General features: G+C 72.4%; 97 protein-coding genes, 1 pseudogene and 1 riboswitch (2 of these 99 cut by a window edge). Of the genes and pseudogenes, 57 read left to right on the top strand and 41 right to left on the bottom strand.

Going from position 1 to position 114,293, the window contains the following annotated elements; genetic code table 11:
- From OG361_RS24400 to OG361_RS24420, 5 genes are all read right to left on the bottom strand, one after another.
- A protein-coding gene (locus OG361_RS24400; RefSeq protein WP_405856756.1) for a hydroxyacid dehydrogenase crosses the window boundary here: on the bottom strand, window positions 1–95 show its 5' end (the start). 925 nt of this gene lie to the left of the window's left edge; 95 of the gene's 1,020 nt are visible here — the first part of the coding sequence; the start codon lies at window positions 93–95; its stop codon lies off the left edge, out of view.
- A 17-nt stretch (window positions 96–112) separates the two neighbouring features.
- On the bottom strand, window positions 113–970 hold the full coding sequence (locus OG361_RS24405; protein WP_405856758.1) for a carbohydrate ABC transporter permease: 858 nt from the start codon (window positions 968–970) through the stop codon (window positions 113–115).
- A complete protein-coding gene (locus tag OG361_RS24410) occupies window positions 967–1,866 on the bottom strand; it encodes a carbohydrate ABC transporter permease (RefSeq protein WP_405856760.1) in 900 nt (299 codons plus the stop codon). Before OG361_RS24410 ends, OG361_RS24405 begins: the two co-directional genes overlap by 4 nt.
- Window positions 1,867–1,870: 4 nt before the next feature.
- Window positions 1,871–3,187, bottom strand: coding sequence for an ABC transporter substrate-binding protein (locus tag OG361_RS24415; protein ID WP_405856762.1), 1,317 nt, complete (start codon window positions 3,185–3,187; stop codon window positions 1,871–1,873).
- A 101-nt stretch (window positions 3,188–3,288) separates the two neighbouring features.
- Entirely contained in the window at window positions 3,289–4,398 is a 1,110-nt protein-coding gene (locus OG361_RS24420) for a substrate-binding domain-containing protein (protein ID WP_405856764.1), read from the bottom strand.
- Between the two features lie 175 nt (window positions 4,399–4,573).
- Here OG361_RS24420 and OG361_RS24425 point away from each other — a divergent pair, with 175 nt between their 5' ends.
- On the top strand, window positions 4,574–6,457 hold the full coding sequence (locus tag OG361_RS24425; protein WP_405856766.1) for a DUF2264 domain-containing protein: 1,884 nt from the start codon (window positions 4,574–4,576) through the stop codon (window positions 6,455–6,457).
- Between the two features lie 13 nt (window positions 6,458–6,470).
- Here the strand turns inward: OG361_RS24425 and OG361_RS24430 are convergent, their stop codons facing one another.
- Together OG361_RS24430 and OG361_RS24435 are read right to left on the bottom strand one after the other, a co-directional pair.
- On the bottom strand, window positions 6,471–7,244 hold the full coding sequence (locus OG361_RS24430; RefSeq protein ID WP_384560224.1) for an SDR family NAD(P)-dependent oxidoreductase: 774 nt from the start codon (window positions 7,242–7,244) through the stop codon (window positions 6,471–6,473).
- A 9-nt stretch (window positions 7,245–7,253) separates the two neighbouring features.
- The gene (locus tag OG361_RS24435; protein WP_405856769.1) at window positions 7,254–7,934 is read right to left on the bottom strand and encodes an MOSC domain-containing protein; all 681 of its coding nucleotides are present in this window, start codon (window positions 7,932–7,934) and stop codon (window positions 7,254–7,256) included.
- Window positions 7,935–8,015: 81 nt separating this feature from the next.
- Here OG361_RS24435 and OG361_RS24440 point away from each other — a divergent pair, with 81 nt between their 5' ends.
- The gene (locus OG361_RS24440; protein WP_405856771.1) at window positions 8,016–8,909 is read left to right on the top strand and encodes a LysR family transcriptional regulator; all 894 of its coding nucleotides are present in this window, start codon (window positions 8,016–8,018) and stop codon (window positions 8,907–8,909) included.
- A 100-nt stretch (window positions 8,910–9,009) separates the two neighbouring features.
- Here OG361_RS24440 and OG361_RS24445 read toward each other — a convergent pair whose 3' ends face one another.
- Window positions 9,010–9,390 carry a WhiB family transcriptional regulator gene (locus OG361_RS24445; protein WP_056651099.1) on the bottom strand — a complete coding sequence of 127 codons (381 nt, stop codon included), beginning with the start codon at window positions 9,388–9,390 and terminating at the stop codon, window positions 9,010–9,012.
- 433 nt (window positions 9,391–9,823) lie between these two features.
- Here OG361_RS24445 and OG361_RS24450 point away from each other — a divergent pair, with 433 nt between their 5' ends.
- From OG361_RS24450 to OG361_RS24465, 4 genes are all read left to right on the top strand, one after another.
- Window positions 9,824–10,435, top strand: coding sequence for a response regulator transcription factor (locus tag OG361_RS24450; protein WP_003948568.1), 612 nt, complete (start codon window positions 9,824–9,826; stop codon window positions 10,433–10,435).
- Between the two features lie 243 nt (window positions 10,436–10,678).
- Entirely contained in the window at window positions 10,679–11,281 is a 603-nt protein-coding gene (locus OG361_RS24455; protein WP_384560232.1) for a sigma-70 family RNA polymerase sigma factor, read from the top strand.
- Window positions 11,282–11,421: 140 nt separating this feature from the next.
- Window positions 11,422–12,924 (top strand): IMP dehydrogenase, encoded by a 1,503-nt coding sequence (gene guaB / locus OG361_RS24460; RefSeq protein ID WP_405856774.1) that lies wholly within the window; start codon window positions 11,422–11,424, stop codon window positions 12,922–12,924.
- A 106-nt stretch (window positions 12,925–13,030) separates the two neighbouring features.
- A complete protein-coding gene (locus OG361_RS24465) occupies window positions 13,031–14,155 on the top strand; it encodes a GuaB3 family IMP dehydrogenase-related protein (RefSeq protein ID WP_317598487.1) in 1,125 nt (374 codons plus the stop codon).
- Window positions 14,156–14,226: 71 nt separating this feature from the next.
- On the opposite strand, the gene OG361_RS24470 is transcribed toward OG361_RS24465, so the two are convergent.
- Entirely contained in the window at window positions 14,227–15,468 is a 1,242-nt protein-coding gene (locus OG361_RS24470) for a nucleotide sugar dehydrogenase (RefSeq protein ID WP_405856776.1), read from the bottom strand.
- 223 nt (window positions 15,469–15,691) lie between these two features.
- Here OG361_RS24470 and OG361_RS24475 point away from each other — a divergent pair, with 223 nt between their 5' ends.
- The 6 genes from OG361_RS24475 (at window position 15,692) to OG361_RS24500 (ending at window position 29,129) form a co-directional block, all read left to right on the top strand.
- Window positions 15,692–17,398 (top strand): glycerol-3-phosphate dehydrogenase/oxidase, encoded by a 1,707-nt coding sequence (locus tag OG361_RS24475; RefSeq protein WP_405856778.1) that lies wholly within the window; start codon window positions 15,692–15,694, stop codon window positions 17,396–17,398.
- Between the two features lie 216 nt (window positions 17,399–17,614).
- Window positions 17,615–20,038, top strand: coding sequence for a protein kinase domain-containing protein (locus tag OG361_RS24480; protein WP_405856780.1), 2,424 nt, complete (start codon window positions 17,615–17,617; stop codon window positions 20,036–20,038).
- A 147-nt stretch (window positions 20,039–20,185) separates the two neighbouring features.
- The gene (locus OG361_RS24485; RefSeq protein WP_405856782.1) at window positions 20,186–23,386 is read left to right on the top strand and encodes a protein kinase; all 3,201 of its coding nucleotides are present in this window, start codon (window positions 20,186–20,188) and stop codon (window positions 23,384–23,386) included.
- A 287-nt stretch (window positions 23,387–23,673) separates the two neighbouring features.
- The gene (locus OG361_RS24490) at window positions 23,674–25,425 is read left to right on the top strand and encodes a serine/threonine-protein kinase (RefSeq protein WP_405856784.1); all 1,752 of its coding nucleotides are present in this window, start codon (window positions 23,674–23,676) and stop codon (window positions 25,423–25,425) included.
- A gap of 154 nt (window positions 25,426–25,579) precedes the next feature.
- Window positions 25,580–27,244 (top strand): succinic semialdehyde dehydrogenase, encoded by a 1,665-nt coding sequence (locus OG361_RS24495; RefSeq protein WP_405856786.1) that lies wholly within the window; start codon window positions 25,580–25,582, stop codon window positions 27,242–27,244.
- A 52-nt stretch (window positions 27,245–27,296) separates the two neighbouring features.
- Entirely contained in the window at window positions 27,297–29,129 is a 1,833-nt protein-coding gene (locus tag OG361_RS24500; RefSeq protein ID WP_405856788.1) for a GMC family oxidoreductase N-terminal domain-containing protein, read from the top strand.
- A gap of 791 nt (window positions 29,130–29,920) precedes the next feature.
- On the opposite strand, the gene OG361_RS24505 is transcribed toward OG361_RS24500, so the two are convergent.
- Window positions 29,921–30,211: a chorismate mutase gene (locus OG361_RS24505; protein WP_405856790.1), complete on the bottom strand. Its 291-nt coding sequence runs from the start codon at window positions 30,209–30,211 to the stop codon at window positions 29,921–29,923.
- A gap of 328 nt (window positions 30,212–30,539) precedes the next feature.
- Between OG361_RS24505 and guaA the strand changes: the two genes are divergently transcribed.
- From guaA to OG361_RS24525, 4 genes are all read left to right on the top strand, one after another.
- Entirely contained in the window at window positions 30,540–32,141 is a 1,602-nt protein-coding gene (gene guaA / locus OG361_RS24510; RefSeq protein ID WP_405856792.1) for a glutamine-hydrolyzing GMP synthase, read from the top strand.
- Between the two features lie 138 nt (window positions 32,142–32,279).
- Window positions 32,280–33,068 (top strand): class II aldolase/adducin family protein, encoded by a 789-nt coding sequence (locus OG361_RS24515; protein ID WP_405856794.1) that lies wholly within the window; start codon window positions 32,280–32,282, stop codon window positions 33,066–33,068.
- 196 nt (window positions 33,069–33,264) lie between these two features.
- Window positions 33,265–34,497: a hypothetical protein gene (locus OG361_RS24520; RefSeq protein ID WP_405862412.1), complete on the top strand. Its 1,233-nt coding sequence runs from the start codon at window positions 33,265–33,267 to the stop codon at window positions 34,495–34,497.
- Window positions 34,498–34,597: 100 nt separating this feature from the next.
- Entirely contained in the window at window positions 34,598–35,200 is a 603-nt protein-coding gene (locus OG361_RS24525) for a DoxX family protein (RefSeq protein ID WP_405856796.1), read from the top strand.
- A gap of 156 nt (window positions 35,201–35,356) precedes the next feature.
- Here OG361_RS24525 and OG361_RS24530 read toward each other — a convergent pair whose 3' ends face one another.
- On the bottom strand, window positions 35,357–36,697 hold the full coding sequence (locus tag OG361_RS24530) for a PspC domain-containing protein (RefSeq protein WP_405856798.1): 1,341 nt from the start codon (window positions 36,695–36,697) through the stop codon (window positions 35,357–35,359).
- Between the two features lie 156 nt (window positions 36,698–36,853).
- Here OG361_RS24530 and OG361_RS24535 point away from each other — a divergent pair, with 156 nt between their 5' ends.
- Together OG361_RS24535 and OG361_RS24540 are read left to right on the top strand one after the other, a co-directional pair.
- Window positions 36,854–38,119: a PspC domain-containing protein gene (locus OG361_RS24535; protein WP_405856800.1), complete on the top strand. Its 1,266-nt coding sequence runs from the start codon at window positions 36,854–36,856 to the stop codon at window positions 38,117–38,119.
- Window positions 38,116–38,838, top strand: a complete 723-nt coding sequence (locus OG361_RS24540; protein ID WP_384560262.1) for a LuxR C-terminal-related transcriptional regulator — start codon at window positions 38,116–38,118, stop codon at window positions 38,836–38,838. The genes OG361_RS24535 and OG361_RS24540 overlap by 4 nt, the downstream gene beginning before the upstream one ends.
- Before the next feature lie 16 nt (window positions 38,839–38,854).
- On the opposite strand, the gene OG361_RS24545 is transcribed toward OG361_RS24540, so the two are convergent.
- Window positions 38,855–39,985: an NlpC/P60 family protein gene (locus tag OG361_RS24545; RefSeq protein WP_405856802.1), complete on the bottom strand. Its 1,131-nt coding sequence runs from the start codon at window positions 39,983–39,985 to the stop codon at window positions 38,855–38,857.
- A 418-nt stretch (window positions 39,986–40,403) separates the two neighbouring features.
- Between OG361_RS24545 and OG361_RS24550 the strand changes: the two genes are divergently transcribed.
- A complete protein-coding gene (locus OG361_RS24550) occupies window positions 40,404–40,757 on the top strand; it encodes a hypothetical protein (protein WP_405856804.1) in 354 nt (117 codons plus the stop codon).
- 79 nt (window positions 40,758–40,836) lie between these two features.
- Window positions 40,837–43,281: a DNA helicase PcrA gene (gene pcrA / locus OG361_RS24555; protein ID WP_405856806.1), complete on the top strand. Its 2,445-nt coding sequence runs from the start codon at window positions 40,837–40,839 to the stop codon at window positions 43,279–43,281.
- A 70-nt stretch (window positions 43,282–43,351) separates the two neighbouring features.
- On the opposite strand, the gene OG361_RS24560 is transcribed toward pcrA, so the two are convergent.
- On the bottom strand, window positions 43,352–45,040 hold the full coding sequence (locus tag OG361_RS24560) for a peptidoglycan DD-metalloendopeptidase family protein (RefSeq protein ID WP_405856808.1): 1,689 nt from the start codon (window positions 45,038–45,040) through the stop codon (window positions 43,352–43,354).
- A 228-nt stretch (window positions 45,041–45,268) separates the two neighbouring features.
- Complete coding sequence (locus tag OG361_RS24565; protein ID WP_405856810.1) at window positions 45,269–46,099, bottom strand: esterase/lipase family protein; 831 nt, start codon at window positions 46,097–46,099, stop codon at window positions 45,269–45,271.
- A 301-nt stretch (window positions 46,100–46,400) separates the two neighbouring features.
- Between OG361_RS24565 and OG361_RS24570 the strand changes: the two genes are divergently transcribed.
- Window positions 46,401–46,808, top strand: a complete 408-nt coding sequence (locus tag OG361_RS24570; RefSeq protein ID WP_384560273.1) for a cobalamin B12-binding domain-containing protein — start codon at window positions 46,401–46,403, stop codon at window positions 46,806–46,808.
- A gap of 102 nt (window positions 46,809–46,910) precedes the next feature.
- On the opposite strand, the gene OG361_RS24575 is transcribed toward OG361_RS24570, so the two are convergent.
- Together OG361_RS24575 and OG361_RS24580 are read right to left on the bottom strand one after the other, a co-directional pair.
- Window positions 46,911–48,716 (bottom strand): DUF5691 domain-containing protein, encoded by a 1,806-nt coding sequence (locus OG361_RS24575; RefSeq protein ID WP_405856814.1) that lies wholly within the window; start codon window positions 48,714–48,716, stop codon window positions 46,911–46,913.
- Between the two features lie 37 nt (window positions 48,717–48,753).
- Complete coding sequence (locus tag OG361_RS24580; RefSeq protein ID WP_405856816.1) at window positions 48,754–50,100, bottom strand: SWIM zinc finger family protein; 1,347 nt, start codon at window positions 50,098–50,100, stop codon at window positions 48,754–48,756.
- Between the two features lie 174 nt (window positions 50,101–50,274).
- On the opposite strand from OG361_RS24580, the gene OG361_RS24585 reads away from it, so the two are divergent.
- From OG361_RS24585 to sucD, 6 genes are all read left to right on the top strand, one after another.
- Window positions 50,275–50,688, top strand: a complete 414-nt coding sequence (locus OG361_RS24585; RefSeq protein WP_384560278.1) for a hypothetical protein — start codon at window positions 50,275–50,277, stop codon at window positions 50,686–50,688.
- A 114-nt stretch (window positions 50,689–50,802) separates the two neighbouring features.
- Window positions 50,803–51,960 (top strand): AAA family ATPase, encoded by a 1,158-nt coding sequence (locus OG361_RS24590; RefSeq protein WP_384560280.1) that lies wholly within the window; start codon window positions 50,803–50,805, stop codon window positions 51,958–51,960.
- Window positions 51,961–52,115: 155 nt separating this feature from the next.
- Window positions 52,116–54,359, top strand: coding sequence for a DUF5682 family protein (locus OG361_RS24595; protein ID WP_405862414.1), 2,244 nt, complete (start codon window positions 52,116–52,118; stop codon window positions 54,357–54,359).
- Window positions 54,360–54,373: 14 nt separating this feature from the next.
- Window positions 54,374–55,576, top strand: coding sequence for a VWA domain-containing protein (locus tag OG361_RS24600; protein WP_405862416.1), 1,203 nt, complete (start codon window positions 54,374–54,376; stop codon window positions 55,574–55,576).
- 503 nt (window positions 55,577–56,079) lie between these two features.
- Window positions 56,080–57,258 (top strand): ADP-forming succinate--CoA ligase subunit beta, encoded by a 1,179-nt coding sequence (gene sucC / locus OG361_RS24605; RefSeq protein WP_389680812.1) that lies wholly within the window; start codon window positions 56,080–56,082, stop codon window positions 57,256–57,258.
- A 19-nt stretch (window positions 57,259–57,277) separates the two neighbouring features.
- The gene (sucD, locus tag OG361_RS24610; protein ID WP_055641765.1) at window positions 57,278–58,162 is read left to right on the top strand and encodes a succinate--CoA ligase subunit alpha; all 885 of its coding nucleotides are present in this window, start codon (window positions 57,278–57,280) and stop codon (window positions 58,160–58,162) included.
- Window positions 58,163–58,347: 185 nt separating this feature from the next.
- On the opposite strand, the gene OG361_RS24615 is transcribed toward sucD, so the two are convergent.
- Complete coding sequence (locus tag OG361_RS24615; RefSeq protein WP_405856819.1) at window positions 58,348–59,877, bottom strand: sigma factor-like helix-turn-helix DNA-binding protein; 1,530 nt, start codon at window positions 59,875–59,877, stop codon at window positions 58,348–58,350.
- Between the two features lie 128 nt (window positions 59,878–60,005).
- Here OG361_RS24615 and OG361_RS24620 point away from each other — a divergent pair, with 128 nt between their 5' ends.
- Window positions 60,006–61,658 (top strand): DUF6350 family protein, encoded by a 1,653-nt coding sequence (locus OG361_RS24620; protein WP_405862418.1) that lies wholly within the window; start codon window positions 60,006–60,008, stop codon window positions 61,656–61,658.
- A 7-nt stretch (window positions 61,659–61,665) separates the two neighbouring features.
- Here OG361_RS24620 and OG361_RS24625 read toward each other — a convergent pair whose 3' ends face one another.
- Window positions 61,666–62,508, bottom strand: coding sequence for a hypothetical protein (locus OG361_RS24625; RefSeq protein WP_405856821.1), 843 nt, complete (start codon window positions 62,506–62,508; stop codon window positions 61,666–61,668).
- Window positions 62,509–62,875: 367 nt separating this feature from the next.
- On the opposite strand from OG361_RS24625, the gene purN reads away from it, so the two are divergent.
- The 3 genes from purN to OG361_RS24640 all read left to right on the top strand — a co-directional run bounded on the left by purN (window position 62,876) and on the right by OG361_RS24640 (window position 66,671).
- Entirely contained in the window at window positions 62,876–63,505 is a 630-nt protein-coding gene (gene purN, locus OG361_RS24630) for a phosphoribosylglycinamide formyltransferase (RefSeq protein ID WP_384560290.1), read from the top strand.
- Window positions 63,480–65,045 (top strand): bifunctional phosphoribosylaminoimidazolecarboxamide formyltransferase/IMP cyclohydrolase, encoded by a 1,566-nt coding sequence (gene purH / locus OG361_RS24635; protein ID WP_405856823.1) that lies wholly within the window; start codon window positions 63,480–63,482, stop codon window positions 65,043–65,045. Before purN ends, purH begins: the two co-directional genes overlap by 26 nt.
- Window positions 65,046–65,228: 183 nt before the next feature.
- A complete protein-coding gene (locus tag OG361_RS24640) occupies window positions 65,229–66,671 on the top strand; it encodes a DUF2079 domain-containing protein (protein WP_405856825.1) in 1,443 nt (480 codons plus the stop codon).
- A gap of 108 nt (window positions 66,672–66,779) precedes the next feature.
- Here the strand turns inward: OG361_RS24640 and OG361_RS24645 are convergent, their stop codons facing one another.
- Window positions 66,780–67,382, bottom strand: coding sequence for a hypothetical protein (locus tag OG361_RS24645; protein ID WP_384560296.1), 603 nt, complete (start codon window positions 67,380–67,382; stop codon window positions 66,780–66,782).
- Window positions 67,383–67,630: 248 nt separating this feature from the next.
- Here OG361_RS24645 and OG361_RS24650 point away from each other — a divergent pair, with 248 nt between their 5' ends.
- From OG361_RS24650 to OG361_RS24680, 7 genes are all read left to right on the top strand, one after another.
- Window positions 67,631–68,491: a bifunctional methylenetetrahydrofolate dehydrogenase/methenyltetrahydrofolate cyclohydrolase gene (locus OG361_RS24650; RefSeq protein WP_405856828.1), complete on the top strand. Its 861-nt coding sequence runs from the start codon at window positions 67,631–67,633 to the stop codon at window positions 68,489–68,491.
- A gap of 2 nt (window positions 68,492–68,493) precedes the next feature.
- Window positions 68,494–68,979 (top strand): DUF3017 domain-containing protein, encoded by a 486-nt coding sequence (locus tag OG361_RS24655; RefSeq protein ID WP_405856830.1) that lies wholly within the window; start codon window positions 68,494–68,496, stop codon window positions 68,977–68,979.
- Window positions 68,980–69,245: 266 nt separating this feature from the next.
- The gene (locus OG361_RS24660) at window positions 69,246–70,232 is read left to right on the top strand and encodes a DUF2690 domain-containing protein (protein ID WP_405856832.1); all 987 of its coding nucleotides are present in this window, start codon (window positions 69,246–69,248) and stop codon (window positions 70,230–70,232) included.
- A gap of 181 nt (window positions 70,233–70,413) precedes the next feature.
- Window positions 70,414–71,403: a malate dehydrogenase gene (locus OG361_RS24665; RefSeq protein WP_384560302.1), complete on the top strand. Its 990-nt coding sequence runs from the start codon at window positions 70,414–70,416 to the stop codon at window positions 71,401–71,403.
- Window positions 71,404–71,652: 249 nt separating this feature from the next.
- Complete coding sequence (locus OG361_RS24670; protein ID WP_405856834.1) at window positions 71,653–73,446, top strand: hypothetical protein; 1,794 nt, start codon at window positions 71,653–71,655, stop codon at window positions 73,444–73,446.
- Window positions 73,439–73,837 carry a hypothetical protein gene (locus OG361_RS24675; RefSeq protein WP_405856836.1) on the top strand — a complete coding sequence of 133 codons (399 nt, stop codon included), beginning with the start codon at window positions 73,439–73,441 and terminating at the stop codon, window positions 73,835–73,837. The genes OG361_RS24670 and OG361_RS24675 overlap by 8 nt, the downstream gene beginning before the upstream one ends.
- A 1-nt stretch (window position 73,838) precedes the next feature.
- The gene (locus OG361_RS24680; protein WP_405856838.1) at window positions 73,839–74,816 is read left to right on the top strand and encodes a serine/arginine repetitive matrix protein 2; all 978 of its coding nucleotides are present in this window, start codon (window positions 73,839–73,841) and stop codon (window positions 74,814–74,816) included.
- 55 nt (window positions 74,817–74,871) lie between these two features.
- Here OG361_RS24680 and OG361_RS24685 read toward each other — a convergent pair whose 3' ends face one another.
- Window positions 74,872–75,624, bottom strand: a complete 753-nt coding sequence (locus OG361_RS24685) for an isocitrate lyase/phosphoenolpyruvate mutase family protein (protein ID WP_405856840.1) — start codon at window positions 75,622–75,624, stop codon at window positions 74,872–74,874.
- Entirely contained in the window at window positions 75,621–76,136 is a 516-nt protein-coding gene (locus OG361_RS24690) for a carboxymuconolactone decarboxylase family protein (protein ID WP_384560312.1), read from the bottom strand. Before OG361_RS24690 ends, OG361_RS24685 begins: the two co-directional genes overlap by 4 nt.
- A gap of 47 nt (window positions 76,137–76,183) precedes the next feature.
- Between OG361_RS24690 and OG361_RS24695 the strand changes: the two genes are divergently transcribed.
- Window positions 76,184–77,587: a PLP-dependent aminotransferase family protein gene (locus OG361_RS24695; RefSeq protein WP_405856842.1), complete on the top strand. Its 1,404-nt coding sequence runs from the start codon at window positions 76,184–76,186 to the stop codon at window positions 77,585–77,587.
- Window positions 77,588–77,852: 265 nt separating this feature from the next.
- Here OG361_RS24695 and OG361_RS24700 read toward each other — a convergent pair.
- Window positions 77,853–78,677, bottom strand: a pseudogene (locus tag OG361_RS24700) (hypothetical protein); the annotation flags it as partial.
- A gap of 114 nt (window positions 78,678–78,791) precedes the next feature.
- Here OG361_RS24700 and OG361_RS24705 point away from each other — a divergent pair.
- Together OG361_RS24705 and OG361_RS24710 are read left to right on the top strand one after the other, a co-directional pair.
- The gene (locus tag OG361_RS24705; RefSeq protein ID WP_405856844.1) at window positions 78,792–79,088 is read left to right on the top strand and encodes a hypothetical protein; all 297 of its coding nucleotides are present in this window, start codon (window positions 78,792–78,794) and stop codon (window positions 79,086–79,088) included.
- Window positions 79,089–79,102: 14 nt separating this feature from the next.
- Window positions 79,103–80,287 carry a glutathionylspermidine synthase family protein gene (locus tag OG361_RS24710; protein ID WP_405856846.1) on the top strand — a complete coding sequence of 395 codons (1,185 nt, stop codon included), beginning with the start codon at window positions 79,103–79,105 and terminating at the stop codon, window positions 80,285–80,287.
- A gap of 151 nt (window positions 80,288–80,438) precedes the next feature.
- On the opposite strand, the gene OG361_RS24715 is transcribed toward OG361_RS24710, so the two are convergent.
- The gene (locus OG361_RS24715) at window positions 80,439–81,134 is read right to left on the bottom strand and encodes a polysaccharide deacetylase family protein (protein WP_405856848.1); all 696 of its coding nucleotides are present in this window, start codon (window positions 81,132–81,134) and stop codon (window positions 80,439–80,441) included.
- 101 nt (window positions 81,135–81,235) lie between these two features.
- Window positions 81,236–82,441, bottom strand: a complete 1,206-nt coding sequence (gene rocD / locus OG361_RS24720) for an ornithine--oxo-acid transaminase (protein ID WP_405856850.1) — start codon at window positions 82,439–82,441, stop codon at window positions 81,236–81,238.
- A 110-nt stretch (window positions 82,442–82,551) separates the two neighbouring features.
- A riboswitch (ZMP/ZTP riboswitch) is annotated at window positions 82,552–82,642 on the top strand.
- A gap of 77 nt (window positions 82,643–82,719) precedes the next feature.
- On the opposite strand from rocD, the gene glyA reads away from it, so the two are divergent.
- Complete coding sequence (glyA, locus tag OG361_RS24725; protein ID WP_405856852.1) at window positions 82,720–83,988, top strand: serine hydroxymethyltransferase; 1,269 nt, start codon at window positions 82,720–82,722, stop codon at window positions 83,986–83,988.
- Between the two features lie 87 nt (window positions 83,989–84,075).
- Here glyA and OG361_RS24730 read toward each other — a convergent pair whose 3' ends face one another.
- Both OG361_RS24730 and OG361_RS24735 read right to left on the bottom strand, forming a co-directional pair.
- The gene (locus OG361_RS24730) at window positions 84,076–84,933 is read right to left on the bottom strand and encodes a hypothetical protein (protein ID WP_405856854.1); all 858 of its coding nucleotides are present in this window, start codon (window positions 84,931–84,933) and stop codon (window positions 84,076–84,078) included.
- Complete coding sequence (locus OG361_RS24735; protein ID WP_384560327.1) at window positions 84,926–85,513, bottom strand: RNA polymerase sigma factor; 588 nt, start codon at window positions 85,511–85,513, stop codon at window positions 84,926–84,928. The genes OG361_RS24730 and OG361_RS24735 overlap by 8 nt, the downstream gene beginning before the upstream one ends.
- Window positions 85,514–85,569: 56 nt before the next feature.
- On the opposite strand from OG361_RS24735, the gene trpS reads away from it, so the two are divergent.
- Both trpS and OG361_RS24745 read left to right on the top strand, forming a co-directional pair.
- On the top strand, window positions 85,570–86,583 hold the full coding sequence (trpS, locus tag OG361_RS24740; RefSeq protein WP_405856856.1) for a tryptophan--tRNA ligase: 1,014 nt from the start codon (window positions 85,570–85,572) through the stop codon (window positions 86,581–86,583).
- A gap of 96 nt (window positions 86,584–86,679) precedes the next feature.
- On the top strand, window positions 86,680–87,276 hold the full coding sequence (locus OG361_RS24745; RefSeq protein ID WP_405856858.1) for a 2'-5' RNA ligase family protein: 597 nt from the start codon (window positions 86,680–86,682) through the stop codon (window positions 87,274–87,276).
- A 79-nt stretch (window positions 87,277–87,355) separates the two neighbouring features.
- Here OG361_RS24745 and OG361_RS24750 read toward each other — a convergent pair whose 3' ends face one another.
- Window positions 87,356–88,108, bottom strand: a complete 753-nt coding sequence (locus OG361_RS24750; protein WP_405856860.1) for a decaprenylphospho-beta-D-erythro-pentofuranosid-2-ulose 2-reductase — start codon at window positions 88,106–88,108, stop codon at window positions 87,356–87,358.
- 255 nt (window positions 88,109–88,363) lie between these two features.
- Between OG361_RS24750 and OG361_RS24755 the strand changes: the two genes are divergently transcribed.
- On the top strand, window positions 88,364–89,281 hold the full coding sequence (locus OG361_RS24755) for a YihY/virulence factor BrkB family protein (protein WP_405856862.1): 918 nt from the start codon (window positions 88,364–88,366) through the stop codon (window positions 89,279–89,281).
- Here the strand turns inward: OG361_RS24755 and OG361_RS24760 are convergent.
- Window positions 89,199–90,485 carry a D-alanyl-D-alanine carboxypeptidase family protein gene (locus OG361_RS24760; RefSeq protein WP_405856864.1) on the bottom strand — a complete coding sequence of 429 codons (1,287 nt, stop codon included), beginning with the start codon at window positions 90,483–90,485 and terminating at the stop codon, window positions 89,199–89,201. The two genes, OG361_RS24755 and OG361_RS24760, sit on opposite strands and share 83 nt — an antisense overlap.
- Window positions 90,486–90,594: 109 nt before the next feature.
- Between OG361_RS24760 and OG361_RS24765 the strand changes: the two genes are divergently transcribed.
- The 3 genes from OG361_RS24765 to OG361_RS24775 all read left to right on the top strand — a co-directional run bounded on the left by OG361_RS24765 (window position 90,595) and on the right by OG361_RS24775 (window position 94,025).
- Window positions 90,595–90,849 (top strand): SCO4848 family membrane protein, encoded by a 255-nt coding sequence (locus OG361_RS24765; RefSeq protein WP_405856866.1) that lies wholly within the window; start codon window positions 90,595–90,597, stop codon window positions 90,847–90,849.
- A 29-nt stretch (window positions 90,850–90,878) separates the two neighbouring features.
- Window positions 90,879–92,279: a metallophosphoesterase gene (locus OG361_RS24770; protein ID WP_405856868.1), complete on the top strand. Its 1,401-nt coding sequence runs from the start codon at window positions 90,879–90,881 to the stop codon at window positions 92,277–92,279.
- 192 nt (window positions 92,280–92,471) lie between these two features.
- Entirely contained in the window at window positions 92,472–94,025 is a 1,554-nt protein-coding gene (locus tag OG361_RS24775; protein WP_405856870.1) for an ABC transporter substrate-binding protein, read from the top strand.
- Here the strand turns inward: OG361_RS24775 and OG361_RS24780 are convergent.
- Genes OG361_RS24780 through OG361_RS24790 form a run of 3 tightly spaced genes read right to left on the bottom strand, consistent with a single transcriptional unit; the run spans window position 94,022 to window position 95,723 of the window.
- Entirely contained in the window at window positions 94,022–94,771 is a 750-nt protein-coding gene (locus tag OG361_RS24780; protein ID WP_405856872.1) for a TetR/AcrR family transcriptional regulator, read from the bottom strand. The genes OG361_RS24775 and OG361_RS24780 overlap by 4 nt on opposite strands.
- A gap of 10 nt (window positions 94,772–94,781) precedes the next feature.
- Window positions 94,782–95,279, bottom strand: a complete 498-nt coding sequence (locus OG361_RS24785) for a thiol-disulfide oxidoreductase DCC family protein (protein ID WP_405856874.1) — start codon at window positions 95,277–95,279, stop codon at window positions 94,782–94,784.
- Between the two features lie 9 nt (window positions 95,280–95,288).
- Window positions 95,289–95,723 (bottom strand): hypothetical protein, encoded by a 435-nt coding sequence (locus tag OG361_RS24790; RefSeq protein ID WP_405856876.1) that lies wholly within the window; start codon window positions 95,721–95,723, stop codon window positions 95,289–95,291.
- A 124-nt stretch (window positions 95,724–95,847) separates the two neighbouring features.
- Here OG361_RS24790 and OG361_RS24795 point away from each other — a divergent pair, with 124 nt between their 5' ends.
- Complete coding sequence (locus OG361_RS24795) at window positions 95,848–96,627, top strand: alpha/beta fold hydrolase (RefSeq protein WP_405856878.1); 780 nt, start codon at window positions 95,848–95,850, stop codon at window positions 96,625–96,627.
- 101 nt (window positions 96,628–96,728) lie between these two features.
- On the opposite strand, the gene OG361_RS24800 is transcribed toward OG361_RS24795, so the two are convergent.
- The gene (locus OG361_RS24800; protein ID WP_405856880.1) at window positions 96,729–97,952 is read right to left on the bottom strand and encodes an MFS transporter; all 1,224 of its coding nucleotides are present in this window, start codon (window positions 97,950–97,952) and stop codon (window positions 96,729–96,731) included.
- A gap of 86 nt (window positions 97,953–98,038) precedes the next feature.
- Between OG361_RS24800 and OG361_RS24805 the strand changes: the two genes are divergently transcribed.
- Window positions 98,039–98,593: a MarR family winged helix-turn-helix transcriptional regulator gene (locus OG361_RS24805; protein WP_405856882.1), complete on the top strand. Its 555-nt coding sequence runs from the start codon at window positions 98,039–98,041 to the stop codon at window positions 98,591–98,593.
- Window position 98,594: 1 nt separating this feature from the next.
- Here OG361_RS24805 and OG361_RS24810 read toward each other — a convergent pair whose 3' ends face one another.
- From OG361_RS24810 to OG361_RS24840, 7 genes are all read right to left on the bottom strand, one after another.
- A complete protein-coding gene (locus OG361_RS24810) occupies window positions 98,595–99,647 on the bottom strand; it encodes a serine hydrolase domain-containing protein (protein ID WP_405856884.1) in 1,053 nt (350 codons plus the stop codon).
- A gap of 191 nt (window positions 99,648–99,838) precedes the next feature.
- Complete coding sequence (locus tag OG361_RS24815) at window positions 99,839–100,363, bottom strand: hypothetical protein (protein ID WP_405856886.1); 525 nt, start codon at window positions 100,361–100,363, stop codon at window positions 99,839–99,841.
- Window positions 100,364–100,467: 104 nt separating this feature from the next.
- On the bottom strand, window positions 100,468–101,226 hold the full coding sequence (locus OG361_RS24820; RefSeq protein WP_024755306.1) for a succinate dehydrogenase iron-sulfur subunit: 759 nt from the start codon (window positions 101,224–101,226) through the stop codon (window positions 100,468–100,470).
- Complete coding sequence (gene sdhA / locus OG361_RS24825; protein WP_405856889.1) at window positions 101,226–102,980, bottom strand: succinate dehydrogenase flavoprotein subunit; 1,755 nt, start codon at window positions 102,978–102,980, stop codon at window positions 101,226–101,228. Before sdhA ends, OG361_RS24820 begins: the two co-directional genes overlap by 1 nt.
- Window positions 102,981–103,005: 25 nt before the next feature.
- Window positions 103,006–103,485 carry a succinate dehydrogenase hydrophobic membrane anchor subunit gene (locus OG361_RS24830; protein ID WP_405856891.1) on the bottom strand — a complete coding sequence of 160 codons (480 nt, stop codon included), beginning with the start codon at window positions 103,483–103,485 and terminating at the stop codon, window positions 103,006–103,008.
- 8 nt (window positions 103,486–103,493) lie between these two features.
- Window positions 103,494–103,874 carry a succinate dehydrogenase, cytochrome b556 subunit gene (sdhC, locus tag OG361_RS24835; RefSeq protein ID WP_015035721.1) on the bottom strand — a complete coding sequence of 127 codons (381 nt, stop codon included), beginning with the start codon at window positions 103,872–103,874 and terminating at the stop codon, window positions 103,494–103,496.
- Window positions 103,875–104,066: 192 nt separating this feature from the next.
- The gene (locus tag OG361_RS24840) at window positions 104,067–104,705 is read right to left on the bottom strand and encodes a 2-oxo-4-hydroxy-4-carboxy-5-ureidoimidazoline decarboxylase (RefSeq protein ID WP_405856893.1); all 639 of its coding nucleotides are present in this window, start codon (window positions 104,703–104,705) and stop codon (window positions 104,067–104,069) included.
- A gap of 243 nt (window positions 104,706–104,948) precedes the next feature.
- Here OG361_RS24840 and OG361_RS24845 point away from each other — a divergent pair, with 243 nt between their 5' ends.
- The 3 genes from OG361_RS24845 to OG361_RS24855 all read left to right on the top strand — a co-directional run bounded on the left by OG361_RS24845 (window position 104,949) and on the right by OG361_RS24855 (window position 108,000).
- Window positions 104,949–106,607 (top strand): beta-N-acetylhexosaminidase, encoded by a 1,659-nt coding sequence (locus OG361_RS24845; protein ID WP_405856895.1) that lies wholly within the window; start codon window positions 104,949–104,951, stop codon window positions 106,605–106,607.
- A gap of 127 nt (window positions 106,608–106,734) precedes the next feature.
- Window positions 106,735–107,367, top strand: coding sequence for a DUF4328 domain-containing protein (locus OG361_RS24850; RefSeq protein ID WP_405856897.1), 633 nt, complete (start codon window positions 106,735–106,737; stop codon window positions 107,365–107,367).
- A gap of 66 nt (window positions 107,368–107,433) precedes the next feature.
- Entirely contained in the window at window positions 107,434–108,000 is a 567-nt protein-coding gene (locus tag OG361_RS24855) for a hypothetical protein (protein WP_405856899.1), read from the top strand.
- Between the two features lie 101 nt (window positions 108,001–108,101).
- Here the strand turns inward: OG361_RS24855 and OG361_RS24860 are convergent, their stop codons facing one another.
- Window positions 108,102–108,863 carry a Clp protease N-terminal domain-containing protein gene (locus OG361_RS24860; protein WP_405856901.1) on the bottom strand — a complete coding sequence of 254 codons (762 nt, stop codon included), beginning with the start codon at window positions 108,861–108,863 and terminating at the stop codon, window positions 108,102–108,104.
- A 409-nt stretch (window positions 108,864–109,272) separates the two neighbouring features.
- On the opposite strand from OG361_RS24860, the gene OG361_RS24865 reads away from it, so the two are divergent.
- Together OG361_RS24865 and OG361_RS24870 are read left to right on the top strand one after the other, a co-directional pair.
- On the top strand, window positions 109,273–109,932 hold the full coding sequence (locus OG361_RS24865; protein WP_405856903.1) for an RNA polymerase sigma factor: 660 nt from the start codon (window positions 109,273–109,275) through the stop codon (window positions 109,930–109,932).
- On the top strand, window positions 109,932–111,032 hold the full coding sequence (locus OG361_RS24870; protein ID WP_405856905.1) for a hypothetical protein: 1,101 nt from the start codon (window positions 109,932–109,934) through the stop codon (window positions 111,030–111,032). Before OG361_RS24865 ends, OG361_RS24870 begins: the two co-directional genes overlap by 1 nt.
- Before the next feature lie 193 nt (window positions 111,033–111,225).
- Here OG361_RS24870 and OG361_RS24875 read toward each other — a convergent pair whose 3' ends face one another.
- A complete protein-coding gene (locus tag OG361_RS24875; protein WP_405856907.1) occupies window positions 111,226–112,104 on the bottom strand; it encodes a L,D-transpeptidase family protein in 879 nt (292 codons plus the stop codon).
- A gap of 195 nt (window positions 112,105–112,299) precedes the next feature.
- Between OG361_RS24875 and OG361_RS24880 the strand changes: the two genes are divergently transcribed.
- On the top strand, window positions 112,300–113,880 hold the full coding sequence (locus OG361_RS24880) for a methylmalonyl-CoA mutase (RefSeq protein WP_405856909.1): 1,581 nt from the start codon (window positions 112,300–112,302) through the stop codon (window positions 113,878–113,880).
- A gap of 145 nt (window positions 113,881–114,025) precedes the next feature.
- Window positions 114,026–114,293, top strand: partial view of a leucine efflux protein LeuE gene (leuE, locus tag OG361_RS24885; RefSeq protein WP_405856911.1) — the 5' end (the start) only. The gene runs 392 nt beyond the window's last position; only the first 268 of its 660 coding nucleotides appear in the window; it begins with the start codon at window positions 114,026–114,028; its stop codon lies off the right edge, out of view.

Genomic DNA, 114,293 nt, shown 5'->3' on the forward strand with positions numbered 1-114,293 from the left:
AGCCGGGTGCGGTGGGCCTCGGTGAGGAGGCGTTCGTCGATGCCGGGGCCCATCGCGAGGAGGAGGGCGGGGCGGTTGTCAGTGGCGGGGTGCATCGTGGGACCTGGCTTCCTCACTTGACGCTGCCGGCGGTCAGACCGGCCTTCCAGTGGCGCTGGAGGGAGACGAAGGCGACGACGAGGGGGACGACGGCGAGCAGGGATCCGGTGACGACGAGGGGGTAGAAGTCGGGTTCCGCGTGGGCGTTGCTGTTCCACGCGTACAGGCCGAGGCTCAGGGGGTAGAGCTTCTGGTCCGAGAGCATCACCAGGGGGAGGAAGAAGTTGTTCCAGATGGCGGTGAACTGGAAGAGGAAGACGGTCACGAAGCCGGGCATGACCATGCGCAGTCCGATGGACCAGAAGACGCGCAGCTCGCCGGCCCCGTCGATACGGGCTGCCTCCAGGGCCTCGTCGGGGATGTAGCCGGCGCAGAAGACCCGGGAGAGGTAGACGCCGAAGGGGTTGACGAGGACGGGGATCAGGACGGCCCAGTAGGTGTTGACGATGCCGACCTCGCTGGCGAGGAGGTACATCGGCAGGGCGAGCGCGGTGGTGGGGACCAGCACGCCCAGGAGGACGAGGCCGAAGAGCTTCTCCTTGCCCCGGAAGTCGTAGACGTGGAAGGCGTATCCGGCGGCGACGCTGACGAACGAGCAGGCGAGGGCGCCGAATCCGGCGTAGAGAAGGCTGTTCAGGTACCAGTGGAAGTAGATGCCGTCGTTGTACTCGGCGAGCCGGGAGAGGTTGCCGCCGAGGTCGAAGCCCTCGAAGGAGAAGGCGTCTCCGGCGAGGAGGCCTCCGGCGTCCTTGGTGGCTGCGGTGAGCAGCCAGACCAGGGGGAAGAGCATGTAGACGACGGCGAGGACGAGGGCGCCGTTGACGGCGGCCTTGGAGAGCCAGACGGTGCCGGTGCGGGGCTTCCTGCTCATGCGGTCCGCTCCTTCCGGGCGGCGCGGCGGCCCGTCAGGCGCGTCACCGCGAAGGAGAGCAGCGCGGCCGTCAGGGCCAGGAGGACGGAGGCCGCCGCGGCGAGACCGTAGTCGTTGCGGTCGAAGGCCGCGGTGTAGGCGTACATGTTCGGCGTCCAGGTGGAGGTGACGGCGGAGCCGGTGCCCTTGTTGAGGATCAGCGGCTCGGTGAAGAGCTGGAGGGAGCCGATGATCGTGAAGAGGCCGACCATCGCGAGGGAGGCCTTGACCAGCGGGACCTTGATGGAGAAGGCGATGCGCCAGGCGCCGGCCCCGTCGACGGTGGCCGCTTCGAGGACGGAGCGGTCGATGGCCTGGAGGGCCGCGTAGAAGATGACCATGTTGTAGCCGAGCCACTCCCACAGGGCGATGTTCACGACGGAGGGCAGCGCGCCCTCGGGGGAGAAGAAGTCGAAGCCGATCCCGCCGGCCTCCATCGCCTTGACGACCGGGCTGAGCTGGGGCGTGTAGAGGTAGACCCAGATCAGGGCGGCGATGATGCCGGGGACGGCGTGCGGCAGGAAGAGCGCGAGCTGGAAGAAGCGGCGGGCGCGGGCGAGCGCCGAGTCGAGCAGGAGGGCGAGGCCGAGGGCTCCGACGAGCAGCAGCGGGATGTAGAACAGGCAGTATCCGAGCAGGACGCCGAAGCCCTCGCGGAAGGCCCGGTCACCCAGCGCCGCGGTGTAGTTGTCGAGGCCGGTGAAGACGGTCTCGGTGCCGCCGAAGCCCAGTCCGGACTGTTTCTCGGTGAAGAGGCTGAGCCAGACCGCGTAGCCGATCGGCACCACCATCACCGCGGTGAACAGCAGGAAGAACGGGGTCAGCAGGATCGCGGCGGCGCGGGTGCGGGCCTTCATCCGGTCAGCCCCCGACCTTCAGGCCGCGCTTGGTGAGCTCGGCGACGGTGGCGTCGTGTCCGGCCTTGACGGCCTCCGCGATGGTCGGACCGCCCTGGGTGATCTTGCCGAAGTGGTCCTTGATGGCGGTGTTGGTGGTGCCGGTGGTCGGGCCCCAGGCCCAGTTGGGGCTGATGGAGGCGCCGGAGGCCTCGAAGAGGGCGTAGATGTCCTGGCCGCCGTAGTAGCTCGCGTCGAAGGCCTTCTTGGCGACCGGGCGCAGTGCCGCGGCGGCGGGGAAGGCGGAGGAGGTGCCGGAGGCGATCCGGGCCTTCACACCGGCCTCGGTGGTGGACATCCACTCGGCGAAGGCGACGGCCGCGGCCTTCTGCTTGCTGTCCTTGGTCACGGCGAAGGAGGTGCCGCCGAGCATGCCGCTGGCGGGCTTGCCGTCCCAGCTGGGCATGGGCGCCACGGCCCACTTGCCGCTCTGCTCGGGCAGGGTGCCCTTGAGGACGCCCGCGCCCCAGGAGGCGCCGAGGTAGCCGATGGTGGAGCCGTTCTTGAGGGAGCCGGTCCACTCGGGGCTGAAGGAGGCGTTCTTGTGGACGAGTCCGGCGTCGAGGAGGCCCTGCCAGTAGGCGGTGACCTTGGTGGTGGCCGGGTCGGTGGTGTCGATCTTCCAGCTGTCGTCCCCGGCCTTGAACCACTGGGCGCCGGCCTGCCAGGCCATCGCCTCGAAGGTGGTCGGGTCGTCGGGGAAGAAGGTGGCGATACGGGCCTTGGCGTCGGCCTTCTTGACCTGCTCGGCGGCCTTCCTGAACTCGTCCCAGGTGGTCGGGGGCTGGACCTTGTACTTCGCGAAGAGGTCCTTGCGGTAGAAGAAGGCCTGCGGGGCGGCGTCGAAGGGGACGGCCCAGGACTTGCCGCCGAGGGTGGTGAGCTCGACGGTCTGCGGCAGCAGCTTCGCGCGGTCGGCCTCGGTGAACTCGCCGCCGATGTCCTGGAGTGCGCCGGAGCTGACGAACTCCGGGAGCGAGGAGTACTCGATGGAGACGAGGTCGGGGGCGTTGCCGGCCTTCACGGCGTTGGAGATCTTGGCGTAGCCGCCGGCGGTACCGGAGGGGATCTCCTCGAACGTCACCTTGATGTCGGTGTGGGAGGCGTTGAAGGCGTCCACGACGTCCTTGGAGCCCTTGGCCCAGCCCCAGAAGGTGATGGTCACGGGCCCGTTCGACTTGTTCGCGGTGTCGTCACCGCCGCCGCCGCAGGCCGTCAGGACGGCGAGGGCGGTGGCGGTGCCGGCTATGACACGGGACGTTCTGCTCCAACTACGGGTCACGGCACGACTCCTGAGGGCGGGCTGCTGGGAGGTTGTGGCCGTGATCCTGTGACCGTTCATGACCGAAGTCAAGAGCGAAAGATTGATTGATCGAAAAAAGATCAGATGGAGGGCGTGGGGCGCGCCCCGCACGAGGCCCGCACCCGCAGCCGCGGCAGCAGGCTCAGATGACGCCGTGCCACGTCCTCGTCGGACCCTTCCGCGGCCCGCTCGGTGAGCCGCTCCACCAGCAGCTCCGTGGCGTACCGCCCCACCTGCCGCTTGGGCGGGGCGACCGCCGTCAGCGGGGTGTCGGCGAGCGCCGCGACCTCGTCGTCGTACGCGATCAGGGCCAGGTCCTGCGGCACCCGTACACCCAGCTCGCCCAGGCGCTGGACGATCTCGATCGCGTCCACGTCGTTGTGGACCAGCGCCGCGCCCGCGAGACCGGAGCGGACCGCCTCGTGCAGCGCCCGCACGGCCCGCTCGAAGCCCTCCGGATCCGCCTCGGCCGGTACGGAGTCGATGACCGGCCGGGGCTCCTCGAGGCCGAGCGTCCGCAGCGCCTCGGCGTACCCGGCGCGCACCGCGAGCGCGGTCGGGGAGTCCCCGCGGGCCACGAGCAGAGGCGTCGAGTGGCCGAGGTCGAGCAGGTGGCGCAGGGCGAGCAGGACGCCGTGGCCGTGGTCGGAGACGACCCGGTCCAGACCGTCGAGCGGGCTGCCGGGCTCGGCCCTGCGCTCCAGGAGCACGGCCGGTACGGGGAGTTCGGCCAGCCAGTCCCCGTAGGCGAGTCGGTCCTCGGGCCCGCGCCAGCCGGGCGCGACCAGGACGCCCTCGGCGCCCGCCGCGAGCAGGCCCTCGGTACGGGCGCGGTCCTCCTCCGGCCGGTAGTCCGAGATGCGCAGCACCAGCCGGGCGCCGGCGCGGGCCGCCGCCTCGTGCGCCCCCCGGATGACCTCGGCGAAGTAGTACGTGGCGGAGGGGGCGAGCAGGCCGAGGACCAGCCCCTCGCCGGGCCGTCCGGCCTCCGGCGCGCCCTGCCCCCGGGACCAGGACACCTGGCCGTGCACCCGGTCGAGCAGGCCCTGCCCGGCGAGCGCCTCGACGTCCCGGCGGGCGGTGACGGGGGAGACCCCGAGCCGCTCGGCCAGTTCGGAGACGCGGGCGGTGCCGCGCTCGCGCACCAGGGCCAGCAGTCGGTCGTGTCGTTCGGCAGCACTCTCGCGCACGGCGCAGTTCCCCCTCGCGGTGGTGGTGGTCCTTCGACCCGGGCATACCCTAGCCCACAGATGATCGAACGACGGGAGTTTCGATCATTCGCTCCGAATCTCTTGACGTTCGATCGAAGCGTGTTCAGGATTCCGGGCGACGCAGACGTCACCCAGGGAGCCCTCAGGGAGCATCATGCCCACGCCGCCCGAGAACCGTGAGCTCAGCCCGTACACCGGCTGGACCCGTACCCACTGGGAGGCCACGGCCGACCGGCTCCTCCTCGCCGTACGCCCCCACGCCTCGCCGCGCGGCGGCCTCATCGACCTCCCAGGACCCCGCCCCAGCTGGTCCGGCACCCGCTCCGACGGCCTGGAGGGCTGGGCCCGCACCTTCCTCCTGGCCGCCCTCCGCGTCGCGGGCGGCGGGGGAGCGGACCCGCACGACCACCTCACCCGGTACGCCGAAGGACTCGCGGCCGGGACCCGGAAACCCGGCACCGACGGGGACCCCGACTCCTGGCCCCTCATGACCGACACCCGCCAGGCGATCGTCGAATCCGCCTCCATCGCCCTCGGCCTCCGCCTCACCCGCCCCTGGCTCTGGGACCGCCTCGACGACCGCACCCGCCACCAGGTCGTCGACTGGCTCCGCCCCGCCCTCGGACCGTCCCCCGTCGACAACAACTGGTGGCTCTTCGGCCTCACCGTCGCCGGCTTCCTCCAGGACGCCGGCATCGAGACCGACCGGGCCGCCACCACGATCGACCGCTCCCTCGCCCGCGTCGAGGAGTGGTACCTCGGCGACGGCTGGTACAGCGACGGCGACAACCGCGCCTTCGACCACTACAACGCCTGGGCCCTGCACTTCTACCCCGTCCTCCACGCCCACCTCGCCGGCGACCGGACCCTCCTCGACCGCTACGGACCCCGCCTCCGCGCCCACCTCGACGACTACGTCCACCTCTTCGACACCAGCGGCGCCCCCCTCCCCTACGGGCGCTCCCTGATCTACCGCTTCGCCGCGGCCGCCGCTCCCTGGCTCGGCACCCTCACCGGCCACACCCCGCTCACCCCCGGCGCCACCCGCCGCCTCGCCTCCGGCACCCTGCGGTACTTCCTCGACCGCGGCGCCACCGACGAGCGCGGGCTGCTGACCCTCGGCTGGCACGGCCCGTACCCGCCCCTCGTCCAGGAGTACTCGGGCCCCGGCTCCCCCTACTGGGCCTCCAAGGGATTCCTCGGCCTCCTCCTGCCCGCCGGACACCCGGCCTGGACCGACCCCGAGGAACCCCTGCCCGCCGAACGGGCCGACACCGTCCGCCCCTTCGCCCCGGCCGGACTGCTCGTCCAGACGACCGCCGCCGACGGGCTCGTACGCCTCCACAACCACGGCACCAACCATGTGCACAGCGCGCCGGGCGGCGAGGACGACCCCGGCTACGCCCGCCACGCCTACTCCACCCGCACCGGTCCCAGCGCCGGGACGGCCCCCGCCGACAACCACTTCGCCCTGCTCACGGAGGACGGCCGGGCCACCACCCGCGGCCCCGCCGTCCCGGCCGGCACGGGCCCGGACTGGGCGGCCTCCGTCCACCACCCGTCGCCCGGCGTCCGGGTCCTCTCCGCGACCCTCGCCCACGGCCGCGCCGAGGTCCGCGCCCACCTCGTGCTCGGCGCCCCGGAAGGGACCCCCGTACGGGAGACGGGCTGGGCCACCACCCCCGACGGACCGCACGCCGAGCTCCACCCGGCCCACGGCTACCCGGGGGACGCGACGGCCGTCGAACTCCCCACCGGGGAAACCCTCCAGGGCCCGGGGACCCGCACCCTCGCCCTCCACGGCACGACGACCGGCCGGGCCACCCTCTTCGTCGCCCTCGCCTCCCTCACCGCGGAGCCCGCGCCGGCCCCCGCCGCCGGCCTCGCAGACGTCCAGGTCACCGGCCACACGCTCCACGTGACCTGGCAGAACGGAACCACCACCCGACTGGACCTGGACGCCCTGCGGTTCGGAAACGCCGTGTCGGCGACGGCGGCACCCAACATCGGGGCGTATGCGGGACCGGGCGTGAACTAATCCGGTACGGGGGTCACTTCGGGCCGTACTTGCGGCCCGCCTTCGAGGAGACCCCGCCGAGCAGTCCGCGCGGCGCCAGCTTCACCACGCCCATGAGGGCCTTGTAGCGGGGGTCGGGGATCGACAGGGTCTTCCCCCGCTCCAGGTCCGCGAGCGCCGCCGTCACCAGCTTGTCCGCGTCGAGCCACATCCAGCCGGGGATGTTGTCCGTCCCCATCCCGGCCCGCTCGTGGAACTCCGTCCGTACGAAGCCGGGGCAGAGCGCCATCAGCCGTACGCCGCTGCCCGCGAGGTCCCGCGCCGCGCCCTGGGTGAACTGCACGACCCAGGCCTTGGACGCCCCGTACGTGCCGCGGGGCACGAAGGCCGCCACCGAGGCGACGTTCACCACCGTGCCCCGGCCGCGCTCCTTCATCGAGGAGGCGGCGGCCGAGGTCAGGCGCAGCACCGCCTCGCAGTGCACCGTGAGCATCTTCAGCTCGTCGGCCATGGAGACTTCCAGGAACCGGCCCTTGTTGCCGAAGCCGGCGTTGTTCACGAGCAGGTCGACCGGGTGCTTCGGGTCGGAGAGCCGCGCCTCGACGGTGGCGATGCCCTTCTCGTCGGCCAGGTCCGCCGAGAGGACCTCGGCCTCGACGCCGTGCCGGTCGTGCAGTTCGGTCGCCTGCTCCCGGAGCCGCTTCACGTCCCGGGCCACGAGTACGACGTCGTGACCGTCCGCCGCCAGTCTCCGTGCGAAGGCGGCCCCGATGCCCGCGGTGGCGCCCGTAATCAGTGCAGTCGTCATACCGGCACGTTAGTGCCCTGCCCGGCCGTACTTCTCCGCGTGCTGGCGCGCGAGCGCGAGCAGCCCCGACTCCATCCACTCGGCGGCGACCAGGGTCTCGGGCAGCAGCGTGCGTTCGGCCGTCGCGGCGCGGTGCAGCAGCGCGACGGTGACGTCGTGGTCCGGCCGGTGCACGACCGTGATCGGGTCGCCCGCCCGCACCTCGCCCGGCACGATCACCCGCAGCAGCGCGCCGGGCCCGGCCGTCGACTGCGTGAACCGCCTGACCCACCCCTTCTCGCCCAGGAAGACCGCGAACGTACGGCACGGGATGCGGCCGCCGGTCACCTCCAGGACCACGTCCTCGCCGATCCGCCACCGCTCCCCGATCAGGGCGCCGTTCACGTCGAGGCCGAGGGTCGTGAGGTTCTCGCCGAAGCAGCCGTTGGCCAGCTCGCGGCCGAGCTCCCGCTCCCAGAGGTCCATGTCCTCGCGGGCGAAGGCGTACGCGGCCCGGTCGTCGCCGCCGTGGAACCGCAGGTCGCAGACCGCGTCCCCGGCGACCCCGCTCGCCCCGACACCCGGCGCCCCAGGGGCCTCGATCCGTACCGGTCCGGCGACGGGGCGCTTGTCGATGCCCGTCATCCCCGTCGCGGATTCCGTGTAGTCCGCGGCCCTGGCCCGGCCCGCATTCACGCTCAACAAGGTCATGCGGGAACTTTACGGGGATATACCTCAAAGGATCGTCTGCATATTCGGCTCTTCACCCAAGATTCGCTTATGCTTGAACGCATGATCGAGGCACGCCATCTCCGCGTCCTGCGCGCCGTCGCCGCCACCGGCTCCTTCTCGGCCGCCGCGCGCGAACTCGGCTGCACCCAGCCCGCCGTCAGCCAGCAGATGAAGGCGCTCGAAACCTCCGCCGGCACCCCGCTGCTGATCCGTACGGGCCGCGAGATGCGCCTCACCCAGGCCGGCGAGGTCCTGGTGCGCCACGCCGCCGGCATCCTCGCGGGACTCACCGCCGCCGAGGAGGAGGTCGCCGCCATCGCCGGGCTCCGGGCCGGCCGCGTCCGCCTGGTCTCCTTCCCCAGCGGCAGCTCCACCCTCGTCCCCACCGCGCTCGCGGCCCTGCGTGCCGCGCACCCCGGCACCCGGGTCTCCCTCGTCGAGGCCGAACCGCCGCGCTCGATCGAGATGCTCCGGGAGGGCGACTGCGACGTGGCCCTCGCCTTCCGGTACGGGGCGGGGCAGGCCGAGTGGGACGACCTCGTCGTCCGCCCGCTCCTCGCGGACCGGCTGGTGGGGCTCGTGCCCGAGGGGCACCGGCTCGCCGGGGCCGGGTCGGTCGGCATCGCGGAGCTCGCGGAGGAGTCCTGGATCGCGGGCTGCCCGCGCTGCCGCCGTCAGCTCGTGGACGTCTGCGAGGAGGCGGGCTTCACCCCTCGCATCGACTTCGCCACCGACGACTACCCGGCCGTGGTGGGCCTGGTCGGCGCGGGCCTGGGCGTCGCCGTCCTGCCCGCGCTCGCCATCGAGTCCGTACGGCCCAAGGGGGCGCGGACCGTGACGGTGGAGCCCGCCGTGGAGCGGGAGATCGTGGCCCTGACCCTGCCGGACCTCGCTCTGGTCCCGGCGGTCGCCGCCACGCTGGACGAGCTGACCCGCGCGGCCACGCGCGCGTAAGCGTCACCGCTCACGCGCGCGTGGATGCGACTCGCTCGTGTTCGGTTCGGGCCCTGCTCGTGTTCGGTTCAGGCTCCGTCGTCGTTGAGGAAACGTTCCTTCACATGCGCTCCACGATCGGGCGGCCGGCAGCCGCCGCTGATGTCGTCATGGACGTCACGGTGGTGACAGGTGCGGCCGTCGGTGCCGCCGTGATCAGGCGGTTCCGGGCGCGTCCCATGAGCTCTTCGCGTTCGTCCTCGGTGAGGCCGCCCCATACGCCATAGGGCTCCCGCACGGCGAGTGCGTGTGCCGCGCACTCCGCGCGTACCGGGCACCGCATGCAGACCTCTTTCGCCGAGTTCTCGCGCGCACTCCGTGCCGCGCCGCGCTCTCCCTCGGGGTGGAAGAACAGGGAGCTGTCCACCCCGCGGCAGGCCGCGAGGAGTTGCCAGTCCCACAGATCGGCGTTGGGTCCGGGAAGGCGGGAGAAATCTGCCATTGCGCTTGTCCCCTTGAAACCGTGTCGAACGGATAGGTGGGCGGGTGGATGGCTGATCGACCGGGGCTCCTCGGGCCCCGACGGGTCGGGGTCGTACAACTACTGTCGAAGTAGATGTAAATATGACTCATTGCGAATCTAGCCACAGACACTGCGAAAAGGGAAGAAAACCCGCTAAATGGGGCATAGCTTTCAATGAAGGGCAGATAGGCCGCGTCGCTCTCCTCCGCTTACGGCTCCTCACGTAGAGTGCCGAAGGCTGCCGTCCGACCCGTAACTCTTTCGAGTGACCGTCGTTGAGTGTGCGGAGGCGGTTGAAGGAACAAGCGATCGGGCAAATGTCCGAGAGCGTCAATCGCACAGGTGACGATACGTACCAGCCCTGGAGGCTCAAGGTGACGCGCAACAGCTGCGAGAGCCACGGAGGTCACTCATGACATCCGTCCTCGTCTGCGATGACTCCCCACTTGCCCGAGAGGCGCTCCGCCGCGCGGTCGCGACCGTGCCCGGCGTCGAGCGTGTGACCACCGCGGCCAACGGTGAGGAAGTCCTCCGCCGCTGGGGCGCGGACCGCTCGGACCTGATTCTGATGGACGTACGCATGCCCGGTCTGGGCGGCGTGGAGACCGTCCGCAGGCTGCTCTCCGCGGACCCGGGCGCCCGCATCATCATGCTCACGGTCGCCGAGGACCTCGACGGCGTCGCCCTCGCGGTCGCCGCGGGTGCCCGTGGCTACCTGCACAAGGACGCCTCGCGCGCCGAGCTGCGGGCCACGGTCACCCAGGCGCTCGCCGACCCGACCTGGCGGCTCGCCCCGCGCCGGCTCCGTTCGGCCGAGATGGGCGCAGCGCCCACGCTCACCGCGCGCGAGATCCAGGTCCTCGAAGGCATGAGTCACGGCCGGTCCAACGCGGAGATCGGGCGCGAGCTCTTCCTCTCCGAGGACACCGTTAAGACGCACGCCCGGCGTCTCTTCAAGAAGCTGGGCGCGTCGGACCGGGCGCACGCCGTCGCGCTGGGTTTCCGCTGGGGCCTGGTGCGCTGAATCGCAGGTCACCGGCCGTATCCCCGTCCGCATCCGCGTCCGTCGTGGGGTGGACGGGGTGGGCTTGTGTCACTTCCCCGCGGAATGCCGCATCCTTGAGTTGTGGAGTTCCTCGGGGACGAGTCGATCGAGCGGGAGGGGAGGGCGCGGGAGATGAGTTCCGGCGCACCTGCTCATAACGCTTCGGTGCACAACTATGGACGCGGTGCCACGAACGCCGAGGCGTCGGGGCACCATGGAGCGATGCGCGACGACGAGACCGTGGGTTCCCCCATGCCTGCCGGGCAGGGGGAGATCGGCGCGCTCGTACGCCTCGCTGTCGAAGGCGACGCGCAGGCCACGCACGATCTCCTCGCGCGCGTGCACCCGCTCGCCCTGCGGTACTGCCGCGCCCGGCTGAACCGTCTGCCGGGCGACGCCCGCCACTTCGTGGAGGACCTCGCCCAGGAGGTCTGTGTCGCCGTCCTCATGGCGCTGCCGCGCTACAAGGACACGGGCAGGCCCTTCGAGGCCTTCGTCTTCGCCATCGCGGGACACAAGGTCGCCGACCTCCAGCGGGCCGCCATGCGGCACCCCGGGTCCACGGCCGTGCCCTCCGACGAGATGCCGGAGCGGCCCGACGACTCCCTCGGTCCTGAGGAGCGCGCCCTCCTCAGCGACGACGCCGAATGGGCCAAGAAGCTGCTCGCCAACCTTCCGGAGAACCAGCGCGAGCTGCTCGTGCTGCGGGTCGCCGTCGGGCTGACCGCCGAGGAGACCGGGCAGATGCTCGGCATGTCGCCGGGAGCGGTCCGGGTCGCGCAGCACCGGGCGCTCAGCCGGCTCCGCGCGCTGGCCGAACAGTAAGTGTTGCCAGGGCCTGTCAGCCCTTTCGTACACGTGCAAACGTCCAAAGCTTCCGGCTGATCTTGATCGTGGAATGAGACACGGCTTCGGCCCGTTAGCATGGACATCTGCACCGATCAAGGTCATTTGGGGAAGGTGTCATGACTGCATACGTCGACGGAGTGCCCGAAAAATTCGCGACACTCGGGCTGACCTACGACGACGTGCTGCTGCTGCCGGGCGCGTCCGAGGTCCTCCCGAACGCGGTCGACACCTCGTCCCGCATCTCCCGCAACGTGCGCGTGAACATTCCGCTGCTGTCGGCGGCGATGGACAAGGTCACCGAGTCCCGCATGGCGATCGCCATGGCGCGGCAGGGTGGCGTGGGCGTGCTGCACCGCAACCTGTCGATCGAGGACCAGGTCAACCAGGTCGACCTCGTGAAGCGCTCCGAGTCCGGCATGGTGACCGACCCGATCACCGTGCACCCGGAGGCGACGCTGGCCGAGGCCGACGCGCTGTGCGCCAAGTTCCGCATCAGCGGCGTCCCGGTGACCAACCCGGCGGGCAAGCTGCTCGGCATCGTCACCAACCGCGACATGGCCTTCGAGTCGGACCGCAGCCGCCAGGTGCGCGAGGTCATGACCCCGATGCCGCTGGTCACCGGCAAGGTCGGCATCTCCGGCGTCGACGCCATGGAGCTGCTGCGCCGCCACAAGATCGAGAAGCTGCCGCTCGTCGACGAGTCCGGCATCCTCAAGGGCCTCATCACGGTCAAGGACTTCGTCAAGGCCGAGCAGTATCCGCACGCGGCCAAGGACGCCGAGGGCCGGCTGCTCGTCGGCGCGGCCGTCGGCGCCAGCCCCGAGGCGCTGGAGCGCGCGCAGGGCCTGGCCGCGGCGGGCGTCGACTTCCTGATCGTCGACACGTCCCACGGCCACAACAGCAACGCCCTGAACTGGATGGCGAAGATCAAGTCCAGCGTCGGCGTCGACGTCATCGGTGGCAACATCGCGACGCGTGACGGCGCGCAGGCCCTGATCGACGCCGGTGTCGACGGCGTCAAGGTCGGTGTGGGCCCCGGCTCCATCTGCACCACGCGTGTCGTCGCCGGTATCGGCGTCCCGCAGGTCACCGCCATCTACGAGGCGGCGCTCGCCGCCCGCGCGGCCGGCATCCCGGTCATCGGCGACGGCGGCCTGCAGTACTCCGGCGACATCGGCAAGGCGCTCGCCGCCGGTGCCGACACGGTCATGCTGGGCAGCCTGCTCGCCGGGTGCGAGGAGTCCCCGGGCGAGCTGCAGTTCATCAACGGCAAGCAGTTCAAGTCGTACCGCGGCATGGGCTCGCTCGGCGCGATGCAGTCCCGCGGCCAGGGCCGGTCGTACTCGAAGGACCGCTACTTCCAGGCCGAGGTGGCCTCGGACGACAAGCTCGTCCCCGAGGGCATCGAGGGCCAGGTGCCCTACCGCGGCCCCCTGGCCAACGTCCTGCACCAGCTCGTCGGCGGTCTGCGCCAGACGATGGGCTATGTGGGCGCGGCCACCATCGACGAGATGGAGTCCAAGGGCCGCTTCGTCCGGATCACGTCCGCGGGCCTCAAGGAGAGCCACCCGCACGACATCCAGATGACGGTCGAGGCACCGAACTACAGCAGGAAGTAACACAGCGCGACGCGTGGGGGCGGTTCCGGCATGTGGCCGGAGCCGCCCCCCGTGCTTGTGTCGGGGATACTGGTAGGCGCAGACGTAGAGGGAAAGGCCACACATCGTGACTGAGATCGAGATCGGGCGCGGCAAGCGCGGCCGCAGGGCGTACGCGTTCGACGACATCGCCGTCGTCCCGAGCCGGCGCACCCGGGACCCGAAGGAGGTCTCGATCGCCTGGCAGATCGACGCCTACCGTTTCGAGCTGCCGTTCCTGGCCGCTCCCATGGACTCGGTCGTCTCACCGCAGACCGCCATCCGCATCGGTGAGCTGGGCGGCCTCGGCGTCCTGAACCTCGAGGGCCTCTGGACCCGGTACGAGGACCCGCAGCCGCTGCTCGACGAGATCGCGGAGCTGGACGAGGCCACCGCGACCCGCCGTCTGCAGGAGATCTACTCCGCTCCGATCAAGGAGGAGCTGATCGGGCAGCGCATCAAGGAGGTGCGCGACTCCGGTGTCGTCACCGCCGCCGCGCTCTCCCCGCAGCGCACCGCGCAGTTCTCCAAGGCCGTCGTCGACGCCGGGGTGGACATCTTCGTCATCCGCGGTACGACGGTCTCCGCCGAGCACGTCTCGGGCGCCTCCGAGCCGCTCAACCTGAAGCAGTTCATCTACGAGCTGGACGTCCCGGTGATCGTCGGCGGCTGCGCCACGTACACCGCTGCCCTGCACCTGATGCGCACCGGCGCGGCGGGCGTGCTCGTCGGCTTCGGCGGCGGCGCGGCGCACACCACGCGCAACGTGCTGGGCATCCAGGTCCCGATGGCGACCGCGGTCGCCGACGTGGCCGCGGCCCGCCGTGACTACATGGACGAGTCCGGCGGCCGGTACGTGCACGTCATCGCCGACGGCGGTGTCGGCTGGTCCGGCGACCTGCCGAAGGCGATCGCCTGCGGCGCCGACTCGGTCATGATCGGCTCCCCGCTGGCCCGCGCCACGGACGCGCCCGGCAAGGGCCACCACTGGGGCATGGAGGCCGTCCACGAGGACGTGCCGCGCGGCAAGCTGGTCGACCTCGGCATCGTCGGCACCACCGAGGAGATCCTCGCGGGCCCGTCGCACATCCCGGACGGCTCGATGAACTTCTTCGGCGCGCTGCGCCGGGCGATGGCCACGACGGGCTACACGGAGCTCAAGGAGTTCCAGCGCGTCGAGGTCACGGTCGCGGACGCGCAGCACAAGCGCTGACGTTCCGTTCTCGTACGCAGCCGAGGGGCCCCGCACCGGGTGGTGCGGGGCCCCTCGCGTCCTTCGGCGGGTCAGAGGCGGTGGGCCGCGCCGGCGGGGGTGGCGCCCCTGGTGTCGAGGAGGAGTTGGGCCTTCACCGAGAGGCCCTGGAGGTCGTACGTGCGGTGGTGCTGGAGAAGGATCGTCAGGTCGGCGTGGGCGGCGGCCTCGTAGAGGGAGTCCGCGCGGGGGACGGGGAGCTCGCGGACGCGCCAGTCGGGGACGTGGGGGTCGTGGTAGCTGACGGCGGCGCCCAGGTCCATGAGGCGGCGGGCGATCTCGTCGGCGGGGGAGTCCTGACGGTCGGGGAGGTCCGGCTTGTACGTGATGCCGAGCAGCAGGATCCGGGCGCCGCGGGCCGACTTGCCGTGCTCGTTGAGGAGGGTGGCGGCGCGTTGGACGACGTACTGGGGCATGCGTTCGTTGACCTGGCCGGCGAGTTCGACGAGGCGGAGCGGGCGGTGGGCGCCGATCGTGTCGACGGGGGCGCCGTGGCCGCCGACGCCGGGGCCCGGGCGGAAGGCCTGGAAGCCGAAGGGCTTGGTCTCCGCGCAGCGGATGACGTCCCAGAGGTCGACGCCGAGTTCGTGGCAGAGGACCGCCATCTCGTTGACGAGGGCGATGTTGACGTGCCGGAAGTTGGTCTCCAGGAGCTTGACCGTCTCGGCTTCGCGCGGGCCACGCGCGCGTACCACCTTGTCGGTGAGCCGTCCGTAGAACGCGGCGGCGGACTCCGTACAGGCCGGGGTGAGGCCGCCGATGACCTTGGGGGTGTCGGCGAAGCCGTGGGTGCGGTTGCCGGGGTCGAGGCGCCCGGGTGAGTACGCGAGGTGGAAGTCGCGGCCGGCGCGGAGCCCCGAGCCCGCTTCGAGGAGCTCGCGGATGAGGCCCTCGGTGGTGCCCGGCGGGACCGGGGACTCCAGCAGGACGGTGGTGTGGGGGCGCAGCCGGGCGGCGAGGGCGCGGGCCGCGTCGGTGACGGCGGTGAGATCGAGGGTGCGGTCGGGGCCGAGGGGGGTAGGCGTGCAGAGGACGGCGGTGCGGACGCGGCCGAGTTCGGCGGTGTTCGTGGTGGGCCGGAAGCCGCCCGCGAGCATCCGGCGGATCTCCGGGGCGGTGAGCGAGCCGTCGACCGGGGACCGGCCCGCGGCGAGTTCGGCGACGGGGCGGGGGTCGGTGTCGTAGCCGATGGCGTTGATGCCTGCGGCGGTGGCGGCCTGGGCGAGGGGGAGTCCGTGGTGGCCGAGGCCGATGACGGCGAGATCAGCGGGCATGGAGGGTGGGCCGTCCTTCCCAGTAGCCGGAGGGAACGCGATGCGCAACCCCGGTGGACAGAACGGGGAGAACGCAATGTCAGACTAGGCGTAAATATGACCGATATGCGGCATTGTGGGGTCGAAGGTCGCCGAGTGTTATCCACAGGGTGATGGCGAGGCGGTGGCTGAAGTCGCCGGACCGGGCCAGAATCGAGACGGGGGACGACGGGAGGCAGCAACCGTGAGGACAGCGACACTGGGACCCGCCGAGCGCGCGGAGGCGCTCGCGGCCATGGCCGAGGGTGAGTTGGACGTGCTGGTCGTCGGTGCCGGAGTGGTCGGCGCCGGGACCGCCCTCGATGCCGTCACGAGAGGGCTCTCCACCGGCATCGTCGAGGCCCGTGACTGGGCCTCGGGCACGTCCAGCAGATCCAGCAAGCTCATCCACGGCGGCCTGCGCTACCTGGAGATGCTGGACTTCGCCCTGGTGCGGGAGGCGCTGAAGGAGCGCGGACTGCTCCTGGAGCGGCTGGCGCCCCATCTGGTGAAGCCCGTTCCCTTCCTCTATCCGCTCCAGCACAAGGGCTGGGAGCGGTTCTACGCGGGCTCGGGCGTCGCGCTGTACGACGCGATGTCCCTCTCCTCCGGCCACGGCCGGGGCCTGCCCGCCCACCGCCACCTCTCCCGGCGGAACGCCCTGCGGGTCGCGCCCTGCCTCAAGAAGGACGCCCTGGTCGGCGCCCTCCAGTACTACGACGCCCAGATGGACGACGCCCGCTTCGTCACCACCCTCGTGCGCACGGCCGCCGCCTACGGCGCCCGGGCCGCCAGCCGGGCCCGCGTCGTCGGCTTCCTGCGCGAGGGCGAGCGGGTCGTCGGCGCGCGCGTCCAGGACGTCGAGTCCGGCGGTTCGTACGAGATCCGGGCCAAGCAGATCGTGAACGCGACCGGCGTGTGGACGGACGACACCCAGGCCCTCATCGCCGAGCGCGGCCAGTTCCACGTCCGCGCCTCGAAGGGCATCCATCTGGTCGTGCCCAAGGACCGCATCCACTCGACCACCGGACTCATCCTCCGTACCGAGAAGTCCGTGCTCTTCGTGATCCCCTGGGGCCGGCACTGGATCGTCGGCACCACCGACACCGACTGGGACCTCGACAAGGCCCACCCGGCCGCGTCCAGCGCCGACATTGACTACCTCCTGGAGCACGTGAACACCGTGCTCGCGACCCCGCTCACCCGCGACGACGTCCAGGGCGTCTACGCGGGCCTGCGGCCGCTGCTCGCGGGTGAGTCGGACGCCACGAGCAAGCTCTCGCGCGAGCACACCGTCGCCCACCCGGTCCCCGGCCTGGTCGTGGTGGCCGGCGGCAAGTACACGACGTACCGCGTCATGGCCAAGGACGCCGTCGACGCGACGGTCCACGGCCTCGACCAGCGCGTGGCCGCCTGCGTCACCGAGGACATCCCGCTCCTCGGCGCCGAGGGCTACCGGGCCCTGTGGAACGCCCGGGCCAGAACCGCGGCCAGGACCGGGCTGCACGTCGTCCGGGTCGAGCATCTCCTCAACCGCTACGGCTCCCTGACGGAGCAGATCCTCGACCTCATCGCCGAGGACCCCGGGCTCGGGGAGCCGCTCGCCGCGGCCGACGACTACCTGCGCGCCGAGATCGTCTACGCCGCCTCGCACGAGGGCGCCCGTCACCTCGACGACGTCCTCACCCGGCGCACCAGAATCTCCATCGAGACCTTCGACCGGGGCACGCGCAGCGCCCGCGAGTGCGCGGAGTTGATGGCGCCCGTCCTGGGCTGGGACGCCCACCAGATCGACAAGGAGGTCGAGCACTACGAGAAGCGGGTCGAGGCCGAACGCGAGTCGCAGCGGCAGCCTGACGACCTGACGGCGGATGCCGCACGGCTCGGGGCGCCGGACATCGTGCCGATCTGACAGTCCGTTTCCGGCGGGACGTCCGTGTCGTCCGGAATCCGGTGGGAACCTGGGGGGAACCTGGGGGGTGCCGACAGGCGTCGTCATCCCGGAGTGCGGACCCGGGGGCGGCACCCGTCCCGAGGTGAGGGACAATGGCCTCTCTTCCAGGGCGGGTTACCGCATCACGCGGGAAGCGGCAGACGCGGCGAAGATCAGGGATCGCAGAGGGGACGCATGTCGGAGGCGGAGCAGTCGCGGAACACGGCGAAGGACCCCCGGCGGGACGCCGCCGCGGGGGCCGCGACCGACGGCGACCGAGGGGCGGTCCCGGCCGCGCGCGCGGCGGAGCGGGACCCGCGGATCGCGAAGAACGCGCAGGTCACGGACGATGTGGCCGGCGCGGAGGACGCACGGGTCACGGATGATGCGGCGGGCGCGGAGGACGCGCGCGTCACGGACGACGTGGCAGGCGTGAAGGACGACAGGGGCGCGGAGGCCGTGGCCGAGGTCGACGGTGCTGGTGACGCCAGTGGCACCAGTGACGCCGGTGGCACCAGTGGTGCCGGTGGGTCCTCCGGACCGGCCGGGCGGCTGCCGGGCACCGAGCCGTCCACCGGCCGGGCCGGGTTCGGCGCCGGGGACGGCGACGGCCAGAGCGGCCGCGCGGCCGCCGCCGGCGGACGTGCCACCCACGGCAGCGGCTCGGGCGGCGGTTCCGGCAGCTTCGGCGCGGACCGGCTGCGCAAGGACCCGGTGACCGAGGGCCGGCTGCTCGCCGGCCGATACCGGCTCGGCGTGGTCCTCGGGCGCGGTGGCATGGGCACCGTGTGGCGCGCGGTCGACGAGACCCTGGGCCGCACCGTCGCCGTCAAGGAGCTCCGCTTCCCCACGAGCATCGACGACGACGAGAAGCGCCGCCTCATCACCCGGACCCTGCGCGAGGCGAAGGCCATCGCCCGGATCCGCAACAACGGCGCCGTCACCGTCTACGACGTCGTCGACGAGGACGACCGTCCGTGGATCGTCATGGAGCTCATCGAGGGCAAGTCCCTCGCCGACGCCGTCCGCGAGGACGGCACGCTCACGCCCCGCCGCGCCGCCGAGGTCGGCCTCGCCATCCTCGACGTCCTGCGCTCCGCGCACCGCGAGGGCATCCTCCACCGTGACGTGAAGCCGTCCAACGTGCTGATCGCCGAGGACGGCCGGGTCGTCCTCACCGACTTCGGCATCGCCCAGGTGGAGGGCGACCCCTCGATCACCTCCACCGGCATGCTCGTCGGCGCACCCTCCTACATCTCGCCGGAGCGCGCCCGCGGCCACAAGCCCGGACCGGCCGCCGACCTGTGGTCGCTGGGCGGACTGCTGTACGCGGCGGTCGAGGGCAGCCCGCCGTACGACAAGGGCTCCGCCATCGCCACCCTCACGGCCGTGATGACCGAGCCGGTCGACCCGCCGAAGAACGCGGGGCCCGAGCTGGAGCAGGTCATCTACGGACTGCTCGCCAAGGACCCGGCCCAGCGCCTCGACGACGCCCAGGCGAGGGTCCTGCTGCGGGCCGTCCTCGACGCGCCCACCGTGGCGCCGGAGGCCTCTCCCGAGGTCACCAGGGTCGTACCGCTTCCGCCGCGTCCCGGCCGCGCCCCGGTGGCTCCGGCCGCCGAACGGGACAGGACGCCCGACACGGCCGTCGCCGCCGACCGGGTGCGCGGCGCCCTGAACTCCGTACGGAACGCCGCGGCCTCCGCGAAGGCCGAGCCGGGGCCGAAGCCGCGGCCCGAGGCGCGCGGCGGTGGCAGGCAGGCCCCGGCCCGCGCGCCGCTGACCGACGTCGTGCCGCGCCGCACGCTGATCATCATCGCCGCGGTCGCCGTCCTCGCCCTGCTCGGGACGATCCTCGTGGTCTCCCTCACCGGCGGCGACGAGGGCAACGAGGGCAAGGGAACCGGCGGGACCACGGCCTCGGCCGGTGCGTCCGGCGGCGGCGACGGGTCCGGTGGAGCCGACGGCTCGGGCGGTTCCGACGGGGGCAAGGGGCAGACACCCGGCGGCCCCGGCCAGCAAGGTGGCGCGCAGCCCGGGGACACCGGCTCCACGGGGTCGACGGGCGGCACGGGCACGACCGGGACCACGACCGGGACGACGACCGGGCAGGGCGGCACCAAGCCGTCCGGCAAGCCCAGTGGCGGCACCGGCACGCAGCTGCCCGCCGGCTACACCCTCGTCACCAGCGAGCGGTTCCACTTCTCCATGGCGATGCCCGCCACCTTCAAGCTCCGCTCGATTCCGGGATACGCGCTCGGCGGGATCTTCAGCGAGAGCGGCGGCTTCCCGCGCGTCCAGGTCGACTTCAACGACAGCCCGAAGGACAACGCGGCGAGCGCCTGGGAGCTGGCCAAGGCCGGTGTCGCCGTCACCAGCAGGGACTACCGGCACATCGGCATAAAGCCGGTCTCGTACAAGGGGTACCCGACCGTCGCCGACTGGGAGTTCGAGCGCACCCAGAAGGACATGCGCGTCCGCGTGCTCAACCGCGGCTTCAAGGTGGACGCCGACCACGGCTACTCCATCATGATCACCTGCAAGGCGGACGAGTGGAACGGCGCGGAGTGCCGGACGCTGCGGGAGACGGCGTTCGCCACGTTCAGCCCCAAGGACTGACCGTCGCACGTATCGTGAGAGTTCGTGGACCGTACGCAGCCGACAAATGCCGCTAAGTGCACGGTGCCGGACCGGAATTGACGGACCCGCGTGATCCGAGGGATCCGCGGGTCCACGGGGGACAGCGTGCGCGCGTGGGGAGGCGTCGTGGACGACTACGCGGGAAGGGTGTTGGCGGACCGCTACCGCCTGCCGCTGCCGCCGACCGGCAAGGGCGCCGGTGCGGGCGGGGACGCGCACGACTTCGCCGAGACGCGCGCCTTTGACACGTACAGCGGGCAGGAGGTCCTGGTCCGCCAGGTGCCGCTGCCCGAGTTCGTCGACGCCGAGGTGCTCGACGGGGCGGGCGATCCCGCCGAGTCGTACGGGAGCGCGGGCCGGGCGACCCGCCGGCCGGCCGAGCCCGTCGTGCGCCGGGCGATCGAGGCGGCCCAGGCCGCCGCGCAGATCCCCGACCACCCCCTCCTCGACCAGGTCTTCGACGTCTTCGCGGAGGCCGGTTCGCTGTGGATAGTGAGCGAGGTCGTGGCCGCCAGGCCGCTGGCGGCGCTCCTCGCCGAGCAGCCCCTGAGCCCGTACCGGGCGGCCGAGATCGGCGCGGACGTCCTCACCGCGCTGCGCGCGCTCCACGCCCACGGCTGGGTCCACCGGAACATCACCTCCCGGACCGTGCTCGTCTGCGACGACGGCAGGGTGGTCCTCACGGGCCTCGCGGTGGGCGCGGCGGAGGAGGCCCTGTGCGGCTACGCGCCCGTACCGGAGTCGGGGGACGACGGGGACGAGTTCGGGGCGCGGACGGGGTTCGGCTCCCATGGGGCCGAGCCCGAGGCGGAGTTCGTACCGGAGGCCGAGTTCGCGGACCCGTACGGCTCCGACCTGTACGAGGTCGAGGTCCACGAGGTCCACGAGGTCCACGAGGTCCACGAGATCCACGAGGTCTATGAGGAGCCCGAGGAGGCCGAGGAAGCCGCGGAGGAGGTCGAGGAGGTCCCGTACGGTCACGGGGCCGATGTGTACGGCAGCGACCGGTACGGCAGCGACTCGTACGGCAGCGACCGGTACGGCAGCGACTCGTACGGCAGCGACCGGTACGGCAGCGACCTGTACGGCACCGACTCGTACGGCATCGTTCCCTACGGCGACGACACGACGGGCGCCGACCCGTACGGCGCCGAGAGCTACGGAACAGACCCCGAGGGCGGCACCGAGCCCGAGCCCGACCTCGACGGATCCGGCTACGGCTACGGCCGTCACCCCTACGGGACCGACCCCTACGGCACGGCGGCGACGTCCGGGCCCGAGGCCCGGAGCGGGGCGGAGCCCCCGGCCATCGCCCCGCCGCCCACCGCCGATGTGCGGGCCGCGCGGGCCGGGGCCATCGCCGCGTACCGGGCGGGGGCGCGTGCCGCGGCCCGGCTCGGGGAGACGGGCGCGCTTCCCGGCCAGCGCCCGGCACCGGTGGACGGCGCGACAGAGCCGCCCGTGTCACCGGCACCGGTCCCGGCACAGGCACCGGCACCGGCCCCGCTCCCCGTACCGCCACCCGCCCCCGTGCCGGCGTCCGGCGCGCCCGAGCCCCAGTGGTGGTCGCAGGCGGCGGACGACGACGAGGGGGACGACGAGGACGACGGCGACGCGACCTACGGCGGCCCGCAGGCCGGACCGCCGCCGCGCGTGCACCTGGCCGGCAACTGGAGCGACGGCCCGCACGCCGCGCGCGACGGCTCCGGCCCGATCCCTGCCGGAGGCGGCTCGGGCCCCGGCCGCGGCCCCGTGCTGCCCGGTTCGGGCCGCCCGGCCCTGCCCGCCGGGTACACGGCCGCGGCCCCGGACCCCGCGCGCCTCCCGGTCCCGGCGGGCAACCCCGAGTCCGAGCGGACCCTCGTAGCGGCACAGGTCCACCGCGGCCCCACCACGCGCCTCGACGCCGAGCGGGCCCGCCAGACCCGGATCGCCGTCGTCGGCGCCGTCACCGAGCGCTGGGCGCCCGAGCAGGCCGGCCCCGTGCACGAGAACTGGCGGCTCGCCCCGCCCATCGGTCCCGCCACCGACCTGTGGGCGCTCGGCGCGCTTCTCTACCGGGCCGTCCAGGGCCATGCCCCGTACCCGGAGGACAGCGCGGCCGAGCTCGTCCAGCTGGTCTGCGCCGAGCCGCCCGCCTTCGCCGAGGAGTGCGGGCCCCTGCGCCCGGTCGTGGAGTCCCTGCTGCGCCAGGACCCCACCGAGCGGCCCGACTTCGAGGAGCTGCGCGGCTGGCTGCGCTCCCTCGTGCGCTCGGCGCCCGAGCCGGAGGCCGGTGTCGGAGTCGTACCGCTGCCGTCCTTCGACGAGAAGCGGCTGCCGATCGTGCGCCGGCGCGGCGAGCTGGTGCGCCGCCGCCGCGGCGGAGCGGGGGCGGGACGCCACCGGCACAAGCGGGGCAGGGACCCCCGTCCCGTTCCGGGCGCTGCCGACCTTCACGCTGCCGACCTTCACGCGGGCGTGCGCGAGGGCGGGCACGAGAGTGTGCGCGAGGACGCGTACCGGGGCGGATACGCCGACGAGCGCATGGAGTTCCAGGAGGAGATCCCGCAGCGCGCGCCCCGGGCGCCCAAGTCCCCGCGCGCTCCCCGGCGCCCCTCCCGGGGCGAGGGCTCCCCGAGCGCCCTCGGCCGTACGCTGCTGCTCCTCGTCCTGATCCTGCTCGGCGGAGCCGTCGCGTACGCCGTGTTCTTCCTGCCCGGTGAAGGGGAGCGGCCCGCGCAGGGCACCCCCACGGCCGGCCAGTCGCCTCGGACCACCGCGGCGGGCACCGCCCCCACGAGCGCCCCGTCCGCGACCACGGCGCAACCCACCCGGCCGTCGGCCGAGCCGACCACCACCCGGCCCGCGGCGGATCCGTCGGCCCCCGCGCCGGCCGCCGGGTACGCCCTGCGCCAGGACCCGGAGGGCTTCCGGATCGGGGTCCCGAACGGCTGGCGGCGGAGCCCGATCAACGACGCGGGGCAAGTGCGCTACACGGGCGGCGACTTCACGATGATCGTCGTCCCCGGCCGCGACACCGTCCGGGACCACGGTTCCGACCCCCTGGAGTACCAGAACGCCAAGGAGCGCGAGCTGGAGCCGTGGCGCGCGTCCAGCTGGTCGGGGGCGGACGACACCCGCCGGGTCGACATCGGCAGGACGGTGACGGCGACGGGCAGCTACTGGTGGCTGGACAGCACCGGGCGCGAGGTCTTCGTCCGGAACCTCGCCCTGATCGACGGCGGCCGGTACTACGTCGTGCAGGTCATCGGCCCGCACGGCGAGAGTGACAAGGTCTCCGAGATCCACGAGGAGGCGACGAAGGCGTTCCGCCCGGGACGCTGAGCCGGTCGCACTCCGGTCCGTACGTCGGGCCGTGCGCCGGACCGCATTCCGGACCGCTTTCCGGGCCGTACGCGGACCACGCGCTGGACCGTGTGTCGGACCGTACGCCGGACCGCGTTCCGGTCCGTACGCCGGGCCGTGCGCCGGTCCGAACGGCAGGCCGCGCCGGAGCGTGCGCCGGAGCGTCACCGGCCCCTGGTCACAGTGCTGTTCCTATGACCGCCCCGAGGTTCCGTCGCCCGTACCCCCCTCCGTAACCTGGCATCCGAAGGAACGGGCGGGGGCAAGTGGAACATTCTCAGAGCACAGGGGCGGGGTTGTTGCTCGCCGGTCGCTACCGGCTTGGCGAGTGCATCGGCCGCGGCGGCATGGGCAAGGTCTGGCGGGCGCACGACGAGGTACTGCACCGCGTGGTCGCGGTGAAGGAGTTGACGGCGGGTCGGTTCGTGGCCGAGGCCGACCGGCTCGTGCTGCACGCGCGGACGCAGAAGGAGGCGCGGGCCGCCGCGCGCATCACGCACCCGGGCGTGGTCACCGTCCACGACGTCCTGGAGCACGACAGCCGCCCGTGGATCGTGATGCAGTACGTCGACGGGCCCTCGCTCGCCGACGCCGTCAAGGAGGCGGGCGCGATCGAGCCCCGCGAGGCGGCCAGGGTCGGGCTGCACGTCCTCGGCGCACTGCGGGCCGCGCACGCGGCCGGGGTGCTGCACCGGGACGTCAAGCCGGGCAACGTCCTGCTCGCGCGGGACGGGCGCGTACTGATCACCGACTTCGGGATCGCGGCGATCGAGGGCGACTCGACGATCACGCGGACCGGGGAGATCGTCGGCTCCATCGACTATCTGGCGCCCGAGCGGGTGCGGGGCGGCGATCCCGGTCCCGCCTCCGACCTCTGGTCCCTCGGGGCCACGCTGTACACGGCGGTGGAGGGCACCTCGCCGTTCCGCCGGACCTCTCCGATCAGCACGATGCAGGCAGTGGTGACCGAGGAGCCGCCGCACCCGGAGAAGGCGGGGCCGCTGGCCCCCGTCATCGTGGCGCTGCTGCGCAAGGAGCCGGAGCACCGGCCGCGCGCGGACGAGGCCGAGCGGATGCTGCTCGACGCCATGGAGGGGCGTACCCCGCAGGCGGCGCAGGCGTACGTGCCGACCCAGCGTGTGGCGAGGGAGGACCTGGACCCGTCGGGGGACGGGACCGGCTCCGTCCTCGACCTGGTGGAGCTGAGCGAAGAGGACGGCGGAGCGGGTACGCGGGACGCCACGGGTCCGACGGGCGCCTCTCGTGCGTCCGTACCTGCCCGTACCGCCCAGTGGCCCCATCCGCCCCAGGGGCCGGAGCCCCGCCCGCACCACCCCGCCGCTTCCCCGCCCACCGTGGTGCCGCCGTCCGCCGCCCCCGCACCCGCCTCGGCCTCCGGCCGTGGCCGCTGGCGGACCGCAGTCCTGGCGGCCCTGCTCGCCGGACTCGTCGCGGGCGGCGCCGTCTTCGCCACCATGCACTACGCGGGCGACCGGAACGGCAACGGCGACGACGGACGGACCACGGCCTCCGGCGCCCCCTCCACCCAGGGCGCCGGGAACGACGTTCCGGCCGGCTGGCACCGCGTCGACGACCCGAAGGGCTTCAGCCTGCTCGTACCGGACGGCTGGAAGCGGCAGACGGAGGGCGATCAGGTCGACTACACCCCGGACAACGGCAATCACCGCATCCGGATCAGCATCGACCGGAGCCCCGACTTCGAGAACCCGTACATGCACGCCCTCGACCTGGAGCGCGTCCTGGAGAAGCGGATGGACTACGCCCGGGTCAAGCTCGACCAGGTCACCTACCGCGACCAGGTCAAGTCCTGCCAGTGGGAGTTCACCTGGACCGAGAAGAAGAACTTCCCCGGGCCCCGGCGCGCGATCGACCTCATGTACTACGAGGACGACGGCACGGAGTACGCCATCTACATGTCCTCGCCGACGTCGAGCTGGCAAACCACCCGGGAACAGTTCGACATCGTCCTCCAGCACTGGCGGGCGCCGGGCGACTGAACCCTTCGGAAAATCTCCGGAGAGGGCCCTCTCTCAGCCGTAAGCCCCTGATCAGGGCTTATGTGCCAGTGATCGCTGGCGCGATGTGTGCACTCGGTGAAAACGCGTTACCGACGGGTACCCAAAGGGCGGAACGCCGCCTACGCTCGCCCTCATGACGGACTCGCAGGCCCTCGCCGCCCCCTCGGTTCCCGACGACCCCGCCGCGAAGGGCCGAGCGGCCGCGCCCGCCGGTGCGAACAACCCGGTCGCGCCCGCGCCCGCCGGCGCGCGCACCGCCGCCGACGTCGTGACGCCCGAGGTGGTGGCCCGGCTCACCCGTGGCGTCGTCGGCTCGGGCCGGACGGCCAACCACACCCCCTTCACCGGGGCGAAACTGGCGGAGCTGCCCGAGTCCACCCCCGAGGACGTCGCCGAGGCCTTCGCGCGCGCCCGCGCCGCCCAGCCGGCCTGGGCCGCGACCCCGGTCAAGGCCCGCGCCGCCGTCCTCCTCCGCTTCCACGACCTCGTCCTCCAGCGGCAGTCCGAGGTCCTCGACCTCATCCAACTGGAGACGGGCAAGGCGCGCCTCCATGCCCACGAGGAGGTCCAGGCGGTCTCCGTCGCCGCCCGCCACTACGGCCGCAAGGCCGCCTCCTACCTGCGCGCCAAGCGCCACACCGGAGTCGTACCGACCCTCACCAAGGTCACCGAGCTGCGCCAGCCGCGCGGGGTCGTCGGCCAGATCGCGCCCTGGAACTACCCGCTGGAGCTCTCCGTCGGCGACGCGCTCCCCGCCTTCGTCTCGGGCAACGCCGTCGTCATGAAGCCCGACACCGAGACCGCGCTCACCGCGCTCTGGGCCCGCGACCTGCTCATCGAGGCCGGGCTGCCCGCCGAGGTCTTCCAGGTCGTCCTGGGTGAGGGGCCGGTCGTCGGCCCCGAGGTCGTCAAGCACGCCGACTACGTCTCCTTCACCGGCTCCACCCGCACCGGCCGCGAGGTCGCCAAGGGCGCCGCGGCCCGGCTCGTCGGCGTCTCCCTCGAACTCGGCGGCAAGAACGCGATGCTCGTCCTCAAGGACGCCGACATCGAGAAGGCCGCCGCCGGAGCCGTCCGCGCCTGCTTCTCCTCCGCCGGCCAGCTCTGCATCTCCATCGAGCGGCTGTACGTGCACGAGTCGATCGCCGACGCCTTCCTCGACCGCTTCGCCGCCAGGACCAAGGCCATGCGGCTCGGCAACGCCCTCGCGTACGGGGCCGACATGGGCTCCCTCGTCGGCGAGCGTCAGCTGGAGACCGTCAGCCGGCACGTCGAGGAGGCCGTCGCCAAGGGCGCCAGGCTCGTCGCGGGCGGTGTCGCCCGCCCCGACATCGGCCCCCTCTTCTACGAGCCGACCATCCTCGACGGCGTGGAGGCCCCGATGGCCGTCTGCTCCGAGGAGACCTTCGGCCCGGTCGTCTCCGTCTACCGCTTCACGGACGAGGACGAGGTGATCGAGCAGGCCAACGGCACGCCGTACGGACTCAACTCCTCGGTGTGGACCAAGGACTCGCGTCGCGGCCACGCCGTCGCGGCCCGGCTGCGCACCGGCACCGTCAACATCAACGAGGGGTACGCGCCGGCCTACGGCAGCGTGCAGTCCCCGATGGGCGGCATGAAGGACTCCGGTCTCGGCCGCCGCCACGGCTCGGAGGGCATCCTCAAGTACACCGAGGCCCAGACCGTCGCCCAGCAGCGGCTGATGCCGCTCGCGCCCTCCTTCGGCATGGACGACGAGAAGTACGCCGAGGTGATGAGCCTGTCCCTGAAGGCGATGAAGGCCCTGCGCCTGCGCTGAGCCGCCGCTCCGTCTCCGCACCCCGACTGTCCCCTTTCGTACGAGGAGAGCCATGACCGCGGTACCCCCTGCCCAGAATCAGGAAGCGAGCGGGACGGACGACGCGTACGACTACGACGTCCTCGTCGTCGGCTCCGGCTTCGGCGGTTCGGTCACCGCCCTCCGGCTCACCGAGAAGGGGTACTCGGTCGGCGTGCTGGAGGCCGGCCGCCGCTTCACCCGCGCGACCCTGCCCAAGAACTCCTGGGACCTGAAGAACTTCCTGTGGGCCCCGGCCCTCGGCCTCTACGGCATCCAGCGCATCCACCTGCTGGGCAACGTCATGGTGCTCGCCGGCGCCGGCGTGGGCGGCGGCTCCCTCAACTACGCCAACACCCTCTACGTACCGCCCAAGCCCTTCTTCGACGACCCGCAGTGGAAGGACATCACGGACTGGCAGGACGAGCTGCGGCCGTACTACGACCAGGCCCAGCGGATGCTCGGCGTCCGGCTCAACCCGACGACCACCCCCTCCGACGTGCACCTCAAGGCGGCCGCGCAGGCGATGGGCATCGGCGACACCTTCCACATGGCGCCCGTCGGCGTCTTCTTCGGGGACGGCGGGGACGCCGTCGGCGAGGACGGGGTCGGGGCGGCGAAGGCGAAGCCGGGCGGAGAGGTCGCCGACCCGTACTTCGGCGGCGCGGGCCCGGCCCGGCGGGCCTGCACCGAGTGCGGTGAGTGCATGACCGGCTGCCGCCACGGCGCCAAGAACACCCTCAACGAGAACTACCTCCACCTCGCCGAGAAGGCGGGCGCCACCGTCCACCCCATGACCACGGTCGTCACCGTCACCGAGGACTCGCGCGGCGGCTACGCGGTGAAGACCCTCCCCACCGACAACCGGAAGAAGGGGAAGGGACGGACCTTCCGCGCCCGCCGTGTGGTGATCGCGGCCGGCACGTACGGCACGCAGACCCTGCTGCACCGGATGAAGGACGGCGGTCTGCTGCCCCGGATCTCGGACCGGCTCGGCGAACTCACCCGCACCAACTCCGAGGGCCTGGTCGGCGCGCAGACCACCGACCGGCGCTACCGCAAGAAGCACGGCAAGGAGAAGGCCGACTTCACCCGGGGCGTCGCCATCACCTCCTCGATCCACCCGGACGCGAACACCCACATCGAGCCGGTCCGGTACGGCAAGGGCTCCAACTCCATGGGCGGCCTGACCGTCCTCCAGGTGCCCTACGGGGCCCACCGCGTGCGCAACTGGTTCCTCAGCCTGCTCAGGCACCCCACGCTCGCCGCCCGCTCGCTCTCCAACTGGCACTGGTCGGAGCGGACCATCATCGGTCTCGTCATGCAGTCCCTCGACAACTCCCTGACGACCTACCGCAAGCCCGGCGGGCTCGGAAAGGGCCTGCTCACCGCCCGCCAGGGGCACGGGGCGCCCAACCCGGTCCAGATCCCGGAGGCCACCCGGGCAGCCACCCTCCTCGCCGAGGAGATCAACGGCTTCGCCGGCTCCAACGTCGGCGAGCTGATGGGCACCCCGCTCACCGCCCACTTCCTGGGCGGCTGTCCGATCGGCGCCGACGCCGGATCCGGCGTCATCGACCCGTACCACCGGCTCTTCGGCCACCCGGGGATCTCCGTCGTCGACGGGGCGGCCGTCTCCGCCAACCTCGGCGTCAACCCGTCCCTGACGATCACGGCGCAGGCGGAGCGGGCGATGTCCTTCTGGCCGAACAAGGGCGAGGAGGACACGCGCCCGCGGCAGGGAGAGGCGTACGTCCGGCTCGCGGCGGTCGAACCGAAGTCCCCCACGGTCCCGGCCGGGGCCTTCGGCGCCCTGCGGCTGCCGTTCCTGGGGATGCCGACGGTCCCGCCGAAGAAGAAGGCGTGACGCGCCGGGCGTGACGCGTCGGGCGTGGTGCACAAGGCGTGACGTACCAGGCGTGACGTACCAGGCGTGACGCACGCGGTCACCCGAGACGCAGGAAAGGGCGCTGCACCCCCCTCCGAGTGCAGCGCCCTTCCAGCTTTTGGTGGTGCTGCATAGATGACCCGCGACCGATGCGATTGGTTGTAGCGGTTGCACAGGATCTTTGTGTGACGCGCGTCACGTCGGAGGTTCGAGGGGTCGGGTGCTGCGGAAGCGCACGAGCGAGGGCCCCGTGCCGCGATTCCGGTCGCGGTACGGGGCCCTCGGGGTCGGCACCGGTGTCAGGGCAGCGGCGGTGCCGAGCGGGACGGCGCCGGGGGGTTGCGCCGCGTGGGGAGAGACGAGGAGGGGGACGGGGTTCGGGGGATTCGGGGGTTCGCACTGTGCCGGCGGCCGCGGAGGCCGCGACCGACGGAGCCGGTTGCGGCCGACCCCGAGCGTCCCCGGGGTCGACCGCCCTTTCTGGGTGACCGGGCTGCTGTCCCCTGCTGCCCGGTCACACGCGCTGGTGCGAGGTCCCACGGCGCACCGGAGGTACGCCACACGCCCCAGCGAAAGCCACGCGTGGTTTCTACGGGCCCGCCCCTGGCTGGCACGGACACCCGGACCAACGAAGCCGGGTCGGAGCCGGTCACGCGCCGTACGGGTGAGAGCGGGCCCGAACTCAGATCCGGGCACTCGCTCGGAGGCGGGCACGCGTTCAGATCGGGCACTCGCTCCGAGGCGGGTACGCGTTCCGATGCGGCGCTCGTTCAGATGCGGCCTCGGCACAGCTCCAGCATGGTCATGGCGAGGGCCGTGCCGGGCTTCCCCAGCGCGTCACGGTAGTGACCGAGGACCTCCATCTCGCGGGCCAGGTTCACCCGGCGGCCGCCGGAGGAGATCCGGGCCTCCTGGATGACGGCCGAGACGGCCATCCGTTCCTGGATGAGGCCGATGATCCGGTCGTCGAGGGAGTCGATGCGCTCGCGGGCGTCGCCGATCAGCGTCGCCGCCTCGTCGGTGCGCGCGCCGGTCTTCTCGGTCTGGGTCGTGGTGGTCATGTGGGGCTCCTCGGGGTGTCGGGTGCGGAGCCCCGGAGCGACACGGCCCGGAAACGACAGAACGCCCCGGGCCTTGTCGGCCCGGGGCGCCTGGAAAGTCGCTTGTCAGTTGCTCAAGCAGCACGACCATGGCAGCCGGACGGGCCGGTGCCATAGGTAAAGACGAAGGTCGAGAGCTTGCGCATGGCGACAGTATGGACCCCGCCGCGGACCGGGGGACAACCCGGGTTCGGATGGTGAGACGAAAAGTGCTACCGGCGCGCCGGTAGAATCGACAAATAGCACCCCCCTTCGGGGGACCCCCTCCTACCGCCGGAAGGCCGCCGTAGTGTCATCAGCGACCCCCGCTGCCGCGCCCGACGTCACCAACCCGGACGTAGTCCTCGTTGTCGACTTCGGCGCCCAGTACGCCCAGCTCATCGCCCGCCGCGTCCGTGAGGCCCGGGTCTACAGCGAGATCGTCCCGTCCACCATGCCGGTGGCCGAGATGCTGGCCAAGAACCCGAAGGCGATCATCCTCTCCGGCGGCCCGTCCTCCGTGTACGCGGAGGGCGCCCCCCGCCTCGACCGCGAGATCTTCGAGGCGGGCGTCCCCGTCTTCGGTATGTGTTACGGCTTCCAGCTGATGGCGACGACCCTCGGTGGCACCGTCGACAACACCGGCGCCCGCGAGTACGGCCGTACGGAGCTGCACGTCTCCAAGGCCGGCTCCACCCTCTTCGAGGGCACCCCGGTCGAGCAGTCCGTGTGGATGTCGCACGGCGACGCCTGCTCCGCCGCCCCCGAGGGCTTCTCCGTCACCGCGTCCACCGACGTCGTGCCGGTCGCCGCCTTCGAGAACGACGAGAAGAAGCTGTACGGCGTCCAGTACCACCCCGAGGTGCTGCACTCCACGCACGGCCAGCAGATCCTGGAGCACTTCCTCTACCGGGGCGCCGGCATCGAGCCGTCGTGGACCACCGGCAACGTCATCGACGAGCAGGTCGCGGCCATCCGCGCACAGGTCGGCAACAAGCGCGCCGTCTGCGGTCTCTCCGGCGGCGTCGACTCCGCCGTGGCCGCCGCGCTCGTGCAGAAGGCCATCGGCTCGCAGCTCACCTGCGTCTACGTCGACCACGGCCTCATGCGCAAGGGCGAGACCGAGCAGGTCGAGAAGGACTTCGTCGCCTCCACCGGTGTGAATCTGAAGGTCGTCGACGCGCAGGAGCGCTTCCTCACCGCCCTCGCCGGCGTCTCCGACCCGGAGACCAAGCGCAAGATCATCGGTCGCGAGTTCATCCGCGTCTTCGAGCAGGCGCAGGCCGAGATCGTCGCCGAGTCGGCGGGCACCGGCGAGGACGTCGCCTTCCTCGTCCAGGGCACGCTCTACCCGGACATCGTCGAGTCCGGCGGCGGCACCGGCACCGCCAACATCAAGTCCCACCACAACGTGGGCGGCCTCCCCGAGGACCTGGAGTTCGAGCTCGTCGAGCCGCTGCGCCAGCTCTTCAAGGACGAGGTCCGCATGGTCGGCCAGGAGCTCGGCCTGCCCGAGGAGATCGTCCAGCGCCAGCCCTTCCCCGGCCCCGGCCTCGGCATCCGCATCGTCGGCGAGGTCACCAAGGAGCGCCTGGACCTGCTGCGCGAGGCCGACGCCATCGCCCGCGAGGAGCTCACCGCGGCCGGCCTCGACCGCGAGATCTGGCAGTGCCCGGTCGTCCTGCTCGCCGACGTCCGCTCCGTGGGCGTCCAGGGCGACGGCCGCACCTACGGTCACCCGATCGTGCTGCGCCCCGTCTCCTCCGAGGACGCGATGACGGCCGACTGGTCGCGCCTGCCCTACGAGGTGCTCGCCAAGATCTCGACCCGCATCACCAACGAGGTCGCCGACGTGAACCGTGTCGTCCTCGACGTCACCAGCAAGCCGCCGGGCACCATCGAGTGGGAGTAACCCCTCCCGCGCGTGCCTGACCCGCGCGTGCCCGATTCGCACGGCCCGAAGCCGCCGCCCCGCGTTCGTCGCGCTGACGGCGGCTTCGTCGTGTCCGGGCTCTGGTGAGTTGCCCGGCCGGGCGTTACCTTCCGGCGCATGAGCGTGATACCGGACCCCGTCCCCGTCGATCGGCTCCACTTCGCCCTGCCGCCCGTCCACGCGACGGCCGAGGAGGAACGCACCCACCGCAGACAGCGGCTCGCGGCCGCGCTCCGGCTCTTCGGACGTCTTGGATACGAGGAGGGCGTCTCGGGCCACATCAGCGCCCGCGACCCGGAGTTCCCCGACTGCTACTGGGTGAATCCCTTCGGGGCGCCCTTCGAGGACCTCACCGCGAGCGACCTCGTCCTGGTCAACGGCGACGGGCAGGTCGTCCGGGGCGGCCAGCACGTGAACCAGGCGGCCTTCACCGTCCACGCCCAGGTCCACCGGGCCCGGCCCGACGTCGTCGCCGTCGCCCACACCCACTCCCTCCACGGGCGGGCGCTCGCCGCCCTCGGTGAACTCCTCGACCCCCTCACCCAGGAGGCCTGCGCCTTCTACCAGGACCACGCCCTCTACGACGCGTACACCGGTGTCACCGTCGACACGGAGGAGGGCCGCCGGATCGCCGTCGCCCTCGGCTCGTTCAAGGCGATCGTGCTGCGCAACCACGGGCTGCTCACCGTCGGCACCTCCGTCGACGCGGCGGCCTGGTGGTTCATCGCCATGGAGCGCTGCGCCCAGGTGCAGCTGACCGCTCGGGCGGCCGGGAAGCCGGTGCCGATAGACCACCGGGAGGCGGTCGCCACCCGCGAGCAGCTGGGCAGCGACCTCGTCGCCTGGATCAACTACCAGCCGCTCTGGCGCAGGATCAGCCGAGCGGAGCCCGAACTCCTGTCGTAACACCATCGCTTCACCTTTCTGTACGTCAATGAGATGGCGCGGCAATCACTCTCCGGCGGGGCGCACGCGGCAGGCGCGGGAGCCGCCGATGCGACACAATTCCGTGGAATCAACGGCTGGTTGACCGTTCGGGACGCGTCGGGCACACGGGAACGCATCGGAACGGGTCGTGAAGTGAGCTCGGGAAGTGAGCACCGTGGCGGTTCAAGAGGCGAGACAGTACGGCGAGCACGCGACGGCCTGCGCCGGCTGCGCCCACTGCGGACAGGCCGGCCACCGTCGCGCGGTCGCCGCCTTCCTCGCCCGGCGCGACGAACTCGCCGCCGGGCACGGCGTCCCCGCGGCCGTCGCCCACTCGCCGGTCGCCGCCCGCCAGTGGGTCTCCGACGAGCTGGCCCAGTCCGCCCGCGCGGTGGCCGTACGCGGCCGCGAGGCCGGAGCGGCCTGGCTCGACCGGGTACGGAGCCGCAGCCTCGGCGCTGTCTGGGGCGCCGTCCTCGCCCTGCTCCTCGGCCAGGCCCTCACCGCGATCGGCAGCGGCTGGACCGGCGCCCGCACGGCCGGGCTCTGCACCGCCCTGGTCCTCGCCCTCCTGCTCAGCGCCGCCACCCACGCCCACCGGGCACGCGGCGGTCTCCTCGCTCCCCTGATCGGCGAGGACAACCGACTCTCCACCACCCGTGCCGTCGCCGCCGCCTGGCTCCTCCTCCTCGCCTACGCCCTCCTCTTCCTGGCCTTCCTCTCACCGGGCCCGACCGCCTTCGGTCTGTCCCGGGGCGCCGGCCTGCTCACCGTCTTCGCCCTCGTCTCCGCGGTCACCGTCACCGCCCGCCTCGTCGTCTCCGTCCGGATCGCCGCGTGCCGCCTCCAGAAGGTCCGCGCCGACCGCCCGCGCGCCGCCGACCTGCTCTGCGACGACAGCGGCCGGGCCAGCCTCGCCGACGTCCAGTACCTCCTCGTCTCCTGCGCCGTCCTGGCCCTGACGGCCTTCGGCCTCGCCCGCGACCCGGGCAGGCTTCCCGAGGTGCCCTGGTCCCTCGTGCTGCTGCTCGCCGTCTCGGCGGCCTGGCAACTCGCCGCGAAGTCCACCGAGGGCGTCCGCCCGACGATCCACTCCGTGGTCCGCTCCCGGGAGGCGGGCGACCTCGACGCACCGATCCGCACCGGCGACGACATCGAGATCCGCGGCTGCGGCTTCGTCCCGCCCGGAGCGGCCGCCCCCGAACCGCTGACCCGTCTGGTCGTGCGGATCGGCCCCGTCCACGCCCACGTCCCCCTGGTCCCGGTCCCGGGCGGCTTCGCCAACCCGACGGACGCGGCCCTGACCGTCCCCCTCCCGGCCGATGTGGAACCCGGCCGGGTGGAGGTCTCGGTGGTGACGGCGGCGGGCGTCGAGACCAATCGGGTCACGATCGACGTCGTCGACTGAGCGTCCGGCTCGTCCGGCCCTCTCCCTGTATCCCCGGAGCGCAGGTCCGAGGAGAATCGTTCCGCGAACAGTCGTGCGGGGCGTGGAGAGGTGACCGACGATGACGGGACAGGCTGACCGGCCGAACGACACGACCGGCGACCCGGGCGGTACCGATGGGACCGGCCGCACTTCTCAGGAGCAGGCCCCCGCCGCCAGGAGGAAGGCCGGCCTCGCCGGGTGGCAGGTCGCCCTCGACAAGTGGAAGGCCGTCGCCTCCCGCTACGCCCTCCTTCCGCTGCGGCTCTTCCTCGGGATCACGTTCGTCTACGCCGGGCTCGACAAGCTCACCGACTCCTCCTTCTTCGCCGACCAGGGCAGCGGCTCCATCGGCGAGACGATGCGCGCCGTGCGGGACACCTCCGCGATCCCCGGCCTCGTCGACCTCGCCCTCAAGAACCCCAGTGGCTTCGGGTACGCCATCGCCTGCGGGGAGCTCGCCGTCGGGATCGGAACCCTGCTCGGTCTCTTCGCCCGCGTGGCGGCGCTCGGCGGCGCCCTGATCTCAGTGAGTCTCTGGCTGACCGTGAGCTGGCAGGTGAAGCCGTACTACTTCGGCAACGACCTCGCCTATCTGATGGCCTGGCTTCCGCTGCTGCTGGCCGGAGCCTCCGTGCTGTCGCTGGACAAGCTCCTCGCCGACCGGCGACGCCGTATTCGATAGGCGACCCAGGTCGCGAGGGCTGCCGTGCCCAGGCCACCGCAGAGCACCGGGATCACCGTGTACCACGGGGTCGTCCAGGCTCCGGTGATCTCGCCCGCGTAGAGGGCGGCGAGGGCCAGGGCGGTGAGGCCGACGAGCAGTCGGCCGGGGCGGAACTCATGAAGCAGCACGGGTGACCTCCACCTGTCCGATTCCGACCTCCAGCGAGAGGTCCAGCGTGCCTGCCGGGACGGTCCCGGTGGGCGGGGCGATCGTGCGGGTCTCGACCTGGTCCGGAGCGATGTCGATGTCCTCCGCGGGCTGTCCGGGCAACTGCAGATCACCGAGCCCCACCTCGGCGTGGATCTTCACGACCACGTTCTTCGGGACGATCACCTTGAGCTGCCCGGCGCCCACCTCGGCCCTGGTGGTGACCGTCGTGCCCGCCGGAACCGGGACCCCCGACAGGTCGAGGAGTCCGGCGCCCGTGCCCAGCTCGTAGTGGGGCAGCACCGCGCCGGCCGAGGCCGGTTTCCACGTCTCACGGGCCCAGTCCGTGGTGATCCGGTCGGGCAGGGCGACCGCTCCGGCCAGCAGGCAGGCCGTGAGCACGGTCAGGATGATCGTCCCGAATCCGGTGCGTCCCAGGAAGCTGCTGACGACCAGGCCGAGGCCGAACACCGCGAGGGCGGCCACCAGACCGGTCGCCAGACTCTTGCCCAGCGGCTCCGAATCCCAGGTCAGGGCGGTGCCGAGCACGGCCGCGAGCATGGCGAGGAGATAGACGAGACCACCGATGGAGAGGGGACTCCGCCGGACGGAGGGCGTCGGCCGGCCGGGGGCCGAGGGGTCGGGGCCCCACTGGCTGCCGGGCTTCGGCACCTCGCCGTTCACCCGGCCCTCCGCGTCGACGATGCCGTGCGGTCCCCAGAGGTAACCGACCGCCACCTTGCCCGTCGAACCGTCCTTGACGATCGGGTCCTTCCACCAGGACGGGTACTCGATCAGCGGCGGGGCCTTGGTCTCGGGCGGTGCCTCGGCGACCACATGCGCGGCCGCCGTGTCCGGCCGGCCCTCCGCCTCACCGCCGCCCGCCCGGCGCCGCGACCAGACCGCCGCACCGCACACCGCGAACGACAGCAGCAGCGTGAAGCCCAGCATCGAGCCGCTGCGCAGCATCGACAGGAAGATCCCGCAGCCGACCAGCGCCATCAGTACGGCGGCCAGCGAGGCCCCGGAGACCCGGCCGGTCAGCAGTCTGCGTCCCTCGTTCTCCTCCTCGCCCGCGAGCGGCACGAGCAGCCACGCGAAGCCGTAGAAGATCAGGCCGACGCCGCCCGTCACGGACAGCACGCCGACCGTGATCCGGAAGATCACCGGGTCGAGGTCGAAGTGCCGGCCGAGACCGCCGCAGACTCCGCCCACGACCTTGCTTCCCCGTGAGCGCCGCAGGGGCAGGGAGGAATCGGCCTCCGCCGGCGGCGGGGCCTCGGGGGTCGAAGGCATCGAACTCGTCATGCGTCCATGGTGACCGCCCGTGACCCTTCGCGGCACCGGGATCGACCCTGGCCCGACCCTGATATTCGGAGGGGTGTCGTCCCCGAGGCGTTACCAGGGGCGATCTCAGGGCCGACCCTGATGTCCGCGACGGTCCGAACGTGTGACGATCGGTGCATGTCCGCAGCCGCTCGATCCGCCGAGACCGACGAACCACCCGTGCGCAGGCTCTACCGGAGCGCTGACGGCCGGTGGCTCGGCGGTGTCGCGCGAGGTCTCGCCGGCCACCTCGGCCTTCCGGTCGTCTGGGTTCGGGCGCTGTTCGCGGTCCTTTTCCTCACGGACGGCCTCGGCGCCCTGCTCTACGCGGTCTTCTGGATCGCAGTACCTCTGGGCGTCGGCGGCCGGGCCGCGCCCCGACCCGTCTTCGAGACCACCCCGGACGGCCGCCGTCGGCTTCGCAAGCCCGACCGCGGGCAGGTCTTCGCCCTGGTCGCGCTCGCGATCGGCGGCGCGGTCCTCGTGGGGAACCTCAACGTCGACAACGAGTCCGGGCGGTACGTCTGGCCCGTCCTCCTCATCGGCGTCGGTGTCGTCCTCGTCTGGCGTCAGGCGGACAACGCCCGTCGGGCCAGCTGGACCGACTCCGGGCGCCGCAGACGCGTCCTTCAGCTCGTCCGCGGGCTCGTCGGTGTCGGCCTGGTCGGCACAGGCCTCGCGGTCTTCGTGGTGGTCCGCGGCTCGGTCGCCCAGCTCGGCACGGCCCTCACCGCCGCCGTCGCGGTCCTCACCGGGATAGCCCTGCTCGCCGGCCCCTGGCTGGTCCGCATGTCGCAGGACCTCACGGAGGAGCGGACCATGCGCATCCGCGCCCAGGAGCGCGCCGAGGTCGCGGCCCACGTGCACGACTCGGTGCTGCACACCCTCACGCTGATCCAGCGGAACGCCGACGACGCGGGGGAGGTGCGCCGTCTCGCCCGCGCCCAGGAGCGGGAGCTGCGGAACTGGCTCTACAGGCCCGAGGGCACCGGCAGGGACGAGGAGGAGCCCGTGACCCTCGCGGAGGCGGTGAAGAGAGCCGCGGCCGAGGTCGAGGACAAGCACGGAGTCCCCCTGGAGGTGGTCGTCGTCGGCGACTGCCCGCTCGACGAGAAACTGACCGCACAGATGCAGGCCGCGCGCGAGGCGATGGTCAACGCCGCCAAGTACGGTGGCGAGGGCGGGGCCGTGCAGGTGTACGCCGAGGTGGAGGGCCGCATGGTCTTCGTCTCGGTGCGGGACCGCGGACCGGGTTTCGACCTGGACGCGGTGCCCGAGGACCGGATGGGCGTACGAGAATCGATCATCGGCCGGATGCAGCGCAACGGCGGTTCGGCCCGGCTGAGATCCGTGCCGGACGGGGGCACCGAAGTGGAGCTTGAGATGGAGAGGGCGGACGGATGAGCGACGAGACCGGGGCAGCGACCGGGACCGATGCGGGGGCGACGGCGCCGGGCACGGAACGCCGGGTGCGGGTCGTGCTCGTCGACGACCACCGCATGTTCCGTACGGGCGTGCAGGCGGAGATCGGCCGGACCGAGGTCACCGGGGTCGAGGTGGTCGGCGAGGCCGCCGACGTCGACCAGGCGGTCACGGTGATCACGGCGACCCGACCCGAGGTCGTTCTCCTCGACGTGCACCTCCCTGGAGGCGGCGGCGTCGAGGTACTGCGCCGCTGCGCGAGCCTGATGACGGCCACCGAGGACCCGGTCCGCTTCCTGGCCCTGTCGGTCTCGGACGCGGCCGAGGACGTGATCGGGGTGATCCGGGGAGGGGCGCGCGGCTACGTCACGAAGACGATCACCGGCACCGATCTGGTCGACTCGATCTTCCGTGTCCAGGAGGGCGACGCCGTCTTCTCCCCCCGGCTCGCCGGGTTCGTCCTCGACGCCTTCGCCTCGACGGACGCGCCTCCGGTGGACGAGGACCTGGACCGGCTCACCCAGCGGGAGCGGGAGGTGCTGCGGCTGATCGCCCGCGGATACGCGTACAAGGAGATCGCCAAGCAGCTCTACATCTCGGTGAAGACGGTCGAGTCCCACGTCTCGGCGGTGCTGCGGAAGCTCCAGCTCTCCAACCGGCACGAGCTGACCCGCTGGGCCACCGCCCGCCGCCTGGTCTGACGCCTGCTTCGAGCGGTCAGCCCACCCGGGTCGCTCCGGCGAAGGGCATCTCGTCGATCGGGGCGACCCGCACCGGGGCGCCCGGGCGGGGGGCGTGGATCATCTGGCCGCCGCCGATGTACAGCCCGACATGGCTGATGCCCGAGTAGAAGAAGACCAGGTCTCCGGGGGCGAGCTGGGAGCGGGAGACCCGCCGGCCGGCGTTGATCTGGGTGTACGTCGTGCGCGGCAGGGAGACACCGGCCGCGCGCCAGGCCGCCTGGGTCAGCCCCGAGCAGTCGAACGCGGAGGGACCCGTCGCTCCCCAGACGTACGGCTTGCCGAGCTGGGCGCGGGCGAAGGAGATGGCCTGGGAGGCCCGGGTGTTCGGGGCGGTCACCGGACCGCGCTCGCCCCCGGAGGAGCGGTCGGCGCGTGTCGGGGTCGCGCCGTCGGCACCGTCGGCACCGTCGGCCGTGGCCGCGCCGGCCGTACCGCTGCCCTCCGGGGTGCGGGCGGTGTCCCGGGCCGCGACGGCGGCGTCGTAACGGGCGCGCTCCTCCGCGGTCAGCCGGGCGAGCAGTTTCCGCGCCGTCTCCAGTTTGTCGAGGACGGTCGTCTTCTGCCGCCGCAGCTCCGCCTCGTGCGTGCGCAGCGCGGTCAGGCGTCCCGCCGACTCGGCGCGCAGCTGCCGGATCGCGCCGAGCTCGCGCCGCACGGCGGTGACGGCCGCCGCCTGCCGGTCCCCGGCCTTCTCCGCGAGCGCGGCCCGCTCCAGATACTCGTCGGGGTCGGAGGTGAGGGCGAGCTGTACGGCGGGGTCGAGACCGCCGGAGCGGTACTGCGCGGCGGCCATGGCCCCGAGTCCGTCCCGTGCGGTGTTGAGCCGCTGGGTCCTGCGGGCCGCCTCGTCGCGCAGCCGGTCGAACGCGGCGCGCGCCTCGTCGGCCTTCTCCTTCGCCCCGTTGTACTTCTCCGTGGCGGCCCCGGCCTCCTCGTAGAGCCGGTCGACCTTCGCCTTGACCTGGGCGGTGGTGAGCCGCGGGTCCGCGTGCCCGGATCCCTCGAAGAGCGTCGTGGTCGCCGCGGAGGCGAGGGCGAGCGTGGCGGCGGTGCGGACCGCCTGACCACCGAGGGGGGACTGCCTGGGTTTTCGGTGCGATGCCACGAGGGCGGGTCACATCCTCTCCCTGCGGGGGGAACGGTGCCCGCCGGGCCGACGGCGGACCGCACAGGGGAGACGGTCCGCCGCCGGGTTTTCCTGGCGGGGGTGACCGGCAGCCGCCGGGCGACCGGCGGTGGTGGGAGCCGGCCACCTGCTGGAGGACGCTAAACCTCGGGGTCACGCCCGGGCAGTGAGTTGACCGCTATTGGCGACAGTTGTCGGACGTGGACCGATCTCTTTCGTCCGGGGAGATGAGATGGGGGACATTGAGGCAGGGACCGACCGATGCGCCGCGGGGCCGGGCCCGACCGAACAGCAGCGGGCCGGACCGGACAGCAGGAGGAAGTGGGCCAGGCCGGGCGGTCGGAGGGGGCGGACCCGGTCGGAGGGCGGTACGGGCGCCCCGGTTAGGCTCCGCCCCATGGACGTACTCATCAATGTCTTCGTCGCCCTGCACATCATCGGTATCGCCTCCCTGCTGGGCGGCTTCCTCACCCAGATGAAGGCGATGAGCGCCGGTACGGCCCGCTTCACCCCGGCCATGCTGCACGGCGCGCTGGTCATGCTGATCACGGGCGTCGCGCTCGTCGGCCTCAACCAGGCCGACGACCAGACCGTGAACAACATCAAGATCGGCATCAAGCTGGCCGTGCTCGTCGTCGTCCTCGGACTCGTCTACGTCAAGCGCGACGAGGAGAAGGTCGACAAGGGCCTTTTCGCCGCCGTCGGCGGCCTGACCACGGCGAACATCTTCATCGCGACCCTCTGGGTGTGACCCGTTCCCCGGGAGCGTGACGAAGGCCGTCCCCAAGGCGGACCCGGATGTCGGTGGGGCGTCCTAGACTCGTGAGGCGATGAGCAGCCTCTTTGACGACAGCTTCCTGGCCGGCCTCCAGAACCCCTCGGGGGAGGCCCCGCCCCCGCCCGAGGACGACGAGCACGGCGCCCCGGCCGCGGAGGAGGTCCCGCACGACCTCTTCGGGGAGCACTTCGACGCGCCCCCGCCCCGGGACGCGTACTACCGCGACGGCGCCGCGCGCCCCGTCGTGGACCCCGCCGCGCTCCTGGACGGGCTGAACGAACAGCAGCGCGCCGCCGTGGTGCACACGGACACCCCGCTGCTCATCGTCGCCGGCGCCGGCTCCGGCAAGACCCGGGTGCTCACGCACCGCATCGCCCACCTCCTGGGCACGCGGCACGTCCACCCGGGCCAGATACTGGCGATCACCTTCACCAACAAGGCCGCCGGCGAGATGAAGGAGCGCGTCGAGCAGCTCGTCGGCCCGCGGGCCAACGCGATGTGGGTGATGACCTTCCACAGCGCGTGCGTCCGCATCCTGCGCCGCGAGTCGAAGAGGCTCGGCTTCACCTCCTCCTTCTCGATCTACGACGCCGCCGACTCGAAGCGGCTGATGTCCCTGGTCTGCCGCGACCTGGACCTCGACCCGAAGAAGTTCCCGCCGAAGTCCTTCAGCGCCAAGATCTCGAACCTCAAGAACGAGCTGATCGACGAGGAGACCTTCGCCGACCAGGCCGCCGACGGCTTCGAGAAGACGCTCGCCGAGGCCTACCGGATGTACCAGGCGCGGCTGCGCGAGGCCAACGCCCTGGACTTCGACGACATCATCATGACGACGGTCCACCTGCTCCAGGCGTTCCCCGACGTCGCCGAGCACTACCGCCGCCGGTTCCGCCACGTCCTCGTCGACGAGTACCAGGACACCAACCACGCCCAGTACACCCTCGTCCGGGAGCTCGTCGGCACCGGCTACGAGGACCTCGGCCCGGCCGAGCTGTGCGTCGTCGGTGACGCCGACCAGTCGATCTACGCCTTCCGCGGCGCGACCATCCGCAACATCCTCCAGTTCGAGGAGGACTACCCGGACGCGACGACGATCCTGCTGGAGCAGAACTACCGCTCCACGCAGACGATCCTCTCCGCGGCCAACGCGGTCATCGAGCGCAACGAGTCCCGCCGCCCCAAGAACCTGTGGACGAACGCGGGCGCGGGCGCGCAGATCACCGGCTACGTCGCCGACACCGAGCACGACGAGGCGCAGTTCGTCGCCGACGAGATCGACCGGCTCACGGACACCGGCGAGGCCAAGGCCGGCGACGTCGCCGTCTTCTACCGGACCAACGCCCAGTCCCGTGTCTTCGAAGAGATCTTCATCCGCGTCGGACTGCCCTACAAGGTCGTCGGCGGGGTGCGCTTCTACGAGCGCAAGGAGGTCCGGGACGTCCTCGCGTACCTCCGCGTCCTCTCCAACCCCGAGGACAACGTCCCGCTGCGCCGCATCCTCAACGTGCCGAAGCGGGGCATCGGAGACCGCGCCGAGGCGATGATCGACGCCCTCTCCCTGCGGGAGAAGATCACCTTCCCGCAGGCCCTCAAGCGGGTCGACGAGGCGTACGGCATGGCCGCGCGCTCCGCGAACGCCGTGAAGCGCTTCAACACGCTCATGGACGAGCTGCGCACCGTAGTCGAGTCCGGCGCGGGCCCCGCCGTCGTCCTGGAGGCCGTCCTGGAGCGCACGGGCTATCTGGCCGAGCTCCAGGCCTCGACCGACCCGCAGGACGAGACCCGCATCGAGAACCTGCAGGAACTCGCGGCCGTCGCCCTCGAATTCGAGCAGGAGCGCGGCGAGGAGCCCGCGACCCTCGCCGAGTTCCTGGAGAAGGTCGCCCTCGTCGCCGACTCCGACCAGATCCCGGACGAGGACGAGGAGGGCAGGGGCGTCATCACCCTGATGACGCTGCACACCGCCAAGGGCCTCGAATTCCCGGTGGTGTTCCTCACCGGCATGGAGGACGGCGTCTTCCCGCACATGCGCGCCCTCGGCCAGGCGAAGGAGCTGGAGGAGGAGCGGCGCCTCGCGTACGTCGGCATCACGCGCGCCCGGGAGCGGCTCTACCTCACGCGCTCGTCGATGCGCAGCGCCTGGGGCCAGCCCTCGTACAACCCGGCCTCGCGCTTTCTGGAGGAGATCCCGACCGCGTACCTGGAGTGGAAGCGGACCGGTCCGATGGCGAAGCCGGCGGGGCCGACCTCGGGCATCACCTCCTCGCTCTCCTCCTCGCGCTCGCGCTCCGGCCCCTCGGGCTTCGCCACCCGGCGCGCCGGTGAGAAGCCGGTGATCTCCCTCCAGATCGGCGACCGTGTCACGCACGACCAGTTCGGTCTGGGCACGGTGACGGCGGTGACGGGGCTCGGTGCGGACGCCCAGGCGACGATCGACTTCGGCGACGAGAAGCCGAAGAGGCTCCTCCTGCGGTACGCGCCCGTCGAGAAGCTGTAAGCGTGCACGAGAGAGGGCCCCGGCTTCGGCCGGGGCCCTCTCTCGTTGCGTACGGAAGCGCGGTGGGAGGTCAGCTGGTCGGGTCGAGGCCGTGGCTGCGCAGCCAGGCCAGCGGGTCGATCGCCGAGCCGCCGCCCGGCCGGACCTCGAAGTGGAGGTGCGGGCCGGTGGAGTTGCCGGAGTCGCCGGAGTAGGCGATGACATCGCCGGCCTTCACGTAACCGGAGCGGAACTTGGCGCTGCTGAGGTGGCAGTACCAGGTCTCGGTGCCGTCCGGGGCGGTCACGATCACCATGTTGCCGTAGGCGCTGTTCAGCTGGGTGCGGACGGTGCCGTCCGTCGCGGCCATCACGGGCGTGCCGGTCATCACGGGGAAGTCGATGCCGGTGTGCACGGACATCCAGTTGACGCCCGACTGGCCGAAGCGCGCGCTGAGCCGGTGCAGCTGCACCGGCAGCATGTACTTGGGACGCAGCGCCTCCTTGCGGGCCGCCTCCTCCTCGCGCTTCTTCTTCTCGGCCTTCTGGCGGGCCTTGAGGTCGATGCGCTCCTGGGTGCGGCTCGCGCGGTCGCCGAAGTCGCGGGCGTCCTCGCTGAGCGCGGCGAGCTGGGTGTCCAGCGCGCTGTTGGCGGCGACCTGCTTGACGGAGCCGGGGTCGGCCGCGGCGAGGGCGGTGACGTCGTCCTTCTTGCCGGTGTCGGTGGCGGGGCCGGTGAGGCCACCGACGGAGGCGGCGGCGATGCCGGCGACTCCCATGACGCAGGCGGAGGGGACGGCCACGGTCAGCAGGGCGGACCGTTTGGCGGGGCTGCGACGGCGGCTGCGGCCGCCGCCCGAGGTGCGGCGCACGGAGCGGCCGGCGAGCGGGGACTCCGTACGGAGCCCGGTGCCGGGCTCGGGGTCGGTGCCGCCCTCGCCGGTGTTCCCGGCGGTGTCCTCGACGAGGTCCTCGACGAGGTCTTCGACGGTCTCCTCGGCGACGTCCACGAGGTCGTCGGTGTACGCGTACTCGGTCTCGGCGGGGGCGTCGGCCTCGACGGCGTCCGCCGCCGGCTCGTGGGCGTAGTCGAACGCGAACTCGGCGGTGTGCTGAGTGTGCTCGGTGTGCTCGGCCTGCGGGCTGTACTGCTGGGGGACGACCGGCCCGGCCTCGGGGGCCGCCTGGTTCCAGGCAGTCGCGTCGTAGGCGCCGGTCTCGGTCGCGAAGGCGGGGGCCGCCCACTGGCCGGTGGTGTCGTAGGCCTCGTGGCCGTACGTGCCCTGGGCGGCGTACGCGCCGGAGTGGACGGTCTCGTACTGGCCGGTCTGCTGGGCCTCGGTCCAGGCGGAGGCGTCCCACTGGCCGGTGGTGTCGTACTGCTGCCCGCCGGTGTCGTACGTGGTGGTGGCGCCGGTGTACGGGTCGGCGGCCTGCCACTGGCCGGCCGTGTCCCACTGACCGGTGGTGTCCCACTGGCCCGTGGTGTTCCACTGGCCCGTCGCGTCGTACTGACCGGTCGTCTCGTACTGACCGGTCGTGTCGTACTGGCCCGTGGTGTCGTACTGCTGGGCGGTGGTGGCGTACTGCCCGGTCGTGTCGTACTGCTGCCCGCTGGTGTCGTACTGACCGGTCGTCCCGTACTGGCCGAGATCCCACTGGCCGCTGTGGTCCGCCTGACCTGCCGGGTAGGCACCGAACAGCGGGTCGAAGGCGAAGCTGCCTGTGGCGTGGGCGTCGTCTCCGACGTACCCGGCGTGGGGGTGCTGGTCGTTCACCAACGTCTCTCTCGCCTCGGCAACAGGACCAGTCCGGGGCGGGCCCGATGAGGGGTGTCCCGGGGGGAAAGCAGTGGCGCGACTGTACCCGGCGGTATGCGCAACCGACAATCTTCAGAGGCGTTCGAGCCCGCAGGAAACGGGCAATCGGCTGTGTTTCGCCAGCTGCCGGAGAGAGCTTTGGCCTTGTGTTCGAGAAACGTTCGAACAATAGGGTGTGGCGAGATGTCGTCAGGCGACGGAGGCGGCGCCCGGCTCCCCTCCCTGAGCACCCTGTTCCCCTCCCTGGGTGCCCCGGGCACCCGGAGCCACCGGCCCGCCGGCGTCCAGGGCCTCCAGGACCCCCGCCGCCACCGTCGGGTGGACGGGCAGCGCGAGATGGCCGATCCCACTGACGCGGACGTTGTGCACGAGGAGGTCGGGGTGGTCGAGACGCGCGGTCTCGACCGGCACCATCACCTGGTCGAGATCGCTCCAGAAACTCACGAACCGGGTCCGGCAGCCTGGCGCCGCTTCCGCCAGCTCCCGCAGCACCGCCGAACCGGGACGCATCTGCCGCACCAGCGGATGCGCGTCGGCGAGCGGGGCCACCGTGGTGCCGGAGTGCGGGGTGCCGAGCATGACCAGGGTGCGTACCCGGGCGTCACCGCCGAGGCGCTGTACGTAATAACGGGCGATGAGACCGCCCAGGCTGTGCCCGACGATGTCGACCTCGGCGTGTCCCGTACGGGCCCGGATCTCCTCCACCCGGCGCCCGAGCAGCTCGGCGGCGCTCCGCAGGTCGCAGGTGAGCGGCGAGTAGTTGAGCGACTCGACGCAGTCACGACCGTGCCGGGTGAGGGCACGGCGCAGCATGACGAAGACGGAGCGGTTGTCGACGAAGCCGTGCAGGAGGACGACCGGGCGGCCACCCGGAGTGATCGTGGCGGTGGGCTTGGCGGGATCGGCGGGGGAGAGGCGCTCGGCCGCGATCCCGGAGGGATAGAGGACGAGATGTCCGGTGAGGATGGCGAGCTCCAAGGCGGTGGCCTTCATCAGGGCGGTGACCTTGGAGAGCTCCATCGCCGACCTCCCGAGCGGCTCGCGGGGCCGGACGGTACGGCGGTACGCCGCACCCCCGCGCCGCACGGACGGCGGCGCGGAGGTGCGGCGACCTCGTCGCGGCTCCCCTGCGACCGGGCCCCGCTTGCGGCTGGTGGGCCCAGGAGGAGGGCCCGAAGCGGGGAACGGCGCAGAGCGAACATGTCCCACGTGTGATTTCCCCCTCGGTCGCCACCGCGAAACGGCCGCTTGCGGGATGCTGGCGATAACGTTCGTTCACCTCCCCGGCAATCAGGCGCGGGGGTCGCATGTGGAGGCAGTGATGGGTGTGACCGGTCCGATCCGCGTGGTGGTCGCCAAGCCGGGTCTCGACGGCCACGATCGCGGGGCCAAGGTGATCGCGCGGGCACTGCGCGATGCCGGTATGGAGGTCATCTACACCGGTCTCCACCAGACGCCCGAGCAGATCGTCGACACAGCGATCCAGGAGGACGCCGACGCGATCGGTCTGTCGATCCTCTCGGGCGCGCACAACACGCTCTTCGCGAAGGTCCTGGAGCTTCTCAAGGACCGCGACGCGGAGGACATCAAGGTCTTCGGCGGCGGCATCATCCCGGACGCGGACATCGCGCCGCTGAAGGAGAAGGGCGTGGCGGAGATCTTCACGCCGGGCGCGACGACCGCGTCCATCGTGGACTGGGTGAACGCGAACGTCCGCGTGGCTGCCTGACCCGCTTCCCGCACCCCGCTTGCCAGGGCCCTCCCTTCGGGGAGGGCCCTTCGCCGTTTCCTCCGTTTCCTCCGTGTGCGGCCGTGCTGCTGTGCCCCCGGTTCAGTCGTCCGACCGGCTTCCGGTGAGTTCGGCTCGCATGGCCGCGCGCAGCCGGAGCGTGGAGACCAGGCGCTGGAAGGCCTCGGACCAGTAGCCGCCGGCGCCGGGGGAGGCGTCCTGCCCCTCGTCGGGCAGGGCCGTCAGCGAGTCCAGCTGCCGCGCCGCCTCCGGGGCGAGACAGCGCTCCGCGAGCCCCATCACCCCGCTGAAGCTCCACGGGTAACTGCCGGCGTCCCGCGCGATGTCGAGGGCGTCGATCACCGCCGCGCCCAGCGGCTCGGCCCACGGCACGGCGCAGACGCCGAGCAGTTGGAAGGCCTCCGAAAGGCCGTGGGCCGCGACGAAGGAGGCGACCCAGCGTGCCCGCTCGTCCGCCGGGAGCGTCGCCAGGAGCTGTGCCCGCTCGGCCAGCGAGGAGGTGCCGGGGCCCGTCGCGGGCGGGGTCGCGGGGGCGCCGAGCAGCGCGCGCGACCAGGCCGCGTCCCGCTGCCGCACGGCCGCCCGGCACCAGGCGGCGTGCAGCTCGCCCTCCCAGTCGTCGGCGACCGGCAGCGCCACGATCTCCTCCGGGCCCCGACCGCCGAACCTGGCCGGCCAGCAGGAGAGCGGCGCGGCCTCGACGAGCTGGCCCAGCCACCAGGAGCGCTCGCCGCGCCCCGCCGGAGGGGTCGGCACGAGGCCGTCCCGCTGCATCGCCGCGTCGCACTCGTGCGGCGCCTCGACGGAGATCGTGGGCGAGGCCGCCGTCCGGTCGAGGCCGACGCAGGTGGCGGCCCGGCCGGCCATCCGGCCCGCCAGCGCCGAGGCGGGCAGGGCGGAGAGCAGCTCGGCGGCGGTGGCGCGGACATTGCGGCTGCGGTCGGCGAGGGCCGCCTCCAGGAACTCCTCGTCCGCGTCGGAGAGCCCGGTGCGCAGCGAGTCCAGGAACATCAGCCGGTCCTCGGCCCGCTCGGTGGACCAGGTGGACGCGAGGAGGGCGAGACCGGCCGCCGGGTCCCCGGTCCGTACGGCGGCGAGCAGGGCGACCCGCTCGGCGAACAGCCCCTCGTCCCACAGCACCCCGACCGCCTCGGCGTCCCCGGAGTCCGGGAGCCGGCCGGCCGCGCCCGTGCCCCGCAGGGCGAAGCGCCACTCGGGGTTGAGCCGGGCCAGCCACAGGCCGCGCGGTCCGGCGAGCCGGAGGGCCTGGGGCCGCAGGTCCGTGCGGGCCCTGGCTGCGTCGAGCAGGGCGGGCAGGGTGGCCGGCGCCGCCTTGTACCCGAGCTCGTTGGCGAGGGCCAGCCACTGGGGCAGGAGTTCGGCGAGATCGGGGGCCGCCCCGCGCCTGCCGGCGGCGGGGGAGGGCGCGGCCCGCCCGGCGAGGAGCTGGTCGAGCCGCCTCCGGGCCGCCTCGGGCAGCGGTCCGCGCGGATCGTGGGGGGCGGGCTCCGGTGGGGTCGCGGCGGGCCCGGGGCGCAGCCCCGCCCTGCGTCGTACGGTGTGCAGCGCGGCGGCGTCGAGCAGCGCACGCGCCCTGCCCTCACCCGTCGACTCCGCGCCCGCACCCGCCCCGCCCGCGTCCGCCCTGCCCGTGCCTGTCCCACCCGTTCCTGTCCCGCCCGTGCCCGCCGTCGTGCCGAGCCCCGTGGGCGCCCGTCGGTCCGTACCGAGGAGCGCGGAGGTGACGAGCTCCTCCCAGACGCGGGCGCTCGCGTCGTCCTCCCATCCGGAGCCGGAGCCGGAGCCGGAGCGGGAGCCGGGGCCGGAGCGGGAGCCGGGGCCGGAGCCCGCTGAGTCCGTCGCAGGTGTGGTCGCCGTCGTGTTCATCGAGGTCCTCCGGGCGGTCGGGGGAGATGGCGGGGCGTCATACGAGGGGGACCGTCTCGGACGGGGCCTCCGGCGACCAGGCGGCGAGCGGGGTGAAGCCCCGGTGGCCGCACTCCCCGAAGACGGTCACGGGGCCGCCGCCCGACAGGGCGACGAGGCGCCAGAGTCCGGGCCGGGACTGGGCGGCGGGGGTCAGGGGCAGGGCCTCGCGGCCGTCCGCGTCGGCGAGCTGCCAGCCGTACTCCGCCCGCGCCGGTACGACACGGCGCAGCGTCACGGGCCAGGAGTCCAGCCACGGATCCTCGCGCAGCGCACGCCCGTACGCGTCGAGGGCCGCGCCCACCGGCCCGCCAGGCGGCGGGACGACGGGGGCGTCGACCGGGACGAAGTGCTCGCCCGGCTCCGCGCGCAGCCGGCCGGCGCCCGCGTGCGGGGTCAGCTCGCCGTCGAGGAGCGCGCCCACGGGGAGCGCCAGGGCGGGTGCCCGGCCGGCCGCGCCGAAGGAGAGGAGGAGCGCCGTGCGTCGGCTCGCCGTGCCGTACAGCCAGACGCGCCGCGTGGTCAGCCGGGCGTCGGCCGTGTCGTACTGCGCGAGGACGAGCCAGTGGTCGCGCACCGGGGTGCCGTCCGCCGGGGCGGTGAGGCCGACCCTGGTCCGTACGGTCGTGGCGAGGCCGGCGGGCAGCCGGTCGGCGGTGAGCCAGGCCCGGTCGAGGAGGTGGGTCAGCGCGCACTCCTCCAGGAGGCGCACGGGCCAGCCCGGGCCCGAGCCCGGTATCGCGCCCAGCTCCCGGACCCGGCCGGCGAGCCCCGGCGCCTGGGCGTCGACCATGCGGGCCGCGGTCTCCTCCCACAGTCCGTACCCGGCCTGCTCGGCCGCCGCCAGACCGCCGCGCAGCAGGTCGGCGAGCCGCTGCTCCAACTCCTCCGCGCCCGCGGTGATCCGGGCCGCCCTCCGCTCGGCCCTGCGGCGCGCGGCCTCGGGGTCCGCCGGGCCCCCGGAGGCGCCGCCCGAGGCCGGCCGGGCCGGACTCTCGGCGCGACCCCGGCGCCGCGCGAGCCACGGCCCGGCCCACTCCGGTGCGGCGCCGACCGGGACCGCCGTCTCGTCGGACGCCTGGAGCAGCAGCAGTCCCAGGGCGTGCTTGCAGGGGAACTTCCGGCTGGGGCAGCTGCACGCGTACGCGGGGCCGGTGGTGTCGACGACCGTCTCGTACGGTCTGCCGCCGCTGCCCGCGCACAGGCCCCAGACGACCCCCTCGCCGCGGCCGGTGCCCGACCACGGCCCGGCCGTGCCGAGCCTGCTTCCCGCTCTGCGTGAGGCATCGTCAGGAGCCAGTGCCAGCACCTGTTCAGCCGTCCAGCGCACCCCCATGGCATTCATGTCACCGACCGTAGACGCCGCCACTGACAACGCCCCCGGCCTGCAGGTTCACCGGAGTTGGCGGCCCGGGGGGCGGACCTGACGACGACGGTCAGATGATTTGACTTTACTCTCCCTTTACGATTCTCTGCGCGAGACCGAAGATCAGCACCACCTGTCCAGGGGAACCCCGTCATGAAGCGCACCGTCCGCACCACCGTCTCGGCCCTCGCCGCCGCCGGACTCGCCCTCGGCCTCGGGGCCTGCTCGGAGGCCGCGGAGAAGGCCGTCGACCAGGTCGACAAGTCCGTCACCGAGGCGTACGAGGTCACGTACGAGGTCAGCGGCAAGAGCGTCGAGTCCATCGACTTCCACGCCGGGGACGGCACCGCCATGGCGCCGAAGGTCGAGAAGGAGAAGAAGCCGGCCACGCCGTGGACGAAGACGGTGAAACTGCAGGGCATCATGCCGCCGGCCGTCATGCCGGTCTCGCTCGACCCCGCCAGCCTCAGCTGCAAGGTCATCTACCAGGGCAAGGTCATCAAGGAGGCCAAGGGCGAGCAGGCGATGGCGGGCGGCTGCGTCGCCGTCTCCCCGGTCGTGGGCTGACCCTCCCTCACCCCGCATCCCTCGCGGCGCTCCTGACCAGCGGTTACATCCGATTGTCAGTGGCATGGTGCACGGTGGATCGCACAACAGGTCGAACGATCTGGAGGGGGATCCATGACCGTGTCCGAAACTGTCGCGCAGCCCGGTTCCGGTGTCGAGACGGACACCGGACCGGGCCGGCCCGAGGCCGCCGCGGAGGCCCTGAGGCCGCACGCCGAGCACGCCTTCGCCGACGAACTCACCGCACTCGCCGCCGCCGACGACCGGCCCCGGCCCACCCGTTGGCGCCTCTCGCCCTGGGCCGTCGCCACGTACCTCCTCGGCGGCACGCTCCCCGACGGGACGGTGATCACGCCCAAGTACGTCGGGCCGCGCCGCATCGTCGAGGTCGCCGTCACCACACTCGCCACCGACCGGGCGCTCCTGCTGCTCGGTGTGCCCGGGACCGCGAAGACCTGGGTCTCCGAGCACCTCGCCGCCGCCGTCAGCGGTGACTCCACCCTCCTCGTCCAGGGCACCGCGGGCACGCCCGAGGAGGCCATCCGGTACGGCTGGAACTACGCGCGGCTCCTCGCCGAGGGGCCCAGCCGGGACGCCCTCGTGCCCAGCCCGGTCATGCGGGCGATGTCGCGGGGCATGACGGCCCGGGTCGAGGAGCTCACCCGTATCCCCGCCGACGTACAGGACACGCTCATCACGATCCTGTCCGAGAAGACCCTGCCCGTGCCGGAGTTGGGCCAGGAGGTGCAGGCCGTCCCCGGCTTCAACCTGATCGCCACGGCCAACGACCGCGACCGGGGCGTCAACGAACTCTCCAGCGCGCTGCGCCGCCGCTTCAACACCGTGGTGCTGCCGCTGCCCGCGACCCCCGACGCCGAAGTCGACATCGTCGCGCGGCGCGTCGAGCAGATCGGGCGCTCCCTCGACCTGCCGGCCGTGCCGGAGGGGGCGGACGAGATCCGGCGCGTCGTCACCGTCTTCCGCGAGCTGCGGGACGGGGTCACCACCGACGGGCGGACGAAGGTCAAGTCCCCCTCCGGGACGCTCTCCACGGCCGAGGCCATCTCCGTCGTCACGGGCGGGCTCGCGCTCGCCGCCCACTTCGGCGACGGCGTTCTGCGCCCCGGGGACATCGCCGCCGGCATCCTCGGCGCCGTCGTCCGGGACCCGGCGGCCGACCGGGTCGTCTGGCAGGAGTACCTGGAGACGGTCGTCAGGGAGAGAGACGGCTGGAAGGACTTCTACCGCGCCTGCCGCGAGGTGAGCGCATGACACCCACGACCACGGCCCGGGGCCCGGCCCACACGTCGGGCGTCGACCCCGCCCGTGGCCCCGACTCCGTCCCCGGCGTCGTCCCCGTCCCCGACCCCGTCCCCGTCCCGAACGTCGCTCCGGCCGTGGACGACGGGCGCCGCGAGTGGCCCCTGATGCTCGGGGTGCGGCATCACGGGCCCGGTTCGGCCCGCGGCGTGCGGGCCGCGCTGGAGGCCGAGAAGCCCGCCGTCGTGCTCGTCGAGGGGCCCGCCGAGGCCGACGCCCTCGTGGCGCTCGCCGGGGACGAGGCCATGCGGCCCCCCGTGGCCCTTCTCGCCCACGCCGTGGACGACCCCGGGCGGGCCGCCTTCTGGCCGATGGCCGAGTTCTCGCCCGAGTGGGTCGCGATCCGCTGGGCCCTCGACCGGGGCGCCGCCGTGCGGTTCATCGACCTGCCGGCCGCCCACACCCTCGCCGCCGCCGACCCCACCTGGAGCGACGAGGAGGACGAGGTCACCGGCAGCGGGCTCCGTATCGACCCGCTCGCCGAACTCGCCCGGACCGCCGGGCACGAGGACGCCGAGCGCTGGTGGGAGGACGTCGTCGAACTGCGCGGCGACGCCGACCCCACCGCCCCCTTCGAGGCCCTTGCCGAGGCCATGGGCGCCGTGCGCGAGGCCTACGGGCACGGCGGCCACCCCCGCGACCTCGTCCGCGAGGCGTACATGCGGCTCCAGCTGCGCGCCGCCCGCAAGGAGTTCGGCGACGAGGTTGCCGTCGTCTGCGGCGCCTGGCACGTCCCCGCCCTCACCCGGCGGACCACCGTCACCGCCGACCGGGCCCTGCTCAAGGGCCTGCCCAAGGTGAGGACCGAACTGACCTGGGTGCCCTGGACCCACCGCAGGCTCGCCCGCCGCTCCGGGTACGGCGCGGGCATCGACGCGCCCGGCTGGTACGGACACCTCTTCGCCGCCCCCGACCGGCCCGTCGAGCGCTGGATGACCAAGGTCGCGGGACTCCTCAGGGCGGAGGACCACCTCGTCTCCTCCGCCCATGTCATCGAGGCCGTCCGCCTCGCCGAGACCCTCGCCGCGCTGCGCGGCCGGCCGCGCCCGGGGCTCGACGAGACGACGGACGCCGTCCGCGCCGTCCTGTGCGAAGGCTCCGAGGTGCCCCTCGACCTCGTCCGCGACCGCCTCGTCGTCGGCGACGTCCTCGGCGAGGTGCCCGCCGGCGCCCCCGCCGTCCCTCTCCAACGGGACCTGAGCCGTCTTCAGCGCTCCCTGCGGCTCAAGCCCGAGGCCCAGCCGCGCGAGCTGGACCTCGATCTCCGCAAGGAGACGGACGGTGCCCGCAGCCGACTGCTGCACCGGCTCCGGCTGCTCGGCGTCGACTGGGGCACACCGGCCGCCGGGCGGGCCGGCACCGGCACCTTCCGGGAGCCCTGGCGGCTGCGCTGGGAGCCCGAGCTGCACGTCCAGGTGGCCGAGGCCGGAATCTGGGGCACCACCGTCGAGGCCGCCGCCACCGCCAAGGCCGAGTCCCGGGCCCTGTCCGCGACCGCCCTCACCGACATCACGGCCCTCGCCGAGCAGTGCCTCCTCGCCGGACTCACCGAGGCGCTGCCCGTCGTGATGCGGGCCCTCGCCGACCGGGCCGCGCTCGACACCGACGTCGCCCACCTCGCCCAGGCCCTCCCGGCCCTGGCCCGCTCCCTGCGCTACGGCGACGTCCGCTCCACCGACACGGCCGCCCTCGCCGAGGTCGCCGCCGGGCTCGTCGAGCGGATCTGCGTCGGCCTGCCGCCCGCCTGCGCCGGACTCGACGCCGACGCCGCCACCGCCATGCGCGACCGGATCGACGAGGTCCACCACTCCCTCGGCCTGCTGCCGGACCCGGAGGAGCCGACCGAGCGCTGGGCGGGCGTCCTGCACCGGCTCGCCGGACGCGACCGGGTGCCCGGCATCCTGCGCGGCCGGGCCGCCCGGCTCCTCCTCGACGAGGGACGGATCGCCGAGGACGAGGCCGCGCTGCTGATGAGCCGCGCCCTCTCACCCGGCACCCCGCCGCCGGACGCCGCCGCCTGGATCGACGGCTTCGTCGGCGGGGCCTCCGGCGGAGGGCTGCTCCTCGTCCACGACGAGCGGCTGCTCGGCCTGGTGGACGCCTGGCTCACGTCCGTACCGGCGGGGGCGTTCACCGACGTCCTGCCGCTGCTGAGAAGGACCTTCTCCGGATACGAGCCGGGCGTCCGCCGCACCCTCGGCGAGCTCGTCGCCCGCGGCCCGAAGGCCGGCGGCCCGGGCCGCCCGAGGCCCGGCGGCGTTCCCGGCTTCGCCGCCGCTCTCGACAGGGAACGGGCGGACGGCGTCCTGCCCCTCCTCCACCTCATCCTCGGTACGGAGGCCATCGCATGAGCACGAGTACGGGCATGGGCACGGGACCGAGTGCGTGCAGGGGCACGAGCGATGACGTGACGGCGGACGACGAGCGGCTGCGCCGCTGGCGTCTCGTCCTGGGCGGCGGGGAGGCCGACGGCACCGGCCGCGCACTCACCGGTACCGACGCCGCCATGGACGGCGCCCTCACCGCGCTCTACGACCGGCAGGCCCGCGGCCGGGGAACGGGCGAGGGCAGGGGAAGGGACCGCTCGGCCGGGCTCGGCGGCTCGGCGCCCTCCGTCGCCCGCTGGCTCGGCGACATCCGGACGTACTTCCCCAGCTCCGTCGTCCAGGTCATGCAGCGCGACGCCATCGACCGGCTCGGCCTCGCCACGCTCCTCCTGGAACCGGAGATGCTGGCGGCGGTCGAGGCCGACGTGCACCTCGTCGGCACCCTGCTCTCCCTCAACAAGGCCATGCCGGAGACGACCAGGGAGACCGCGCGGGCCGTCGTCCGGAAGGTCGTCGACGACCTGGAGAAGCGCCTCGCCACCCGCACCCGCGCCACGCTCACCGGCGCCCTCGACCGCTCGGCCCGGATCAGCCGCCCCCGGCACCGGGACGTCGACTGGGACCGCACGATCCGCGCCAACCTCAAGAACTACCTGCCGGAGTACCGCACCGTCGTCCCGGAGCGGCTCGTCGGCCACGGGCGCGCCTCCCAGGCCGTACGGAAGGAGGTCGTGCTCTGCATCGACCAGTCCGGCTCCATGGCGGCCTCCGTCGTCTACGCCTCCGTCTTCGGCGCGGTGCTCGCCTCGATGCGGTCGATCGCCACCCGGCTCGTCGTCTTCGACACCGCCGTCGTCGACCTCACCGACCGGCTCGACGACCCGGTCGACGTCCTCTTCGGTACCCAGCTCGGCGGCGGTACCGACATCAACCGGGCCCTCGCCCACTGCCAGTCGAAGATCAGCCGCCCCGCCGACACCGTGGTCGTCCTCATCAGCGACCTGTACGAGGGAGGCATCCGTGACGAGATGCTGAAGAGGGTCGCGGCGATGAAGGCCTCCGGCGTCCAGTTCGTCGCGCTGCTCGCCCTCTCCGACGAGGGCGCCCCCGCCTACGACCGCGACCACGCGGCGGCGCTCGCCGCACTCGGCGCCCCGGCCTTCGCCTGCACCCCCGACCTCTTCCCCGAGGTCATGGCCGCCGCCCTGGAGAAGCGCCCGCTCCCCATACCCACGGCCTGAGCCGAGGAGCCGTTCCCGATACCCACGGCGTGAGCCGAGGAGCCGTCCCGAGTTCCGTACAGAGGGGCCGTCCCGAGCTCCGCACTGGAGACCGAGGCGTACCTCCGGCAGGTGCGGAATCCGTAGCCGCGGGACCACCCGCACGGGTGCTCCGGGGGCGACTGAGGCCCATATCACATCGGGCCCCGATCGCCCCTCACCTCCGCTTCTGGCGCGTCGTGAGGGGCCGGGAGGCCATGCCCCGCCTGCCGAGAACGTCGCACTTCCCCACCTCGCGACCCCTACGGAACGCCCCTCGCCCCCTACAGCCTGTGACCCGTATCACCGCTCCGTGGGGATCTGCGATTTAGGGACCTACGTCCCTCGGAGATAACCTGCGAGACGGACATGCCGCGTCCACGGACACCGTGAACGCCTCCCTTGTGACAGAGCAGTCACGTTGCCCTCCGCGGCACGCCCACGCAGAAAACGAACCGCGATCATCAGAAAAGGGACGGACGCGCGTGGACCTGTTCGAGTACCAGGCGAGGGACCTCTTCGCCAAGCACGGTGTACCGGTGCTGGCCGGTGAAGTCATCGACACGCCTGAGGCGGCGCGCGAGGCCACCGAGCGTCTTGGCGGCAAGTCGGTCGTCAAGGCGCAGGTGAAGGTCGGTGGCCGCGGCAAGGCCGGCGGCGTCAAGCTGGCCGCCACCCCGGACGAGGCCGTCGCCCGCGCGACGGACATCCTCGGGATGGACATCAAGGGCCACACGGTCCACAAGGTGATGATCGCGGAGACCGCTCCGGAAATCCTCGAGGAGTACTACGTCTCGTACCTCCTCGACCGCACCAACCGCACCTTCCTCGCCATGGCGTCCGTCGCCGGTGGCATGGACATCGAGGAGGTCGCCGCGACGACCCCCGAGAAGCTGGCGAAGGTGCCCGTCGACTCCAACACCGGTGTCGACATCGAGAAGGCCCGCGAGATCGTGGCCCTGGCGCAGTTCCCGGCCGAGGTTGCCGAGAAGGTCGCCGAGGTCCTCGTGACCCTGTGGAAGACCTTCGTCGCCGAGGACGCGCTCCTCGTCGAGGTGAACCCGCTGGCCAAGGTCGCCTCCGGCGACATCCTGGCCCTGGACGGCAAGGTGTCTCTCGACGAGAACGCCGACTTCCGTCAGCCCGAGCACGAGGCGCTCGAGGACAAGGCCGCAGCCAACCCGCTCGAGGCTGCCGCCAAGGCCAAGAACCTCAACTACGTCAAGCTCGAGGGCGAGGTCGGCATCATCGGTAACGGTGCCGGTCTGGTCATGTCGACCCTGGACGTCGTCGCGTACGCCGGTGAGAACCACGGCGGCGTGAAGCCGGCCAACTTCCTCGACATCGGTGGCGGCGCCTCCGCCGAGGTCATGGCGAACGGCCTGGAGATCATCCTGGGCGACCCGGACGTCAAGTCCGTGTTCGTCAACGTCTTCGGTGGCATCACCGCCTGTGACGAGGTCGCCAACGGCATCGTCCAGGCCCTGGAGCTCCTCGCCTCCAAGGGTGAAGAGGTCACCAAGCCGCTGGTCGTGCGCCTCGACGGCAACAACGCGGAGCTGGGTCGCAAGATCCTGTCGGACGCGAACCACCCGCTCGTGCAGCGCGTGGACACCATGGACGGCGCGGCCGACAAGGCCGCCGAGCTCGCGGCTGCGAAGTAAGGGACGAGGTCAGAACACCATGGCTATCTTCCTGACCAAGGACAGCAAGGTCATCGTCCAGGGCATGACCGGTGCCACGGGCATGAAGCACACCAAGCTCATGCTGGGTGACGGCACCAACATCGTCGGTGGCGTGAACCCGCGCAAGGCCGGCACGTCCGTCGACTTCGACGGCACCGAGGTCCCGGTCTTCGGCTCCGTCGCCGAGGCGATGAAGGAGACCGGCGCCAACGTCTCCGTCCTCTTCGTCCCGCCGGCCTTCGCGAAGGCCGCCGTGGTCGAGGCGATCGACGCCGAGATCCCGCTGGCCGTCGTCATCACCGAGGGCATCGCCGTCCACGACTCCGCCGCCTTCTGGGCGTACGCGCAGTCGAAGGGCAACAAGACCCGCATCATCGGCCCGAACTGCCCCGGTCTCATCACCCCGGGCCAGTCCAACGCCGGCATCATCCCGGGCGACATCACGAAGCCGGGCCGCATCGGCCTGGTCTCGAAGTCCGGCACGCTGACGTACCAGATGATGTACGAGCTCCGTGACATCGGCTTCTCGTCCGCCGTCGGCATCGGTGGCGACCCGGTCATCGGCACCACGCACATCGACGCCCTCGCGGCGTTCGAGGCGGACCCCGACACCGACCTGATCGTCATGATCGGTGAGATCGGCGGCGACGCCGAGGAGCGTGCGGCCGACTTCATCAAGGCCAACGTCACCAAGCCGGTCGTCGGCTACGTCGCGGGCTTCACCGCGCCCGAGGGCAAGACCATGGGCCACGCCGGCGCCATCGTCTCCGGCTCCTCCGGCACCGCCCAGGCGAAGAAGGAGGCCCTGGAGGCCGCGGGCGTCAAGGTCGGCAAGACCCCGACCGAGACGGCCAAGCTGGCGCGCGCCATTCTGGCCGGCTAGTACAGCCTCACGGGCTGACACCATCAGCACGTACGCGAGTGGGCCCCGCCCCTCCCGGGAGACCGGGTGGGGGGCGGGGCCCACTCGCGTACGCGGCCCGGCCGAGCTGAACGGGTGAGCTCGAATGCCGAGCGGTCCGGCCGAGCCGCCTGACCGAGCGGCCCGGCCAAGCCCGTTCGGTCGCGTTACTCCGTCGAGGGGATCAGCCGCTCCGGACCCGGGTTCGGCTCGGACCGGAGCTTGTCGCGGAGCTCGACGTCCTCCGGAGCGAGCTTCGGAGAGCCGCCGCGCACCGGTACCCCGTTGACGGTCTCGCCGGGGGCGTTCACCGGCAGGTACTGGGTGGGCGCGGTCGCGGCCGTGACGGCCGTCACGCAGGCCAGGACCGCCGTCACCCCCAGCACCGTCCGTGTCCACCTGCGGTTCCGCCGCTCGCTGCCGGCCCGGACCGCGCGGGCCGCCGGGAGGGTGGCCGTCGGCGCCTCGGTGACCAGTGAGCTCAGCCGCCGGCGCAGGACCTCCGGCTCGGCGAGCTCGGGGATCCGCTGCCCGAGGACCGCACGGGCGTGCAGCAGCCGGTTGGCGGCGGCGGGGGTGCTCGCCTCCGTCTCGGCGGCCGTCTCCGGCAGGTCGAGGCCGAGTCCTTCGTAGAGCAGGACGGTACGGCGGTACGGCGGCGGCAGTTCGAGCAGCGCGGCGAGCAGCGCCCGCCGGTTCGCCTCGGTCGGCGGGGCGTCGGGGTGCCTGTGGGCGCGCCGCAGCCGGTGCCAGGGGGAGAGGGCGTACTCGTACGCCGCCGCCCGCACCCACCCCACCGGGTCCGCGTCGACGGCGACCTCGGGCCAGTGCTCCCAGGCGTGGCGGAAGGCCTGCTCGACGGACTCGCGCGAGAGCCGGCGGCGCCCGGTGAGCAGGTAGGTCTGGTGGGCGAGGCCGGGCGCGGCGTACGCGTACAGCGCGTCGAAGGCCTGCTCGGGGGTGAGGCCCGGTTCGGCGGGCGGCCGCGCGGGCTCCGGGGCGCCCGCCGAACCGGGCGTCTCCGGCACGGGGATCGCGGAGACGGCCGCCGGCGGGCCGGCTCCCTGTGCCGCCACCGGTTTCAGGCGTTCCTGCGGCTTGGGGGCGCCTTTGCGGGCGGCGCCGGGGGTGATGGCGGGGACGGGCGAGGGGGCCTTGGGCGGCTTGGTCGCCCGCTTGGCCGCGGCCCTGGGCCGGACGTTGGCCGAAGCCGAAGCCGATGCAGAGGCCGACACCGATGCAGAGGCCGACACCGAAGCCGAGGCCGAGGCGGGGATCGAGGCCGGGAGAGGCTGCGCCGGGCTCGGGGCCGACGCCGGCGCCGGGGCGGACCCGGACGTGGACCCCGACGCAGGCGCCGATGCCGGCCCCGGCTCCGACCCCGACTCCGCCCCCGACGCGGATACGGGCGTGGACGCGTTCGTGGTGGGCTCCGGCGGGCCGGCCGCGTCGGCCGGGGCGGCCACACGGCCCGCCTCGGCGTCAGCGCGCGCGGCGAGCAGCTTCGCGTACGCCTCGCGCTTGCGGCCCCGTGGCGCCGAGCGCCCGGCCTCCCAGGCCTTGAGGGTGGCTTTCGAGACGCCCATGGCCTCGGCGACCTGCTCCTCGCTGAGGGCCAGGGCCTCACGCAACCTGCGCCGCTCCTTCGGCGTCGGCAGGGTGACGGAGGATGCGGAATCCGTGGTGCTCCGGCTCATCGGCGTCGACCTCCCGCAGAGCTGCTATGGGCGGAAAAGTACATAAACGTATCTTGAGCGACACAGCGGAGGTTTGCCTGTTACGCGGCAAAAGCGCGTGTCGTTGGGAGCATGAACCCGTGACCCATATGACCGAGCACCCCCTGGTCCAGGGCGGCCGTTCCGCCGCTCTGGCCACCGCCTGTGTCCGCGGCGGCGTCGCCGCCGGGCTCGGTCTCGGCGCCCTCGCCGTCCTGGTGATCGCGGCCTGGATCAGCTCGCCGTACCCCGACAGCGGCCCCGGCGGCGCCATGCACGCCGCCGCCGGGATCTGGCTCCTCGCCCACGGCGTGGACCTGATCCGTACGGACACCCTCTCCGGCCTGCCCGCCCCCCTCGGCGTCGTGCCGATGCTCCTCGTCGCCCTGCCCGTCTGGCTCGTCCACCGGGCCGCCCGCGACACCCTCGGCCCGGGGAACGGCAGCGGTCGGCCGCGCCCCTCAGCGAGCGGCGCCGCGGCCGCCGTGGCCGGGGGGTACCTGCTGGTCGCGGCCGCCGTCGTGGTCTACAGCGAGAGCGGCCCGCTGCCCGCCGACCTGATCACCGCCGGGCTCTGGCTGCCCGCCGTCGTCACCGGCGCGGCGGGGGCGGGCGTCTGGACGGCGCTCGGCCGCCCGCTGCCCGGACAGCGGCAGGCGGCGGCGGCCCTCCGCGCGACGGGACTCGGGCTCGTGACGCTGTGCGGCGGCGGCGCGGTGCTCGCGGCGGTCTCGCTGGCCTGGCACGCGGGTGAGGCGCAGACCGCGTTCGAGGGCCTGGCGGGGGAGTGGTCGGGGCGGGTCACGGTCCTGCTGCTGGTCCTGGCGCTGCTGCCGAACATGGCCGTGTGGGGGGCGGCGTACGGGCTCGGGCCGGGCTTCACCCTCGGTACGGGCGCGCTCGCGACGCCCCTGGGTCTCGCCGGCGACCCGGCCGTGCCGGCCTTCCCGCTGCTGGCCGCGCTGCCCGCCGAGGGACGCGGTACGTGGACCCACTGGGCGGCCGCGGCGGTTCCGCTGGCCGCGACCCTGGTCCAGGGCTGGCGCGTGGGCCGCTCGGCGCGGGGCTGGCCGACCCGGGACGCGGCCCTGACGGCCCTGGGAGCCGCTTGGGGATGCGGAGCCGCCGTCGCCGTCCTCGCGGCCGCGGCGGGTGGCCCGCTCGGCTCCGGGCGGCTGTCCGCCTTCGGCCCGGTGTGGTGGCAGGCGGGCGCGGCGACGGTGCTGTGGGGCGCGTGCCTCGGGGTGCCGGTGACCCTGACCGTACGGGCCTGGGGCCGCCGGGCCCTCCGGCCGAAGCCGCTGCCGCTGCCCGTACCGGTATCCGTTCCGGGCTCCGTACCGGCGTCCGTCCCCGCCCCCGCCCCGGCATCCGTACCGGCGTCCGCGTCTGCCGGGAAGGCCGGTACGGATGCGGGGGCGGGGCTCGGGGCGGGGCTCGGGGCGGGACTCTGGACGAGGCTGGGGACGATGTTCGGGACGTCCGCCCGGGCGTCTGTCGGGGCGGTCTTCGGCGTGGGGGCGGAGAAGCGGCCGGACGCGGCTCCGGGCGGTCAGGTACCGAACGGCGCCGGGTCCGGCGCCGGTCCCGGCGGCGGGGGCGACCGCGGCACCCCGGACGCCCCGCAGGCTTCCGGTACCGGCTCCACCGCCACCGCCCAGGACCTGGACCTCGACCTGGACGACGACCCGGGCTACGAGCCGTACGACTACCTCCCGGCGGCCTGGGAGCCCTCCCCGCCGCCGGTTCCCCCCACCCCGTAGGGGGTGTCTACTCCCGGACCCCGAAGCCCGCGCGCAGCGGCTTCGGCAGGAGGTCGTTGCAGGCGAGCTGGCCCGCGTGGGTCAGGGCGTCGTCGCGGCACTCGTAGAAGTCCCGGTAGACGAGCTGCATGGTGAAGCCGACCGCGACGATCATCAGGGCCACGCTCGCCGCCACGATGCCGCTGATCGCGGCCGTCCGCATCGAGCGGACCGGCGCCGTCGTGGGAGCGGGAGCGGGAGAAGACGAGGACGAGGACGAGGGCGCGCCGGATCGGTCCGCGTCGGACGCGGACGGGGCCTCCGACGACCCCGCCCCGTCCGACCCCGCCGGCTCTGCTGTCGGCGACAGCTCCGAAGCCTGCTTGGGCTTCGTCCGCAGGGAGCTGATGCCCCAGTAGAGCGCGAGGGCGCCGAGCAGCAGCGCCAGCTCCGGGATCTCGAAGATGGCGAAGAAGAAGGCCCACATGCCCGCGAGGATCGCGTAGCGCGCCCGCCGCTGCGCGGGGTCCGTCGGGTCCCAGCGCAGCCCCTGGCCGCGACCTGGCCCGCCGCCCTGCCCGGGGCCGCCCTCGGAGCCTCCCCGGCGCTCGGGCCCGCGGCCGAAGCCGTCCGTCGAGCGGCCCGGCTGGCGGGGGCTCCAGCGACCGTCGGCCGATCCGGTCGGACCGGTCGATCCGGTCGATCCGGTCGGCCCGCCCGGTTCCGCACCCGAACCGTCCGACGACCCCGAGGCACCGGACGTGTCGTCGTCCGAACCCTCCGGTCGCCGCGGCTGCCACGGCTGATCCGGCCGGCCCTCGGGCGGCGGCGCGAACGGGTTGTTGTCGTTCGTGGACTGGCGCTCCGGCATGTGCTGGACGTCTTCCCTCTGTCGTCGCGACCACGGCCGCACCCGCGGTCTCCGCTGCTGTCTCGTCTGTCTCGGCTGTCTCGTCCCGCGACCGGCCGCTGTGCCCGGCCGCGGTGTCGTCTCGTGTGTTCCGGTGTGTCTGGTGACGCGTCGTCCCGTGTGTCGTCCGGCGTGTCGTCCGGTCCGTCGTCCGCCCTGTCGTCCGGCGTCGGACCCTGACGCTACCGCCCTGCTCCGCCCCCGTCCCGTGGGGGCCGTCCGGTGTGCCGGTATCGTTGCTGACGGTCGAGCCATTCGTAGGGTTCCCCGTATCGAGCGACACGATTCGTTCGTACGACCGCACAAACACCACGGAAAGAGTGACCCAGTGGCTGCCGCCCGCCTCGTCGTCCTGGTCTCCGGGTCCGGTACCAATCTGCAGGCCCTCCTCGACGCCATCGCCGCCGACCCCGAGGGGTACGGGGCCGAGGTCGTCGCCGTCGGCGCGGACCGCGACGGCATCGTCGGTCTGGAGCGCGCCGAGCGCGCCGGGCTGCCCACCTACGTCTGCCGGGTCAAGGACCACGCCACCCGCGAGGAGTGGGACCGCGCCCTGACCGAGGCCACCGCCGCGTACGAGCCGGATCTCGTCGTCTCGGCCGGGTTCATGAAGATCGTCGGCAAGGAGTTCCTCGCCCGCTTCGGCGGCCGGGTCGTCAACACCCACCCGGCGCTGCTGCCCAGTTTTCCCGGTGCCCACGGGGTGCGTGACGCCCTCGCCTACGGCGCGAAGGTCACCGGGTGCACCGTCCACTTCGTCGACGACGGTGTCGACACCGGCCCGATCATCGCCCAGGGCGTGGTCGAGGTGCGGGACGAGGACGATGAAGCCGCTCTGCACGAGCGCATCAAGGAAGTCGAGCGCTCGCTGCTCGTCGACGTCGTGGGGCACCTCGCCCGGCACGGCTATCGCATTGAGGGACGAAAGGTTCATGTCGGTGAACACGGACACCGTTAAGCCCATCCGCCGCGCGCTGGTCAGCGTCTACGACAAGACGGGTCTGGAGGAGCTGGCCCGCGGTCTGCACGAGGCCGGTGTCGAGCTCGTCTCCACCGGCTCCACGGCCGGGAAGATCGCCGCCGCCGGTGTGCCGGTCACCAAGGTCGAGGAGCTGACCGGCTTCCCCGAGTGCCTGGACGGCCGGGTCAAGACCCTGCACCCGCGCGTGCACGCCGGGATCCTCGCCGACCTGCGCCTGGAGTCGCACCGCGAGCAGCTCGCCGAGCTCGGTGTGGAGCCCTTCGACCTGGTCGTCGTGAACCTCTACCCGTTCAAGGAGACCGTCGCCTCCGGCGCCACTCCCGACGAGTGCGTCGAGCAGATCGACATCGGCGGCCCGTCGATGGTTCGCGCCGCGGCCAAGAACCACCCGTCCGTGGCCGTCGTCACCGACCCCGGCGCCTACGCAGCGGTCCTCCAGGCGGTCAAGGAGGGCGGCTTCACGCTGGGGCTGCGCAAGCGGTTCGCCGCCCGGGCCTTCCAGCACACCGCCGCGTACGACGTGGCCGTCGCCGCCTGGTTCGCCGACGACTACGCCGCCGCCGACGAGTCGGGCTTCCCCGACTTCCTGGGCGCGACGTACGAGCGGAAGAACGTGCTGCGCTACGGCGAGAACCCGCACCAGGGCGCCGCGCTCTACGTCGACGGCACGGGCGGCCTCGCGGAGGCCGAGCAGCTGCACGGCAAGGAGATGTCGTACAACAACTTCACGGACACCGACGCCGCGCGCCGGGCCGCGTACGACCACACCGAGCCCTGCGTCGCGATCATCAAGCACGCCAACCCGTGCGGCATCGCGATCGGCGCCGACGTCGCCGAGGCCCACCGCAAGGCGCACGCCTGCGACCCGCTGTCCGCGTTCGGCGGCGTCATCGCCGTCAACCGCCCGGTCTCCGTCGCGATGGCCGAGCAGGTCGCGGAGATCTTCACCGAGGTCATCGTCGCCCCGGCGTACGAGGACGGTGCGGTCGAGGTCCTCGCCAAGAAGAAGAACATCCGCGTGCTCCGCGCCGAGGGCGCCCCGGCCAACCCGGTCGAGGTCAAGCCGATCGACGGCGGCGCGCTGCTCCAGGTCACCGACCGGCTCCAGGCCGAGGGCGACGACCCGGCGAACTGGACCCTGGCGACCGGCGAGGCCCTGTCCGCCGAGGAGCTGGCCGAGCTCGCCTTCGCCTGGAAGGCCTGCCGCGCGGTCAAGTCCAACGCGATCCTGCTCTCCAAGGACGGCGCCTCGGTCGGCGTCGGCATGGGCCAGGTCAACCGCGTCGACTCCGCGAAGCTGGCCGTCGAGCGGGCCGGCGAGGAGCGGGCGAGCGGCGCGTACGCCGCGTCGGACGCCTTCTTCCCCTTCCCCGACGGCCTGGAGATCCTCACGGCCGCCGGCGTGAAGGCGGTCGTGCAGCCGGGCGGCTCGGTCCGTGACGAGCTGGTCGTCGAGGCCGCGCAGAAGGCGGGCGTGACCATGTACTTCACCGGCACGCGCCACTTCTTCCACTGACGGTGACGGCGGGGCCCTCCTGAAGAGGAGGGCCCCGCTCCACGCACCCCGGACTTTCCCCGGCCCTGGGGCGGCCTTTCTGTGGGCTTCCTGTGAGTGACTCCCTGTGAGTGACTCAGCCGATCGGGTGGTCTCTGGTCTAATGGGTTGCTCTTTTGTCGGCCGCCGGTTGTGGGGGACGTGGTGTTGGACGTACTGAACAGGCCCGCTGCGGATACCGCGGACACCGACGACCCGAACGCGCCGGACCGTCTTTCCCCGGCCCCGCTGAGGCCCTATCTGATCCTCGCGGTCGTCCTCTGCGGCCTGTACTTCCTCTACTCCTGGGTGCAGTACACGCATTTCCGCACCCCTTCCTGGGACCTCGGGATCTTCGGGCAGTCCGTGCGGGCGTACGCCGAGTTCCGGGCCCCCGTCGTCGACATCAAGGGCCCCGGCTTCCACATACTCGGCGACCACTTCAGCCCGGTCACGGCGCTGCTCGCGCCCCTGTACTGGATCTGGCCCTCGCCCGCCGCCCTGCTCTTCGCGCAGGCCGCGCTCTTCGCCTCCGGCGCCGTCGTCGTCGGCCGCACCACCCAGCAGGTCCTCGGCAGCCGGGCCGCCGGCATCGGACTCGCCGTCGCGTACGGGCTCTCCTGGGGGCTCCAGGAGGCCGTCAAGTCGGACTTCCACGAGATCGCCTTCGCGGTCCCGATGCTCGCGCTGACCTGCCGGGCCCTGCTCCTCGGGCGCTGGACGGCGGCCGTCGCCTGGTCGGCCCCGCTCGTCCTGGTCAAGGAGGACATGGGGCTCACCGTCGCCATGGTCGGCGCGGTCCTCTTCCTCAAGGGGCAGAAGCGGCTGGGCGCCGCCCTGGCGGGCTTCGGCGTGGCGGCCTTCGCCCTCACCGTCCTCGTCCTGATCCCGGCGGCGAGCCGGGTCGGGGAGTACGACTACTGGTCGAAGATCGAGAAGACCGGCCAGGGCGCCGAGACCTCCTTCGGGCAGGTCATCACCGACGCCCTCGTCTCCGGCGAACGCTGGGAGATGGTGATCTTCCTGCTCGCGATCACCGGCTTCCTCGCCCTGCGCTCCCCGCTGATCCTGCTCGTGCTGCCGACCCTGGGCTGGCGCTTCCTCTCCCAGGACCCCAACCACTGGGGCATGCACTGGCACTACAGCGCGATCCTCATGCCGGTGGTCTTCCTGGCCCTCGTGGACGCCGCCCGGTCCGTGCGCACCTCGCCGCGCGCCTGGCTCGCCGCGTACGGGAAGGTCGTCGTCCCGGTCGCCACGGCCGTCGCGCTCGTGCTCGCCGTGAACCTGCCGCTGCGGGAGCTGCTGAAGTCGGAGACGTACCGCACGGACACCCGGGCCACGGAGGCGCGGGCGGCGGTGGCCGCGGTGCCGGAGGGTGTGAGCGTGGAGGCGGACGTCTCGCTCCTCGCCCACCTCACGGCGGACCACCGGGTCTACTGGGTGGGCACCTCGAAGGGGGCCACCCCGGACTATCTCGCCTTCGACCTGCGCGGCTGGTCGCAGCAGGTCTCGGACCCGGTGCAGCTGGCTTCGCAACTGCACCCGGAGGCGCGGTACGAGATCACGTACCGCTCGGACGGGTTCGCGGTGCTCAAGAAGGTGTGACGCGCGCTGCGACATCCGTGACGCGCGCCGCGACACCGGTAGGGAACGGCCGAGGGGCCGGGCTCCGTACTCTCCGTACGGAACCCGGCCCCTCGGCGCGAGCGGTGCTCAGTACTGCTGCTGGTTCCGCTTGAACCAGGCCGCGGCGTCGCTCTTCGCGAAGAAGACGATGAGCAGGATGCCGAGAACGAGGCTGATCAGGGCGAAGACGTTCGCGCCGAGCAGGTTCACCAGGCTGCCGAGGGTCACCAGCGAGCCGTAGACGATGCCCGAGATGCGGATGCCGTTGCCGCCGGAGCCGATCTTGGCCGCCATGATGATGGCCCAGACGCCGAACGCGAGGCCGATGACACCGACCACGATCATGGTGCCGGTCAGGATCGAGGAGACGTCCTGGGTCTGGCCGTCGAGCTCGGGGGAGCCGGCGAGCTGGTCGGCGACCCACTTGCTGGCCACGACGGCGAGCAGGCCGAACAGCGCCTGGATGACGCCGAGGATCCACAGGATCACGCGATTGGCCTTCACACCGCCGGGCATCACCATGGCGGCGCCCGGGTAGCCGCCGCCGTACGGCGAGGCCGGCGGGGCGGCCGGGTAGCCGTAGCCCTGCTGCGGAGGCACGCCCTGCGGGGTCTGCTGCGGGTAGCCGTAACCGGGCTGCTGCTGCCCCTGCTGCTGGCCGTAGGGGTTGTTCGGGTCGCCGAAGCTCATCGCGGGATTCCTCCGTGAAATTTTCTGTGCGGGGACGACGCGGCCCGCGCGGAGGACTTTCACAGCGTTTGAGCGGATTTCCCCCCGGCACTTTCCGCGGTACTTCGCCGATCATCGTCGTTGCACCGTCGAGTTTTTGTCCAGTCGATACGCGTCGGAGTTGTGCAAGTGCAATCTGTCGCCCGTCGGTGAGGCCTCCGGCGCGAGCGAATTGGAACAAGGCAGGGGTCATCCGGGAGGATGTCTCCATGAGCGCCCAGATTCTCGATGGCAAGGCCACCGCAGCCGCGATCAAGACCGAACTGTCCGTCCGTGTGGCGGCCCTCAAGGAGCAGGGCGTCACGCCCGGCCTGGGCACCGTCCTCGTCGGCGACGACGCGGCCAGCCAGAAGTACGTGGCGGGCAAGCACCGCGACTGCGCCGAGGTGGGCATCGCCTCCATCCAGCGCCGACTGCCCGGCACCGCCACGCAGGAGGAGATCGAGGCGGTCGTACGGGAGCTCAACGAGGACCCGACCTGCACGGGCTACATCGTCCAACTCCCGCTGCCCAAGGGCATCGACGAGAACCGCATCCTGGAGCTGATGGACCCGTCCAAGGACGCGGACGGCCTCCACCCGACCAACCTCGGCCGGCTCGTGCTCAACGAGCCCGCCCCGCTGCCCTGCACGCCGAACGGTGTCATCACGCTGCTGCGCGCGCACGGCGTGGAGATCAACGGCGCCGAGGTCGTGGTCGTCGGCCGCGGTGTCACGATCGGCCGCCCGATGCCGCTGATCCTCACCCGCCGCTCCGAGAACGCGACCGTGACCCAGTGCCACACCGGCACCCGGGACCTGTCGGCGCACCTGCGCAACGCCGACATCATCGTCGCGGCGGCGGGCGTCCCCCACCTGATCAAGCCGGAGGACGTGAAGCCGGGCGCGGCCGTGCTCGACGTCGGCGTCTCGCGCAACGGCGAGGGCAAGATCCTCGGCGACGTGGACCCCGGCGTCGCCGAGGTGGCCGGCTGGATCTCCCCGAACCCGGGCGGTGTCGGCCCGATGACCCGCGCGCAGCTCCTCGTGAACGTCGTCGAGGCCGCCGAGCGCGCGGCCGCGGCGCTCTGAGCATGACCGCGAAGGGCGAACCGGCGAAGGGCGCGACGGCCAAGGGCGGCGCGGCCAACGGCGGTGCGGCCAGGGACGGCGCGGCCAAGGGGGTCGGGCGCCGGCCGCCCACCGTCACCACGGACACGGCGCGGCCCGAGGGCGGCGGCCGGGCTGCGCCCGGCGACGCCTCCGCGCCCGCTCGTCAGTGGCCCCTGCTGAGCGTCCTCGTGCTCGCCGGGATCGGCCTGGTCGTGGTGGGGACGGACCCGTTCCCGCAGGCGTTCCGGGTGGGCACGATCCTGGTCGGGGTGGCGCTGCTCCTGGGCGCCGTGATGCGCCGGGTGCTGCCGTCCGTGGGCATGCTCGCCGTGCGCTCCCGCTTCACGGACATGATCACGTACGGGGTCATGGGCGGCCTGATCGTGCTGCTCGCGCTCATGGTGCAGCCGGAGCCCTGGCTGCGGATCCCGTTCCTGGAGGACGTCCTGCACCTCACGGTGACCTAGGTACGGACTCGACGTGACGTAGGTGCGGCGCCCGCCCTCTCCCCCGTGGGAGGGCGGGCGCCGTCGTGATCAAGGGTCATGTACGCGCCAACGTGGTTCAAGCTCCGGCGGTGCGCTGTGGCACGGAAGTGACCATTCCGCCACCTCGTCCACGCATCCGGAGCGCGGATCGCTCCCCGGAACCCCCTCGGAGCTGCCATCCTTCGATGACGCAGGGCGGCAGGGCAGCAGGGGAGCCTGGGGAGCCTGGGACAAGGGGGTCGCACATGCCTGGCTGGAAGGCACTGTCGGACGAACTCGACCCGGACGTGCGCGCGTTCGTGGAGCGGCTCCGCAGGATGGTCGACCGCAGCGGCCTCGGCGTCACCGCCGTCGCCGAACGCACCGGACACGACCGGAGCGCGTGGGACGCCTATCTGAGCGCGCGTCGACCCGTACCCAGGAACGCCGTCGCGGCGCTCGCCGAGGTGACCGGATCCGACCCCGGAGACCTCGCGGAGGGATGGGAACGCGCCGAACGGGCCTGGGCGCGGAACGCAGGCCCCGCCGATCTCGCAGGTCCCGCCGGCCCCGCCGACTCCGCCGGTGCCGATGGTCCCGGAGACGACCGGACCATGCAGATCCGGCGCGTCGAAGGGGCCCCCTCCGCTTCCGCTCCCCGTTCCGCGTCTGCTTCCACTTCCCCTTCCGCGCCTGCTTCCCCTCCCTCCTCCCCGCGGCCCGACTCCCCGGCCCCGCGCCGCCGGGCCCTGCTCCTCTACGGCGCCGGGATCCTCGGCGCGCTCCTCGTCGTCACCGCCGCCCTGCTCCTCGTCGACCTGGGCGGTACCGGCGGTACGGGCGGTACGGACGACCGGGCCACCGCCCCGCCCTCGCCGACGGCCCCGACCGCCGCGCCCAGCACCAGCCTTCCCGCCGGGGTGAAGTGCGCGGGCCCCGGCTGCACGGGCCGGGACCCCGAGGCCATGGGCTGCGGCGGCACCCTCGCCACCACCGTCGCCCGCACCCGCGTCGGCACCGCCCGCGTCGAGGTCCGTCACAGCGCGACGTGCGCGGCCGCCTGGGCCCGCATCACCGGAGCCGTATCGGGGGACGCCGTCACGGTGGAGGTCGCGGGCGTCACCCGGAGGGCCGTGGTGCCCGCCGGGGCCGACACCGACGCGTACACCCCGATGGTCGCGGTCGGTTCGGGTGCGGAGGCGAGGGCCTGCGGGGCCCTCGCGGACGGGAGCGAGGGCTGCACCACGGAGTGACGGCGCCCGGCTCGGACGGGTGGCAGTGAGCCGGACCACAAGGGGGTGGGGCTTGGCGGGGGTCAGGGTCCGATAGCCTGACCGCTGGATATCTCTTCATGTCGAGACACCGATCGATCAAGAGGGCTATCCAGCACCAGGGGCAGGGACCCCCACCGCCAGCTGTCTTACGGAGATCGCCATGACCCGCACTCCCGTGAATGTCACCGTGACCGGCGCGGCCGGCCAGATCGGCTACGCGCTGCTCTTCCGCATCGCCTCGGGCCACCTGCTCGGCGCGGACGTGCCGGTCAAGCTGCGCCTCCTCGAGATCCCGCAGGGCGTGAAGGCCGCCGAGGGCACCGCCATGGAGCTCGACGACTGCGCGTTCCCGCTGCTCAAGGGCATCGACATCTTCGACGACCCGAGCAAGGGCTTCGAGGGTGCCAACGTCGCGCTGCTCGTCGGCGCCCGCCCGCGCACCAAGGGCATGGAGCGCGGTGACCTGCTCGCCGCCAACGGCGGCATCTTCAAGCCGCAGGGCAAGGCCATCAACGACAACGCCGCGGACGACATCAAGGTCCTCGTCGTCGGCAACCCGGCCAACACCAACGCCCTGATCGCCCAGGCCGCCGCCCCGGACGTGCCGGCCGAGCGCTTCACCGCGATGACCCGCCTGGACCACAACCGCGCGCTCTCGCAGCTCGCGGCGAAGACCGGCGCCTCCGTCGAGGACATCAAGCGCCTCACCATCTGGGGCAACCACTCGGCGACCCAGTACCCGGACATCTTCCACGCGGAGATCGCCGGCAAGAACGCCGCCGAGGTCGTCAACGACGAGGCGTGGCTGGCCGACACCTTCATCCCGACCGTCGCCAAGCGCGGCGCCGCGATCATCGAGGCCCGTGGCGCGTCCTCCGCCGCCTCCGCCGCGAACGCCGCCATCGACCACGTCCACACGTGGGTCAACGGCACCGCCGCCGGCGACTGGACCTCCATGGGCATCCCGTCGGACGGCTCCTACGGCGTCCCGGAGGGCCTCATCTCCTCCTTCCCCGTCACCTGTGTCGACGGCAAGTACGAGATCGTCCAGGGCCTGGAGATCAACGAGTTCTCCCGCACCCGCATCGACGCCTCGGTGCAGGAGCTGTCGGAGGAGCGCGACGCGGTCCGCGAGCTCGGCCTCATCTGAGCTCTGCCGACCTGAGGACCTGAAGACCCGAAGACCCGACGGCCGGAAGGCCGGAAGGCCTGAAGGTCCGAAGGCCTCCGGGCCTCGCAGGCCCCACAGTCCCGGCGCCCCCGGGCCGTACGACCGACCGTACGGCCCGGGGGCGCCGTTTTTCGCGCCGACAGGGCGCCCCCATCTCGCCTATGCTGTCCCACCGGTCCCGGCCAAGTGAGCCGGAAGAATGGGCAGTTCCGCATCATCGGGGGAGTCTTGGCGCAAGCGTCCGTACCTCAGCAGCCCGGCCGTCCACCCGGCTCACCACCGGCGGACCCGCCCGGCACCCCGCCGGGCGCGCCGCCGGCGGTCGACCCGCGCCGTTTACCCTCCGCCAGCGAGTCGACCCGCCTGCTCTGCGCGGGCACCTACCTCGACGACGGCTTCCGGGACACCGTCATCGACCAGCTGTACGTCCACGAGGAGCGCTTCGCCGCGCCCTCCCTCGGCTTCGACGCGAGCCGCGTCCTCGCCCACGCGCTGCGCGCCCGCCGCGTCGAACTCGCCTGGGCCGCCGGCATCCTCGCCCTCTGGATCGTCGCCTTCCCGCTCACCAAGGGCCTGGTCGTCCTCCTCGTCGTGCCCTTCCTGGTGCTCGGCCTCGCCCGCTGGATCCGCGGCCGGGCGGCCGCCGCACCCCTCTTCCGCGTCTTCCCGGCCCTCGTGCTGCGCTGGTACGGGCGGCTGATGCTCTTCCAGTCGGCCCTGGTCCTGCTCGTGCTCGCCTTCGCCGACGAGGAGACCCGCTGGGAGTTCTTCGGCGAGGTCGGTGAGGCGGGCGGCTTCCTCGGTCTGGTCTTCGCCCTGGCCGCCGAGGAGATGTGGGGCATCGGCAAGCTGGAGGTGTGGATCACCATCGCCGTGCCGCTGCTCGTGGCCTGGGCGGTGGCGACCCAGCGCGGCCAGTTCGCCCGCGCGCTCACCGAGGAGCTCTCCAAGGAGCGCTTCCCCGACCTCCGTTCCGACCCGGCCGAGCAGTCCGTGGGAGCCCGCTCCCGCCGCCTGCGCGACCGGATCCGGATCGAGCAGCACGCGCGACTCGTCATGTACGGCTCCGACGACCCGTTCTGCGGCGCCGGTGCCCCGTACGAGCCCTGGTCGCTCTCCATCGAGCTGCGCCCCCGCAAGAGCCTCGACGGCGCGGCGCCCGAGCCGCTCGACAACAGCGCGATCATGCGGCACGTCGTCCCGCTCGTGGAGGCGCTGCGCGTGCCCTCCGAGCACGGTTCGCCGCGGATCCAGGCCGCCGTACGGGACCGGCTGCGCGAGCTGGAGATCGACGAGGTCGTCTTCCTGCCCGTCGACGGGCTGCCGGCCCGCACGGCCGCCCCGTACACCCCCGAAGGCTTCGAGCTGCACCGCTCGGGCTCGATCGAGGAGGGCGGCGAGACCCGCCGCCACTTCCTCCGCATCCGGGTCGGCGGCTGGGGCGAGGAGATCGTCACCACCGTCTTCGTCCGCGTCCACACGCAGGGCGGCATGCTGATGCTGGAGGTCGCCCCGCACGTCCTGCGACCGGTGAAGCGGTTCTACCGGGACGCCGACCGGATCGCCCACCGCTACCGGCACAACCACCACTTCGGCAAGGCCGTCTGGGCGCTCGGCCAGACCCCGCGCTCCGCCGGGCAGGCCCTGGCCACGCTGGGGCGCGCGCTCGGCCACGGCTGGCGGCTGCTCACGGCGGGCCACACGAACGCGCTGCCCGAGGGGCCCTGGATCTCGGTCCGCGAGCGCGGCTCCGACGACGAGGCCTCCCTCTTCCAGGAGATGGACGTCAGCCGCTACCTGAAGAGCATTCAGGACCGGGTCGCGAACGGGGTGACCGTCGCCCTGCGCGAAGCCGGTTACGAGACCGCCGAGTTCGAGCAGAAGATCGTTCACGTGGCCGAGGGCGGCACCTTCATCGAGAACACCAAGGGCAACGTCACCCTCGGCAACCAGAACACCGTCACCAACAGGACGGTCACCAACAAGACCACCACTTCGACGACCGGAGGCGACCGTGGCTGACACCGGCACCGGTACCGGCAGCGGCAACGACAGGGGCCGCGGCGGCATTCACGTCACCAACACGAGCGGCAACGTCACCATCGGGGACCACAACACCGTCACCAACACGGTGACCGGCTCGGAGCCGGCCCGCGATCCGCAGCAGGAGGAGCTGCTCCAGGCGATCCGCCGGCTCCGCGCCGACCTCGGCGGTGTCGTCGCCTCCGAGCAGACGACCGCCCTCGACGCCGAACTCGCCGAGGCCGAGGACGAGATCGAGGACACCGGCCGGGCCGGTACGGGCCGCCTGACCCGGCTGCGCCGGGCACTGACGGACGCGGGCGCGGTGACGGGGATCCTCGCCTCGGGGGTGACCGTCGGCCAGGCCGTCGGCGCCCTGCTCGGAGGGTGAGATGAGCATCCGCTGGAACGACGAGACACAGAGCTGGGAGACGGGCGGGGGCGCTCCGGGCCCCGGCCCGGGCTCGGGCCCCGTCACGGGCGTCGGCCCCGGCCACGGTTCCGCCTCTGCCCCCGCGTCCGGTCTCGGCCCCGTCGTGCTTCCGCCGCCGCCTCCACCCTCGTACGCCCCTGAATACGCCCCGGAGCACTCCCCTGAGCACTCCCCGGAGTACGTGCCCGAGACGGGGGAGTGGCAGTACTCCACCGCATCGGCATCGGCACCGGCCACCGCCTCCCGGTCGCGCTCGCGCGGTGCGGTCGCGGCGGGGGTCGCCGTCGCGGTCCTGGCGGCGGGTTCGGTGGGCACCTGGCTGATCTGGGGCGGCGGCGAGGACGGGAAGTCCCCGGCGGCCGGCGGCCCGCCGGCCTCGGTCTCCGCACCGGACCCGGCCACGGAGTCCCCTTCGGACCCGTCCTCCCCGACGGACGAGCCCTCGCCCTCCGACTCCTCGTCCTCCGCCACGCCGATGGACGACGTCCCCCCGCCCGGCTACCGCGCCGTCGAGGACCTCAAGGGCTTCACGGTCGCGATACCCGAGGGCTGGGACCGCACCGAGTCCGACCAGGGCGTCTTCTACAACGCGCCGGACGGGCGGAGCCTCCTCCAGGTCTTCGTCGTCACCGAACCGGGCCTGACCCCGTACGAGGCCCTGCGCGGGGCGTCCGAGGACGGCAGGACCAACAAGCCGGGCTACGAGGAGATCAGCCTCGACCGGGTCACCGGCGAACCGGGCGCCCCGGCCGACGCCGCCGAGCTGGTCTACGCGTACTCCCGCGAGGGCGGCCGCCGCAAGGTGGTCGACCGCGCCTTCACGGCGGCGGACGGAAACCACTACGCGATCCTCTCGGCCGGCCCGGAGACCGACTGGCCCAAGCAGCGTGAGGTCCTCCGCGTGGCGCTGGACTTCTTCCGCCCGGGCGCGCACTGAGGGGCCGGCCCACCGGGGTCGGCATCGCGCTCGGCCCATGAGCGCGGCGCCGCGCTCAGTCCACGAGGGCGGTGGCGTCCCGGAGCTCCGTCGCCAGGGCCGTGAGATCGGCCGTGGCGCGGCGGAGCAGGCCGTCGCCGAAGGTGACGCGGGTCGCGCCCAGACGGCCCAGCTCCGTGAAGGACGGGCCGCCGGGCACCGACAGGGCGTTGAGGGGGAGGTCGCCGAGCGCGGCGCGCAGGGCCGGCAGGTCGGCGGGCGGGGCCGCGATCGGGTAGACGCAGTCCGCGCCGGCCTCCGCGTAGAGCCGGGCGCGGGTCACCGCCGCCTCCGCCGGTGCGGGCGTCCGCCGGATGTACACGTCCACGCGCGCGTTGACGAAGAGCCCCGGGCCCGCGGCCGCCCGTACCTCCGCCAGCCACTCCGCGTGGGCCCGCGGGTCCCTGAGCCCGCCGGCCGGGTCGCTGTCCTCCAGGTTCACCCCGACCGCGCCGGACTCCCGTACGCGCTCCACCAGCTCGGCCGCCGGCAGCCCGTAGCCGCCCTCCAGGTCCGCGGTGACGGGTACGGAGACCGAGCGGACGATCCGCGCCACCGCGGCGAACATCTCCGCCGCCGGTGTCTCCCCGTCCTCGTACCCCAGGGCGGCGGCGATCCCGGCGCTCGGCGTCGCGAGCGCCGGGAAACCGGCCTCCTCGAACGCGCGGGCGCTCACCGCGTCCCAGGGCCCCGGCAGCACCAGCGGAGCATCCGCCGGCCGGCCGTGGTGCAGCTCGCGCAGGGCCTCGGCGGTCGCGTGCCCGCTCACGAGGAGCGCGGGGTGTAGTGGCCGGGCGTCAACCGGGTCGTCACGCCGATCCGGTTCCAGGCGTTGATGGTGACGATCGCGGCGATCACCCGGGCCAGCTCGGTCTCGTCGAAGTGCTCGGCGGCGCGCGCGTACACCTCGTCGGGGACGAAGCCGTCGGTGAGGACGGTGACGGACTCGGTCAGCGCGAGGGCCGCGAGCTCCCGCTCGGTGTAGAAGTGGCGGGACTCCTCCCAGGCGGAGAGCTGCACGATCCGCTCGACGGACTCGCCCTCGGCGAGCGCGTCCTTGGTGTGCATGTCGATGCAGAACGCGCAGCGGTTGACCTGCGAGGCCCGGATCTTGATCAGGTGGTAGAGGGTCGGGTCGACGTCCTTGGCGGCGGCCGTCTCCAGCCGGATCATCGCCCGGTAGAACTCGGGGACCCGCTCGGCCATGGCGAGGCGGGGCGCGTGCTCGTGTGCGTACCCGCCCTTCTCCGCTGCGGTGGTGGTGGCGGTAGTCGTCGTCATGCTTCTCACCGTACGAGCGGGATGGCGCAGGAGTATGGTCCATTTCCATGGCGAACGACTGGGCCACTTTCGGGTCCGACCTCCATCTGGAACTGCGCGGACCACGCCTGCGCGCCGGACTCATGGACGCGCTCCGGGAAGCGGTGCGCAGCGGGCGCCTGGAGGCGGGCACCCGGCTGCCGTCCTCCCGGTCGCTCGCCGCCGACCTGGGCATGGCCCGCAACACCGTCGCCGACGCCTACGCCGAACTGGTCGCCGAGGGCTGGCTGACGGCCCGGCAGGGCTCGGGTACCCGGGTCGCCCGAAGGACCGCGCCGCGCAAGCAGGCCCCGCCGCCCCCGGCGCCCTCGCCCCGGCCCCTTCCCCGTCCCGGCGGCCCGGCGCACAACCTGAAGGCCGGCACCCCCGACCTCGCCTCCTTCCCGCGCGCCGAGTGGCTCAAGGCGTACCGCCGGGCGCTCACCGCCGCCCCGAACGAAGCCCTCGGCTACGGCGATCCGCGCGGCCGGATCGAACTGCGCACCGCGCTCGCCGAGTACCTCGCCCGCGCGCGGGGCGTGCACGCCCGGCCCGAACGGATCGTGATCTGCGCGGGCTTCGTGCACGGACTGATGCTGATCGGCGAGGTGCTGCGGGGCCGCGGGGTGCGGGACGTGGCGGTCGAGTCGTACGGCCTCGACGTCCACGCCGCCATCCTCACCAGGGCCGGACTCGGGACCCCGGCCCTGCCCTTCGACGAACGCGGCACCCGGGTCGAGGAGCTGACGGGCGCCGGGGGCGTCCTCCTGACGGCGGCCCACCAGTTCCCGCTGGGCGGCGCGCTGCCCCCGGACCGGCGGGCGGCCGTCGTCGACCGGGCGCGCGCCTCGGGGGGCTTCGTCCTGGAGGACGACTACGACGGGGAGTTCCGCTACGACAGACAGCCCGTGGGAGCCCTCCAGGGCCTCGACCCCGATCGGGTCGTCTACCTCGGTACCGCGAGCAAGTCCCTGGCCCCCGGGCTGCGGCTGGCGTGGATGGTGGTGCCGGAGAGCCTGGTGGGCGAGGTGGTGGCCGCGAAGGGGGCCGTGGACTGGGCGTCGAGCGCGCCGGACCAGCTGGCGTTCGCGGAGTTCCTGGGCTCCGGGGCGTACGACCGGCACGTACGGGCCATGCGGCTGCGCTACCGACGACGCCGGGACCAGCTGGTGGCGGCGGTGGCCGCGCACTCGCCGCAGACCCGGGTCAGCGGGATCGCGGCGGGCCTCCACGCCGTCCTCGCCCTCCCGCCCGGCACGGAACAGGAGGTCCTGAGGGCCGCCGCCTGGCACGGTCTCGCGGTCCAGGGCGTGAACCAGTTCCGCCGGCCCACCGTGGAGCCGACCCTGGACGGCCTGGTCGTCGGCTACGCCACGCCGCCGGACAGCGGCTGGCAGGGCGCGCTCCAGGCCCTGTGCCGGGTACTGCCCTGACCTGCCCCGAACCTGCCCTGACCTGCCCCGAACCTGACCGGCCCTGACCGACGCGGCCCGACCTGACCCGACCGACCCGACCGACCCGATCCGACCCGCCCCCGCCCTCGCCCCGTCAGGGCGTGCGGGGCCCCCGCTCGGGGGCCGGGGCCGCGCCCGCCCCTGCGTCCGTGTCCGTCCCCGTGCCCGCCCCTGCGCCCGCGTCCGCCCCCGCGTCCGTCCCTACGCCCGTCCCCGCGTCCGTGCCCGCCTCCAGGGTCTTCGGCTCGTCGGCGGCCCCCTCCGGCGCGGGCGGTTCGCCGAAGCGGGCCAGGGTCAGGGAGCCCGCCACGGCCACCGCGAAGCCGGTGACCGCCAGCCAGCCGAATCCCTCCCTCGTGCTGTCCCCGAGCCAGACCACCCCGACCACCGCCGGCCCGATCGTCTCGCCGAGCACCGCGCCCGCCGTCGCCGTGGTCACGGAGCCCCGCTGGAACGCCGAGGTCAGCAGCAGGAACGCCGCCCCGCCGCCCACGAGCAGCGCGTACCAGACCGGATCGGTGAAGTCGATGCCGTCGATCAGGCGGACCGCCACCTCCACCACCCCGAATCCGAAGCCCGCCCCGAGGCCGAGGACGAGCGCACGCGGCTTCTCCGGCAGCCGGCCCGCCACCACACCGAGCAGCAGCACCCCGAAGGAGACGGCGAGCAGCGCCCACCGCAGTGCCTCCGAGCCGTCCTCGTGGCCCTCCTTCCCCGAGGCGAACGCCAGCATCGCGAGCCCCGCACACACCACGGCGACGGCCGCCCACTCCACCCGGCTCAGCCGCACATGGAGCAGCCGCGAGGCGATGACCGCCGTGACGGCCAAGCTCGCGGCGAGCGCCGCGCCCACCGCGTAGATGGGCAGCGTCCGCAGCGCCACGATCTGCAGCGCGAAGCCCAGGGCGTCCATCCCGAGACCGGCGATATAGCGCCACTGCCGCAGCGCCCTCCACATCAGGGCGACGTCGACGCCCCCGCCCGTCCCCGGCTCCGTGGCACGGGCCGCCATCGCCTGGAAGACAGAGGCCGCGCCGAAGCAGAAGGCCGAAGCAAGCGCACAAATCATCCCGAGAAGCACGAAACGACTCTAGGGCGTGAGGCCGGAAATCACCGGCCTACACTGTGCGGTCGCGACTGTCGTGGCCACGACGGCCACGACCGCGAAGGGGAGGCGACGGACATGCGGAGGCTGAGGTCGAGCACGGTGGTGCTCGGCGGGATGGGCGTGCTCGCGGCGACGATCACCGCGTGCGGTTCGGAACCGGACAAGCGGTGTGTCGACCCGCTGACCCGTGAAGAGCTGCCCAGCTACCAGTGCGAGAGCGGTGGCGGCGACGACGACGATGACGGCACCACGCACCGGGGCTCGTACTACTACGGCGGTGCCGTCCGGAGCGGCAAGGTGAGCGGCGGCAGCTTCAGCAAGGCGGCCGTCGACACCGGCGGCTTCGGCTGTTCGGGCTCCGGCGGCGGCTGAGGAAGGCCCGGCACATGAAGCGGCACACCATCGAGCCCCGGCCCGACTGGCAGCGGATCGTCGAGGAGCAGGGGGTCATCTACCCGCTGACCCGCTACCCGGACGATTCGCTGCGCCCGTACTGGGACGAGAGCGCGTACTACTCCTTCACCCTGCCCGAGGTCGAGGCCCTGGAAGAGGTCGTCGAGGAGCTGCACGCGATGTGCCTGGCGGCGGCCGCGCACATCGTCGAGCGGGACCGGTTCGCCGAGCTCGGGATCGTCCATCCGAAGCTCGCGTCCCTGGTCGCCGAGTCCTGGCGGCGACGGGCCGAACTCCCCTCCCTCTACGGGCGGTTCGACCTGCGCTACGACGGTACGGGCCCGGCCAAGATGCTGGAGTACAACGCCGACACCCCCACCTCGCTCGTGGAGGCCGCGAGCCCGCAGTGGTTCTGGATGGAGGAGCGGTTCCCCGGCGCCGACCAGTGGAACTCCCTTCACGAGCGGCTCGTCGACGCCTGGAAGCGGCAGGCGCCGCTGCTGCCGCCCGGCCCCGTCCACTTCGTCCACTCGGACGGCGACGAGCTCGGCGAGGACCTGATGACGGTCGCGTACCTGCGCGAGACCGCCCAGCAGGCCGGGCTCGACACGGAGGCGCTCTCCGTCGAGCGGATCGGCTGGGACCGGCTCTCGCGCCGGTTCGTCGACGACCGGCTCCGCTTCATCCGCAGCTGCTTCAAGCTCTACCCGTGGGAGTGGCTGACCACCGACCGCTTCGGGCGGTACGTCCTCGACACCCTCGACAACGGCGGCGGGACCGGCACCACCTGCTGGATCGAGCCCGCCTGGAAGATGCTCCTCTCCAACAAGGCGCTGCTCGCGATCCTGTGGGAGCTCTACCCGGGCCACCCGAACCTGCTCCCCGCCTACCTCGACGGCCCGCGCGAACTCGCCACGACGACGGGGTGGGCCGCCAAGCCGCTGCTCGGCCGCGAGGGCGCGGGCGTCACCCTGCACGAGGCCGGTACGGAGCCCTTCGCACGGGACGGGGAGGCCTGCTGCTACCAGGAGCTGGCCCCGCTGGCCGACTTCGACGGCAACCGGGTGGTGCTCGGCGCATGGGTCGTCGAGAACGAGGCGGCGGGGCTCGGGATCCGGGAGTCGGCGGGCCTCGTCACCGACGAGTACGCCCGCTTCCTCCCGCACGTGATCCTCTAGGGGCCGCCAGGGAAGGCACGGGCGCCAGGGACGGCAGGGACGGCAGGGATGCCAGGGACGCCAGGGACGTCAGGGGTGCCAGGGACGGCACGGACGTCAGGGGTGCCAGGGGCGCCACGGACGTCACTGGCGCCACGGACGTCGGGGGCGCCTACTCGGGGACGTACTCCCTCAGCGGTGCGGGCTTGAGGCCGGCCGCCTCGGCCAGGTCGAGGGCCCGCTTCAGATCCTGCTCCAGGGTCTCGTTGAAGTGCAGCAGGATGATGTCGCCGGCCTTGAGGGTCGGCGTCGGCGGGGTCCACTGGCCCCAGCTGGTGAGGTCGTACGTCCACGTCACCAGGGCCTTCGCCCCGCAGGCGCGGGCGGCGGTCCTGGTCGTCGCGTCGTACGTGCCGTACGGCGGGCGCAGCAGTCGCGGGCCGTCGCCGAACTGGGCGAGGTGCTGGTCGCGGGCCCCGCAGACCTCCGCCTTCTGGCCGGCGGCGTCGAGCGTGGTGAGGTCCGGGTGGTTGACGGTGTGGTTCTCGACGCGGGAGCGGCCCTGGTTCAGCAGGGTGTGGAAGTAGCCGGAGTCGTACGAGTAGGCGCCCGGGAGCAGGAAGAGCGAGGCGGGCACCCGGCGGTCGAGCAGCAGCTTCGCCGCCGCGGGGTCGTGGTACCAGCCGTCGTCGATGGTGATGAAGACGACCGGGTCGGTGGTCTCGACGTGGGAGACCACCGGGACGGGCTCGGGCCAGGCCGCCTTCGGGGCGGAGTGGGCGGGTCCCGTGAACGCGCCGAGGAGCGCGAGGGGGACGAGGGCGGCGAGCGCGGCACGCACGGCGTGACGCAGACGGAGTCTCGGCATGGCGGCATCATTGGCCTAGACCAACTGCCGTGTCAATGGCCCGAGTTGCCCCGCCTCGGCCGGTACGGACACGCCTCCGCCCCCTTCCGAAACGGAGCCCGTCAGTCCGACAGCACGCCCCTCAGCTGCTCCAGGCCCCAGTCCAGATCCTCCTTCGAGATGACCAGCGGCGGCGCGATCCTGATCGTCGACCCGTGCGTGTCCTTCACCAGGACCCCGCGCTCCATCAGCCGCTCCGAGATCTCCCGGCCCGTGCCCCGGGCCGGCGCGATGTCCACCCCGGCCCACAGGCCGCGCCCGCGCACCGCCTCCACCGCCCCGCCGCCCACGAGCAGCCCCAGCTCGGCGTGGAGGTGCTCGCCCAGCTCCGCCGCCCGCTCCTGGAACTCGCCCGTCCGCAGCATCGCGATCACCTCCAGGGCCACCGCGCAGGCCAGCGGATTCCCGCCGAACGTCGACCCGTGCTCACCCGGCCGGAACACGCCGAGCACCGAACGGTCGGCCACCACCGCCGACACCGGCACCACACCGCCGCCCAGCGCCTTCCCCAGGATGTACACATCCGGCACCACACCCTCGTGCTCGCACGCGAAGGTCTTCCCGGTCCGGCCCAGGCCCGACTGGATCTCGTCCGCCATGAACAGCACGTTCCGCCGGCGCGTCAGCTCCCGCACGCCCGGCAGGTAACCGGCCGGCGGAACGAGCACGCCCGCCTCGCCCTGGATCGGTTCGAGCAGCACCGCCACGGTGTTCTCGGTGACCGCCGCTTCGAGCGCTGTGAGGTCCCCGTACGGAACGATCTCGAACCCCGGTGTGTACGGGCCGAAGTGGTCCCGCGCCTCGTGGTCCGTGGAGAAGCTGACGATCGTCGTCGTCCGGCCGTGGAAGTTGTTCCCCGCGACCACGATCTTCGCGTGCCCGTCCGGCACGCCCTTCACCTCGTACCCCCACTTCCGGGCGGTCTTCACGGCCGTCTCGACCGCCTCCGCCCCCGTGTTCATCGGCAGCACCACCTCCTTGCCGCACAACTCCGCCAGCTGCGTACAGAAATCGGCGAAGCGGTCGTGGTGGAAGGCGCGCGAGGTCAGCGTCACCCGCTCCAGCTGCGCCTTCGCGGCGTCGATCAGCCGTCGGTTGCCGTGCCCGAAGTTGAGCGCCGAGTATCCGGCGAGCATGTCGAGGTAGCGGCGCCCCTCGACATCGGTCATCCAGGCCCCGTCCGCCGAGGTGACGACGATCGGAAGGGGGTGGTAGTTGTGAGCGCTGTGCGCCTCCGCGGAAGCGATCGCGTCTTGCGTCCTCGACACGGGATCTCCGTTCGTCCTGCGGCCCGGTGGGTGGCTCGTGGCCCCCCTTCTTATCGTCGCTCGCATGCCGGAAGGGGAAACCTCGGCGGCGGCGCGCCAGCTAGTCTTCAAACACGCACGGCGACTGGCGTACGGGGAAGCGACCCCGGGGGAGCCGTGCGCGGCAGACCACACGGGGCGCCGCTCGCCTGGGCGTCACGGGACCCGACAGTCCCGCGTGGCGCCGCGCCTCACCCGCAGTGTCCCGGGACCCGCCGCAACGCCCGGAGGACACCACCGTGACCGTGCCCCAGCAGCACCCCGCCCTCGCCGCCGCCGACCCCGAGCTCGCCGCCCTCGTCGGCGCCGAGGAGCGGCTCCAGGGCGAGACGCTCCGCCTCATCCCCAGCGAGAACTACGTCTCCGCCGCCGTCCTCGAAGCCTCCGGCACCGTCCTCCAGAACAAGTACAGCGAGGGCTACCCCGGCCGCCGCTACTACGAGGGCCAGCAGAACATCGACCGGGTCGAGACCCTCGCCGTCGAGCGCGCCAAGGCGCTCTTCGGCGTCGACCACGCCAACGTCCAGCCCTACTCCGGCTCCCCGGCCAACCTCGCCGTCTACCTCGCCTTCGCCGAGCCCGGCGACACCGTCATGGGCATGGCCCTGCCGATGGGCGGCCACCTCACCCACGGCTGGGGCGTCTCCGCCACCGGCACGTGGTTCCGGGGCGTCCAGTACGGCGTACGCCGGGACACGGGCCTCATCGACCTCGACGAGGTCCGCGAGCTCGCCCTCAAGGAGCGCCCGAAGGTGATCTTCTGCGGCGGCACCGCGCTGCCCCGCACGATCGACTTCGCCGCCTTCGGCGAGATCGCCCGCGAGGCCGGCGCCGTGCTCGTCGCCGACGTCGCCCACATCGCCGGCCTCATCGCGGGCGGCGCCCACCCGTCCCCGGTCCCGCACGTCGACGTGATCTCCACGACCACCCACAAGACCCTGCGCGGCCCGCGCGGCGCGATGCTGATGTCCCGCGAGGAGCACGCCAAGGCCCTCGACAAGGCCGTCTTCCCCGGCCTCCAGGGCGGCCCGCACAACCAGACCACCGCGGCCATCGCCGTCGCCCTCCACGAGGCGGCCCAGCCCTCCTTCCGTGCCTACGCCCACGCCGTCGTCGCCAACGCCAAGGCACTCGCCGAGGCGCTCCTCGCCCGCGGCTTCGATCTGGTCTCCGGTGGCACCGACAACCACCTGATCCTGATGGACCTCACCCCCAAGGAGGTCCCGGGCAAGATCGCCGCGAAGGCCCTCGACCGGGCCGGGATCGTCGTGAACTACAACACCGTCCCCTACGACCCCCGGAAGCCCTTCGACCCCTCCGGTGTCCGCATCGGCACCCCGTCGCTCACCTCCCGAGGCCTCGGCACGGAGCACATGGCCCAGGTCGCGGAGTGGATCGACCGCGGTGTCGCCGCGGCCGGCACGGGCGACGAGGACGCGCTCGGCGCGATCCGCGCGGAGGTCGCCGACCTCCTCACCGCCTACCCGGCCCCGGGCCTCCCGACCTGACCCCGGTCTGCCCGACCTGACCCCGGTCTGCCCGACCTGACCCGGTCCTCCCGGCCTGACCCCGGTCCGCCCGGGTCAGGCCGGTCCTCAGCCGACCGATTCCGCCGTCCGGCGGGCCTGCTCCGGGTCCGGTATGCCTTCCAGGCGGAAGGTGAGCGCGCCCCCGCTCCTCGTCCAGAGGAGCGTGGGGCCCGCCGTCCGGACCTCATGGGTCCAGGCCGCGCCCGTCCCGTCCGTCATCGGGAAGGTCAGCAGATGGGGCTCCGCGAACCAGTAGCCCTGCGCGCCGTCCGGGAGGTCCACCCACCTCGGCCGCGTCGTCACCTGCTTGGCGAAGCCGATGTCCAGGCGGGCCGGGAACTCGTCCAGCCGGACCGATCTCTCCCCGTCGTGCCAGCACAGGCTGATCACCGCCCGGCCCCGCTCGGCCGACCCCGTCACCGCGACCGCGTCGGGCGGGCCGAGCGCGCCCGGCACCAGCGGTTCGAAGCCCGCCCTGCGCCCGGCCTCCGCCAGGGGGACCGGGTCGGGGCACCCCGGCACCGACGCGCCGGGCGGAGCGTGGCGGCCGTCCGGGTCGTACCGCACGGCGACCCCGCCGAAGCCGAACCAGTCCGCCACCGCGGCGCGCACGGGAGGGGTGAGCACCAGCACGATCAGCACGCCGGTCAGGCCCGCCACCAGCGCCCGCCACCGCTCCCGCAGCCACGCCCACACCGCCGACGCCCGCTCCGACACCCACGCCCACGCCGGCAACGCCCGCGGTGACGCCCACGACCAGGGCCGTCGCCGGACCGGCACGGGCGTCGGGACCCGCTCCTCCAGCAGCTGCGCGAGCACCCGCTCGGCCATGGATTCGCCGTCCACGTCCGGCACCCGCAGCCGCCGCCCCAGCTCCCGCAGCTCCTCCGGCAGCCGGTCCTCCGGCAGACGCTCGTCAGCCACGCTCCTCACCTCCCTCCAGCACGAGTCCCAGCTTCTTCAGCGCCCGGCTCAACCGGGACTTCACGGTCCCCCGCGGCCAGCCGAGCGCCTCGGCCGTCTCCGCCTCGTCCAGCTCCAGCAGATAGCGGTGGACCACCACCTGCCGGTGGTCCTCGCCGAGCCCGTCCAGGGCGTCGAGAAGCCGCCGGCTCCGCTCCCGCTCCTCGGCCGCGACCGCCGGGTCCGCCGACTCCGGTATCCGCGGCTCGGCCCCGAGCAGGTCCGCCTCCCGGTCGGCGACGGCACGCTGTCGACCCGCCGAGCGCACTGTGTTCCTGGTCTCATTGACGACGATCCGCAGCAGCCACGGCCGGAACGCCGCGCCCTCCTTGAAGCGCCCCAGCGAGCGGTACGCCTTGAAGAAGGCCTGCTGCACCACGTCCTCCGCGTCCGCGCCCGCACCCAGGGCGACCGCCGCCCGGAGCGCCACCGCCGTGTGGGCGCGCACCAGCTCCGCGTACGCCTCCGGCTCTCCGGCGCGTACCCGTGCGATCACCGCTCCCTCGCCGACGACGGTGCGGTCCCCCTCCCACGTCCTCACACCTTTGATACACCGGCAGTCGGGGATCGGTTCCCACACCTGAGAGAATGATGTGCATGGCCTCTGATCGTCCTCGCGCGCTCTCCGGAATCCAGCCCACGGCAGGCTCGTTCCACCTCGGCAACTACCTCGGTGCGGTCCGTCAGTACGTCGCACTGCAGGAGTCCCACGACGCCTTCTACATGGTCGTCGACCTGCATGCCATCACGGTCCCGCAGGACCCCGCCGAGCTGCGGGACAACACCCGCCTCGCCGTCGCGCAGCTGCTCGCCGCCGGTCTCGACCCGGACCGCTGCACCCTGTTCGTCCAGAGCCACGTCCCCGAGCACGCTCAGCTCGGCTGGGTCATGAACTGCCTCACGGGCTTCGGCGAGGCCTCCCGCATGACGCAGTTCAAGGACAAGTCGGCGAAGCAGGGCGCCGACCGCGCCACCGTCGGCCTCTTCACGTACCCGATCCTCCAGGTCGCGGACATCCTGCTCTACCAGGCCAACGAGGTCCCGGTCGGCGAGGACCAGCGCCAGCACATCGAGCTGACCCGTGACCTCGCGGAGCGCTTCAACGGCCGCTTCGGCGACACCTTCACCGTCCCCAAGCCGTACATCGTCAAGGAGACCGGGAAGATCTACGACCTCCAGGACCCGACGATCAAGATGAGCAAGTCGGCGTCGACGCCGAAGGGCCTGATCAACCTCCTGGACGAGCCGAAGGTCACCGCGAAGAAGGTCAAGAGCGCCGTCACCGACACGGACACGGTGATCCGCTTCGATCCGGAGAACAAGGCGGGCGTCTCCAACCTCCTCACCATCCTGTCCACCCTCACCGGGACGAGCATCGCCGACCTGGAGAAGAGCTACGAGGGCAAGATGTACGGCGCGCTGAAGACGGATCTGGCCGAGGTCATGGTGGACTTCGTCACGCCGTTCCGGGCCCGGACCCAGGAATACCTGGACGACCCGGAGACGCTGGACTCGATCCTGGCCAAGGGCGCGGAGAAGGCCCGTGCGGTCGCGGCGGAGACGCTGGCGCAGACGTACGACCGGATGGGCTTCCTGCCCGCCAAGCACTGAGTCCTAGGACCCTGGCCACGAGGGTGGTACAGGACGCACACTGGCGGCTGTACCACCACACCATTCGACGGACGACGGACGACGGAGGAGAACGACGTGGGGACCGTAACGCTCGGCGTTTCGATCGCGGTCCCGGAGCCCTACGGCAGCCTGCTCCAGGAGCGGCGCGCGGGCTTCGGGGATCCCGCCGCGCACGGCATCCCCACCCACGTCACCCTCGTCCCGCCGACCGAGGTCGCGGAGGAGCGGCTCCCGGAGATCGAGGCGCACCTCGCCGGTGTCGCCGCCGAGTACCAGCCCTTCCCCGTACGTCTGAAGGGCACCGGGACCTTCCGCCCCCTCTCCCCGGTCGTCTTCGTGAAGCTCAAGCAGGGCGTCCCCCTCTGCAACCGGCTCCAGCACCAGATCCGGGACGAGGCGGGACCGCTCGCGCGCGAGCTCCAGTTCCCGTACCACCCGCACGTCACCGTGGCGCACGCCATCTCCGAGGAGGGGATGGACCGGGCGTTCAAGGAGCTCGCGGCGTACGAGGCGGCCTGGACGTGCCGCTCCTTCGCGCTGTACGAGCAGGGCCCGGACGGCGTGTGGCGGAAGCTGTACGACTACGAGTTCGGCAGCGGCCGGCCGATCTCGGCCGTCCCGACGCAGGGCGGCAGCCCGGTCGACACGCCGACCGTCACCCCCGCCGGCTGAACCCACCGGACACCGGCCCACCGGACACCGGCCCTCAGGGCCCCGGCCCATCGGACACCGGCCCTCAGAGCCCCCGCCCTCACACCGGCAGGAGGCGGAAGAGCGGCCTCGGCAGGTGTCGTACCGCCGCCGTCACCATCCGCAGCGCCCCCGGCACCCAGACCGTCTCCGAGCGCCGCCGCATCCCCAGCTCGATCGCGGTCGCGACCGCCTCCGGGGTCGTCGTGAGCCGCGTCCCCGCGCGCCCGGCCGCCGCCCTCGACCGCACGGAGCCGGGCCGGACGACCATGACGCGCACGCCGGTGCCGTACAGCGCGTCCCCGAGCCCCTGGGCGAAGGTGTCGAGGCCCGCCTTCGAGGAGCCGTAGATGAAGTCGGCGCGCCGGGCCCGCTCGCCCGCGACCGAGGAGAGCACCACCAGCGAGCCGTGCCCCTGCGCCTGGAGTGCGCCCGCGCACACCAGCCCGGCCGAGACGGCGCCCGTGTAGTTGGTCTGCGCGACCCGGACGGCGGCGACGGGATCGGACTCGTCGTGCGCCTGGTCGCCGAGGATCCCGAAGGCGAGCAGCACCATGTCGACGGGGCCCTCGGTGAAGATCTTGCCGAGCCGTTCCTCGTGCGACTCGGTGTCGAGCGCGTCGAAGGGGACGGTCCGCACGTCCGCGCCGAGCGCGCGGAGCGAGTCCGCGGCGGCGGCGAGCGCGGGGGAGGGGCGGCCGGCCAGCCAGACGGTGCGGGTGCGGCGGGCGATCAGCCGGCGGGCGGTGGCGAGCCCGATCTCGGAGGTGCCGCCGAGGATGAGCAGGGACTGCGGGCCGAAGGCGTCCTTCATGGGCGTGCTCCTCAGAGGGCGATGGGTCTCGTCAGCCATGAGGGCGACCGTATAGCCGTGTCTGTCGCTTATGCAGTATTGCGTGGCGGTTCGTCGATATGGGCGAACGGGATGTCGGTCTGTCGGGATGTCGGTCACCGCTCCGCGCGCGCCGCCGGGGGATTCTCGTACCCGGGCCAACTCGCGGATCGCAGGCATCGCACGCATGGCGCGGATCGCACGGATCGCACGGATCAAAAGGGGTACGCGCACGACATGGACTGGCTGACCAAGCTCCCCGTCATCGGCCCCGTGGTCACCCGCTTCATGCGGACCCACGCCTGGCGCTCGTACGAGACCCTCGACGAGGTCCATTGGAGCCGGCTCGCCGCCGCGATCACCTTCCTCTCCTTCCTCGCCCTCTTCCCGCTGATCACCGTGGCCGCCGCGATCGGCGCCGCGCTCCTCTCCGACGAGCAGCTCGACCGGATCGAGGAGAAGGTCGCCGACCAGGTGCCCGGCATCTCCGAGCAGCTCGACATCAACGGGCTCGTCGCCAACGCCGGCACCGTCGGGCTCATCGCCGGCGCCCTCCTGCTCGTCACCGGCATCAGCTGGATCGGCGCCATGCGGGACTGCCTGCGGGCCGTGTGGGGGCTCGACGACGTCGAGGAGGGCAACCCGGTCGTCCGCAAGGGCAAGGACACGCTGGTGCTCCTCGGGCTCGGCGGTGTCGCGGTCTGCTCGCTCGCCGCGTCCTGGCTCGGCTCCACCGCCGTCGGCTGGACCGCCGACCGGGTCGGCATCTCCGGTGACGGGGCGGGCGGCTACCTGCTCCAGGCGGCCGCCGTCCTCGTCGCCGTCGCCGCCGACTTCCTGATGCTGCTGTACCTCCTGACGCTGCTGCCCGGCGTCCAGCCGCCCCGCCGCCGGCTGGTGGTGGCGGCTCTCATCGGCGCGGTCGGCTTCGAGCTGCTCAAGCTGCTGCTCGGCGGCTACATGAAGGGGGTCGCGGGGAAGTCGATGTACGGGGCGTTCGGCACCCCGATCGCCCTGATGCTGTGGATCAACTTCACCGCGAAGCTGCTGCTGTTCTGCGCCGCCTGGACGGCTACGGGTTCACGTCGGGGTCCAGCGGATCCCGGGAGCGACGACGACGCGACCCCGAAGCGGACAGCGGCCAGCGACGGTTGACGAGGAAGACGGCGCCGGCGAGCAGGACGAGCGCGCCGCCCGCGACGCTCAGCGCGATCCCGACCCCGCCGGACCTCTCCTCGGCCGCCGCGGGGGCCGCCGACCCGTCGGGGGCGTTCTTGCCGGGCGCGGGCGTCGCGCCCCCGTCCGTGCTCCCCGTGCTCCCCGTACCCGTACGGGCCGAGGTGGGCGGCACCAGCTCGCCCACCGGGGTCACCTTCCCGGCCGCAGCGAAGCCCCAGTCGAGCAGCCGGGCGGTCTCCTTGTAGACCGCGTGCTGCTCCTTCGACGACGGGTTCATGACGGTGACGAGCAGCACCTTCCCGCCCCGCTCCGCGACCCCCGTGAAGGTGGATCCCGCGTGCGTGGTGTTGCCGTTCTTGACTCCGGCGATCCCCTGGTAGGGAGCGACGCCGAGGTCGCCGGTCAGCAGCCGGTTGGTGTTCTGGATCTCGAAGGTCTCGCGCTTCTTGCCGGGCTTCTGCTCGCCGGGGAAGGCGGCGCGGGGTGTGGCCGCGTACTCCCGGAAGTCGGGCTTCTGCATGCCGTTGCGGGCGATGAGCGTGAGGTCGTACGCGGAGGAGACCTGGCCCGGGGCGTCGTAGCCGTCGGGGGAGACCACGTGGGTGTCGAGCGCCTGGAGCTCGGCCGCGTGGTCGTTCATGTCCTTCACGGTCTGCCGGACACCGTTGTTCATGCTCGACAGGACGTGGACGGCGTCGTTGCCGGAGCGGAGGAAGACACCGAGCCACAGGTCGTGGACGCTGTAGGTCTGCTTCTCCTTGATGCCGACGAGGCTGGAGCCGGAGCCGATGCCGGCCAGGTCCGCGGTGGTGACCAGACGGTTCTGCGACTTCGGGAACTTCGGGAGCAGCGTGTCCGCGAAGAGCATCTTGAGCGTGGACGCCGGGGCGAGCCGCCAGTGCGCGTTGTGCGCGGCGAGGACCTGCCCGCTCTCCGCGTCCGCGACGATCCAGGAGCGGGCGGACAGCTCCTTGGGCAGGACGGGGGCGCCGATGCCCAGCTGGACCTGCGTACCGGGCTTGCCGAGCAGCGCGCCGCCGACGGTGGACATCACGGCAGGCGGTTTGGGCTGCTTGTCCTTCTCGTCTTTTCCGTCCGCGTGAGCTGCGGGCGCGGCGGTGACGAGCGGCAGGAGTACAGCAGCGGCGACCGCCCAAGCGGTCCTATTCGAAGCAGACACGGTCGAGAACGTACAGGTACGGAACAGGGATCCGAACCCCACCGGGCGGTTCGTCCGGGCTCGTCCACCCGGACGCGGGGGCCGGGAGGCGGACGGTGATACTGGGGCCATGAAGCTCAGCCGTCGCGTCTCCTGGTTCCTGCTCGCGTTCGGGGTGTGGAGCTGGTTCATCTGGATCACTTTCGTCAAGAACCTCTGGAACGACGGGAGCGGCCTCGCCTTCGACGACGCGGGCGACCCGACGGCCTATTTCTGGGTTCATCTGCTGCTCGCCGTCACGTCCTTTGTCTTGGGGACGGTGATCGGAGTGCTCGGGTTGCGTGGGGTGCGCGCCGCGCGCTGCAACGCCGGTCACAGCTCTTAGGTCTCAAGCGAGAAAGAGGGGTTCGGGGCGTGCTCGCCTTCCTGCTGGTCCTGGTCGTGGTGCTCGCCGTGCTGGTGGGGGTCCACTGGTACGTGTGGCGACGGCTCGTGCGCGACGTGACGGTGCCGGGCGGTCTGCCCCGCCGGCTGGGCACGGTCGCCGTCGTCGCCCTGCCGCTGCTCTCGGTCGCGGCCCTGACCTCCTCGCGCGCCGGAGCGCCTTTCTGGTTCCAGCAGGTGGTGGCCTGGCCGGGGTTCCTCTGGCTCGCCCTGCTCCTGTACGTGACCCTGGCCCTGGTCGTCGGCGAGGCCGTGCGGCCCGTCCTGCGCCGCGCGCTCGCCCGCCGCGCCGCCCAGGCCGCCCCGGCCCCGGCCGCCCCGGCGGTGACGGCTCCCGAGCCCGCTCCGGCTCCGGCTCCCGAACCTGTGTCCGTACCCGAGAAGGCGTCCGCGTCCGCCCCCGCGTCCGACGTGAAGGAGCCCACGGCCCCGGCCGACGCCACCGCCTCGACCGACACTCCTGCGGCACCCTCGGCACCCTCGGCACCCTCGGCGCCCTCGGCGCCCTCGGCTCCCGAGACCCCGGCCGCGCCCCCGGCCGAGGTCTCCCGGCGGCTGTTCGTCTCGCGCGTCGTCGGAGGCTCCGCCGCGGCCGTCGCCCTCGGGACCGTCGGGTACGGCACGTACGGCGTGCTGCGCGGCCCCCGGGTCAAGCGCGTCACCGTCCCGCTCGCCAAGGTGCCGCGCGCCGCGCACGGCTACCGGATCGCCGTCGTCTCCGACATCCACCTCGGGCCGATCCTGGGCCGCGCCCACAGCCGGCGCATCGTGGACACGATCAACTCCACCCAGCCCGACCTGATCGCGATCGTCGGCGACCTCGTCGACGGCACCGTCGAGAACCTCGGCTCCGCCGCCGAACCGCTCGCCGAGCTCCGCGCCCGCCACGGCTCCTTCTTCGTGACCGGCAACCACGAGTACTTCTCCGGTGCCGACGCCTGGGTCGACCACGTACGCGAACTCGGCCTGCGCCCGCTGCGCAACGAGCGCGTGGAGATCGCCGCCGGCTTCGACCTCGCGGGCGTCGACGACGTCGCGGGGGAGAACGAGGGGCAGGGCCCCGACTTCGTCCGCGCCCTCGGCGACCGCGACCGGGCCCGCGCCGCCGTCCTCCTCGCCCACCAGCCGATCGTCATCCACGACGCCGTACGCCACGGCGTGGACCTCCAGCTCTCCGGCCACACCCACGGCGGCCAGCTCTGGCCGGGCAACTACCTCGCGGAGCTCGCCAATCCGACGGTCGCGGGGCTCGAACGGTACGGCGACACCCAGCTGTACGTCTCCCGGGGCGCGGGCGCCTGGGGACCCCCGGTCCGGGTCGGTGCCCCCTCCGACATCACGATCGTCGAACTCGCCTCGAAACAGGCGTAATCAGGGCTCGTCACTCCCCGCTCCAGGAGTGATACGTGCTGCTCATCGACTTAAAGTCCCATATCCCGGACATATACCTGCCGTGTGAAAGTTTCCCCTTCCGCTTGTGAAGATCGTGTGATTGGCTGACGGCATCGCGGCGTGTTCGGGGGGCGTCGTGCCCGCGGTGGTACGAAAAAAGGAAGCACGGCAATGCGGTCGACGGTCCGTCTGCGGATCCTCATCACTTGTGGAGTACTGGTGGCGGCCGGAGTCGGAGGCTGGCAACTCCTGCCCTCCGACGACGTCCGGACGGATCCGGTCAGCGTCGGCACGACCGACGAAGTCACTTCACTCGACCCGGCCGGCGCCTACGACGCCGGTTCCTGGGCCATGTACAGCAACGTCTTCCAGTCGTTGCTGACGTTCAAGCCGGGGTCCACGACCCCGGTCCCGGACGCCGCCGAGAGCTGCAAGTTCCTGGGGTCCGGACTCACCAAGTACCAGTGCACGCTCCGCGACGACCTCACCTTCGCCGGCGGGCGCAAGGTGACGGCCGAGGACGTCGAGTACTCCTTCGAGCGGATGCTGCGCATCAAGACGGACGTCGGTCCGCAGCCGCTCTTCCCGACGCTGAAGAACGTCGTGGCCAGTGGCCGCACCGTCACCTTCAACCTGAGCGGCCGGGACGCCACCTTCCCGCTGAAGGTGGCCACGGGCGCCGGCTCGATCGTCGACAAGGATCAGTACCCGGCCGACACGCTGCGCACCGGCCTGGCCGTCGACGGCTCCGGCCCGTACGTCCTCAAGGAGTACAAGCCGGGCGAGTCCGCGCTCCTGGAGCCCAACCCGAAGTACCGGGGCGCCATCACCAAGAGCGGCGGCCCCGTCCTCGTGAAGTACTTCGGCCAGTCCGAGGACCTCGCCGCCGCGTGGAAGTCGCAGCAGGTCGACGTCACGCACCGGCAGCTGCCGCCGAGCTTCCTCTCGACCCTGGAGAGCGACGGCAGGACCCGGCTCACCGAGGCGGAGAGCGCGGAGATCCGCAACCTCAACTTCAACGTCCGGCCCGGCTCGCCGATGGCGGACAAGGCCGTACGGCAGGCCGTCGCCGCGGTCATCGACCGCCCGGAGATCACCACCGGCGCCTACAAGGGCACGGTCGAACCGCTGTACTCGCTCATCCCGCAGGGCTTCGTCGGGCACAGCACCGCCTTCTACGACCTCAATCCCGCGCCGAGCGCGAAGAAGGCGGCGGAGCTCCTGGAGGAGGCCGGCGTGCGGACGCCGGTGGCCTTCACCTTCGGCGTCCGCAAGGACGCCACCTACGAGGCCGAGGCGGCCGAGGTCAAGCGGCAGCTGGAGGAGACCGGCCTCTTCGAGGTCAAGGTCGTCGTGGCCGACTGGAAGAGCTTCCAGAAGGGGTACGCGCGAGGCGCCTACGACGCGTACACCGTCGGCTGGCTCCCCGACTTCCCCGACTCCGACAGCTTCACCGCGCCCCTCGTCGGCACGCAGAACACGCTGCACAACGGTTTCTCCAGCAAGCGGATCGACACCCTGATCGCCTCGACGCAGCAGTTCAGCGACCGGTCCCGGGCGACCGGGGACTTCCGGGAGATCCAGGACGAGGTCGCCGACGACGTCCCGCTCGTCCCGCTGTGGCAGAAGAAGGACTACGTCCTCTCCACGGAGGCCGTGGGCGGATCCCAGTACCTCACGGACGGCACGGGCATCTGGCGCCTGTGGGAGCTCAACTGGATCTAGGGAGTGTCCGGCGGCTTCGGGGTAGCCCGCTTGGGCTTGCCCGAGGCCGCCATCCCTGCCGCCGTCGGCATGAAGTCGGCGAGCAGCTCGTGCGTCTCCTTGACGAGCGGCCGGAGGATCCGGAAGCGGGAGAGCGAGATCGCGCGGGCCGTGACCGGCGCGAGCCGCTCGACGAGCCGCCGGCTGTTGGCGGCGTTCTCCGAACGGTCGTACACCCAGAACAGCACGAGGCCCATCTGCTGGAGCCACAGCAACTGCGGAAGCGCCTCGGTGAGCTCCGGGTCGACCTTCACCGAAGCGCCGGAGATGACCCGCCGGTGGACTTCGATCGCCGCCTCGCGCGGGCCCTCCGACTCCGGTGAGAACGGGCTGAGCGGACTGTCCGGATCGGCGGCGTTCTTGAAGAACTGCGACGCGAACTCGTGGTACGGCTCCGCGATGTCGAGCCAGCCGAGGTAGACCCCCCGGATCCGTGCCGTCAGGTCCTTCTCGCCACCGGTCAGGATGGGCTCGACCGCGGCCTGGTGCTCCTGGGCGATCCGGTCGTAGAAGCCCTGGACGAGGTGCTCCTTGGACGAGAAGTAGTAGTACGCGTTGCCGACGGAGACCCCGGCCTCCTGAGCGATGGCCCGCATCGTCGTCTTGTCGTAACCGCGCTCCTTGAACAGCCGGAGCGCGGTTTCGAGGATGAGCGTGCGGGTCTGCTCGCTCTTCGGGGCCTTCTTCTCTTCCTTCACGTCCTTCACGCGCCCGAGCCTAGCCGGGCGGGCCGGGCACCTCGCAGCGCCCGTCCTCGCAGTCCGGCCCCTTGAGGGCCTCCCGCCACTTCGCGGCGGCGAGGACCGTCATCCGGGCGAAGGGCTGCCCCGCGGGGGTGGCCAGCCAGTGGGCCTTGGCCCGGTGGTCGGCCAGGGCCCAGAGGCAGACGATCCAGGCGCCGGTCTCCCGGTAGACCTGCCCCCGGTCCCCGACCACGGTGATCTCCCGCAGGGTGGCGGAGTGGTCGAGGGCCGGGAAGCGGCGCCGGGCCTCCTGGGAGCCGGCCGGGACGAGATCCAGCGGCACGAGCTGCCGCTGGCGCAGCAGCCAGTGCCTCAGGTGGACGCAGAGCGGACAGTCGGCGTCGTACAGCACGGTCAGACGTCCGACGGGCGTCCGTGCGGCCTGTGCCTGTGCCTGTGCCTGTGCCTGTGCCTGTGCCTGTGCCTTCGCCGGTTCCGGTGCCTGCGCCGGTGTCGGCGCTGGTGTCGCCATGGCCGGACCTCAGCCCTGCGGAGCGGGCGGGGCCCAGGGGCCGCCCTTGGGCGTCGCGGTCCAGCCCTGCGGACCGACCGGCGGTACCTGCTCGCGCTCCATCACGCCCCGGCGGCGGATCTTGTTGAGTACGTACACGTTGCCCAGGTGCATCACGCCGAGGACGAGCAGGACGACCCCGAGCTTCACGGAGAGCGCCTCGAAGAGGGCGCGGGCGTCGAGGACGGCCTCGTCCTGGCTCAGGTAGAGGGCGACGAAGCCGAAGTTGACGAGGTAGAAGCCGACCACGAGGAGGTGGTTGACGGCCTCGGCGAGCTTCTCGTTCCCGTGCAGGACGTCGGCGAGGAAGATCCTTCCGTTGCGGCTGAGCGTGCGGGCGACCCAGATGGTCAGCGCCACGCTGATCAGCAGGTAGACGATGTACGCGACGACAGTGAGGTCCATGCCCCACCCTCCCTTGAACGCGTTCAAAAGCTGTTGGGCATGACTGTAGACCTCCTCTTGAACGTGTTCAAGTCGCTGGAACAAACAGGTCGCCGTCCACCGCCCCACCACCTAGGGTCGCCGGGTGACGCTCTCTCATGACCTGGCCGGCCAAGGCCCCTCGACCGTCGTCCTGCTGCACTCCGGGGTCTGCGACCGCCGGATGTGGGACGGGCAGCTCCCCGCGCTCGCGGAGGCGGGCCACCGTGTCGTCCGCTGCGACCTCCGCGGCTTCGGCGACACCCCCGTCGATGCCCGGCACACCCACGCCGAGGACGTCCGGGACCTTCTCGACCACCTCGGCGTCGACCGGGCCGCCGTCGTCGGCTCCTCCTTCGGCGGCCGCGTCGCCCTGGAGTTCGCCGCCCGCCACCCCGGCCGGGTCTCCGCCCTCGCCCTGCTCGCCTCAGGCATCCCCGGCATGCAGCCGAGCGAGGAGCTGCGGGCCTGGGGCGACCGTGAGGACGCGATGCTCGACGCGGGGCACCTCGACGCCGCCGTCGAGCTCAACGTCGACACCTGGCTCGGCCCCGAGGCCGACGAGGCCGCCCGCGCCCTGGTGCGGGAGATGCAGCGGCACGCCTTCGAGGTCCAGCTCGCCGCGCCCGAGGAGTTCGGCCCCGTCGACCCCGGGGTCACCCCGGACGAACTCGCCCGCATCGAGGTCCCCGCCCTCGTCGCCGTCGGCGCCCACGACGTGCCCGACTTCCGGGCGGTCGCGGACCGGCTCGCCGGCCTCCTGCCCGCCGCCCGCCGGATCGACCTCGACTGGGCCGGACACCTCCCGGCCCTGGAGCGCCCCGACGAGACCGCCCGGCTGCTCGTCGACTTCCTGACCGAGGCGTACGCCGCCGCGTGGCACTGACGCCGACGCACGGCGCTGACACTGACACCGGCGCGCGGCGCTGACACTGACGTCGACGCGCGGAGTCGGCGCCGAGGCCGACGCGCCGCGCTGACGCGGCCTCAGCGGAAGCGCCGTACCCCCGGGACGAGCGCCGTGGCGAGGCAGCAGCCGCCCACCACCACCGCGGCCGCGAGCAGCGGCACCTCGGGCCCCCAGGCGGAGGCGGCGAGCGGGGCCAGGGCGTAGCCCAGCGGCATCGCGGCCAGCGAGAGCAGCCAGTCGTACGAGGTGACCCGGGCGAGCGCGTGGGCGGGCACCGCCCGCTGGACGGCGGTCTCCCACACGGGGGAGAGGAAGCCGAGCCCCGCCTGGGCGAGCCCGTAGGCCGCGATCGTCACCGGTGCGGGCGCGGCGACGGCCAGCAGGATCAGCGGCAGGGCGTACGTGGCGAGCCCGAGGTTCGCCATCAGGACCGGGCGCCGGGGGCTGACCCGGTCGGCGAGCAGCGCGCCGAGGAGGAAGCCGACGGCGCCGACCTGGAGCAGGACGACCCAGGTGGTGGCGGAGCCGAGCCGGTGCACGGCGATGGCGGGCCCGAGGGTCATCAGGACGGCCGCGGCGCCGTTCCAGGCGCTGTGGCCGATCAGGCTGGTCCAGTACCAGTCCCGGGAGCGGACCTCCTGCCAGCCCTCCGCCAGATCGGCGCGGAGCGAGCGACGGGGGATCCGTACCCGCTTCACCCGTACGGCCGTCAGGAGCAGGGCGCTGACGGCGAACGTGGCCGCGTCCAGGACGAACGCCCAGCCCGGGCCGACGGTCAGGACCAGGGCGCCCGCGAGCGCCGGCCCGCCGAGCCGGCTGGCGCTCCGGGCGACGGCCATCGCCGCGTTGGCGCGGTGCAGCGCCTCGGGCGCGACCGTCCCCTGGATCAGCGGCGAGCCGGTCGGCATCGCGAAGGCCCCGGCCGCGCCGCCCACCGCCTCGGCGGTCGCGAGGACGGCGAGGCTCGGGTCGCCGCCGAGCAGCTGGACGCCGACGAGGAGCTGGGCGGCGAAGCGTACGAGATCGGTGGTCAGCGCGACGGTACGGGCGTCGAAGCGGTCGCCGACGACCCCGCCCAGCGGCAGCAGGAGGAGCTTGGGGACCATCGCGCAGCCGAGGACGAGGGCGAGCGCCGCGGTGGAGCCGGTGGCCTCCAGGACGGCGAGGGCGAGGGCGGCGGGGATGGCGGCGTCGCCCAGGAGGGAGAGGGCGCGACCGGTGAAGAGGAGACGGAAGGGGCGGGTGCGCAGGGGATGGGGGACGGCGGCGGGCGCGACGGGGCGCACGGGTGCGGCGGGCATGAACCGCAGAGTATTTCGGTACCGAATAATTCGTCAACGAAATACTTTCCCTGGGGCGAACCCGCCCCTCGACGTACGATCACCCCATGGCGCTCCCCGACGAACCGCGTGCCCCTCGCGAACCCGGCGAACCGCGCGACTGGACCGATGAACACGTCGCCCGCTGGCAGCCCGTCCTGCCCGGCCTCGACCCCGTCGTCGAAGGCGCCGTCACCCGGATGAAGAAGCTCTCCGTCCACTTCCGCCGGGTCAGGGAGCAGTCCCTCGCCGACTTCGACCTGGAGCGCCACGAGTTCGACACCCTCCACAAGCTCGCCGGCCGCGGCGGCAGCGCCGCCCCCTCCGAGCTCGCCCAGGACCTCGACCTCGCCCCCGCCTCCGTCTCGGGCCGCCTCGACGCCCTGGAGAAGCGCGGATTCGTCCGCCGTACGCAGTCCACGACCGACCGTCGCAGGGTCGTCGTCGAGCTCACCGAGTCCGGCCACCAGACCTGGCTCGGCGCCATGGACGTCCTCGGGCACGAGGAGTACCGGCTCCTCGGCGTCCTCTCCGCCGAGGAGCGGAGCCAGCTCAACGACTTCCTGCGCCGCATCATGATCGAGTCGGAGACGACAGGCCCCCCTCACCCCTGGCACGACTGACCTACGCCGTCCCCCGGAAGGCGGCGCTCGCCATGTCCACGACCCGGGCCGTCTCCTTTGCCGTGTCCTTGCCGGTCGGCAGCGTCGCGTACACGACGACCCGCCCCAGGCCGCGCGTGGCGAACACCCCGCTCGTGTACCCGCGGTTCGAGCCCGTCTTGCCCCAGACCACCGGTCCGCCGTCGGGCAGCTCGATCCGCCGCAGGCCGCCGTAGCTGAAGTCGGCGCCCGGTATCGCCGGCGTCACGAACAGCAGGCTCCGCTCGGCAGGACGCAGCAGCCGGCCCCGCGTCAGCGCGGTGAAGAAGCGCTCCAGATCGGAGGCGCGGGAGACGATCCCACCCTCGGCCCACGCCCAGTCGTCGGCCGGCAGCGAGGTGTGGCGCAGGCCCAGTGGCCGCAGTATCCGGTCGCGGAGCTCCTCCGCGTACGACCGTCCGGTCACCCGCTCGACCACCAGGCCGGCGAGGAAGTAGTTGATGCCGTTGTACTGCACGGCCGTCCCGGGGGTCGTGGGAGTGCCGCAGGAGACCGCGGAGGTGACGACCTCCACCGGGGTGCCCGGCCGGACGCACTGCGGCTTCTGGAGGCCGCTGGAGTGGCTGAGCAGCTGCCCGACGGTGATGGGCTCGTACGAGGTGGGCAACAGCCCCGGCAGCAGCTCCTGGACCGTGTCGTCCAGGGAGAGCCGGCCCTCACCGACGAGCTGGAGCGCTATCGCGGCCGTGAACAGCTTCGTGACGCTGCCGGCGGCGAACTCCGCGTCGACCGGCCCCGTCCACTCCCCGGCGGTCCCTCGCCACCGCCCCTCCCGCCCGGTGACCCGCACCATCGCGCCCCGCACGTAGTCGTCGGGCAACCCGGCCAGAGCGGCCCGCAGGGCCGCCGCGTCGACATGACCCACTGGCGCGACGACCGAGGGAGCCCCCACGGCGGCCGGAGCCTCTGCAGGGGCCGAGGCCCCCGCGGGCGCGATCGCCGCGCCCGTCACCAACAGGGCGGCCACCATCGCGGCAGCCGACCAACGAGCCGTACGCATCCATGAGTTCGTCATGGATCAAGACTCCCCCGCGGCTCCGGCGCGGACCATCGGGGACGACCCTGGCCCGACCCGGACCCGCCCCCTACGGACACCCGCCGAGCTACGGACCACCCGCGCCCCTACGGGCCACCCGCCCTCTGCGGGCCACCCGCCGAGCTACGGACTGCCCCCTACGGACCCGCGCCCCGTAATGGAACGAAGCGTCAGACGCTCAGCGAGCGCGCGTAGTTGAGCTGTGACATCACCCAGTGGATGGTGTCCGGGCGCGCCGCCGGGATCATCGTGGAGTGGTGCTTGCCGCCGCTGTTCACCGTGACCTGGACGAAGCCCGTCGTGGTCTGCTCCTTCATGAGCAGGAACAGCAGCCCCAGGCCGCAGGCCGCGACGAAGAGACAGGCCAGCACGATGCCGACCGTCGAGATCTTCTCCTCGGTACGCGACAGGTCCATCGCGTTCCACACCGCCCCCCTGAGCGGCATGGGCCCCGCCGGGGTGAGGATCTGGTCACCGACCACGCTGATGTCCCCGAGGGCGAACCCGGGTGCCCCGCCCGTCGGGTACTGCGGCGGCACGACCACTCCACCCGGCAGCGTCGGCTGGTAGGCCGGTGCCTGGTAGGGCCCCGCCCCCGGTGTCGCGTCCTGCGGGTACCCGTACCCCGGAGTCCCGGCCTCCTGGCCAGGTCCCCACCTGTACTCCCCGTCCGCGTAAGGGTTCGGCTCGCTCATCAGTCCCCGCTCTCCACACAACTCTTCGCAACGGGAAAAGCCCGCTCCTGCACGCGCAGCGTACAGAAGCGGGCTTCACAGCCGAATGCTCGGCCGACGGAATGTCAGAAACGACGCGTGATCAGCGCGCGCTTGACTTCCTGGATCGCCTTCGTGACCTCGATGCCACGCGGGCACGCGTCGGTGCAGTTGAAGGTCGTGCGGCAACGCCACACGCCGTCCTTGTCGTTCAGGATCTCCAGGCGCTGCTCGCCCGCCTCGTCACGCGAGTCGAAGATGAAGCGGTGCGCGTTGACGATCGCGGCCGGACCGAAGTACTGGCCGTCGTTCCAGAAGACCGGGCAGGACGACGTGCACGCGGCGCACAGGATGCACTTGGTGGTGTCGTCGAAGCGCTCGCGGTCCTCGGCGGTCTGCAGGCGCTCGCGCGTCGGCTCGTTGCCCTTGGTGACCAGGAACGGCATGACGTCCCGGTACGCCTGGAAGAAGGGCTCCATGTCGACCACGAGGTCCTTCAGCACCGTCAGGCCCTTTATGGCCTCGACCGTGATCGGCTTCTCGGGGTTGATGTCCTTGATCAGCGTCTTGCAGGCGAGCCTGTTCTTGCCGTTGATCCGCATCGCGTCCGAGCCGCAGATGCCGTGCGCGCACGACCGGCGGAAGGTCAGCGTGCCGTCGACGTCCCACTTGATCTTGTGGAGGGCGTCGAGGACGCGCTCCTTCGGGTCGATCTCGATCTGGAAGTCTTCCCAGACCGAGGCGTCCGAGATCTCGGGGTTGAAGCGGCGGATCCGCATCGTGACCGTGATGTACGGGGAGGCGGCGGACTCCGCCTCGACCTTGTCCAGTACGGGGGTAGCCATCAGTACTTACGCTCCATCGGCTGGTAGCGGGTCTGGACGACCGGCTTGTAGTCGAGACGGACGGTCTCGGAGCCGTCCTCGCCGACCTCGCGGTACGCCATGGTGTGGCGCATGAAGTTGACGTCGTCGCGGTTCGGGTAGTCCTCGCGGTAGTGACCGCCGCGGGACTCCTTGCGCGCCAGGGCCGAGACGGCCATGACCTCGGCCAGTTCGAGCAGGTTGCCCAGCTCGATGGCCTCCAGGAGGTCCGTGTTGAAGCGCTTGCCCTTGTCCTGGATGGACACGTTCTCGTAGCGCTCGCGCAGCTCGGCGATCTTCTCGACCGCCGTCTTGATCGTCTGCTCGGTGCGGAACACCATGACGTTGGCGTCCATGGTCTCCTGCAGTTCGCGGCGGATGTCCGCGACCCGCTCGTGACCCGTGGAGTTGCGCAGCTTCTCGATCGTCGCGACGACGAGGGACTCCGGGTTCTCCGGCAGCTCGACGAAGTCGTGCTTGGCGGAGTACTCGGCCGCGGCGATGCCGGAGCGCTTGCCGAAGACGTTGATGTCGAGCAGCGAGTTGGTGCCGAGGCGGTTGGCGCCGTGCACCGACACGCAGGCGACCTCGCCGGCCGCGTACAGGCCCGGGACGACGGTGGTGTTGTCCGACAGGACCTCACCCTCGACGTTGGTCGGGATGCCGCCCATGGCGTAGTGCGCGGTGGGCTGGATCGGGATCGGGTCCGTGTACGGCTCGATGCCGAGGTACGTACGGGCGAACTCGGTGATGTCCGGGAGCTTGGCGTCCAGCTGCTCCGGCGGAAGGTGCGTCAGGTCCAGGTAGACGTGGTCGCCCTCGGGACCGCAGCCGCGGCCCTCGCGGATCTCCGTGTAGATGGAGCGGGAGACGACGTCACGGGACGCGAGGTCCTTCATGACCGGCGCGTACTTCTCCATGAAGCGCTCGCCGTCCTTGTTGCGGAGGATGCCGCCCTCACCGCGGGCGCCCTCCGTCAGCAGGATGCCCATGCGCCAGATGCCCGTCGGGTGGAACTGGAAGAACTCCATGTCCTCCAGGGGCAGACCGCGGCGGTAGCACGCGGCCTGGCCGTCACCGGTCAGGGTGTGCGCGTTGGAGGTCACCTTGAAGAACTTGCCGGTGCCGCCGGACGCGTAGATCACGGCCTTGGCCTGGAAGATGTGGATCTCGCCGGTGGCCAGCTCGTAGGCGACGACGCCCGCGGAGTGCTTCACACCGTCGACCTCGACGATGAGCTGGTCCAGGACGTAGAACTCGTTGAAGAACTCCACACCCTCCTTGACGCAGTTCTGGTACAGCGTCTGGAGGATCATGTGGCCGGTGCGGTCCGCGGCGTAGCAGGACCGGCGGACCGGGGCCTCGCCGTGGTTGCGCGAGTGACCGCCGAAGCGGCGCTGGTCGATGGTGCCGTTCGGGGTGCGGTTGAACGGCAGGCCCATCTTCTCCAGGTCGAGGACGGCGTCGATGGCCTCCTTCGCCAGGATCTCGGCGGCGTCCTGGTCGACCAGGTAGTCACCGCCCTTGACCGTGTCGAAGGTGTGCCACTCCCAGTTGTCCTCTTCCACGTTCGCGAGCGCGGCGGCCATGCCGCCCTGCGCGGCGCCCGTGTGGGAGCGGGTGGGGTAGAGCTTCGTCAGCACGGCGGTGCGGCTGCGCTTCGTCGACTCGATGGCGGCGCGCATGCCGGCGCCACCGGCGCCGACGATGACGGTGTCGTACTTGTGGATCTTCATGACGTGGATTACCTCAGCCCCGTGCCTAGCGGATGTTCGGGTCGAAGGTGAAGATCACCAGCGTGCCCAGAAGGATGGTGAACACCGTGGCGGTGTACAGCAGGCCCTTGAGCCACAGGCGCGTGTTGGCCCGCTCCGCGTAGTCGTTGATGACGGTACGGAGGCCGTTGGCGCCGTGCAGCATGGCGAGCCAGAGCATCAGCAGGTCCCAGACCTGCCAGAACGGGGACGCCCAGCGGCCGGCCACGAAGGCGAAGCCGATCTTGGAGACGCCGCCGTCCAGGAAGAGCTGGATCAGCAGGTGGCCGAGGACCAGGACGACGAGGACGACGCCGGAGAGGCGCATGAAGAGCCATGCGGCCATCTCGAAGTTGCCGCGGGTCGCCTTCGGCGTCTTGCCGGTGCGCTTGCGCGGGGCCTCGATGTACGGCGCGGGGTTGTCCACGTCGTACAGGGCGCCCTCGACGGGGCCGATGGCGGCGGAGGAGGTGGTGTCAGCAGACATATCTGGCGTCAGCTCCCGAACAGTTCACGTGCGGCGTGGCCGAGGACGGGGTACAGCGAGCCCGCCATCAGTACGACCCAGATGCCCACGACGGTCCAGAGCATCTGCTTCTGGTAGCGCGGGCCCTTGGACCAGAAGTCCACGGCGATGACACGGAGACCGTTCAGCGCGTGGAAGAGGATGGCTGCGACGAGGCCGTACTCCAGAAGAGCGACGATCGGCGTCTTGTAGGTCGCGACGACCTCGTCGTACGCCTCGGGAGAGACGCGGACGAGAGCGGTGTCCAGCACGTGTACGAACAGGAAGAAGAAGATGAGGACGCCGGTGACTCGATGAGCCACCCAGCTCCACATTCCTTCCCGGCCGCGGTACAGCGTTCCAGCCGGCACGGAAAAACCCTCCGGGAGCGGGGATCAGGGTCGGCCGGCTTCTCTGTCGGTCTGACCCGGCCGGGTACGGTCCACCGGCCCCGGTCATCGTAGCGACGACTTGTCGGTTCGCTCGCGCGGGGTCCATCGGTGTGATCAAACAGGCACGGACGGGCTATCCCACAAGCCGGAATCGCCGCTTTCCGGTCGGAATCACGCTTCGGAGTGTCGCCGTGTGAGCCCTTCGGCGAGCCGGAAGGCCAGCCGGGCGCGGGCCAGCCGCCGCAGCTCGTCGGCCGCGACCACCCGCTCCTCCTCTGGTTCGTTGCCGAGACGTGATCGGATTCCGGCCAGAACCTGGTCGAGCCGCTCCCCGGGCCGCACTCCTTCGAGGCTGATCACGAACGCGTGTCCGAAGCTGCTCTCGTACGCCGCGTGGGCGGCCCGCAGCGCGGTCCGCGCCGCCGACGGCGCGTCGGGGTGCGGCGGGGCGGAGGACTCGGCGGCCAGCGCCTCGTCGAGATCGGCGCGGGACAGGTCGTAACCGGCCTCGTCGGCGGCGGCGAGCAGGGCGTCGACCGTCGGGTACGGGCGGTGCGCCGCCACCCGTTCGGCCCAGCGCGGGCTGTGGCAGCAGGAGAGGAGCAGGGTCTCGGCCTCGGCGGGCGAGGCGGCGTTGAAACGCGTGAGGCCGTGGGGAGAGGTCTGGGGGGAGGCCTGAGGAGAGGGGCCCTTGTTCTGGGCAGGTATCGCAGGCGTGTCCGTGGAGCCCGGCTTCCGGCAGGGGGCATGGGTGTCGCTGGTCAGCGTGGGCTCCGGTACTCCGGGACGGGTGGGGTGGACGTGACTCAACGTTATCGACGGGACGAGGGAAGTGTCCGACGGATGCGCGAATTTCACCCGGAAGGGAGAGTTTCGGAACAAGTGATGGACGATCGGGTTCCGGTCCGCGGTTCCTTCCGGCTCGTTCCGCTCTCGTTCCGCCGCCCGGTCCGTGGTTTCTTCCGGCTCGTTCCGCCGCCCGGTCCGTGCTCGTTCCGTCCCCGGTCCGTTCCCCCGATTGGCCGGACCGGCCGCCGTACGGGAGGATTCCGAATGATGCGGTACTCCATACGGGGGCCCCGCCGGGGCCCCGCACTTCTGGCGACCGCGGTGGCACTGGCCACCGTGGCGGCCTGCTCGAACGGCTCTCCGTCCGGGTCGGGCCCCTCCCCCTCCGCCTCCTCCGCCTCCTCCCCTTCCGGTACGTCCTCCGATACGTCCTCCGGTACGTCCGCGAGCGCCGCGCCCACCAGCGCGCCACCGCCCAGCCCGACACCGACCCGGACCTACCCGCTCTCCACCGCACCCCGCACCGTCCCCGCCGTCCGCGACCACGAGGCCGCCCGCGGACCCGGCTGGAAGCCCACGCCCACCGCCGGGATCGTCGTCGCCACGGGCAGCGAGGGGCTCGCCGACGAGGCGCGGCTGCTCGCGGGGGAGCTCAAGATCGCGTACCGGGGCACAGTCGCCGCCCGCGCGGGCGACGTCGAGCTGGCCCTCGGCGGCAAGGGCGCCCCCGAGTCGTACACGCTCACCACCCGCGACGACCGGGTCAGGATCACCGGACCCGACCAGGCGGGCGTCTTCTACGGGACCCGCACCCTCAAGCAGTCGGTGAAGGGCTCGGGCGCGATGCCCGAGGGCACCGTCATCGACGCCCCCGCGAAGCCCCAGCGCGGACTGAACCTCGACATCGCCCGCAAGTTCTTCACCGCGGAGTGGATCGAGGCCCGGCTCCGGGAGATGGCCGACCTCAAGCTCAACCAGTTCGGTCTGCACTTCTCCGACGACCAGGGCTTCCGGATCGCCTCGGACACCCACCCCGAGATCGTCTCGGCCCAGCACCTCACCAAGGCCGAGGTGCGCCGGATCCTCGCCCTCGCGCAGACCCTGCACATCACCGTCGTGCCCGAGATCGACTCGCCCGGACACCTCGGCGCCGTCCTGCGCGCCTACCCCGACCTGCGGTTGCTCAATGTCCAGGGGGTCCCGCGCCAGGGTGCGATCGACATCTCCAAGCCTGCCTCGGCGCAGCTCGTGGACGAGCTTCTGCGCGAGTACGCGAGCCTCTTCCCCGGCGGCTGGTTCCATGTCGGCGCCGACGAGTACCAGGCGCTGACCGTCCGCTCCCCGGAGGCCTCCTATCCGCAGCTGGCCACGGCGGCCCGCCAGAAGTACGGCCCCCAGGCGAGCGTCCAGGACCTGGCGGAGGGCTGGCTGAACGACCGCGCGGCGGTGGTGCGCGACGCGGGCAAGGTGGCGAAGGCCTGGAACGACGGTTTCTTCCGGGGCGGGGTCGTGAACGCCGACAAGGGCATCGAGGTCGAGTACTGGACCGGCAAGGAGATCGGGGCCCGGCCGCCGGCCGAGTACCTGGCCGAGGGCCGCAAGGTCGTGAACCTCAACGACGAGTTCCTCTACTACGTCCTCGGCGAGCCGAACCAGTTCACGTACCCCACCGGGCGCCGCATCTACGAGCAGTGGACGCCGCTGGTGCTGCGGGGCACGACGCCGGTCCCGGCCCGGTACGACCCCCAGATCCTCGGCGCGCGCTTCGCGGTCTGGTGCGACCTGTCGGGCGCCCAGACGCAGGCGCAGGTGGCGGACGGGATCCGGCTGCCGCTAGCGGCGCTGGCCCAGAAGGTGTGGGACCCGGCGAAACCGACGCTGACCTGGGACCAGTTCAGGGCGCTCGCGGCGAAGGTGCGCTGAGGCGACCTGGCATTCCCCGTGGACGCGATCGTTCCGGGTCGCGTACGTTCCCCCGGCGGCGGCCGCGCAGCCGCCGCCGGCGCCTCGGGGAGGGGCGGCGCACGTTCCTGGGGGGAACCGCACACCCATGCAGCTCCGCAATTCGAACGGCCTTTCGTATGCCGTCGTCGTCCTGCTCGCGCTCAACCTCGCCTTCGACCTGCCGCTCGCCGCCGCTGAGATCCGGGCGCTGTCCGGTCCGGACGAGGCACTCTGGGCGACGACCTTCGTCGGGATCAACCTGAACCTCGCCTACAGCGTGGCCGCCACCCTGTACGGGGCGACCGCGATCGTCTTCATCATCTGGTTCCACCGGCTGCGGAGGAACGCCGAGGTCTGGGCCGGTGACCTGAGTCGGAGGCCGGGCTGGGCCATCGGCGGCTGGTTCATCCCCATCGCCAACCTCTGGATCCCGCGCGGGGTCGCCGTCGACATCTGGCGGGCCAGCCGTTGGCAGCCGTACGCCGCCGACGGCAGGGGCGAGCTGGCGCTCCTCAACAGCTGGTGGACGGTCTGGGTCGCCGGCGCGGTCGTGAACCGGATCGCTGTGCTGCTGTACAGGCGGGCGGAGACCGTCGACGCCCTCGCCACCGCCACGGCCTGGTCCCTCGCCGGCTACCTGCTGGACGCCGCCGCCGCCGTCCTCGCGATCCTCTTCGTCCGGCGTCTGACCTCTATGCAGCACACCAAGGTCACTGGCATGATTTCGGCCGCGCAGTGACGAAAAAGCGCCCCCCGGCGCAGTAGGGGAAGTACTGCGTCCGCATCGGGTGGCGAGGAGGCGTCCATGACGTCGGCGACGAGCCGGAGCCTGCTGGAACTGATCGACGGGGCCGACGAACGAGGTCTGGCCGCGGCCGGTCTCGCCTGCCTCGACCGCTGTCTGCCCCTGCTCGCCGCCGACCGGGGCGACGCCCTGCGCCCCGTGTGGGCGGCCGTCGCGCGCGGCGACGGGGGAGCCTGGGGCGAGGCCGCCGCCAAGGCCCTCGCCGAACTGGACGCCGAGGGCGGCGACGGTACGGGAGAGGGCGCCGTACGGGAGATGCTGGCGACCGCTCCGCCGGCGTGGACGGCCGAGGCCCTGCGCGCCTGGGCCGGCGCCTGCTCCGTCACCGCCCTCGACCTGCACGGCCGGTTCGACGCGGCCGGGGTGCCCGACGGGCTCGTCGAGCGCTGCCGGGCCGGGGACGCGGACGGTGCGGGCCCGCTGCTCGCCGGGGAGCTCCGCCGGCAGCAGGCCGTCCTCGAATCGGCCGCCCACGGCCCGACCGGACTGCGCCGGGTCCGTGAGCTCTCCGTCGAGGGCGGCCGGGTGCTGCGCGCGGTCGTCTCGCGCCGGGCCCGCACCGCCTGACCGGCCGGCCCCAGAAGGACTCCTGCTGGCCGGGCCGGCATCAGGACTCCTGGCCGGGGGCCGGCCTCAGGACCTGGCCGGACTCCTGGCCGGGGCCGACCTCAGGACCCCTGGCCGGGCTCCTGGCCGGTCTCCGGGGCCTGGATCGTGAGCGAGGCGATCGCCGAGGCGATCTCCCGCTCCGCCGTGGCCTTGTCGAGGCCGAGGCCGCTCAGCACGCCCGCGCCGTCCTCGTGCTCCAGGAGCGCCAGCAGGATGTGCTCGGTGCCGACGTAGTTGTGGCCGAGGCGCAGGGCCTCGCGGAACGTCAGCTCCAGGACCTTCTTCGCCGCCGCGTCGTACGGGACGAGCGCGGGTGCCTCGGCGACGGCCGGCGGCAGGGTCGCCGTGACGGCCTCGCGGACCTGGTCGAGGGTCACGCCCCGCGCGGTGATCCAGTACGCCGCGAGCCCCTCGGGCTCGGCGAGGAGGCCGAGGGCCAGGTGGGCGGGGAGGATCTCGTCGTTGCCGGCGGCCGTGGCCTCGTTCTGGGAGGCCATGACCACGTTCCGCGCCCGGGGGGTGAAGCGGCTGAACCCCGCGTTCGGGTCCATCTTCTCCGTGTCCGGCTCCTTGGGGACGAACCGCTTCTGGGCCGCCTGGCGGGTGACGCCCATGCTGCGGCCGATGTCGGTCCAGGAGGCGCCGGAGCGCCGGGCCTGGTCCACGAAGTGGCCGATGAGGTGATCGGCGACATCGCCGAGGTGGTCCGCCGCGATGACCGCGCCGGAGAGCTGCTCCAGGGCGTCGGGGTGGACCTTCTTGATCGCGTCGATGAGCTCGTCGAGACGGACGGGGACGTTCGGACCGACTGGATTCGTCATGAGGCAACCCTAGGTTGACACCCCTCCAGCGTCAACCTTCGGTTGACAGTGGGAGGGCGTAGTACTCCCAGGGCCGGTGATGAATCGGGAGAGAAGGGGGGAAATGGGAGACGACCGGGGCCGCCACCCCCCACAGGAGAGGCCCCGGTCGTCGTCCACGGAGCCGCAGCACGGCTCCGTACTCCATACAGCGCCGGGGGTGCGCTTTATGTCACACCGGCACGTGCACCCGCACGTGCGTCATGTGCGCGCCACACCCCCCGTCTTGAGGTTGCAAGTTGTACAAAGACCCCGGATCGCATGGACGTGATGCCGGAGCACGACGTAGCGTGCAGATGCGCGAGCCAGCGTGGCGGTGGTGACCAGCCGCGATGACGCGACGACGCGACCGACGAACAGGGTTTGGGGAGTGCTGGGGGACGACGCGGAGCTGACCGCCGCGGTGCTCGCTGCGCAGGACGGGGACGAGAACGCGTTCCGTACTGTGTATCGCGCCGTGCATCCTCGGTTGGTCGGCTACATACGCACACTGGTCGGCGACGGCGACGCCGAGGATGTCGCCTCGGAGTCCTGGCTCCAGATCGCGCGCGACCTCGACCGCTTCAGCGGCGACGCGGACCGCTTCCGCGGCTGGGCGGCCCGGATCGCCCGCAATCGCGCGCTCGACCACATCCGGATGCGCGGCAGGCGCCCCGCCGTGGGAGCCGACGAGACCGAACTCACCGACAAGCCGGCCGAGTCCGACACCGCGGGCGAGGCGCTGGAAGCCCTGGCCACGAGCCACACCATGCAACTGATCGCCCAACTCCCCCAGGACCAGGCCGAGGCCGTCGTCCTGCGCGTCGTCGTCGGCCTCGACGCCAAGAGCGCGGCCGACACCCTGGGGAAGCGACCCGGAGCCGTACGGACCGCCGCGCACCGGGGCCTCAAGAAACTCGCCGAACTCCTCGGGGCCGACGGAGACGTCGTCCCCCTGGAGGGTGTGCCTCCGCAACGCGGGCGCGGGCCGGGGTCCGTGGCCCCCGGCGGTGTGACGCATTCACGTCCGCGTACGCAGAAGGACATGTGATGGCCGACGAGCGCTACCAGTGGCTCGACCAGGAGGCCGCGGAGCGGCTGCTCCGCGGCGAGCCGGTCGACGCCCTCGACGACCCCGCGCGATCCGAGGTCCGGCGCCTCGCCGAGGCCCTCGAATCGGCCCGTAAGCACGCCACCGTCCCCGGCCCGCGGGCCGCCCGGGCCGGCGGTGTCGAACTGCCCGGGGAAGCGGCGGCACTGGCCGCCTTCCGCCGGGCCACCGCCGAACGCGCCGCCCTCGCCGCGGCCGCCGCCCCGCACGGCACCCTCCGCACCGACCACGGCGACCGCACCGACCTCGCCGAACTGGGCCGGGTGCGGCTCGCTCCGGTCACCGCGCCCGCACGCCGCTGGGGCCGTTCCGTACGGTACGGACTGGCCGCCGCGGTCGCCGCCGTCACGGTCGGCGGGGTCGCCGTCGCCGCGGGCACGGGCGTGCTGCCGCTGGTTGGCCCCGAGCCTGCGAGCTCCGTCACGGCCGTGGAGAGCCCGGACCCGATCGTCTCGGGCTCCGTGCAGAAGGACCCCCTGTCGCCCTCGCCGGCACCGGACGACACCGACCCCGGCTCGTCCCCCTCGCCCGGGGTCTCCTCCTCCCCGTCATCGCCCGTGTCCCCGTCGCTCACCTCGCCGCCGACCGGCCGGCACACCCCGGAGCCCGGCAGGACGACGCCGACCCCGGGCGGAAGCAAGAGCGTCGACGGCGGCACGGCGCTGAGGGAGAAGGCTCTCAACGCCTGCCGGGACTTCCGCTCGGGACGGCTCGACGAGGCCGGCCGCCGGCAGCTCACGAGCAACCTGCGCAGCGGCGAGACCCTGCGGCGGTACTGCGACCGGATCCTCTCCGGCGGTACGGGCGGGTCGGGCGGGTCCGGCGCGTCCGCCGATCCCCGGGAGGACGGCAGTGGCGACGGCAAGGACGACGGCAAGGACGACGGCAAAGGGGACGGTGCTGGCAGCCGTGACGACTCCCGGGACGGCAGCCGGAACGACAACCGCGGCGGTAGCGGCGGTACGGACGACGGCACGGGCGACGGCGCGAACGAGCGCCGGAACCGCGACTCCGGGGACCCGGACACGATCCGTCGCTGAGCCCTTCTCGTTCCAGGTGTGACACTTTTCGGGCCGGCGGCGCAGTATTGAGTGAGCCGACTGGTCATCGGCCGCGCAACGAGCCGGGGTTCCCCCCGTACCTACGGCTCGGCGCACCCGGCGCGGGTGGGGCACGTTCCCCCGGTCCCACCCGCGCCCCTTCTTCTCCCGCTCCTCCCGCTCCTTCCCGGGTCTACCAGTGGACGACGACCTTGTCGCCGACCTTCACCTGGTCGAAGAGGGCCGAGAGCTTCGCCCGGTCCCGGACGTTGACGCAGCCGTGCGAGGCCCCGTTGTAGCCGCGGGCCGCGAAGTCCGCCGAGTAGTGCACCGCCTGGCCGCCGCTGAAGAACATCGCGTACGGCATCGGCGTGTGGTAGATCGTCGACGTCCACTTGCGGGCCTTCCAGCCCACGCTGAACGTGCCCTCGCGGGTCGGGGTGTTCTCCGAGCCGAAGCGGACGTCCATGGACGAGACGACCCGGCCGTCGATCATCCAGGCGAGGGTCCTGCTCTCCTTGCTGATGCACAGCACCCGGCCGGTCATGCAGCGCGCGTCCGGGGTGTCCAGCTTGTTCGTGGTCGACGGCTTCAGCTCGTCGGCGGTCGGCTTCCGGCTCGCGGCGAGCAGCCGCTGCCAGGTCACCTCGTCGACCGAGCCCGTCAGCGGCAGCCCCTGCTTCTTCTGGAACGCCTTGACCGAGCCCGCCGTCATCGTCCCGTAGAAGCCCGTGGGGGCCCGGTCGAAGTAGTCGAGCTGCCGCAGCCGCGCCTGGAGCTCGCGCACCTGCTCGCTCTCGTCGCCGTCGCCCATGAGCGCCTTGGGCGCCGGCTCCTCGGTGTCGGGAGTGGCGGGAGCGGTGGGAGTGGCGGGCGTGGTGGAGGAGGCGGAGGGGGACGGCGGCTTGTCGTCCGTCGTCGGGGTGGGGGCGGCGGTCGTCGGTGCCTTCGACGACGGGCTCGCGCCGCCACCGCCTCCCGTTCCGGCCGCCTGGGCCGTACAGCCGGTGGCGAGTGCCACCGCCGCCGCTGCCAGTACCGCTCTGCGTATGACGGCCGAAGACCGCTTCATCGTTGCCCCCCGGGACGAGTCGTGTGTACGTAGGGATGCTCCCCACGCGCGTCCGGTTGCGCACGTGCGTACGGAAGCGCGCATCCTGTGAGGAAGGTCCCAGCGTGCTGCCCTCCATCGGCCGCACGCCCGCCGCTACAGTCCGTCGCGAGGGTCGGTACCGCTGAGTAGCAGGTCTATCGGAAGGCACAACACATGGCGCGCGAGTCGGAGTCGGGGCTGCCGATCGAGCCGGTCTACGGGCCGGGGGCTCTGGAGGGGTGGGATCCCGCCGAGAAGCTGGGCGAGCCGGGTTCGTACCCGTTCACGCGTGGTGTGTATCCCTCGATGTACACGGGTCGGCCGTGGACGATGCGGCAGTACGCGGGTTTCGGTACGGCGACGGAGTCGAACGCCCGGTACAAGCAGCTGATCGCGAACGGCACGATGGGTCTTTCCGTCGCCTTCGATCTGCCGACGCAGATGGGCCACGACTCGGACGCGCCGATCTCCTCGGGTGAGGTCGGCAAGGTGGGTGTGGCGATCGACTCGATCGACGACATGCGGGTGTTGTTCGACGGGATTCCGCTGGACAGGGTGTCGACGTCGATGACGATCAACGCCCCTGGTTCGCTGCTTCTGCTGCTGTACCAGTTGGTCGGTGAGGAGCAGGGTGTCGCGGCGGATCAGCTGACGGGGACGATCCAGAACGATGTGCTGAAGGAGTACATCGCGCGGGGCACGTACATCTTCCCGCCGAAGCCCTCGCTGCGTCTGATCGCGGACATCTTCAAGTACTGCCGGGCCGAGATCCCGAAGTGGAACACGATCTCGATCTCGGGCTATCACATGGCGGAGGCGGGGGCCTCGCCCGCGCAGGAGATCGCGTTCACGCTCGCGGACGGGATCGAGTACGTGCGTACGGCGGTCGCGGCCGGGATGGACGTGGACGACTTCGCGCCGCGGCTGTCCTTCTTCTTCGTGGCGCGTACGACGATCCTGGAGGAGGTGGCGAAGTTCCGTGCCGCCCGCCGGATCTGGGCGCGGGTGATGAAGGAGGAGTTCGGGGCGAAGAACCCGAAGTCGCTGATGCTCCGCTTCCACACCCAGACCGCCGGCGTCCAGCTGACCGCCCAGCAGCCCGAGGTCAATCTCGTCCGCGTCGCCGTCCAGGGCCTCGCGGCCGTCCTCGGCGGCACGCAGTCGCTGCACACGAACTCCTTCGACGAGGCGATCGCGCTGCCGACGGACAAGTCCGCGCGCCTCGCTCTCCGTACGCAGCAGGTCCTCGCCTACGAGACGGACGTGACGGCGACGGTGGACCCGTTCGCCGGCTCGTATGTGGTCGAGAAGATGACGGACGACGTGGAGGCCGCGGCGCTTGAGCTGATGGCCAAGGTCGAGGAGATGGGCGGGGCGGTCGCCGCGATCGAGCGTGGTTTCCAGAAGGGCGAGATCGAGCGTTCGGCGTACCGGATCGCGCAGGAGACGGACAGCGGCGAGCGGGTCGTCGTCGGTGTCAACCGGTACACGATCGACGTCGAGGAGCCCTACGAGCCGCTGCGCGTCGACCCGGCGATCGAGGCCCAGCAGGCCGAGCGTCTCGCCAAGCTGCGGTCCGAGCGGGACCAGGCGGCCGTGGACGCGGCGCTCGTGGAGCTGAAGAAGGCGGCGGAGGGCACGGACAACGTCCTCTACCCGATGAAGGACGCGCTCAGGGCGCGGGCGACCGTCGGCGAGGTCTGCAACGCGCTGCGCGAGGTGTGGGGCACCTACGTCCCCACCGACGCCTTCTAGGAACGTCGTCCCCACCAGCGCCTTCCAGGACGCTCCCCGCCGGCGCCCTCCGGGACCCTCCCCGCCGGCGCCCTCCAGGACCGGCGAACGGCCCGTGGACGCAGGTCACAGCGGAGTGTCGCACCCGTGTGCGACACTCCGCTCCATGCTGGGTGTCATCGATCTGCCGACCTATCTCGCGGGGCTCGTCCTCATCATCCTTCTGCCGGGGCCGAACTCGCTGTACGTGCTCTCCGTCGCCGCCCGCAAGGGAAGCCGGACGGCGTACAAGGCCGCCGCCGGGGTGTTCACCGGCGACGCGGTCCTCATGACGCTCGCCGCGCTCGGTGCGGCCTCGCTGCTCCAGACCACCCCGTTCCTCTTCATGATCGTGAAGTACGCGGGCGCCGGCTATCTGACCTGGATGGCCATCG

Origin of the sequence: Streptomyces sp. NBC_00090 (assembly GCF_045160815.1) — a bacterium.
Taxonomy (GTDB): Bacteria; Actinomycetota; Actinomycetes; order Streptomycetales; family Streptomycetaceae; genus Streptomyces.

Bases quoted from the DNA above. Each gene is read 5' to 3' on its own strand.
- OG361_RS24570 (WP_384560273.1), top strand. From the start codon at position 46,401: ATGGGTGTGACCGGTCCGATCCGCGTGGTGGTCGCCAAGCCGGGTCTC.
- OG361_RS24530 (WP_405856798.1), bottom strand. From the start codon at position 36,697: ATGACGAGTTCGATGCCTTCGACCCCCGAGGCCCCGCCGCCGGCGGAG.
- OG361_RS24445 (WP_056651099.1), bottom strand. From the start codon at position 9,390: ATGGCAGATTTCTCCCGCCTTCCCGGACCCAACGCCGATCTGTGGGAC.
- OG361_RS24660 (WP_405856832.1), top strand. From the start codon at position 69,246: ATGCCTGGCTGGAAGGCACTGTCGGACGAACTCGACCCGGACGTGCGC.
- OG361_RS24765 (WP_405856866.1), top strand. From the start codon at position 90,595: ATGAAGCTCAGCCGTCGCGTCTCCTGGTTCCTGCTCGCGTTCGGGGTG.
- OG361_RS24565 (WP_405856810.1), bottom strand. From the start codon at position 46,099: ATGGAGCTCTCCAAGGTCACCGCCCTGATGAAGGCCACCGCCTTGGAG.
- OG361_RS24450 (WP_003948568.1), top strand. From the start codon at position 9,824: ATGACATCCGTCCTCGTCTGCGATGACTCCCCACTTGCCCGAGAGGCG.
- pcrA (WP_405856806.1), top strand. From the start codon at position 40,837: ATGAGCAGCCTCTTTGACGACAGCTTCCTGGCCGGCCTCCAGAACCCC.
- OG361_RS24515 (WP_405856794.1), top strand. From the start codon at position 32,280: ATGAGCGTGATACCGGACCCCGTCCCCGTCGATCGGCTCCACTTCGCC.
- OG361_RS24435 (WP_405856769.1), bottom strand. From the start codon at position 7,934: ATGACCTTGTTGAGCGTGAATGCGGGCCGGGCCAGGGCCGCGGACTAC.
- OG361_RS24585 (WP_384560278.1), top strand. From the start codon at position 50,275: ATGAAGCGCACCGTCCGCACCACCGTCTCGGCCCTCGCCGCCGCCGGA.
- OG361_RS24810 (WP_405856884.1), bottom strand. From the start codon at position 99,647: ATGACGAACTCATGGATGCGTACGGCTCGTTGGTCGGCTGCCGCGATG.
- purH (WP_405856823.1), top strand. From the start codon at position 63,480: ATGTCGGTGAACACGGACACCGTTAAGCCCATCCGCCGCGCGCTGGTC.
- OG361_RS24710 (WP_405856846.1), top strand. From the start codon at position 79,103: ATGAAGCGGCACACCATCGAGCCCCGGCCCGACTGGCAGCGGATCGTC.
- OG361_RS24405 (WP_405856758.1), bottom strand. From the start codon at position 970: ATGAGCAGGAAGCCCCGCACCGGCACCGTCTGGCTCTCCAAGGCCGCC.
- OG361_RS24870 (WP_405856905.1), top strand. From the start codon at position 109,932: ATGGCCGACGAGCGCTACCAGTGGCTCGACCAGGAGGCCGCGGAGCGG.
- OG361_RS24850 (WP_405856897.1), top strand. From the start codon at position 106,735: ATGCAGCTCCGCAATTCGAACGGCCTTTCGTATGCCGTCGTCGTCCTG.
- OG361_RS24860 (WP_405856901.1), bottom strand. From the start codon at position 108,863: ATGACGAATCCAGTCGGTCCGAACGTCCCCGTCCGTCTCGACGAGCTC.
- OG361_RS24550 (WP_405856804.1), top strand. From the start codon at position 40,404: ATGGACGTACTCATCAATGTCTTCGTCGCCCTGCACATCATCGGTATC.
- OG361_RS24600 (WP_405862416.1), top strand. From the start codon at position 54,374: ATGGGCACGGGACCGAGTGCGTGCAGGGGCACGAGCGATGACGTGACG.
- OG361_RS24680 (WP_405856838.1), top strand. From the start codon at position 73,839: ATGAGCATCCGCTGGAACGACGAGACACAGAGCTGGGAGACGGGCGGG.
- OG361_RS24695 (WP_405856842.1), top strand. From the start codon at position 76,184: ATGGCGAACGACTGGGCCACTTTCGGGTCCGACCTCCATCTGGAACTG.
- OG361_RS24715 (WP_405856848.1), bottom strand. From the start codon at position 81,134: ATGCCGAGACTCCGTCTGCGTCACGCCGTGCGTGCCGCGCTCGCCGCC.
- OG361_RS24645 (WP_384560296.1), bottom strand. From the start codon at position 67,382: ATGAGCTTCGGCGACCCGAACAACCCCTACGGCCAGCAGCAGGGGCAG.
- OG361_RS24540 (WP_384560262.1), top strand. From the start codon at position 38,116: ATGAGCGACGAGACCGGGGCAGCGACCGGGACCGATGCGGGGGCGACG.
- OG361_RS24665 (WP_384560302.1), top strand. From the start codon at position 70,414: ATGACCCGCACTCCCGTGAATGTCACCGTGACCGGCGCGGCCGGCCAG.
- OG361_RS24580 (WP_405856816.1), bottom strand. From the start codon at position 50,100: ATGAATGCCATGGGGGTGCGCTGGACGGCTGAACAGGTGCTGGCACTG.
- OG361_RS24425 (WP_405856766.1), top strand. From the start codon at position 4,574: ATGCCCACGCCGCCCGAGAACCGTGAGCTCAGCCCGTACACCGGCTGG.
- OG361_RS24815 (WP_405856886.1), bottom strand. From the start codon at position 100,363: ATGAGCGAGCCGAACCCTTACGCGGACGGGGAGTACAGGTGGGGACCT.
- OG361_RS24455 (WP_384560232.1), top strand. From the start codon at position 10,679: ATGCGCGACGACGAGACCGTGGGTTCCCCCATGCCTGCCGGGCAGGGG.
- trpS (WP_405856856.1), top strand. From the start codon at position 85,570: ATGGCCTCTGATCGTCCTCGCGCGCTCTCCGGAATCCAGCCCACGGCA.
- OG361_RS24785 (WP_405856874.1), bottom strand. From the start codon at position 95,279: ATGGCGACACCAGCGCCGACACCGGCGCAGGCACCGGAACCGGCGAAG.
- OG361_RS24575 (WP_405856814.1), bottom strand. From the start codon at position 48,716: ATGAACACGACGGCGACCACACCTGCGACGGACTCAGCGGGCTCCGGC.
- OG361_RS24440 (WP_405856771.1), top strand. From the start codon at position 8,016: ATGATCGAGGCACGCCATCTCCGCGTCCTGCGCGCCGTCGCCGCCACC.
- OG361_RS24655 (WP_405856830.1), top strand. From the start codon at position 68,494: ATGACCGCGAAGGGCGAACCGGCGAAGGGCGCGACGGCCAAGGGCGGC.
- OG361_RS24500 (WP_405856788.1), top strand. From the start codon at position 27,297: ATGACCGCGGTACCCCCTGCCCAGAATCAGGAAGCGAGCGGGACGGAC.
- sucD (WP_055641765.1), top strand. From the start codon at position 57,278: ATGGCTATCTTCCTGACCAAGGACAGCAAGGTCATCGTCCAGGGCATG.
- OG361_RS24410 (WP_405856760.1), bottom strand. From the start codon at position 1,866: ATGAAGGCCCGCACCCGCGCCGCCGCGATCCTGCTGACCCCGTTCTTC.
- OG361_RS24590 (WP_384560280.1), top strand. From the start codon at position 50,803: ATGACCGTGTCCGAAACTGTCGCGCAGCCCGGTTCCGGTGTCGAGACG.
- OG361_RS24690 (WP_384560312.1), bottom strand. From the start codon at position 76,136: ATGACGACGACTACCGCCACCACCACCGCAGCGGAGAAGGGCGGGTAC.
- OG361_RS24805 (WP_405856882.1), top strand. From the start codon at position 98,039: ATGGCGCTCCCCGACGAACCGCGTGCCCCTCGCGAACCCGGCGAACCG.
- OG361_RS24855 (WP_405856899.1), top strand. From the start codon at position 107,434: ATGACGTCGGCGACGAGCCGGAGCCTGCTGGAACTGATCGACGGGGCC.
- OG361_RS24430 (WP_384560224.1), bottom strand. From the start codon at position 7,244: ATGACGACTGCACTGATTACGGGCGCCACCGCGGGCATCGGGGCCGCC.
- sdhA (WP_405856889.1), bottom strand. From the start codon at position 102,980: ATGAAGATCCACAAGTACGACACCGTCATCGTCGGCGCCGGTGGCGCC.
- OG361_RS24880 (WP_405856909.1), top strand. From the start codon at position 112,300: ATGGCGCGCGAGTCGGAGTCGGGGCTGCCGATCGAGCCGGTCTACGGG.
- OG361_RS24790 (WP_405856876.1), bottom strand. From the start codon at position 95,723: ATGGACCTCACTGTCGTCGCGTACATCGTCTACCTGCTGATCAGCGTG.
- OG361_RS24615 (WP_405856819.1), bottom strand. From the start codon at position 59,877: ATGAGCCGGAGCACCACGGATTCCGCATCCTCCGTCACCCTGCCGACG.
- OG361_RS24755 (WP_405856862.1), top strand. From the start codon at position 88,364: ATGGACTGGCTGACCAAGCTCCCCGTCATCGGCCCCGTGGTCACCCGC.
- OG361_RS24875 (WP_405856907.1), bottom strand. From the start codon at position 112,104: ATGAAGCGGTCTTCGGCCGTCATACGCAGAGCGGTACTGGCAGCGGCG.
- OG361_RS24505 (WP_405856790.1), bottom strand. From the start codon at position 30,211: ATGACCACCACGACCCAGACCGAGAAGACCGGCGCGCGCACCGACGAG.
- OG361_RS24800 (WP_405856880.1), bottom strand. From the start codon at position 97,952: ATGCCCGCCGCACCCGTGCGCCCCGTCGCGCCCGCCGCCGTCCCCCAT.
- OG361_RS24525 (WP_405856796.1), top strand. From the start codon at position 34,598: ATGACGGGACAGGCTGACCGGCCGAACGACACGACCGGCGACCCGGGC.
- OG361_RS24470 (WP_405856776.1), bottom strand. From the start codon at position 15,468: ATGCCCGCTGATCTCGCCGTCATCGGCCTCGGCCACCACGGACTCCCC.
- OG361_RS24495 (WP_405856786.1), top strand. From the start codon at position 25,580: ATGACGGACTCGCAGGCCCTCGCCGCCCCCTCGGTTCCCGACGACCCC.
- OG361_RS24830 (WP_405856891.1), bottom strand. From the start codon at position 103,485: ATGTCTGCTGACACCACCTCCTCCGCCGCCATCGGCCCCGTCGAGGGC.
- OG361_RS24480 (WP_405856780.1), top strand. From the start codon at position 17,615: ATGTCGGAGGCGGAGCAGTCGCGGAACACGGCGAAGGACCCCCGGCGG.
- guaB (WP_405856774.1), top strand. From the start codon at position 11,422: ATGACTGCATACGTCGACGGAGTGCCCGAAAAATTCGCGACACTCGGG.
- OG361_RS24650 (WP_405856828.1), top strand. From the start codon at position 67,631: ATGAGCGCCCAGATTCTCGATGGCAAGGCCACCGCAGCCGCGATCAAG.
- OG361_RS24750 (WP_405856860.1), bottom strand. From the start codon at position 88,108: ATGAAGGACGCCTTCGGCCCGCAGTCCCTGCTCATCCTCGGCGGCACC.
- OG361_RS24595 (WP_405862414.1), top strand. From the start codon at position 52,116: ATGCTCGGGGTGCGGCATCACGGGCCCGGTTCGGCCCGCGGCGTGCGG.
- OG361_RS24820 (WP_024755306.1), bottom strand. From the start codon at position 101,226: ATGGCTACCCCCGTACTGGACAAGGTCGAGGCGGAGTCCGCCGCCTCC.
- OG361_RS24535 (WP_405856800.1), top strand. From the start codon at position 36,854: ATGTCCGCAGCCGCTCGATCCGCCGAGACCGACGAACCACCCGTGCGC.
- OG361_RS24845 (WP_405856895.1), top strand. From the start codon at position 104,949: ATGATGCGGTACTCCATACGGGGGCCCCGCCGGGGCCCCGCACTTCTG.
- OG361_RS24705 (WP_405856844.1), top strand. From the start codon at position 78,792: ATGCGGAGGCTGAGGTCGAGCACGGTGGTGCTCGGCGGGATGGGCGTG.
- OG361_RS24625 (WP_405856821.1), bottom strand. From the start codon at position 62,508: ATGCCGGAGCGCCAGTCCACGAACGACAACAACCCGTTCGCGCCGCCG.
- OG361_RS24620 (WP_405862418.1), top strand. From the start codon at position 60,006: ATGACCGAGCACCCCCTGGTCCAGGGCGGCCGTTCCGCCGCTCTGGCC.
- OG361_RS24775 (WP_405856870.1), top strand. From the start codon at position 92,472: ATGCGGTCGACGGTCCGTCTGCGGATCCTCATCACTTGTGGAGTACTG.